We start from the raw sequence: 115343 nt of genomic DNA on the forward strand, positions 1-115343 counted from the left end.
ATGTTCATCTGCTTTCTATACTGAGTTGGGGAATTCTAGTATATCAGACGAACATGTCTTTTCTGTTGCACTTCATTTTACAATGCGGGAATCTTTTTATTTTGTCTTTGGGTAAAAATATTTCTTGTCTCAATATAACTATTCGTAAATCTTCATTGAGTTTTTCCAAACAGTCGTATTTTTTCAATACTATTCATCATTAAGCCTCTTTTAAGAATGGTAGGTTAAACTGAGATTATTCTGAAAGAAAGAAGAGGTTTATCGATGAAAAAAGTATTTACTAACCCCATTTTTCTCTCATTGGCAGCAAAATCTGCCTTAACTGCATTGATTGCAGTTCTTGCCGACGCCTGATTTAAAGGAGCTTCCCCTTTCTGTAAATAATTAGTCGAAAACTTCTAAGTCATGCTATAATAGAAAGGAAGAAAAGGAGCCGAAACATGATAAAGATATTATTAGTAGAAGATGATTTAAGTCTGTCAAACTCTATCTTTGATTTTCTGGATGATTTTGCTGACGTTATGCAGGTTTTTGATGGGGAAGAGGGGCTTTATGAAGCTGAAAGCGGCGTTTATGATCTGATTTTATTGGATTTGATGCTGCCGGAAAAAAGCGGTTTTCAAGTTTTGAAAGAACTGCGTGAAAAAGGGATTACAACTCCTGTTTTGATCATGACAGCTAAAGAAGGTTTAGACGATAAGGGCCACGGCTTTGAGCTGGGTGCTGATGACTATCTGACAAAACCGTTTTATTTGGAAGAGCTGAAAATGCGTATTCAGGCTCTTCTTAAGCGGTCAGGAAAATTCAGTGATAAAAGCCTTGTTTATGGTGATTTAACGGTAGATACATCTACCAATACAACTAAGGTAAACGGCAAAGAAGTAGAGCTGCTTGGCAAGGAGTTCGATTTGCTGGTTTATTTCCTGCAGAATCAAAATGTTATTTTGCCTAAATCACAGATTTTTGACCGAATCTGGGGTTTTGACAGCGACACGACAATTTCTGTCGTTGAAGTTTATGTGTCTAAAATCAGAAAAAAACTTAAAGATACACAGTTTGGAAAAAATTTGCAGACGTTGCGCAGTGTGGGATATATTTTAAAGGATGCTAAATAAACTAAGACAAAAAAACAGGCATGGCGGGAATGCCTCCTTTTTCAGCCATTTCTTTGGCGTATTTACGGGAATATTCCTTGTGATGACTGTCATTATCATACAAATCATGCGCTTTGGTATCTATTCTTCGGTTGATGACAGTCTCAAAAAGGCGACTAAAAATATCGATGATTATGTCAATATGGCCATGGTCAGAAATACCATGATCAGTGATACGATGGACGAAGACAGCGAAGGATCTCCCTTTAAAATCAAGCCGGATGGCCAAATGGCTGCCAATACTGATACCATTCTTTATGATAAAAAGCATCGTGTTGTCAATAACATCAATGTCTTTTCACCCTTATACCGCATCCACCCAAAACTGAACAACTTGGGTGCCATTGCCGAACAAAAGGCCAAGAATATCTATGGTCAGACGGAAAAATATAGGACTGTGACGGTTAAAGTGGATAATAGTTTTTATCCGCAGGTAAAATTTGCAACGATTGTTATCAACACAACTCAGCTGGAAGAAGCCAATAAACGTTATGTGACAATTATCATCAGCGTTATGATTGTTTTTTGGCTGATTTCAGTGATTGCCAGTGTTTATTTAGCCAAATGGAGCCGCAAACCCATTTTAGAGAATTACGAAAAGCAGAAGTCCTTTGTGGAAAACGCCAGTCATGAGCTGCGCACACCGCTGGCTGTTTTGCAAAATCGTTTGGAAAGTCTGTTTAGAAAGCCTGAGGCTACTATTTTAGAGTCATCAGAATCCATCGCTTCCAGTTTAGAAGAAGTCAGAAATATGAGGATATTGACAACGAATCTCCTCAATCTGGCCCGCCGTGATGATGGTATTAAGCCTGAGATAACAGAAGTTAACCCCAGTTTTTTTGATGATACCTTTAAAAACTATGCGATGATTGCACAGGAAAACGGCAAAAGGCTGCATATTACAAATAAAGTCAGCCGTCAGATTAAAACAGATAAAACCCTGCTCAAACAATTGATGACCATTCTTTTTGACAATGCGGTCAAATACACGGATCAAGCAGGAGAAATTTGGATAGACGTTAAAACAACAGATCGCAGCTTGATTTTCTCAGTAGCTGATAACGGTCAAGGAATTTCAGATACAGACAAAAAGAGGATTTTTGATCGTTTTTACCGTGTTGATAAAGCGAGAACCCGGCAAAAGGGCGGTTTTGGTCTGGGCTTGTCTCTGGCAAAACAAATCACCGACAGCTTAAAGGGCAGTATCATTGTCAAAGATAAAAAACCGCAAGGCGCTATTTTTGAAGTTCGTTTGTCAGCCGGTAAGTAAAAAGCAGATTCTGTACCCCCATAATTATAACGATTAGGACGAAAAAAACACCTCCGAAGTATTTCACTTTGCCAAAAGGCTTCGGAGGTGTTTTTATCTACCCTAAATGCATTCCAGTCGGATTTTTCAAAAAGAAAAAAGCCGGACTAGTCCGACTTCTTAGTTAGCTAATTGACGTGCAAGGCGTGCTTTATCGCGGCTTGCTTTATTTTTATGAATCAAACCTTTTGATTTAGCTTTGTCAATGCTGGAAGAAGCAGCACGGAAAAGTTCTTCGGTTGGGTTTGCTTCAAAAGCCTTAACAGCAGAGCGCATAGCTGATTTTTGAGCTGAATTGCGGCTGTTTTGCTTAACGTTGAGTTCAGCGCGTTTAATCGCTGATTTAATATTTGCCAATGTCTTTACCTCCAAATTATGATAACTACACTATTATATAGAAATTCTGAGCATTTGACAAGCCTTTATCACTTTTTCAGGTAAATTTCATCTATTTTATGGTCGTTGGCCTTATGGAGAATCAACTCAGCGCGATTTCGCGTAGGTTCAATATACCTTTCCAGATTGACGAGATTAATATTTTTCCAGATTTCTCTGGCAAAATCAAGAGCCCCTTCTTTGCCCATTTTTAAGAAGCGGTGGTAGTAGTTCTCTTCATCATTCTCAGCCAGATCCAGCAAGGCGGAGAAGCGTTCAAGGTACCAATTTTCAATATGGCTGCTGTCAGCGTCGATATAGATTGAAAAATCAAAGTAATCACTCATATAAAGACGATTGTTTACAGGATTTTGAAAAACATTGATTCCTTCTACAATCAGAAAATCAGGTGCTTCTATCGTCTGGCTTTTATCTGGAACAATATCATAAATTTCATGTGAGTAAACAGGAATCTCTGCAGTCTCCCCGTTTTTCATCCTGTCTAAAAAGTTGAGCAAAAGCTCCATATCATAGCTCTCAGGGAAGCCTTTGCGATTGAGCATGTCTTTGGCAGAAAGAACGGCATTGGGGTATAAGAAACCATCAGTAGTGACCATTTCAACACGGGAATTTTTAAATGTTCTGGCCAGCAAAAGCTGCAAGAGCCGGCTGGTAGTAGATTTACCGACGGCAACAGAGCCCGAAACTCCGATAATAAAGGGACGGTTATTGAGATCTTTCTGCAAAAAAATACTTTTGGAAAAGCTGAGATTTTCCTGAGCTCTTTTATAGATTTTAACCAGACTGACCAAGGGCAGATAGATGTCTGTGACATCTTGAATGCTGATTTGGTCGTTGAGACTTTTTATAGAGTTTAATTCTGTCTCATTTAAAGGCGGCTGTGATTTTTGATGCAGGTGCTGCCAGGTATGGCGGGAAATTTTTTCAAAATTAATAAACTCGTTTGCCATGAAATCCTCCTTCAAAGAACATTATACCATATTGAATTGAAAACCGTTTCAAAGTATGCTAAAATTGATTAGCGTAAAACAGGAGTTAACAATACGATGAATAACATGTACTATACAGAAAACCCTGACAGCAGACACGCATTAAAAGAAATAGATGTTAGTTTGCTGGGGCAGACTTTCCATTTTCTGACGGATTCGGGTGTTTTTAGCAAAAAGATGGTTGATTACGGCAGTCAGGTTCTTTTAAACAGCCTTGATTTTAAAAAAGAAAAGAGCCTGCTTGATGTCGGCTGCGGTTACGGGCCCTTGGGCATTTCGCTGGCTAAAGTCTACAATCTTGATGTCACTATGGTTGATGTTAATAGGCGGGCATTGGATTTAGCTGAGAGAAATGCTGAAAGAAATGGGGTTAGGGCCAATATTTTTCAGTCAAATATTTATGAAAATGTTTCAGAACCTTTCGATGCTATTATCAGCAATCCTCCTATAAGAGCCGGCAAAGAGGTTGTTCATGCCATCATTGAAGGCAGTATTGAGCATCTGAATACAGGCGGCAGCCTGACAATTGTCATTCAGAAAAAACAAGGAGCTCCCAGTGCTAAAGCAAAGATGGAGCAGGTTTTTGGCAATGCTGATATTTTAAAGAGAGACAAGGGCTATTATGTCCTCAGAAGCACAAAAGAAAGGTAATACATGCAAGAGAGCTGTCAGAATGCAGCGGATTTGTCCCAAAAACAAATATTTTCGGGAGATATTCTGGATTCAGCCACTTTCTAAGCGTTTTGGGTATTTAGATGATAAGAGCAGTTGATTTGATTCAGAAAAAACGAGACGGTCATGAACTGACAAAACAGGAAATAAACTGGCTTATTGAAGCCTACACTGACGGCCGAGTGCCTGATTATCAGATGTCAGCTTTTGCCATGGCCGTCTATTTCAGAGGAATGACGACCAGAGAAACACATGATTTGACCATGGCTATGGTTCATTCGGGTGAGGAGATTGATTTGTCTGCCATTCCTGGGATAAAAGCAGATAAGCATTCAACCGGCGGTGTTGGGGACAAGGTGACCTTGATATTGGTGCCGCTGGTAGCGAGCTTTGGCGTCCCTGTCGCTAAAATGAGCGGCCGCGGTCTCGGGCATACCGGCGGAACACTTGATAAGCTGGAATCCATTAAGGGCTATCAGATTGAGCTGTCTCAGGCAGAGTTTATCCAACAGGTTCAAAAGATTGGCTTGGCAGTTATCGGTCAGTCTGACAATTTGGTCAAGGCTGACAAGATGCTTTATGCCCTGCGCGATGTTACAGCGACAGTTGATATCATTCCCTTGATTGCCAGTTCTATCATGAGCAAAAAAATTGCTGCCGGAGCAGACCGTATTTTACTGGATGTGACTGTTGGCGACGGTGCTTTCATGAAAACCTTGGAAGATGCAGAAATTCTATCCAATACGATGGTTGCTCTGGGCAAGGAAATGGGTCGGCAAACAATTGCAGTCATCACTGACATGAGCCAGCCTTTGGGTCAGGCTGTCGGCAATCGCTTAGAGGTTTTGGAAGCTTTGCAGATTATGCAGGGGAAAGGACGAAAGGATCTGACAGATTTTATCTGTGAGCTGGCTCAGCTGATGTTGGAATTAGCCGGAAAGCAAGAGAGTCTGGCAGATATTCGTGATCATTTGACAAACGGTCAGGCACTGAAGAAATTCGAAGAAATGGTCGTCTGCCAAGGCGGTGATTTAAAAGATTTGTACCGACCGTCATCAGCACCGGTTGTTACTGAAATTGCTGCAGATGAGGCTGGCTATATCAAAGAACTGCCAGCTTTAGCCTTTGGACTTTTTGCCATGCGTCTGGGCGCCGGCCGGGCGGTTAAAACAGATAAGCTGGACTATGAAACAGGAATTGTTTTCGAGAAGAAGGTAGGCGATCCTGTTCAAAAAGGAGATCTGATTGCAAGGGTTTACTCTAATGAAAAATTATCTGAAAACATGCTTACAGAATTCAAAAAAAATGTTAAAATAGATAAGGATGAATTGAGAGTAAATGAGATTTTAAGAATCATTACTTAATTGTTAAGAAAGGGTAACATGGAAATCAATCAATATATTGACCACACTTTATTAAAACCAGAAAGTACTCAGGATCAGATAGACCGGCTTATTCAAGAAGCTGAGCAATATCATTTTGCCAGTGTCTGTGTTAATCCTACCTGGGTTTCGCATGCAGCAGAAGCTCTTAAAGAAAGTGATGTCAAAGTTTGCACTGTCATCGGTTTTCCTTTGGGAGCAACGACCAGTGCTGTAAAAGCGTTCGAAACCAAGGATGCTATTAGTAACGGTGCTGATGAAATTGACATGGTCATTAATATCGGGCAGGCAAAATCCGGAAACTTTGATTTTGTTGAAAAAGATATTCGAGCAGTTGTTGAAGCCAGCGGAGATAAGCTGGTTAAGGTTATCATCGAAGCCTGTCTTTTGACTGATGACGAAAAGGTTAAAGCCTGTCAGGCGGCTAAGGCGGCTGGAGCAGATTTTGTTAAGACTTCAACGGGCTTTTCAACCGGAGGAGCTACAGTGGAAGATGTTCGTCTCATGCGTCAGACCGTGGGACCTGAATTCGGTGTTAAGGCGGCTGGCGGAGCGCGTACCTTAAAAGACGCTCAAGCCTTCATCGAAGCAGGAGCGACCCGCATTGGAACATCTGCCGGGATTGCAATCGTCGAAGGGAAAGAAGCAAAAGGTGGCTACTGATTTAGTATCTCTTGCTATAAAAGCCAGCCAAAATGCCTATGTGCCTTATTCGCATTTTCCTATCGGAGCTGCACTCAGGACTAAATCCGGTGATGTTTATTCAGGCTGCAATATTGAAAATGCCAGTTTCGGACTTACTAACTGCGGTGAGCGGACAGCTATTTTCAAAGCTGTTTCTGAAGGTCACCGCGATTTTGAAGAAATAGCTATTTATGGTGAAACTGAGGAGCCGATTTCTCCGTGCGGTGCCTGCCGTCAGGTCATGGCTGAATTTTTTGAGCCGACTGCCCAGGTTACGCTGATCGCCAAAGATGGTAAGACGGTCGTGATGACGGTCGATGAGTTATTGCCTTATTCCTTTACAGAGTTGAGGTAAAGCTGTTTTATTGGTCTGTTAAGCCATTAGGTTTAATATTAATTTGTGGCAACGTTTGTTGTATATAAAACTTAGGAGGGTTCATCTTTATGAACAAGAAAATTGTTGGTTTAGGGTTAACTGCTGTAGCAGTATTAGGGCTTGCAGCCTGCGGCAACCGTGCGGCTAAAAACAATAGCAAGGCCAAAACAGATTTAAAAGTTGCTATTGTAACTGATACTGGTGGTGTTGATGACAAGTCATTTAACCAATCAGCATGGGAAGGCTTACAGGCATGGGGCAAGGACAAAGGCCTCAGTAAGGGAAATGGTTTTGATTATTTCCAATCAGCCAATGAATCTGATTATGCTACCAATCTGGATACAGCTTCATCAAGCGGCTATAAATTAGTTTTTGGTATCGGTTATGCTCTGCATGATGCTATTGAAAAAACAGCAACTGATAATGAAGATGTCAACTATGTTATCATTGATGACGTTATTGAAAATAAAGACAATGTTGCCAGCGTTACCTTTGCTGATAATGAAGCAGCCTATCTTGCAGGAATTGCTGCTGCTAAGACAACAAAAACCAAGAAAGTCGGTTTTGTAGGCGGTGTTAAATCAGAAGTTATCACCCGTTTTGAAAAAGGTTTTGAAGCCGGTGTTAAATCAGTAGATAAATCCATCCAAATTCAAGTTGATTACGCAGGCTCATTTGGCGATGCAGCCAAAGGTAAAACAATTGCGGCTGCTCAATATGCCGGCGGCGCTGATGTCGTTTACCAAGCTGCAGGCGGTACAGGTGCCGGTGTCTTCAGCGAAGCCAAAGCTTTGAATGAGAAGAAAGCTGAAGCTAAAAAAGTTTGGGTTATCGGTGTTGACCGTGACCAAGCTGCTGAAGGAAAATACACTTCTAAAGACGGTAAAAAATCTAACTTTGTCCTCGCATCTTCATTAAAAGAAGTCGGAAAGGCTGTTCAGCTTATCTCCAACAACACTGTAGATAAGAAATTCCCAGGCGGTAAAGTAACAACTTACGGACTTAAAGATAAAGGGGTTGACCTTGCGTCAACAAACTTGTCTGACGATGCTAAAAAAGCTGTCGATGATGCTAAGAAACAAATTGTATCAGGTGACATCAAAGTCCCAGAAAAATAAGGGTTTAAGGGCGACCTCAGCCGGTCGCCTTTTTAACACTGAGATCTTTATATCTCAGTAGAGAACAGAACGTGATTGTCAGTGATTTTCGTACTGCTCTCTACTGAAGTATAAAATTTCTGAAAGGAAAAGACTATGACGCAACATGTCATTGAAATGAGAGAAATTACCAAAAAATTTGGCGATTTTGTGGCTAATGATCATATCAATCTCAATCTCAGAAAAGGTGAGATCCATGCTCTGCTTGGTGAAAACGGAGCCGGAAAGTCAACCTTGATGAATATGCTTGCCGGTCTGCTTGAGCCGACCAGCGGCGAGATTGCCATTAACGGTAAGACTGTTACGATTGATTCTCCCTCTAAATCGGCTCAGTTAGGTATTGGGATGGTACACCAGCATTTTATGCTGGTTGAGGCATTTACAGTGACTGAAAATATTATTTTGGGAAATGAAATTCTTAAAAACGGTATTTTGGACTTGAAAAAAGCCGGTCAGGAAATTAAAGATTTGTCTGAGAAATACGGTTTGGCTGTTGATCCTAATGCCAAAATTGCTGATATTTCTGTCGGAGCTCAGCAGCGGGTTGAAATTTTAAAGACGCTTTACCGAGGTGCTGATATTCTGATCTTTGATGAACCGACTGCTGTTTTGACGCCTTCTGAAATTCAGGAATTGATGAGCATTATGAAGAGCCTTGTCAAAGAAGGCAAATCGATTATTTTGATTACACATAAACTGGATGAGATTCGCTCGGTTGCTGACCGGGTGACTGTTATCAGACGCGGTAAGAGCATTGAAACTGTGGATGTGGCAGGAGCAACCTCTCAGGACTTAGCTGAAATGATGGTCGGCCGTTCAGTTTCCTTTACGACGGAAAAAGCAGCTGCTGATCCTAAAGAAGTCACACTGGCAATTAAGGATTTAGAAGTCAATGAAAACCGCGGGATTCCAGCTGTCAAAGGACTTTCCTTGGATGTCAGAGCCGGCGAAATTGTCGGTATTGCCGGAATTGACGGCAACGGTCAAAGTGAATTGATCCAGGCGATTACAGGTTTGCGCAAGATTAAATCAGGAACCATTACCATTAAAGGACAGGATGTGACTAAACTGTCAGCCCGTAAGATTACAGAATTGAGTGTGGGGCACGTTCCTGAGGACAGGCACCGTGACGGCTTGATTCTTGAGCTGACACTGGCAGAAAATATGGCTCTGCAGACTTATTACAAACAGCCGCTGAGTAAAAATGGCGTTTTAAATTATAATAAAATAAATGAACACGGGCGCCAGCTGATGGAAGAATTTGATGTCCGCGCCGCTAGCGAATTTGTTCCGGCTAAGGGGCTGTCAGGCGGTAATCAGCAGAAGGCGATTATTGCCCGTGAAGTTGACCGCGATCCGGATTTGCTGATTGTCAGCCAGCCGACACGCGGGTTGGACGTTGGAGCTATCGAATATATTCATAAACGCTTAATGGAAGAACGCGATAAAGGGAAAGCAGTGCTGCTGGTCAGTTTCGAATTGGACGAAATTCTTAATCTGTCCGATCGTATTGCCGTTATTCATGACGGTCAAATTCAAGGCATTGTAAGGCCGGAAACCACTAACAAACAAGAACTGGGAATTTTAATGGCCGGCGGAAGTATTGAAAAGGAGGAAGCAAATGTCTAAGAAAACACAGCAAATTGTCGTTCCTCTGATTTCGGTTGTCTTGGGAATTGTACTCGGAGCCATTATCATGCTTATTTTTGGCTACGATCCGGTATGGGCCTATGAAGGTCTCTTCCAAAAGGCTTTCGGCAGTCTGAAAGATATTGGAGAAATATTCCGTGCAATGAGCCCGCTGATTTTAATTGCACTTGGTTTTGCAGTTGCCAGCCGCGCCGGCTTCTTCAATATCGGTCTGTCAGGTCAGGCTTATGCCGGCTGGATAGCTGCTGGTTGGTTTGCTTTAGCCAATCCTGGTTTGCCGCGCCCTGTCATGCTCATAATGACTGTTCTTATCGGAGCAGCAGCAGGGGGTGTTGTGGGTGCTATCCCGGGATTTTTGCGAGCTTATCTGGGTACCAGTGAAGTTATCGTCACTATTATGATGAATTATATTGTGCTTTATATCGGCAATGCCATTATTCAGGATGGTTTTTCCAAGAGTGTTATGCGCAATTCTGACTCCAGTATCTATGTTGGTAAAAATGCCAGCTATCAAACGGATTGGCTGCGGGCACTGACGGATAATTCACGGATGAATATCGGCTTTTTCCTGGCCTTGATTGCCATCTTAGTTGTCTGGTATTTGCTCAATAAAACAACACTCGGTTTTGAAATACGGTCAGTCGGTCTTAATCCTCATGCCAGTGAGTATGCAGGTATGTCAGCCAAACGAACCATTGTTCTGTCCATGATCATCTCAGGAGCTCTGGCAGGGCTTGGCGGTGTTGTCGAGGGACTCGGAACTTTTGGCAATGTCTATGTACAAACCACCTCTCTTGCAATCGGCTTTGACGGTATGGCGGTCAGTCTTCTGGCTTCTAATTCTCCAATTGGTATTTTGCTTTCGGCCTTCTTATTTGGAGCGCTCAGCGTTGGGGCACCAGGTATGAGTATTAGTGATGCAACCCATGTCGGAACGCCGCCTGAGTTGATCAAAGTGGTGACCGCCCTGATTATCTTCTTTGTCGGTGCTCACTATGTTATTGAACGTTATATTAAACCTAAAAAACAAGTGAAAGGCGGTCAGTAAAATGAGTTTAGAAAGTATTTTAGCTCTTTTAGTATCATCAATGCTGGTTTATGCGACCCCTCTCATCTTTACCAGTATAGGCGGTGTTTTTTCTGAAAGATCCGGTGTTGTTAACGTCGGACTCGAAGGTATCATGGTCATGGGGGCTTTCGCCGGAATTGTTTTCAATTTGGAATTTGCTGAGTCTTTCGGCAGAGCAACACCATGGATAGCAGCTCTTATCGGCGGAGCGGTCGGTCTGTTGTTCTCCTTGATTCATGCCATGGCTACCATCAATTTTCGGGCTGATCATATTGTTTCTGGTACAGTCCTCAATCTTTTAGCTCCTTCGTTAGCGGTTTTCTTTGTTAAATCCATGTATAATAAAGGACAGACAGATAATATCCGTCAATCTTTTGGTAAGTTTGATTTTCCGATTTTGTCTGACATTCCTTTTATCGGACCGATTTTCTTTGAAGGAACCAGCCTAGTTGCTTATATCGCCATCCTCTTTTCCGTTTTTGCCTGGTTTATCCTGACTAAGACAAGATTCGGACTGCGTCTGCGTTCAGTCGGTGAACATCCTCAGGCTGCTGATACTTTGGGAATAAATGTTTACCTGATGCGCTACTGGGGCGTGATGATTTCAGGCTTTTTAGGAGGAATCGGCGGAGCGATTTATGCACAGTCAATTTCAGTTAACTTTGCAGGGACAACTATTTTAGGACCGGGCTTTATCGCCTTGGCAGCTATGATTTTTGGCAAATGGAATCCGATAGGAGCAATGCTGTCAAGCCTGTTTTTCGGGCTGTCACAAAGTTTGGCGGTTATTGGCAATCAGCTGCCTTTCCTGTCAAACATTCCGACTGTTTATCTGCAAATCGCACCTTATGTCTTAACCATTTTGGTATTGGCAGCTTTCTTTGGACAGGCAGTTGCCCCTAAAGCAGACGGTGTCAATTATATTAAGTCAAAATAAAACCTTTAAAAGGCTGGGCGAAAACTCGTCCGGCCTTCGTGCTTTAGAATAAACACTTAAGACAGTGGTTGGCTTCCTCTTTACCACAAGGTCAATGCGGAAGGCTTAGACCATTATGCAGGTGTTCAGACAGTCTGAGGATAGACTGTCTGAGGTGCGTGCCCTAAAATAAAAAAGCGAGCAAGCGAACTGGGAAAGAGACCCTTTCGGATCACCGCCTAGAAACTAGGAGGTGGGAAGAAGCAAAAATTAAAATTTTGGGGATTCCTTTTCTGTTTCTTTTTTTAGTGAAAAAGTGAGCATATTCTTTGTAAGCGTTTCAATATCATGGTATACTGATAAAGTAACTAAATTAGATTATAGTGAAAAGAGGATTTGCTTATGAGTAAAATCGTTGTTGTTGGTGCTAACCATGCCGGTACATCTAGTGTTAATACCATTTTGGATAATTACGGCAGTGAAAACGAAGTTGTTGTTTTCGACCAAAATTCCAATATTTCTTTCTTAGGATGCGGAATGGCTCTTTGGATTGGTAAACAAATATCAGGACCTCAGGGACTTTTCTATGCAGACAAAGAGATGCTGGAATCAAAGGGTGCAAAAGTTTACATGGAGTCACCGGTAACAGCTATAGATTACGATGCTAAAACAGTTACTGCCTTGGTTAATGGCAAGGAGCACGTCGAAAACTACGATAAACTCATCTTAGCAACAGGTTCAACACCAATTTTACCGCCTATTGAAGGAGCAGCGATTAAAGAAGGCAGCCGCGAATTTGAAGCGACGCTTGAAAATCTGCAGTTTGTTAAACTTTATCAAAATGCTGAAGATGTCATCAATAAACTGCAGGATAAGAGTAAAAATCTTAACCGTGTTGCTGTTGTGGGAGCAGGCTATATCGGTGTAGAACTGGCTGAAGCTTTTAAACGGCTCGGTAAGGACGTTACGCTGATTGATGTTGTTGACACCTGCTTAGCCGGTTATTATGACCGCGACCTTTCAGATATGATGCGTCAAAACTTAGAAGACCACGGAATTGAATTGGCTTTCGGTGAAACCGTTAAAGCGATTGAAGGTGACGGCAAGGTAGAGCGTATTGTGACCGATAAAGCTAGCCGTGATGTTGATATGGTTATCTTAGCCGTAGGATTCCGTCCTAATACTGCATTGGGCAATGGCAAGCTGGAAACTTTCCGCAACGGTGCTTTCCTTGTCAATAAAAAACAAGAGACCAGCCTGCCTGATGTTTACGCTGTTGGCGACTGTGCTACGGTTTACGACAATGCTATCAATGATACTAACTATATTGCTTTGGCATCAAATGCCCTGCGTTCAGGCATTGTAGCGGGTCACAATGCGGCTGGCCACGAATTAGAGTCTCTGGGGGTACAAGGTTCAAATGGTATTTCTATCTTCGGACTGAATATGGTATCAACCGGATTGACGGCTGAAAAAGCCAAACGCTTTGGTTACAACCCAGAAGTAACAGAATTTACTGATAGTCAAAAAGCAACCTTTATCGAACACGATAACTATCCGGTTACTCTTAAGATTGTCTATGATAAGGACAGCCGTCTGATCCTCGGTGCACAAATGGCATCTAAAGAGGATATGTCAATGGGAATCCACATGTTTTCACTGGCTATTCAGGAAAAGGTTACTATCGATCGGCTAGCGCTCTTAGATTTCTTCTTCCTGCCTCATTTCAATCAGCCATACAATTACATCACAAAGGCAGCACTTAATGCTAAATAAGCTTGAGCTGAGATATAATCTCAGCTTTTTTGATTGAGTTTTATAGGAAATAAGAAGTTTTCTTTCTTCCCTGCCGGAAAAGATTTTCTGCTGTCGGCATTGTCGCTTAGGAGTGAATAGTATATAATAAAAGGGATAAAGGAGGTTTTTGGAATGGACGGACAGCAACCAAAGGAGAAGAGAAGATCGCAAAAAGGAAAAGAAAACAGGCAGGAAGACATTCTCAAAAATAAAATCTCACGGCTCAAGACAGCTTTAGAAGAAGAAAATGATCCAAATCTGAGAAAAGAGATGCTTCTTTTGCTGCAGGAATACGAGGCATCCTACAAAGCTTTAATTCAGAAAAAACATCTGTTGACCTATCTGCTGTCTGCAGCTGCGGCTATAGCTGTTATCGTTGTTGTTTTATTCTTGATGTTTTTAAGAGACAGTTCAAGATCCAGCACATCATCTTCGCAGAGCAATCAGGCTCGTATATCCAGCACGGTGCAAAAAAATGAAACTGAAAAAACAACCGCGACAGAATCTTCCGACAGCAAAAGCGATAGCAACAGCAAAAAGAATTTGGAGACTTTTCCGAAAACCTTGCTTGGTACCTGGTCGGGCTATCTCAGCTACATGCAAGAAGACATGACTATGACCTTTACGGAGGACAATACTGTCAAAACAACCGTAGGGGCAAATACTTATACAAGCCGCATTGACAGTCTGGAAAAGGTCGGTACTGACACTTATCTCTATCATCTTTCCCTAAATTCAGAGCCGACTGCTCTTGTTCCGGGAGTCCAGCTGGGGGGAGCCAGAATAAAATATGCTTATGGTATCTATATAGGAGAAGACCATATTGTTCCTCTTGTTTGGCAGGCAAGCGAGAATGCAGACTTTGACTACTCTAAACCTTTAGAAAATAATCAGTCGGATTATCGTTTAACAAAGGGGAATGGTTCGCAAAATTCATCTAAAAGGACAAGAAAAAAGGACAGCCAAGTAGACACTAAAAATCTAACGACAGAGCAAGTCGAAGACTGGGTTATTGCGCATTATCTGGATAATCGTAAGGATGGTCAGCGTTTTACAAAAGCAGACTTTGTTATTGAAAGCTGGAAAGCACAGACAGACGGACTGGTTTATGCTATTGTCAGGGAAAATCATGCTAGGGATGCCATGAAAGAAGCGGGAGCAGATCCCAATGTTAATCCGGCTGTTGCTCATTACCGTATCAATGCAAATGGGGAGCTGGAAAAATTATCCGGTGCCGATAATTGGACGGTCGTCAGCAGGACCTATTACACTGACTAGAAATCAAACATTGCAAAAAAAGACAGGCCTAAGGCCTGCCTTTTTATCATAAGGTATGGAGGTTGATTGTTTAGTTGCGGGCTGCAGCTGCGAATTCTTCATTTGAGAAGGCTTCGTCAATGATTTCTTTAAGCTGTTTAGCAGAAGCTTGCATTTTTTGAAGCTCAGCATCATTTAACGGAATGTTTACCGGACGAACGATACCGTGTGCGCCGACGATTGCAGGCTGTCCGATAAAGACATCCTCAACACCTTCGTATTGGCCGGATTGGAATACTGACAGCGGAAGCACAGCATTTTCATCATCAAGGATTGCTTTGGTAATACGAGCAAGAGCTACGGCGATACCATAGAAAGTAGCACCTTTTTTATTGATGATAGAATAGGCAGCATCACGAACGGATACGAACAGTTTGACAAGACCTTCAGCATCAACATCGCGGTTATCTTGCAGCCATTGTTCCAATTTAACACCGGCTACATTGGCATGAGACCAAACGGCGAATTCTGAGTCACCGTGTTCACCCATGATATAGGCGTGAACGGAACGAGCATCAACGCCGATTCTTTCAGCAAGAGCTTGACGGAAGCGAGCAGTATCAAGAGATGTACCAGAACCGATGACACGTTCTTTAGGGAAGCCGGAGAATTTCCATGTTGAGTAAGTCAAGATGTCAACCGGATTGGCAGCAACCAAGAAGATTCCCTTAAAGCCTGATTCAACTACTTGTGTAACGATAGATTTGTTGATAGCAAGGTTTTTACCCACAAGGTCAAGGCGAGTTTCACCTGGTTTTTGAGGGGCACCTGCAGTAATGACAACAAGGTCAGCATCTGCACAGTCTTCGTATTTAGCAGCGTAAATTTTCTTTGGTGAAGTGAAGGCGAGTGCATGGCTAAGGTCAAGAGCGTCTCCGACAGCCTTTTCAAACAGCTGAGGAATTTCAATAATTCCGAGTTCTTGAGCGATTCCTTGGTTAACAAGAGCGAAGGCGTAAGATGAACCTACAGCACCGTCACCGACAAGGATGACTTTCTTATGTTGTTTAGTTGCAGTCATGTTCTAAACATCTCCTTATAATTTATTAAGTGTATATCTTATACGAATTTATTCTATCACTTTTAGTTAAAAAAGTCACTAATATTTTCCCGGACCTAAGGAAAACTATAGTAGAATAGCTGAAAATGAGCATTTTTTGTGATATAATATAAGGGAGTTTTAGACTAGAAATGGGGCATTTTTTAATGCAAGATAGAAATTTAGTAGATGTCAATTTAACCAGTGAAATGAAAACGAGTTTTATTGACTATGCTATGAGTGTTATTGTTTCTCGTGCTCTGCCTGATGTCCGCGACGGTTTGAAACCAGTTCACCGCCGCATTTTATACGGAATGAACGAACTGGGTGTTACACCGGACAAACCGCATAAAAAATCAGCACGTATTACCGGTGATGTCATGGGTAAATACCACCCGCACGGGGACTCCTCTATTTATGAGGCTATGGTTCGTATGGCTCAGTGGTGGTCTTATCGCCACATGCTGGTTGACGGTCACGGAAACTTCGGTTCTATGGATGGAGACGGAGCTGCCGCACAGCGTTATACAGAAGCGCGTATGAGTAAGATTGCGCTTGAAATGCTGCGTGACATTAATAAAAATACCGTTGATTTTGCAGATAACTATGACGGCAGCGAGCGCGAGCCCTTGGTTTTGCCGTCTCGTTTCCCTAATTTGCTGGTCAATGGGGCGACCGGTATCGCGGTAGGTATGGCTACCAATATTCCGCCTCACAATTTGGGTGAGACTATTGATGCTGTGAAATTAGCCATGGACAAACCTGACGTCACGACACGTGAGCTGATGGACGTTTTGCCCGGACCGGATTTTCCGACAGGAGCGCTTGTCATGGGGAAATCGGGCATTCACCGCGCTTATGATACCGGTAAAGGAACGATTGTCCTGCGGGCCCGCACTGAAATTGAGACGACCAAGTCCGGGCGGGAACGTATTGTCGTGACGGAATTCCCTTATATGGTCAATAAGACCAAGGTGCATGAGCATATCGTCCGTCTGGCACAGGAGAAACGTGTTGAAGGGATTACGGCTGTTCGCGACGAATCGAGCCGCGAAGGAGTGCGCTTTATCATTGAGGTTCGCCGGGATGCCAGCGCCAGCGTTATTTTGAACAATCTGTTTAAGCTGACAAGCCTGCAGACAAACTTTAGTTTTAACATGCTGGCTATTGAAAACGGTGTGCCAAAAATTCTGTCTTTGAAGCAGATTCTGGATAATTATATTGCCCACCAAAAAGAAGTCATTGTCAGACGAACAGAGTTTGACAAGGCTAAGGCTGAGAGCCGCGCACATATTTTAGAAGGCTTGCTCATTGCGCTTGATCACTTGGATGAAGTGATTCAGATTATCCGCAGCAGTGAGACAGATACCATTGCACAGGCAGAATTGATGAGCCGCTTTGACTTATCAGAACGGCAGAGTCAGGCTATTCTTGATATGCGTCTGCGCCGCCTGACCGGTTTGGAAAGAGATAAAATCCAATCAGAATACAACGAATTACTGGCTTTAATTGCTGATTTGGCAGATATCTTAGCTAAACCAGAGCGCGTTATCACGATTATTAAAGAAGAATTGGATGAAATCAAACGGAAGTTTGCTGATGACCGCCGAACAGAACTTATGGTCGGAGAAGTCCTGTCGCTGGAAGATGAGGATCTGATTGAAGAAGAAGATGTTCTCATTACCCTGTCTAATAAAGGTTACATCAAGCGTTTAGGACAAGACGAGTTCCGTGCCCAAAAACGCGGCGGCCGCGGGGTCCAGGGAACCGGTGTCAATGATGATGATTTTGTCCGTGAACTGGTTTCAACCAGCACCCACGATTCCATGCTCTTTTTCACTAATCAGGGCAGGGTTTACCGTCTGAAAGGCTATGAAATCCCTGAATACGGCCGCACTGCTAAAGGACTGCCGGTCGTTAATCTGCTGAAGCTGGATGAGGGAGAAACGATTCAGACGATTATCAATGTCAGAGCTGATGATTTTCATGATAAATACCTCTTTTTCACAACCAGACAGGGACTTGTCAAGCGAACCAGTGTTTCTGCATTTGGCAATATTCGCCAAAACGGACTCAAGGCTATCAACCTGCGTGATGGAGATGAACTCATCAATGTGCTTTTGACAGACGGAGCAAGCGATATTATTATCGGAACACGCCAAGGTTATTCCGTTCGTTTCAATGAGACGGCAGTCCGTGATATGGGACGGTCGGCAACGGGTGTTAAAGGTGTTAATCTGCGTAAAGAGGACCTTGTTATCGGTGCTGCCCATATCACTGACAATCAAAATGTGCTAACCATTACGGAACAAGGCTATGGCAAGCAAACACCTGCTGAACAGTACCCGACTAAAGGCCGCGGCGGTAAAGGAATTAAAACAGCCAATATCACTTCTAAAAACGGTCCTCTTGCAGGCTTGGTAACTGTTAATGGTGATGAGGATATCATGGTTATTACTGACACCGGTGTGATTATTCGGACCAGTGTTGCCAATATTTCTCAAACAGGCCGTTCAGCTATGGGTGTCAAGGTGATGCGCTTAGATAAGCAGGCAAAAATTGTCACTTTTGCACTGGTAAAACCAGAAGCAGCAGAAGAGCCAGCTTCAAATGGTGATGAAAATGAGTAGAAAGTCAATGAATAACATGCGTAAACCCAAGAAAAAGCGACATTTTCTTCGAAGCTTTTTCTTTGTTCTCCTGCTTTTGATTGGTCTGGCCTTAATCTTTAATAAACCAATCAGAAACAGCCTGATCGCTTGGAATACCAATCGATATCAGGTCAGCAAGGTCAGCAAGGAAGACATCAAAAAAAATAAAAAGGCTGATTCTTCCTTTGATTTTAAAAAAGTTAAATCAATCAGCACTGAGTCAGTTTTGGCAGCTCAAATGGCGGCGCAAAAACTGCCTGTTATCGGCGGTATTGCAATTCCGGATTTGAAAATCAATCTGCCGATTTTTAAAGGCTTGGATAATGTCGGACTGACTTATGGTGCAGGGACGATGAAGGAAAATCAGGTCATGGGGCAAAATAATTATGCTCTGGCCAGCCACCATGTGTTTGGCATGACAGGCTCTTCTCAGATGCTGTTTTCGCCCTTAGAACATGCAGAAAACGGCATGAAAATTTATCTCACGGATAAAAATAAAATTTACACCTATGTCATCGATGAGGTAAAAACGGTCAGTCCTGAGCACGTTGAGGTGGTAGATGACAAACCCGGTCAGACTGAGATTACGCTGGTGACCTGTACGGATGCCGGAGCGACAGCCAGAACGATCGTTCATGGCAGCTACGAAGGAGAAAGTGATTTTAAAAAAGCCCCTAAGGAAGTCAAAAAAGCCTTTCGCCGGTCTTACAATCAAGTCTCACTCTAGCTGTCAATAAGCTTTGCGGCTTGCAAAAACAAGTACCTTGAAAAGGACTGGGCAAAACTGAACTGCCGGCAGTCCTTTTTTTCTGTTATAATGTGCATAAGGCAATAATTAAAGGAAGGTCAACTAATGAAATTAACTGCTATTCACCACGTCGCTTTCATCGTCTCAGACTACGATAAATCCTATGATTTTTATGTTCATAAATTGGGCTTCGAAGTTATTCGAGAAAATCACAGGCCTGAACGCCACGATTATAAACTGGATTTGAAATGCGGCGATATAGAGCTGGAAATTTTCGGAAACAAATTGAGCGATCCCTCTTACAGTGCACCGCCTGCTCGTGTCAGCCGACCAAGAGAAGCTTGCGGTCTTCGCCATCTGGCCTTTCGTGTAGCCGATGTGGAAGCTGTCAGACAAGAGCTGCTTGATCTGGGAATAGAAGTTGAGGAACTGCGCTATGATGATTATACGGGGAAAAAGATGGCCTTTTTCTTTGACCCTGATGGCTTGCCTTTAGAATTGCATGAGTAAGGTACTGTTGACTTTTTCTTTTGCGAAAAGATCGGAAAATGCTATAATGAAGCTCTGAGATTTGAAAGAAGAAACGATTAACGAGAGAGGTATTATATGACATTGCGAAAATTATTGACTTGCGGAGCACTTTTTCTGATTTCCTTGATGAGTTTGACTTTGGTTGCTGCCGACAGTTCGAGTTCTGTTCAAAAGGTAATTGATGAAGCCTATGTTCAGCCGGACTATGTCATGGGTTATTCTTTGAGTGAAGAGCAGCGCAGCCAGACCTTGAATCTGCTGGGCTACAATGCTGATACAGATACCAATGTCAAAACACTTGATACCAGCAGCTATGCTAAAATCATGAATGTGGCAGATGATTCCAGCTTGCAGCTGTATTCATCCGTTAAAATCCAAAAATTAGGCGATAAAGAAACCCTGGATGTAAAAATCGTAACTCCCCAAAATATTACTAAGGTTACTCAGGACATGTACCGCAATGCTGCGGTTACACTTGGCATTGAGCATGCCAAGATTACGGTTGCTGCACCTATTGCGGTGACAGGAGAATCAGCTTTGGCCGGTATTTATTATTCGCTTGAAGAAAACGGGGCAAGTGTTTCTGAAGAAAGCAAGAACTTAGCCCAGGAAGAGCTGGGTGCCCTTTCGGACATCAATGAGCAAAATCAAGGCAAGAAAGGCTACGATGCAGACAAACTCAATGTTGCTTTGACCGATATTAAATCGGCAGTAGCAGATGCAGGTGACAGTCTGACTAAAGATCAGGTTCAAAAAATTGTAGAAGATACCTTGGATAATTACGGGCTGAAGTCCTCGATGACAGAAAATCAAATCACCTTGATTGTTAACTTTGCATTCAATTTATCAAAGAGCAAGGTAATTCACAATGACGGCTTTAAATCATCACTGAATTCCTTAAAGGACAGTATTGTAGCTAAGGCTAAGTCTACGTTTAAAGGATTTAATCTGAATTTTGATGCTAATAAGGCAATCGAATCCGGTAAGGGATTTTTTGCCAGAATTTGGCAGTGGCTTGTAGACACCTTTAGCAGTTTGTTTTCATAAAGAATAGCTGAACTTTTCTGAAAGCAGCCCAAAATAACTTGGCTGAGCCGTCTGCCGGCTCAGATTTTTGACTTTCTTGATTATTAGGGAGATTGATTGAAATTTTCTGAAAATCCTCTTGACAGCTTTAGATTCAATGATATAATAATTGTATAACAGATTCTGAAAAATCTGACAATTATAAACAAATAAGGAGAAAAGTTTATGGCAGAAAACACTGAGGAACAATCAACAACCTGGAAAGAAAAATTTCAAGCCTTTGGCCCCGGAGTTCTCATGGCTGCAGCAGCGGTCGGAGGCTCGCACATCGTCTCTTCAACACAGGCGGGTGCTATTTACGGCTGGCAGCTGGCCATTATTATCCTCTTGGTTAATTTATTTAAGTACCCGTTTTTTAGATTTGGGTCACAGTATACGCTGCAAAATAATAAAAGCCTGATTGAAGGATATAAGGAAAAGGGAACTTTTTACCTCTGGATATTCTTTATTATGAATATTTTTTCAGCTGTGGTCAATACGGCTGCGGTAGGTATTTTAGCGGCTGCTATCTTGTATAATATTTTTCCGCATGGATTTGGTTTGAGCATTTCACAGCTGACAACGATTTTGATTGTTGTTACCTGGGCCATGCTTTTGATCGGCGGCTATAAGTTTCTTGACAGCCTGTCTAAGTTTGTCATGATTTCGCTGACTTTGGCAACGACTTTGGCAGTTATTATTGCTGTTTTCAAACACAGAGAGCTGGCGCCTAATTTTCATGCACCTTCGCCATGGCGGTTAAGTGCTCTGCCATTTATTGTTTCTTTGATGGGCTGGATGCCGGCACCTATTGAAATATCGGCAATCAATTCGATGTGGTCTGTTGAAAAACGCCGGACAACTAAAGTCACCTATAAAGACGGTTTGCTCGACTTTAATGTAGGTTACATTGGAACAGCTGCTCTTGCCTTTATCTTCCTGGCTTTGGGAGCTTTGATTCAGTTTGGCTCCGGCGAGCCGGTCAAAAGTGCCAGTGCAGCTTACATTGCTCAATTTATCAGCATGTATGCCTATGCTATCGGAAATTGGTCACGGCTTTTGATTGCCTTTATCGCCTTTTTGTGTATTTTTGGTACGACTATTACCGTTATTGATGGTTACTCCCGTGCCAACAATGAAAGTCTCCGTCTTCTTTTCAATAAAAAAGAGTCCAGTCAAAAGTCATTAAACATTTGGATAACAGCGACTTCTGTTGTCGGAATTCTCATTGTTCTCTTATTTGCAGGTGATGTTGCTACCTTAATGCGTTTTGCCATGATTGCTTCTTTCCTGACAACACCGATTTATGCTTATTTAAACTTCTCCTTAGTTAACGGCAAGGAACACAAGTTATCACCATGGCTGTCCGGACTGTCAATTGCCGGAATCATTTATCTGTCTGGATTTGCCCTCTTCTTTCTTGCCTATATTACAGGCCTTATCGGTTGATTGAGCCTGCTGCTTAAAAAAGAAAAACCGGAATGAACAGACAATCTGCACCCCAGAAATTAGACGAAGAATCTAATAATTGGGGTGCTTTGTTTTGTATCACGAGTAGATATGAGCAGCAGGTGGCTGGTAAAAAACTTGAATTTTCATCGTCTTTAGGGATATAATAAAGGAAATTGCAAGTGAGGAAAGAGGCACTGATGACAGAACTTTGGGATGCTTATGATGAAAATCGGCAATTAATTCCGGGAAAAACTATTGTGCGCGAGACATTCTCGACAGCAGATGATTTTCACTTGGTCGTTGAGGTTTTGCTGTTACATGAGGATAATGCGGTGCTGTTTATGCATCGTTCTTCTGAAAAAGAAATTTTTCCGGGTTATTATGAAGCGACTGCCGGTGGCTCAGTCTTAAAAGGCGAGAATTCAGAGACAGCTGTCCGACGGGAATTACAAGAAGAGACAGGTCTGGAGGCTGGGCGTCTGCAGCTTCTTTTTCAATACAGCGATCCTCAGTACCATTCTCATTTTGATCATTATCTGGCTAGGACCAATGCTGATAAGAACAGCGTCAGTTATCAAAAAGGCGAGACAGACGGTCATGTGTGGGTGGCTCCGGAAGACTTAGCGGATTTTCTGGATAAGGAAAATGTCCTGCCTGCCAATGTGACAGAGCTGAAGATACTGTTTGGTTTGGAATAGCAGCTTTCTGGGCCGCTGTTTTATAAAATGAATGATTAAAGGAGTCAAAATGACGGTAAAAGTAATCGCAACAGATATGGATGGTACTTTTTTGAATTCACAAGGGGAATATGACCATGAGCGCTTCCAAAAGCTGTTAGAACAGCTCCAGAAAAAAGATATCCGCTTTGTTGCGGCAAGCGGCAATCAGTATCGGCAGCTGAAAGATCGCTTTCCCGACTGCCATGAACAGCTGACTTTTGTGGGTGAAAACGGGGCTAATATCGTGCACAAGGATGAGCCTATAATTGAAGTTTTTCAAAAGAGAGACGATATTGCAGACTTAATACATTTTGTTGAAAAAGAATATCCTGAGGCTGTTATTTCTTTGGCAGGCGAGAAGAGAGCATATCTGCGTAAAGATGTTCCGGAAAATATCATTGAATGGCTTTTGCCTTTCCTGCCCAACTTAAAACTTGTTGACAGGCTGCTTCCGCTTCCTCAGGAGCGCTTCTTCAAGCTGACTTTGAAGGTTGAAGAAGGAGCTGTGGCACAGGTCATGCAGGCCGTTAATGCATTTAAAACCGGTAAGCGTTTAGTCAGCACCAGCAGTGGTTTTGGCTGTATTGATGTAATTACAAAGGGTATGCACAAGGGCTGGGCTCTTCAGCAGCTGCTTGATCGCTGGAATTATACGAGAGATAACCTTATGGTATTTGGAGACAGCGGCAATGATGTTGAAATGCTGAAACTGGCCAAATACTCTTATGCGATGGCCAATGCTTCTCAGGAAGCTAAGACGGCAGCCCGCTATCAAGCTGGGTCAAATAACGACAGTGCTGTTTTGGAAACTATTGAAAACTATTTGGCTGCTCTATAACATCAAACGCAAGCTTGGAGATAAGTTCCAGAGCTGATGTTATCAGGTATCATGCACATAAGGCTAAGGAGGCATAAAACATGTTAGACAGGCAGCAAACGTCCGCTCAGCGTTCCAAGGAAAGCGGCAGTGCTAAATTAGACAGCTATCAGATGGAGCGGCTGCAGCTCTTTCAAGAGACCAATCCGCAAGAACCGGCAGACGGGATTGTTTTTACCGGTGATTCAATCACTGAATTTTTTCCTTTGAAAAAATATCTGGGCCGTGACAAACCGCTGATTAACAGAGGGATTGCCGGTACGGACTCTGTTTGGCTTTTGGAGCATCTGCAAGAGCAGGTGCTGGACTTAACCCCGGCTAAAGTTTTTTTAATGATTGGCATCAATGATATCGGCAGAGGTTATGAGTTATCGGCGATTGTCGGCAGAATTGCAGATATGATTGCACAGATTCGAAGCTGGAATATTTTTACCAAGATTTATTTGCTGTCTGTTTTGCCGGTCAATGAAGGGGAACAGTATGCCGCAAAGGTGAAAATCAGAAACAACGCTGCTGTTCAAAAGCTGAATCAGGACTTGCAGGTTTTAACAGGTGCTGAATATATTGATCTGTACCCTTTGCTGCTGGATGATAGAGGAAATCTAGCGCAGCAGAATACCATTGACGGCCTTCACCTAAGTCAGGCAGGCTATGCTAAAATTGCAGCTGCTCTAAAAGGAGAGCTGTAAATCTGACAGTTCAGAAAGTCAGCTTAATACTGCAGAAGTTCAAAAGTTCTGCGGTTTTTTTATTGTCTGTTTTCAGCTATAAAAATTTCGAAATAAGCCGAAAAATTCGAAAAAATGCCCATATTTTTCATAAAAAGTAGTAAGATAAAGGTATAGCTAAATGGTGCTGCATCTTGCGGCAGGCTCTATTATTAAGGAGGATTTATCATGGATGAACTGAAAAAAATTTTATTGGCTGGAATTGGTTTGACGTCGATGACTTATGAAAAGGCAAATGAATTCGTTAAGGAATTGGTTGAAAAAGGCCGGATTACAGTGGATGAGGGCAAGGAATTACAGTCCGAATTAAAGCGTAAGAGCCAGGCAGAAGCTCAAGAAGTTTTGGACAAGGTCAATGCTAAGACACAAAATGTGCAGTATGCCACCAAAGAAGATGTTTCCCGTTTGGAAGCAAAACTGGATGCTCTCTTGCAGGAGTCATCTGAAGAATAGTTGCAGACAAGGGAAGTTTTATGTCAACTAAGCGTTTAAGAGAAATAGTGGCTGTTTTTAGTTCGGTCGGTCTGACAGCATTTAAGGATAAAAACAAAGCAGCCGATGATCAAACAGCACCGCAAAAACTGCGACAAGCCTTTGAAAAACTGGGTTCGAGTTTTGTTAAAATCGGTCAGATTTTATCCACCAGAAGTGATTTGCTGCCGGATGCTTATATTAAAGAACTGAGTAAACTGCAAAGCGATGTAGAGCCTTTGCCTAAAGATATTGTCATGTCTGCTATTCAGGCAGAGCTTAAAGAACCGATCGATCAAGTTTTTCAGTGGATTTCTGATGAGCCTTTGGCCAGCGGTTCTGTAGCTCAGACGCATCTGGCTAAGCTTTACTCCGGTCAGGAAGTTGTCATTAAAATTCAAAGACCGCATTTGGCAGAAGTTATTGAAGAAGATATCAGTCTTTTGATTCGCCTGTCTCGCAGAATTCCCTCAGCCTTTATTCCCATGGTCAATGTGACGGATGTCTTATATCAGTTAAAGGACAGCTTGATTATTGAGATTGATTTTCGCAATGAAGCACAGGCTATGCTGGATTTTGCCGAGCTCAACCGAGGGGTTAAGTGTGTTGCTGTTCCTGCAGTCTTTTCGGACTATACAAGCCGGCATATGATTGTTGAAGAGTACATTTCCGGGATTCCTATCAATCATTATGAAGACTTGCTTAAGGCCGGCTATGATTTAGAAGATATCGGCCGAAAACTGATGCTCTCTTTTATTAAACAAGTCTTTAAGGACGGGTGTTTTCACGGAGATCCTCACCCGGGAAATCTCCTGATTCATGAAGGACAGATTTACTTTATTGATTTTGGAATTACCGGACGCTTAGAAGATGCTATGCGGGCGTCTTTGAATGATATTCTCTACAGCTTCACAGCTCAAGATGTGGATGGAATGACCAAGGCTGTACTTGATATTACAAGCTTTGAAAGCTCAGTTAATAAGATGGCGCTGAGTCAGGATGTTGAGCGCATGCTGGCCAAATATTCGAGCCTTGACTTGGGAGATTTATCCATTACGGATCTTTTGCAGGATTTGGTTGATATTTTCCTTAAAAATCACCTGAAAGCACCGTCGCAAATTGTTATTTTGGAAAAAGCTTCACTGCAGATTGAAGGGATTTTCCGGGATTTGGCACCCGATATTGATCTGATGACCCTGGCTAAAAATTATTTCCTTGAAAATATGGGGCCTGATTTACTGAAGCAGGCGCTTAACAAGGAAGCCCTGCTGATAGAATTATTTTATCTTTTGAAAAATGGTAAAAATATTCCCAGACGGATGAACCAGCTGCTGGAACAGGTGCTAAACGGCCGTATCTTAGTTAATCACGACTTTTATGACTATACTAACCGCATCAAAACAGTCAGCAGCATCGCTAGCCAACTGGTACTCAGCATCATTTTTCTGGCCTTAATGCTTTCTGCTGGTTTATTTAGCCTTAGTGCAGCAATGCGGCCCTTGTCAGTCTTTTTGCTGGGACTTGCCTTGCTTGTTTTGATTTGGGAGATTATTTGGCTGGTTAAAAGCCGCCGTTAAGCGAATCCTTAGGAAATCATAACTCAGGAAGAAATGGCTGCAGGAACATCCAGGATCGGCTCATCTTGCTGTCAGTGCAGGCGGCTAAGAAAAAGCAGATAATCTGACAAAAGCTTTAAGATGATGGGGTGCTTGTGCTGAGCGGCCCTCAGGACAACAGGAGATGGTCATTATGAATTCTGTGTTTTGGGAAGTGACGGCTGTCAGACAGAGGTCACTGTTTAAGAAATTCATCGTAGGATAGTATCAGTATATCTGAGGATTTTAGAGGAAAAGCGGTTTTCTGACTGTTATAATAGCAAATGTATGATAACAGGAGGTAGTTGCTATGACAAAACAATTTCCGGAAAATTTTTTGTGGGGCGGTGCAACAGCTGCCAATCAGTTTGAAGGTGCTTGGGATATTGACGGACGAGGTCCTGCAACATCTGACACAGCTCGTGCTGTAGCTCCAAAAGAGCGTAAAACGATGGGAAGCGAGTTTGCAACGCCCATGAATCGGGAACGATTAGACTTTGCTCTTAGCGATAAGGAAGGGCTTTATCCTAAGCGATGGGGGTCGGACTTTTATCACCGTTACAAAGAAGACATCGCACTCTATGCTGAAATGGGCTTTAAAACTTTTCGGCTGTCCATTGCCTGGTCGCGGATTTTTCCAAAAGGTGATGAAAAAGAGCCTAACGAAGCAGGCCTTGCTTTTTATGATAAGGTTTTTGACGAGCTCCATAAATACGGTATTGAACCCTTGGTGACGCTGTCGCATTATGAGTTTCCTATTCATCTGGTGAAAGAGTACGGCGGCTGGAAGAACCGCAAAGTTATTGATTTCTTCGTTCATTATGCAGAAACAGTCTTCAATCGTTATAAAGACAAAGTCAAGTACTGGCTGACCTTTAATGAAATCAATATCATTGGTATGACAGGCTATCTGTCCGGAGGGCTGCTTTTTGAAGACGGTAAATTAAATCTGCAGGAAATGTATCAGGCTGCCCATCATCAATTTGTAGCATCAGCTTTAGCGACCAAGGCTGCCCATGAAATCAATCCTGACGCTAAAGTCGGCTGTATGCTGGCTCGCATGCAGGCTTATCCGGCAACCTGCAATCCGGATGATGTTATGGAAGAAATCCGAAAAGATCATGAAAATCTTTTCTTTTCAGATGTTCAAGTGCGCGGCAAGTATCCGTCGTATGCCAAACGTTTTTTCAGAGAAAACAATATCCGGCTTGAGATAGCTGACGGAGATTTGGAAATTCTTGAAAAATATCCTGTTGATTTCATGTCTTTTTCTTACTACATGAGTTCTCTGGCCCGCAAAGAAACCAATCAAGAGGAAACGACAGCCGGCAATCTTATGTTAAGTGAGCCCAATCCTTATTTGAAAGCTTCAGATTGGGGCTGGCAGATTGATCCTGTCGGACTGCGTATTACCTTAAACAATCTGTATGACCGCTATCAAATTCCGCTGATGGTTGTTGAAAATGGTCTGGGGGCTTTAGACAAGGTTGAAGAAGACGGCTCTATTCATGACCAGTACCGCATTGACTATCTCAAATCTCACGTCGAACAGATGTACGAAGCGATTGAAGACGGTGTTGACCTGATGGGTTATACCTGGTGGGGCTGTACCGATCTTGTCTCGGCATCAACCTCAGAAATGTCCAAACGCTATGGCTTTGTTTATGTCGATGCGGACGATCAAGGACAGGGAACGTTTAACCGTTCACGCAAGGATTCTTTCTTTTATTATAAGGAATTGATTGCAAGCAACGGTGCTAATGTATTGAACAAGTAATAAAAAGGAGTGTAAGAATGGCTCAGATACTTTATCTCATGCGCCACGGTGAAACTTTATTTAACACACAAAAACGGGTTCAGGGGTGGTGCGATTCCCCTTTGACTGAAAAAGGTATTGCTCAGGCAAAGCAAGCCAGAGATTATTTTCAGAAACAGGGAATTTTATTTGACAGAGCCTATTCTTCAACCCAGGAACGAGCGACAGATACTTTGAAACTGATTACCGATCTTCCCTATCAGCAGTTGAAGGGGCTCAAAGAAATGAATTTCGGTATTTTTGAGGCTCAGCCAGAGCTTTTGCTGCCAAAATTCAGACCGGGCAGCAATTCTTTTGAGGATTTACTGGTTCCCTACGGCGGTGAGGATATTATTCAGGTTGGTCAGCGTGTTTATGATACGATTACAGAAGTACTTGCCGGTGAAGAAGAACAGACAAATCTCATGGTCAGCCACGGAGCAGCTCTTTACGGTCTCATTTTAAAGCTTGAGCAGAAGCTCCCGCAGGGATTTCGTTTTGGCAATTGCGCTGTCTGTCAGTTTGAGTATTCTGCCAGCCAGCTGAATTTAGTCAGTGTCATTGATCCGCTGACTGAACAAAAAATTGAACTATAATTGAATTATAAAGGAGATTTTAGTCCAGTGCGAATACTTTATCTAATGCGGCACGGGCAAACACGCTTTAATGTGCAAAAGCGCATTCAGGGAGCCAGTGATTCGCCGCTGACTGAGCTGGGTATTGAACAGGCCAAGGCTGCTAAGCATTATTTTGATCAAAAGGGAATTGTTTTTGACAGCATTTATGCCTCCACGCAGGAACGGGCCTGTGACACAGCTGAATTAGCCAGCGGACGAACTGACTATCTGCGGCTGAAAGAGCAGGATTTTGGCGCTTTCGAGGGTCAGCAGGAATTCCTCAACCCTCCCTTGCAGGGTGATATCGGTTATGGTGACTATTTTGTAACTTACGGCGGGGAATCGTATTTAGATGTTCGGCAGCGAATGGAACAAACGATCCGTCAGGTGTTGGAAGCTGAAAAAGACCCTTCAAGCATTCTTATGGTCAGTCACGGAGCAGCTATTGCTCAGTTTTACCGTCAGGTCATCGCCAACTATCCGCCTATCCGCATGACTAACTGTACAATTTTAAAATTTACTTATGAAAAAGGCCGATTTGATCTGCTGTCTGTTACTGATCCGGTTCAGGACAAAAGGCTGTATATCAAGGAAGAAGAGCGCTGATCAGTGAATCTGATTGCGCAGACTGCATAGAAATAAAAGGAGAAGCAAATGACAACTTTAAAACCATTTCCAGACGGATTTTTATGGGGCGGCGCGACAGCTGCCAACCAATGCGAAGGGGCTTATGATGCTGACGGCCGCGGATTGGCTAATGTTGATGTCGTACCGATCGGTGAAGACCGTTTTCCCATTATTGCTGGAAAAAAGAAAATGTTCGACTTTGAGGACGGTTATTTCTATCCGGCCAAAGAATCCATTGATATGTACCATCATTTCAAGGAAGATATTGCGCTTTTCGGCGAAATGGGCTTTAAAACCTACCGTCTGTCGATTGCCTGGACACGTATTTTCCCTAAGGGAGATGAAGCAGAACCTAATGAAGCCGGTTTGCAGTTCTATGAAGACTTGTTCAAAGAATGCCATAAGTACGGTATTGAGCCGCTGGTGACCATTACGCATTTTGACTGTCCGATGCATCTGATTAAAGAATACGGCGGCTGGCGCAATCGTAAGATGTTAGAGTTTTACGAACGTCTCTGCCGAACACTTTTTACGCGTTATAAAGGACTGGTCAAGTATTGGCTGACTTTCAATGAAATCAATATGATTCTTCACGCGCCGTTTATGGGTGCAGGTCTCTATTTTGAAGAGGGCGAAAACGAAGAAGAAGTGAAGTATCAGTCTGCTCACCATGAATTGGTCGCATCAGCTATCGCAACTAAATTAGCTCACGAAATTGACCCTGATAACAAGGTTGGCTGCATGCTGGCTGCCGGTCAGTATTATCCAAATACCTGCAATCCTGATGATTACTGGAAAGCTATGCAGGAAGACCGTTCCAACTATTTCTTTATCGATGTGCAGGCGCGCGGGGAGTATCCAACTTATGCTAAAAAGCAATTCGAGCGCGACGGTCTGAACATTGTCATGACTGATGAGGACCTGCAGCTTCTGAAAGAAAACACCGTTGACTTTGTTTCTTTCTCTTATTATTCCAGCCGTGTTGCTTCTGCCGATCCAAAGGCAAATGAAAAAACACAGGGAAATATCTTTGCTTCCATTAAGAATCCTTATTTGAAATCGTCAGAGTGGGGCTGGCAGATTGATCCGCTTGGTCTTCGGATTACTTTAAATACGATCTGGGACCGCTATCAAAAACCAATGTTCATTGTTGAAAACGGTCTGGGTGCAGTGGATGTGCCGGATGAAAACGGCTATGTTGAAGATGACTATCGCATTGATTATCTGCGCGAACATGTCAAAGCCATGAATGCTGCGATCAATGAAGATGGTGTTGAACTTTGGGGCTATACCACTTGGGGCTGTATTGATCTGGTATCAGCAGGAACAGGTGAAATGAAGAAACGGTACGGCTTCATCTATGTTGACCGCGACAATGCCGGCAATGGCACTCTTAAGCGTTCCAAGAAAAAGTCGTTTGACTGGTACAAGCAAGTCATTGCGTCAAATGGAACAGACATTGATTAAGGACAAAAAAGCGGCTTAGGCCGCTTTTTAAGGTTTGATATTTCAACGAGAAAACGTCGGGCGATTGTTTTGTTGTGATAAAACTTGAAGTTTAGAAAGTTTGGTGATGAGTTGGACACGAAGAAAATAGGGCTGAAGCAGCTGTTGATTTATTTGCTGGGAATTGTTATTTTGGCAGCGGGAATCTGTCTCAATACGAAAACACAGTTAGGGGTATCTCCTGTTATTTCGGTTGCTTATAATGCTGCACAGATTTTCAAGCTTTCGATTGGGACAGCCACATTTATCTATTACTGTTTTTTGATTTTCCTGCAGTATTGCCTTTTGAGGAAGAATTTTGAAGCGGTACAGCTGCTGCAGGTCATTGCCAGTTTTTTGACCAGTTTTTTTATTCAGCTTTATGACAATATTTTACCTATACCGCAAAGTCCGTTGTCCAAGTGGCTGCTGCTTTTTATAGCTATTGTATTAACCGGGGTCGGCGCTTCCTTAACAATTGCCATGCAGGTCATTCCCAATCCTGCGGACGGTCTGGCAAATACGCTGGGTTTTGTCTGCCGCAGAAATTTCGGTTTTGGCAAAAATCTTTTGGATGCCGCTTGCATTCTCATTGCCTTATTTTTAGGCTGGTTTTTCAAACAGGGCTTTTTAGGTATTGGGCTTGGGACAGTTGTTGCTATGCTGATGACCGGGCGGGTTATTGCCTTTTGCCATCCCTGCTCGGAAAAGCTGCTGACAAGATTGCACAATCAAACCGCAAAATAGCAGCCGATAAGCATCATCTGTCTTTTGAGTTAATAAGAATTGCTTGTATGTACCCCTTTAGATTCTTGAGCTCATCTGCGATAATGGACTTGGCAGGTCTGTGTCGCTCAAGGAAAGCAGCAAACGAAAACCTTAGCTTTCATCTGATTTTAGTGTATAATAGAGCTTATGAAACTTAATAAAAATTATATTTTGTATCCTGTTTTCGTTTTTGTCATTTGCTATGCAGCTATGACAAATTGGTCTAAGGGAGCAGAATTACTCCATACTTTCTTTTCTGCTCTGTCTCCTTTTTTAGCGGGCGCAGCAATCGGCTATATCGTCAACATTGTCATGAGTGCTTATGAAAGGCTGTACGATAAGCTGCTAAAATCACCTCAGCTGCAAAAGGCTAAGCGTCCTTTGACCATGGTTTTGGCTTATGCTACTTTTGTTCTTGTTGTCACATTAATTTTCACCATTGTCCTGCCGGATTTGATTGCCAGTCTTCAGTCACTCTTAGCTATCGATCCCAAAGACATTCAGGCGCTTATTAATGACGTTCAGCACAACAAGTGGGTCTCAAGGATTTTAGCCGCTTTTGGGACAGAGACACAGCTCAGCAGCTTAATCTCGGATTACAGCCGGCAAATTTTAAGTCAGTTTTTAGGTGTATTGACCAATGTTCTGGCTTCGGTAACATCTATTGCCTCAGCCGTAATTTCCATTTTTGTCAGTATCATTTTTTCCATGTATGTTCTGGCCAATAAGGAAAAATTAGGTTATCAGTTTAATCTTCTGGTAGATACTTATCTTGGGCGTCATGCTAAGAAAGTCCATTATCTTCGTGATATCTTACATCAGCGCTTTCACGGCTTTTTTGTCGGGCAAACCTTAGAGGCTATGATTTTAGGCAGTCTGACTGCAGTAGGAATGATGCTGCTTGGCTTGCCTTATGCCGCAACCATCGGTATCTTGATTGCTTTTACAGCCTTAATACCGGTTGTAGGGGCCTATATCGGAGTGAGTGTCGGTGTTATTTTGATTATGACTCAGTCATTTTCACAGGCTGTTATTTTCCTGGTCTTCATCGTTCTTTTGCAGCAGTTTGAAGGCAACGTCATTTATCCGAGAGTGGTCGGCGGATCAATCGGTTTGCCGTCAATGTGGGTGCTGTTGGCTATTACACTTGGCGGCGCATTGGCAGGGATTGTCGGCATGCTGGTTGCAGTTCCGATTTTAGCCAGTCTCTACCAAATCATCAAAGATCATGTTTATAAAAAACAAGCTCAAAAGCAACGTCAAGGCAGTTAAAAGCCTTGGCTTTTTGCTATTCTTTTAAAATAGTATGATAGTATCAGATATTAAGAGAATGGCACTATCTTTTTACAGGCTTCGTGACTTATAATAAAACTAGAAAATCATTAGGAGTATATAGATGGACAGAAAGATTATTTTTTTGGATGTAGACGGAACTCTGGTGGATTATCACAATCGCATTCCTCAGTCAGCCATAACAGCTATCCGCAAGGCGCGGCAAAATGGTCATCTGGTCTTTATTTCAACAGGACGCAGCCGGGCAGAAGTACAGCCGGAACTTTGGGCTATCGGTTTGGATGGTATGATTGGCGGCAACGGCTCTTATGTGGAATATGACGGTCAGGTCATTATGCACCAGCTGCTTTCTCCTGCGGAGGCTAAAGCTGCTGTTGATTGGCTGCACGAACGCGGCCTGGAATTTTATCTGGAAAGCAACAACGGCCTTTTTGCCAGCAGGAACTTCAAAGAGCGTGCACGCGAAACCCTCAGAATTTATAGCATGCGCAAAGGGAAAACGTCAGCAGAAGTTGAACATCAAGAAGTCGAAGATGCCATACACGGTCTTATTTTCGGCGGTGACCTTTACCGTGATGACCTCAACAAAATCAGTTTCGTACTTGATTCTTATCAAGACTATCTGGATGCCCAAAAAGCCTTTCCTGATCTGAAAGTCGACACCTGGGGCGGCCGTGGGGAGACAGCGCTTTTTGGCGATCTGGGTGTCAAAGACATTACTAAAGCGCACGCTATTGACGTCCTTTTACAGCATTTAAATGCCGATAAAAAAGAGACGATTGCCTTTGGCGATGCCAAAGTTGACATCCCCATGCTGCAATATTGTGAGATAGGGGTTTCTATGGGCAATGGCGGACCTGAAATTTTAGCCATGGCAGATATGGTGACAGATGATGTTGAAGACGACGGACTGTTTAACGCCTTTGAAAAATTAGGACTGCTTGCTGATTAAAGATAGATTTTCTTAAGATAATTGAAAAGAAACAGCAATTAAAGAGTAAAAAGAGTCGTTTAGACTAAGTAAAACGGTTTCTATCGTTATAAAAAATAACTAAAGACAGGACAAGGAATTTAGCGGAAAAATTTTTTAAATTCGGTTCTGTCTTTTTCTATATAGAAATAATTGATTTTTCAAAAGAAAAATTGTATACTTAAAATAATTCTATTTAGAAATAAATGCAAAGGAGATCACATGATTGAACTAGCAAGAGGCGGTTATTTAATCAGTCACATCAATCTTTTGAACGGGCGCCTGTTCAACAGGCTTCTGGCTGACGAAGAAGGAGCTGTTTATTCAGGAGAGCAGGGCAAAATTCTGAGCTGCCTTTGGCTGACAGAGCCCTTGACAGCAACGGATATAGCCATAAAGACCGGACTGGCTAATAATACGCTGACTAAGATGTTAAAGCGCTTAGAAACACAAGGCTTAATTGTTTCACAGCCCCATCCTAAAGACAAACGCAAGCGCTGCTATTATTTAACAGATCTGGGAAAATCGCAGCAAACTGTCGGCGAGAAAGTCAGTCAAGCCTTAGGCCAAATTTTTTACAAGGGTTTCTCGCAAGAAGAAATTCAGCAGTTTGAAAAAGATCTGACTAAGGTGATGCAAAATTTAGAAGCCGCCAGTCCCAGGTGGAAGGAGAAACTATGATTCGTTTTGAAAATGTCAGCAAGTCTTACGGACAGGAAAAGGTGCTGGATGACCTCAATTTTGAAGTTGAAGAAGGGGAATTCTTTGTCCTAATCGGCCCCAGCGGCAGCGGCAAAACAACAACGCTAAAGATGATCAACCGTTTAATTGAACCCAGTCAGGGGAAAATCTATTTGAACGAGCAGGCTGTCACAGCCCTTCCTTTGCGGGATTTGCGCCTGTCGACAGGTTATGTTTTGCAGCAAATTGCTCTTTTCCCGAATCTGACAGTCAGGGAAAACATTGAACTGATTCCTGAGATGAAGGGTTGGCCAAAAGAGGAGCGCTTGGAAAAAACCAAGGATTTACTCAATAAAGTCGGACTGGGTGCGGATAAGTATTTGGAGCGCTATCCTAGAGATTTATCAGGCGGCGAGCAGCAGCGGGTCGGGATTTTACGAGCTATCATCGCTAACCCTTCTATCCTTTTGATGGATGAACCGTTTTCGGCTTTGGATCCGATTTCTCGAAAACAGCTGCAGGATCTGACGCTTTCTCTTCAAAAAGAGCTAGGGATAACAATCGTTTTTGTGACTCACGATATCGATGAAGCGAAGAAGTTAGCGGATCGGGTAGCTGTTTTTCAAAAAGGGAAAATCGTTCAGCTGGCCAGTCCTAGGGAAGTTGAGAAGTCTCCTGCTAATGCATTTGTGGCAGACTTATTTGGAGGTGACAGACAATGACGGATTTAATCACGACCTTCCAAGACCGTTTTGCTGATTGGCTGCAGTCTTTATTGGAGCACTTGCAAATTTCTCTGCTGTCGCTCTTACTCGCTATTATCATTGCGATTCCTTTGGCCATCGTCATCAGTCACCGCAAGCGTCTGACAGAGATTGTTTTGCAGATTTCAGGGATCTTTCAGACCATTCCTTCTCTGGCATTATTGGGACTTTTTATTCCCTTTGTAGGGATTGGAACAGTGCCTGCTGTTGCTGCCTTGGTTATTTACGCGCTTTTCCCCATTTTGCAAAATACCATCACAGGTCTAACGACTATTGACCCCAGTCTGGTTGAAGCCGGTCAGGCTTTTGGGATGACTAAGTGGGAGCGGCTTAAAAAATTCGAACTTGCTCTGGCTATGCCGGTTATGATTTCCGGTGTCAGAACAGCAGCCGTCATGATTATCGGAACAGCGACCTTGGCGGCGCTGATTGGTGCCGGCGGCCTTGGTTCATTCATTTTGCTGGGTATTGACCGTAATAACAGTTCTTTGATTTTGATAGGTGCCATTTCTTCAGCGCTTTTAGCGATTTTGTTCAATCTAGCTATCAAGATTTTGGAAAAAGCATCTTTGAAAAAGATAATCTTAGCCTTTTTGATTATGATAATCGGCTTGGGTGCCTCTTATCTGCCCAACATGATAAAGGCCAGCCAGAATAAAGAAGAGATTGTTATCGCCGGCAAGATGGGACCTGAACCTGAAATTCTGATTAATATGTACAAGGAATTAATCGAACAGGACAGCAATCTGTCGGTGACGGTCAAGCCTAATTTTGGTAAGACAAGTTTCCTGTATGAAGCCTTGAAAAAAGGGGATATTGACATCTACCCAGAATTTACAGGGACTGTTACCACCAGTCTGTTAAAGAATCCTCCTCAGACATCCACAGATCCACAAAAGGTTTATCAGGAAGCACGCGACGGAATTTTAAAACAGGACAATCTTGTTTATTTAAAACCGATGAAATATCAAAATACTTATGCCGTAGCAGTCAAAAAGACCTATGCCAAGGAAAACGGTCTTCAAACGATTTCTGATTTAAAGAAAGTTGAAAATACAGCAAAAGCAGGCTTTACTCTCGAATTTAACGACCGAGAAGACGGCAATAAGGGGCTTAAAACTCTTTACGGGCTCAATCTGCAGGTCTCTACCATGGAGCCGGCTCTGCGCTATCAAGCCATTAAGAACGGTGATATTAATATTACCGATGCTTATTCGACAGATTCAGAAATCAAAACTTATGATTTAATTGTTCTAAAAGATGATAAGCAGCTCTTCCCGCCTTACCAAGGAGCGCCTCTGCTCAAAAAAGAATTGCTGAAAAAGCATCCGGAACTCAAACAGATTTTAAATCGTCTGGCTGGTAAAATCACCGAGGCTCAGATGAGTGAGATGAATTATCAAGTCAAGGAAAAAGGCAAATCTGCAAAGACAGTAGCACATAACTATCTGAAAAAAGCCGGATTGCTGGATTAACCTCACTTTACCCACAGAAAAACAGCTGCCAGTGACAGCTGTTTTTGCTTGCAGCAAGCATCTATCATTTTTTAAAGTAAAAAACAGAAGACAAGCGGTAGCTAAACCGTTTGTCCCTGTCCTTTTTAACCTATCCTAAAAATCAGTGAGAAGAAGCGCCCGAAGTCGCATCAGCAGCTCCTGCATCGGTGCTGCCTGATGCCCCTGAGGTTGCGTCGCTGCCGCCGGAACTGCTGTCAGAAGCGCCGGAAGTCGCGTCAGCCCCTGCAGCACCGCCGACTAATCTTTGACCTGTTGTCTGCAGATACCAGTCCAGCCAAGGTCTAAAGTTGAAGACAATTTCGTTGATACCTGCAAACGAACCATCGGGATAGTACATTGCCTGATAGTTATGCGTGTTGATCACGCTGGGGTTTGGATTTGGCACAAGTGTGCGGACATATTCCTCATTGCCGTTGCGCAGGCTGCCGATGACCCATTCGACATTTTTCATTCGTTCGGGCGGAAGGCTGTTGTGAACCGTTGACAAACGGCTGCCTGATTGCGATGGTACACGTTTGGCAAACATGGTATCCGGATCTTGATGAGCATTATTGTAATACAGGAACTGGTTGTTGTCATCAGAATAGGTCAGCTCAAACGGCATGGCTTTTAAGAACATATTGATTTGGTCAACTGTCAAAATACCGTGATCCAATTTGACATAGGTGTCTCCTGAAACAGCACCTGTAACCTCGGCAACTTTTTCAACCCATTCGGGATCGTCCGGGTCAACCTCTGTAACGGATGTTGCAATAGGATGATTGCAGTCTAAATCTTCTGGTTCAATTGGTTTTGGTTTTTGCAATTTTGATACCACTCCTACGTAACTGACAAAATTATCTAAGCAGGTTTCCAAAAATTCGACAGTACCTTTGTTAATAATATTGCCCTTATCATCAAAAGCTTCTTTAGCTTTGCCGAGCAGGAATTCATTTCCCGGAAGGGTGTAGGCATTAACTCCCGGCGCATCTAGAATTTTTCTCAGATGAACCTGTGCGCGTGATGTTCCTTGATCGTAATAGGAAGCACCGACAATCATAACCGGCTTGTTTTCAAAGGGATGTACCTCACAGGACAGCCATTCCAAAACGCTTTTCAAAGCAGCAGTGATCGTATGATTATGTTCAGGGGTTGCAATAATGACACCGTCTGCGCGTGTGATTTTATTGTACAAAAGCCTTAGCTGAAAGCTTTCTTTCCAGTCTTGATCCTGATTGAACATCGGCACGTCATTAATTTCTAATACTTCCAATTCAAATTTTAATTTAAATTGCTTTCTGATGAATTCCAATAATTTGCGATTGTACGATTGCTCTGCATTTGAGCCTACAAGTCCTACAAATTTCATATGATTTTCTCCTTTAATAAGATACAAAGGCGTAAGCGACACAAAGCAAAATAGGAAAGCTGACGAAGATGCTTAGCATCTAGGAAGTCTTTATCTTTTTGCACAGTGTCGTAAGCCGTGTTCAATTCGCCTTATAAGCTTCCCCAATCAAAATTTTCTGCTTCTTTGTGCAGAAGTTCCTGAGCACTCGACAGCTTTTTAGTGATTTTTACAAAAATACGAAAATCATCAAAAACAGCGTCAAGCTTTCGGAAGGTATCTAAATCAGTAAGATTGCCTTCTTTATCAAAAGCTTCTAAAGAGTGGGACAGTAAAAATTCATCTGGAAGGACACTGGCCTTGATTTCCGGAGCATTGAGGATTTGGCGCAGCTGCAGCTGAGCACGTGATGAGCCCAGTGTTCCATAAGAAGCCCCTGTAATCATAACAGGCTTGTTTAAAAGCGGATAGATGCCGTAAGACAGCCAAGCTAAGGCACTCATCAAAGCAGCAGGAACCGAATGGTCATATTCAGGTGTGCCGATGATGACACCATCAGCAGCTTCAATCTTAGCAGCTATTTCAGTTACTTGTTCAGGGAGTTTTTTATCGGCCGGTTTGTTGAATAAGGGGAGGTCTTTGATTTCGACCAGTTCAATATCAGCCTTATCAGCAAAGTGTTTTTGCATGTATTGCAGCAATTGGCGGTTGGTGGATTTTTTTGAATTTGTACCAACTAACCCAATAAGTTTCATCATGTCATACCTCTTTCTTTAGGTTTAGTAAAGGGGGATAAAAGTATTTTTTAAGCCGTTTGAGACGGCAAGGCGGTCATCTCTGGTAATGATGATGCCTTCGATATGTTTGGTTTGATTAATTGTCTCCATAGCCAGCGCTATGGGCAGACCAAACAGACGGGTCGTCCAAATCTCACCGTCAAGCGACAGATCGGAGATAATACTGAGACTTGCCATTTGTGTTTCGATTGGATAGCCTGTGTTTTTATCAAAAATATGGTGATAATCTTTTCCGCCAACTTGCAGGTGGCGTTCGTAAATGCCGGATGTGACGACAGACTGATTAAAGACTTTAACAATCCCAACATTTTGATTGCGCGGTTTTTTAGGGTTTTGAATACCGATATGCCAGAAACCGCCGGGACGTTTTGAGTTAGGTCCGTAGACTAAAAGATTGCCGCCCAGATTAATCATAGCAGAAGCAGCGCCTTGATTTTTTAAATAGGCAATAATCTTATCGGCAATATAGCCCTTTGCCAGAGCACCGAGATCTATCTTCATTCCTTTTTGGGCCAGAAAGACTGTCTGTTTTTGAGCATCCAAAATAATATTATGCGGGTCGATGAGCTTTAACTGTTCATCGATCTGAGACGGATCCGGAAGATGGGCATCATCAAATCCGATGCGCCAAGTCTGTACCAGAGGTCCGATAGCAATATTAAGATTGCCGGGTTTCTCTAAACTGTGTTCTTTTCCGATTTGGATTAATTCAAACAAATCAGGATGAACTGCAACGGCTTTCCGGCCGGCCTGATGATTGACAGCCATTAGTTCTGAATCATCACTGTTGGCGCTGAAGCGGTACTCGTAGATGTTTAAAAGTTGGCAAGCACTCTCGACAAGTTCTTTGGCATTGCTGGCTTCAACCACGATATCAATCGTTGTTCCCATCAGGTGCAAAGTTTGCTGTGCCTGCAATTGTTTCACCTCCCTTAAAATGGTTCTTATTAATATGATAGCGTTTTCTGAAAGTAAAATCAAGTTGAAAATTAAAAAGTTAAGCGGGTGCTTAACTCTTTTTCTTCATCTCACCATGCGGGTAGTAGGTGCCTTCCGGCATATCATTTATAAAGACATGGATAGCTTCTTTAGGCGCTTTGGCAACACGGGAAACAACCTCGGTTACCTCACGGGCAAGTTCAATTTTTTGTTCTTCTGTGCGGCCTTCAAATAAATCAATTTTAACAAATGGCATAAGTTTTCTCCTTTATTTAAGATACAAAGGGCGTTAAGAAATCCGTATAAAAATAGGAAACGGACGCTGTGTTCAGTTAAGAATGGATACCTTTATTTTAACATAATTTTAAGAAATGGGCTGCCCCTAATTCTCTTTTTATTTGTGAAAACTCAGTGCGCCTTTTTTGCTTTTATGGTAAAATAGATGAGATATTAGTATGAGATGAGGTTGAAAATCTTGGCGCAGTTGTATTATAAATACGGGACCATGAATTCAGGAAAAACGATTGAAATTTTGAAAGTTGCTCATAATTATGAAGAGCAGGGTAAGCCCGTTGTTATAATGACCAGCAGTCTTGATACGCGCGATGAATTCGGTGTTGTCTCAAGCAGAATCGGCATGCGGCGCAAAGCAATTCCGATAACAGAGGACATGGATATTTTTGCCTATATTGACAGTCTGAAAGACAACCCCTACTGTATTTTGATCGATGAATGCCAGTTTTTAAGCAAAAAAAATGTCTATGATTTGGCTAAAATTGTTGATGAACTGGGCGTCCCGGTAATGGCTTTCGGTCTGAAGAATGATTTTCAGAATCATTTGTTTGAAGGTTCGCGTGAACTGCTGCTGATGGCAGATAAGATAGAAGAAATTAAGACAATCTGTCAGTTTTGTTCCAAAAAAGCTACAATGGTGCTGAGAACTCGGGACGGTAAGCCTGTTTATGAGGGTGAACAGATTCAGATTGGCGGCAACGAAACCTATATTCCTGTTTGCAGAAAGCATTATTTTTACCCGGTTACAGGTGATGGCTGTTAAAGCAGCTCAGCACCTGACGCCATTTCCTATGGGACAATGTCTAAACCGTGCATTAGGCTGATAGAAAGTCAAAATTATCGTTTGCTTTCTTCAGCCGTCCACTCGGTTACAGGTGATGGCTGCTGAAGCAGCTCAGCACTTGATTATTTCTTGTCTTATGGAATACTGATGTGATAAACGATTATTTATGATGTTGAAAAGGAGAACTATTTAAGAAGATGAATATTTACGACCAACTGCAGGCTGTTGAAGATCGTTACGAAGAGCTGGGTGAATTGCTCAGTGACCCGGATGTTGTCAGTGATACCAAGCGTTTTATGGAACTCTCCCGAGAAGAGGCATCTACTCGGGAAACTGTAGCGGTTTATCGTGAATACAAGCAAATTATTCAAAATATTGCTGATGCAGAAGAGATGATTAAAGATGCAGGTGGCGATCCTGAGCTTGAAGAAATGGCTAAGGAGGAGCTGAAAGAGTCCAAAGCCGCTAAGGAAGACTATGAAGAAAAACTCAAAATCCTCCTTTTGCCCAAAGACCCTAATGATGATAAAAATATTATTTTGGAAATCCGCGGGGCTGCAGGCGGTGATGAAGCTGCTCTTTTTGCCGGTGACCTGCTGAATATGTATCAGAAATATGCAGAAAGTCAGGGCTGGAAGTTTGAGGTCATGGAGGCTTCAATGAATGGTGTCGGCGGAATCAAAGAAGTCGTTGCCATGGTGTCCGGACAGTCTGTGTATTCTAAATTAAAATATGAATCCGGCGCTCACCGGGTTCAGCGGGTTCCTGTTACAGAAAGTCAAGGGCGTGTACACACTTCAACAGCGACAGTTCTTGTTATGCCTGAAGTGGAAGAAGTGGAATATGAAATTGATCCCAAAGACTTGCGTGTCGATATTTATCATGCTTCCGGCGCCGGCGGTCAGAACGTCAATAAGGTAGCGACAGCTGTTCGGATTATCCACCTGCCAACTAATATTAAGGTTGAAATGCAGGAGGAGCGGACCCAGCAGAAAAACCGCGATAAGGCCATGAAAATTATCCGGGCTCGCGTGGCAGATCACTTTGCCCAAATCGCTCAGGATGAGCAAGATGCCGAACGTAAGTCTACAGTTGGTACAGGCGACCGTTCTGAGCGCATCAGGACCTATAATTTCCCGCAAAATCGTGTGACCGACCATCGAATCGGTCTGACCCTGCAAAAGTTAGATACCATTTTAGCTGGGAAATTAGATGAAGTGATTGATGCCTTGGTCCTTTATGACCAAACACAAAAACTGGAAGAGCTGGGCAACTAATGAACTACGCTCAGGCTTTTGCTCAGTATGAAGCGGACTTAATAGCTGTCGGTGAGGAAAAAGAAGCTCTGGCCTATGTCTTTAACGAGTGGAAGAATTGGAGCAGGCTTGACTTTATCTTACATCAGCCTCGGGAAATACCGGACGCTGATCTCAGACAATTAGAGAGAATTGCAGAGCTCTTAAAGCAGCACCTACCTGCTCAGTATATCACTAAAAAAGCCTATTTTGCGGATTTGACGCTGACTGTTGATGAACGTGTGCTCATCCCACGTCCTGAAACCGAGGAGCTGGTTAATGTGATTTTGAATGAAAATCAAGATAAGCCGATATCTGTTTTGGATATTGGGACAGGCAGCGGGGCTATTGCTATTGCACTTGCCAAAGCCAGAGAAAACTGGCGGGTGAGTGCCGCTGATATTTCCGAAGAAGCTTTGATGCTGGCTCGGAATAATGCTAAAATCAATCAGACAAAAGTAATTTTCCTGCATTCAGATGTTTTCAGTCAGATTTCAGATAAATACGATATGATTGTGTCCAATCCGCCTTACATAGCATTTGAAGATAAGGATGAAGTCGGACAAAATGTCCTGCTGCACGAGCCGCACTTAGCACTGTTTGCTGACAATGATGGCTTAGCTGTTTATCAAAAGATTGCTAAAAGTGCCGGAAAACACTTGAAAACCAGAGGCAAGATTTATCTGGAAATCGGCTATAAACAAGGGCAGTCTGTCTCTGGAATCTTTCAGGCGCATTTTCCTGATAAGCGTGTCCGGCTGTTACAAGATGTGTTTGGCAAGGATAGAATGGTTGTGATTGATGATGGATAAGATTGAGCAAGCTCTTCTGGATGGACAGGCAGTTATCCTGCCAACAGAAACGGTTTACGGTCTGTTTGCCAGAGCTCTGGATCCCAAGGCCGTTGCAAATGTTTATGATCTTAAAAAGCGCCCGCCGGAAAAGGCTATGAATCTGAATGTCTCATCTTTAGAGGAGATTCTGGCCTTTTCCAAGGAGCCTCCTGCGTATCTGAAAGAGCTCTATGAGGCCTTTTTGCCGGGACCTCTGACAATTATTCTAAAGGCTAATGAAAAAGTACCTGTTTGGGTCAATTCAGGTCTTCCAACAGTTGGCTTCAGAGTTCCCAGCCATCCTTTAACGCTGGCCTATATTAAGAAAACAGGTCCCTTGATTGGTCCTTCTGCCAATCTGTCCGGTCGAAACAGCGGTTCAGTTTACAAGGAGATTCAATCAGCTTTTTCAAATCAGCTGTTAGGTGTTCAGGATGACAAGGCTATTGGAAAAGTCGATTCGACGATTTTAGATATTTCAGGTCCAACCGCTAAAATTTTACGTCAGGGAAATATCACACAGGCCGATATTGAGGCCCGTGTAAATGCTATTCAATTTTAAGGAGAAAAAATGATTTTTGATAACGACAATTATGAAGCGTATGATGCAGAAGTATGGGAAGCTATTCATGCAGAGGAAAAGCGACAGCAAAATAATATTGAACTGATTGCTTCTGAAAATGTGGTTTCCAAGGCTGTCATGAAGGCACAGGGATCCATTTTAACGAATAAATATGCCGAAGGCTACCCGGGACGCCGCTATTATGGCGGAACAGAATGTGTTGATGTGGTCGAAAGTTTGGCTATCGAACGTGCTAAAAAGCTTTTTGGTGCCCAATTTGCCAATGTTCAGCCGCACTCCGGCAGTCAGGCCAACGCTGCAGCCTATATGGCTCTTATTAAACCCGGTGATACTGTCATGGGGCTTGACTTAGCAGCCGGCGGACACTTGACACACGGATCCCCTGTCAGCTTTTCCGGTCAAACCTATAATTTTGTCGCTTACAACGTTGACCCTGAAACAGAAGTGTTGGATTATGACCAAATTTCAGAGCAGGCCAAAGAAGTTCAGCCCAAACTAATTGTTGCGGGAGCGTCTGCTTATTCTCGTATTATTGATTTTGCTAAATTCCGCGAGATTGCTGATCAAGTCGGTGCTAAACTCATGGTTGATATGGCGCATATTGCAGGGCTCGTGGCAGCAGGTCTGCATCCCAGTCCTGTACCTTATGCCCATGTGACAACGACGACAACGCATAAAACGCTTCGCGGTCCGCGCGGCGGTCTTGTTCTGACCAATGATGAAGAGCTGGCTAAAAAGATTAATTCTGCTATTTTCCCTGGTTTGCAGGGAGGTCCTTTAGAGCATATCGTTGCTGCCAAGGCCATCACTTTCAAGGAAAATATGGATCCGTCCTTTAAAGTTTATGCGCAAAATATTTTGGAGAACTGCCAGGCTATGGTTGAAGTTTTCAATGCGCATGACAAGTTCCGTGTTATTTCAGGAGCCAGTGAAAATCATCTCTTCCTTGTTGATGTCACACAGGTCGTTGAAAACGGCAAAGTGGCGCAGAATATTTTGGACGATGTTCACATCACCTTAAATAAAAACTCTATTCCATTTGAAAAACTGTCGCCTTTTAAAACGTCAGGTATCCGTATCGGAACAGCAGCGGTAACAGCGCGCGGTTTTGGTCCTAAAGAATGCCGCAAGGTTGCGGAGCTTATTGTCAAAACCCTTGAAAATACCGATAACGAACCTGTCTTGGAAGAAGTCCGCAGGGAAGTGAAAGTGCTGACTGATGCCTTCCCGCTGTATGAGAGTCTGGCATGATGGATTTGTATCTAAAGAAGATAGCCATTCACCAATTCACGCCGGATGACACAGAGCTTGTTTTTGCGGATAAACTTTTGACCATCACGCCTAACTTAGATGAGTATTTTCGAAAGAAATTAAGCAGGGTCTTTTCAGATGAAGCTAAGCGGGGAAAATTTGACGCTGACAATGTTTTTCTCAGCTATCTGGGTGATAATTTTTTAGAGAGCTCAAAGAAAATAGCACAGCTGTGGAAAGAAGAATTTGTCATCAGTGACAATCAAAAAACCAATGATTTGATTTTTATACAGTTTGACAAAGAAGGAAGGGAGCATTTTGCCTTCTTGCGCGTCGCCTTAAAAGAAAGCCTGACGCATATTACAGATGGCAGCGACAGCCCTATCCGCTTAACGCAAAACAATCTGCCGGGCGCTGCTCAAGCGCCTGATGAAGCTCTTATCATCAATCAGCAAAACAAGCAGTATTACCTCATTGAAAAGCGCATCAAGCACAACGGCTCCTTTGCCAATTATTTTTCTGAAAACCTGCTTCAGGTTGAGCCTGAACAGTCGGTTAAAAAATCCATCAAAATGATGGAAAAGACAGCACAAAAGGTAGCTGATGATTTCAATCAGGATGATTTTGCTTTTCAATCGAAAATGAAATCAGCTATCTATAAAAATTTAGAAGAAGATCAGGAGCTGTCGCCGGAAAAATTAGCTGATCAGCTCTTTGACAGTAATCTGACAGCCCGGCTCACCTTTGTTGATGAACTGAAAGACACGATTCCCCAGCCCATTAAAGTGGCTGATATTGACCATTCCCGCCAGATAAAAAAATTAGAAAGTCAAAAGCTGTCGCTCTCAAACGGGATTGAGCTTTTGGTGCCTAACAGTGTCTATCAGGATGCCGAAGCGGTTGAATTTATTCAAAATCAAAACGGAACCTATTCTATTTTGATCAAAAATATTGAAGATATACAAAGTAAGTAATATGAAAAAAAAGCTACTGAAAGTCATTCTTTTAGGTCTTTTGCTGTTTATCGGCTATCAGGCTTTTACGATCTATCAGAATGTCAAAAACGTTCTTGCTTATCGTCCTATGGTTCGGGAAATCTTGGACGAAAATGATACGAGAACCAATGAAAATTTGGTGCTGGCCATGATCTATACAGAAACCAAAGGACAAGAAGATGATCTGATGCAGTCCAGTGAAAGTTCAACCGGCATCACCAACACTATTACAGACAGCCGTGAAAGCGTCAAACAGGGAGTAACCGTCTTGTCGGACAATTTGGAAGAAGCCCAAAAGAAAAAAACAGATGCCTGGACAGCTGTTCAAGCCTATAATTTTGGGAAGAACTATATTGCCTATGTGGCTAAAAACGGCGGTAAAAACACCATTAAACTGGCCAAACGCTACTCTAAAGATGTCGTTGCTCCGAGTCTGGGAAATAAAAGCGGAGAAACCTACCGTTACTACAATTTTGTCGCACTCTTTTACGGCGGCGGTGAACTCTATAAAGACGGCGGCAATATTTATTATGCCAAGCAGGTCAAGCTCAATCTTGCTTTGATCAAGTTTGTCAGTGCCCTTTAAAGGAAAGTGAGCTGAGGATGAAACAGTTATTGATTTATTTTAAAGGCTACCTCAAAGAAACCATTTTGGGTCCTCTTTTTAAATTGCTGGAGGCTTCTTTTGAGCTTTTGGTTCCCTTAGTTATCGCCAGAATGGTGGACAGCTACATCCCTCATAATGACAAAAATCATCTTTATTTGATGATTTTCTTCCTTGTCTTACTGGCCCTTTCCAATATTATGGTAGCTATCATTGCCCAATTTTATTCTGCCAAGGCAGCTGTGGGCTATACCAAGCAGCTCAGCCGCAGCTTATTTGAAAAAATTATGCGTCTGCCCAAGGAAAATCGGGATCAGCTGACAACTTCAAGTCTGGTAACACGGCTGGTCAGTGATACCTTTCAGATTCAGACAGGGATTAATCAGTTTTTACGCCTTTTTCTGAGAGCACCGATTATCGTTTTCGGTTCTGTTTTAATGGCCTTTTTTATCAGCCCGAGAATTACCCTTTGGTTTTTCCTCATGGTTGTTGTGCTTTTTGTATTGGTCTATTTAATGTCTGTTGTGGTAAATCCCCTGTATGACAAGATTCGGCGCTTAACGGATAAAATAGTCGGACTGACACGCGAACAATTAGAAGGCAGCCGCGTTATCCGTGCTTTTGGCCAGATAGAAGCAGAAGAACAGCATTTTCAAGAGACCAACCAAGCTTATACGGATTGGCAGATTAAGACAGGCTATATTGCAACTTTAATAACACCTTTGACCTACCTGGCAGTCAATGCAACCTTGATTGTTGTAATCTGGCAGGGACAGATAGCTATTGCAGATCATCATTTGAGCCAAGGGATGCTCATTGCCTTAGTTAATTACCTGCTGCAAATTTTAGTTGAGCTTTTGAAGCTGACTATGCTGGTTTCTTCTTTAAATCAAAGTTTTATCAGTGCCCAAAGGATTGCTCAGGTTTTTGAACAAAAGGATGAAGACATAACAGCACCTTTGCCCGTTGAGTCAGCAGATGATGCTACCCTTGTCAAGGTTAATAAAATGACTTTTTCTTATCCTCAGGCAGCCAAAGCAGCCTTAAGGGATATTTCCTTTACCATTAACAAACAGGAATTTTTCGGTATTATCGGCGGAACAGGTTCCGGCAAGTCCAGTCTGATTCAGCTCTTGCTGCGTCTTTATTCGCCTCAGCAGGGTCAGGTTGCTGTTTTTAATGACGGCAGAAGCGCTCATACCATTAAAGAGTGGCGGGATTGGATCAGTCTTGTTCCGCAAAAAGCTGAACTGTTTAAGGGAAGCATCCGTTCCAATCTGACACTCGGTCTGGATAAAAAAGTAGATGACAAGAAGCTCTGGAAGGCGCTTGATATGGCACAGGCGAGTGACTTTGTCCGCCAAAAATCAGGTCAGCTGGATGCTCAGGTAGAGGCTTTCGGCCGAAATTTTTCTGGCGGCCAGCGGCAGCGGCTGACCATTGCCCGAGCTTTGCTGCATGACAGGCCCTTGCTTATTTTAGACGATGCTACCTCAGCTCTTGATTATCTGACAGAAGCAAAGCTCCTAGCTGCCATTAAAAAAAATCTGCAGCAAACAACTTTGATTATGGTTTCTCAAAGGACCAACAGTCTTTCAAAAGCAGATCATATTTTGGTACTGGATCAAGGTGAGCAGGTGGCTCTTGCCAGCCATGAAAAGCTTCTGGAAACCAGTCCGCTTTATCAGGAGATTCACTATTCACAGCATCCAAAAGAGGAGGGGCTTCAATGAAAGCAAGAAACAACAGAGATACCCTCAAACGTTTGACAGCCGGCATGCTGCAGCAAAAACTGCTGGTTGCTGCAGCCTTGCTTGGTACCTTTGTCCAAGTAGGCTTAACCGTTTATCTGCCGGTGCTAATCGGGCAGGCAGTTGATGCTGTCGTTGCTGAAAATGTCCACGAGCTTCTGCCGATGATTCTTGGCAAAATGATTTTGGTAGTTGCTCTGAACACTTTGATTCAGTGGTTCAATCCCCTTATTTACAATCGACTGGTCTTTACCTACAGTCAAAAATTGCGGCAAGAGCTGTTTGAAAAGCTCTACCGCCTGCCCCTGTCTTATCTGGACAGCCACTCTGCTGGTGATCTGGTCAGCCGAATGACGACAGATGTCGAACAGCTCTCAAACGGTCTGTTGATGGTCTTTAATCAGTTTTTTGTCGGACTTCTGACAATTTTGCTGACAATTTTGACTATGGCTGAGCTGGACCTTTTCATGATGGTTCTGGTATTGGCACTGACGCCGCTTTCTTTGTTTGTGGCTCGGTTTATTGCTCAAAAAAGTTATCGCCTTTATCAGAGTCAAACAAGAGCCAGAGGCGCTTTTACGCAGCATATTGAAGAAAGCCTGCGGCAGGAAAGTTTAATTCAGACCTTTAATGCCCAAGAACAGTTCATTGATACCTTTACGGAGCTCAATGAGAAATATGCTAACTACTCACAGGGTGCTATTTTCTATTCGTCGACAGTCAATCCCTCAACCCGCTTTATCAATGCCCTAATTTATGCGCTGTTAGCCGGTATTGGAGCTCTGCGGATTATCAGCGGAAATTTCACCGTTGGGCAGTTAACTACTTTTTTGAATTATGTCACTCAATATACTAAGCCCTTTAATGATATTTCCTCTGTGATGTCAGAATTGCAGAGCGCTCTGGCCTGTGCTGAACGTCTGTATATGATACTGGATGAAGAAGAAGCCAGAGATGAAGGACAGAAAGAATTAGAAAGTCAGTCTGTCAAGGGAGCTATCGCCTTTGATAATATCAGCTTTGGTTACAATAGCAGGCAGACCTTGATTAAAAATTTGTCTGTTAGTATTCCTCAGGGCTCCAAGGTAGCAATCGTCGGACCGACAGGAGCCGGCAAATCAACCTTGATCAACTTGCTGATGCGTTTTTATGATTTGCAAAAGGGTCAGATTCTCTTAGACGATGTGTCGATAACAGCCTACAGTAAAGCTTCTTATCGGCAGCAAATCGGTATGGTTTTGCAGGAAACATGGCTGAAAACGGCGACTGTCCTTGAAAATATCGCCTTTGGCTATCCTGAGGCCAGCCGTGAGCAGGTCATTGCTGCAGCCAAAGCGGCCAATGCTGATTTCTTTATCAAGCAGCTCCCCCAAGGTTATGATACCTATCTGGCAGATGCCGGGGAGTCGCTGTCACAAGGACAGCGTCAGCTTTTGACCATAGCACGGATTTTTGTCCATATCCCTAAAATCCTGATTTTAGATGAAGCAACGTCCTCGATTGACACACGTACAGAAATTTTAGTCCAAGAAGCCTTTAAAAAATTGATGAAAAATCGAACCAGCTTTATCATTGCTCACCGCTTATCAACCATCCAAAGTGCGGATCTTATCTTGGTTATGGTAGAGGGTGATATTGTTGAACAAGGTACTCACAAGGACCTGATGAAGCAGCACGGCGTCTATTATCAGATGCAGACTGCCCAAGAGCATATTAGTAATTAGTAAAAGTACCCGAGAGTTAAACTCTCAGGTACTTTTTGTTTTCGTTATAATGACTGGCAATTAGCCGATAAAAGCGTTGATTTCGTTTTTAATAGCAGCAATTTTATTTTCAGCATCTGCCAATGAGCTGCCGACAGTTGCAATATAGAACTTAATTTTTGGTTCTGTTCCTGATGGACGCACAGCAATCCAAGAATCATCTGTCAAAGTATATTTGAGCACATTGCTTGGAGGTGTTGTCAGCTTTTCAATACCGGCAGCAGTGGTTGCTGTCTGTGCTTGGAAATCTTCTGTTTTGGCAATAGCAGTTGCGTTAAATTGACTAGGACCGTTATCACGGAATTTATCCATAATCTTTTTAATTTCAGCAGCCCCGTCAACACCGGACAAAGTAACTGAAATGGTCTTTTCGGCAAAGTAGCCGTACTCCTTGTAAATTTCCTCGATACCATCAGCCAAGGTCAAACCGCGGGAGCGGTAGTAGGCAGCAATTTCCGCAACGATAAGAACAGCCTGAATTGCATCTTTGTCCCGTACAAACGGCTTGATGAGATAACCGAAGCTTTCTTCAAAACCAAACATGTAGGTATGATTGTGGTGGTCCTCAAATTCCTGAATTTTTTCAGCGATAAATTTAAAGCCGGTCAGGACATTAAACATCGTCGCACCGTAGCTTTCAGCAATTTTAGTGACTAATTCGGTTGATACGATAGACTTGCAAAGTGCAGCATTGGCAGGCAGAGTACCGGCTGTTTTATGCGCTTCAAGGATATATTTGGCAATAATAGCACCGATTTGGTTGCCGGAGAGGTTCTTGTAAGAACCGTCAGCCTGGCGGATTTCAACGCCGAGACGGTCAGCATCCGGGTCAGTTGCAACGAGGACATCGGCATCAACTTGACGTCCAAGTTCTTCAGCCAGAGAGAAGGCTTCTTGATTTTCTGGATTTGGAGACTTGACGGTTGAAAAATCAGCATCCGGAACAGCTTGCGCCTCGACAACCTGAACGGATTCAAAACCAGCTTGAGCTAAGGCACGGCGAGCCAGCATTTCACCTGTACCGTGAAGCGGCGTATAGACAATTTTCATATCTTTGCCGTAGTCATCAATCAATTTCTGGTTGATGTTAACATCCTTAACTTCCTTCAGGTATTCAAGGTCAACAGTTTCTCCGATAACTTCAATAAGACCGGCAGCCTTACTTGCTTCTAAGTCAGCCAACTCGATTGTGAACGGATCGTCAATAGCACGAATGAAATCGGTTAGAGCATCAGCATCAGCAGGAGGCATTTGACCGCCGTCTTCACCATAGACCTTGTAGCCGTTAAATGGTGCAGGATTATGACTGGCTGTTACCATGATTCCTGCAAATGTGCCTAAATGGCGCACAGCAAAGGACAGCTCAGGCGTCGGGCGCAGCGATTCAAAGACATAGGCTTTGATACCGTGCTTGGCCAAAACTTGCGCTGATTCAAAGGCAAATTCCGGAGAGAAATGGCGAGAATCATAGGCGATAGCGACACCGCGTTTTTTAACAGCTTCACCTTTGGTTTCGATTAATTTTGCTAAGCCTTCTGTTGCCTGACGGACAACATAAATATTAATGCGGTTAGTACCGGCACCAATAAGCCCGCGCATACCTGCCGTGCCAAATTCAAGATTTGTATAGAAAGCATCTTCTTTAGTTTTTTCATCCATTGCAGCCAGCTCTTCGCGAAGATAGGCAGGAAGGTCAGCGTAATCGAACCATTTTTGATAAGTTTCTTGATAAGCCATAATAATGCAAAGCTCCTTTTTGAAAATTTCCGTTAAATTGTTTAACCGCTTTCATTATATCACTTTCACTAAAAAAAATCACGTTTTCACGTGATTATTTTTTCAGTTTTAGCAATCGGGGAACAATAATAACGCTCAAGGCTGCAGAGATGATTAATTCAATAATCGAGTTTGCAGAAACAATGCCAGCCAGCATCGTTTGAATGTTGCCGCCATAGACAGAAGCAAAGAAAATGAAAATTCCGGTAAGGACGAAAACAGTATTGGTCGCTGAACCGACAGCACCGGCTAAGATGAGGCCGAGCTTATTTTTCAGCAGTTTATAGACGAAATAAGGGAAAATACCGATGAGAATTCTGGGCACCAAAGCCACAATCAGAGACTTGAAATTGCCGTGTTCCACAAAAGGTGAAAAAAGATAGCTGGTAGGCAGCAAAATAATACTGTTATTGACAACACTGATAAGTCCCATCAGACCGCCTAAAACGGCTCCGATGCGGGGACCATAGACGATAGAAGCGATAATAACCGGAATATGGACAATGGTTGGTTTAATGGGAACCGGCCACAAATTAAAAATAAAGCTGGAAAGCAAGTGAATAATCAGCATTACTGCAAAAAAGATGGCAATAACGGCGATATCAGATGAACTTCTTTTTTTAGTCATAGATTCTCCTTGAAAGCATAAAGTATTTTTAGTATACAGGTTTACTGTCAATCTGACAAGCTTTTCAATGACGTCTTATAAAGTGTTTTCCGCCTTTTGGATGATGGTGTCGAGATCTGCCAGAGCACCGCGTCCGACATCACCGCAAGCCAGAAGACTGGAACGAGGTTCGATTTCTTCATAGCCGAACTGCCTAAGCATGTCCATGTTATGCTGCGTGGCAGGATTGTCATACATCTTGGTATTCATTGCAGGAGCAAAGAGTTTTGGAACCTCCTGCGGCAGAGCCAAGGCAACACTGGTCACCATATTATCAGCAAAGCCGTGGGCTAAATGAGCTATCGTATTGGCAGATGCCGGTGCCAGTAAGAATAAGTCGGCTTTTTTGGCCAGTTCAATATGATTAACAGCTTGCGGATCATTCTCTTGCATCACATCCGTATGGACAGGATTTTTTGATAAAACCTGCAGTGTTAAAGGCGTGATAAACTGCGCCGCCGCTTCGGTCATTAAAACATTGACATTGTAGCCTGATTTTGTCAGCCGACTGGTTAAATCAGCGGCCTTATAAGCAGAGATGCTGCCGGAAACAGCCAGTAAAATAGTCTTAGTCATTGTCAGTCACCTTCTCAAAAATTAAATCGGCAATTTCAGCCTTTGTCTGCGCTTTGTAAGCCGCAGTCTTATCCAAGAGATAAGCTGTGTGCCGCTCAGCTGAAATTTGAGTTAAATCATTTGCCAGAACATAATCCATTTGATTACGGTCTAGGCTGGTGCGTGCTACCTGAAAGAGCTCATTTTTATCGACATTTACCAACAGTTTAAATCCGATTAATTTTATGGCCGGATTCCACTGTTTGACCAAACCGATAACTTTGGGAGTCTTCTTCAAAAAAAGCACCTGATAGTCTGCCTGGGATGAGATTTTGGTCTGTGTGTTTTGCTTGGTTAAAAGCTGCTTCAGATTGTCGGCATGTTCGACTTCTTCCAAATCTGTCATATAAACAGGCGTATAGTCAGATACTGCCATGCTGTGAATTAGGACATCATGTGTTTTAACTAAGGGTTCCAAAGTGTCAATCAAACTGGCAACTGTGGAGACTTCCAGAATCGAGAGTCCTTCTTGTTTAGGAGGCTTTACGGCAGAAGCAGTAGTCACCAAGGTGACTTGGTGATCTGCTGCCAAAAAACGCTCTGCTATCTGTTTTCCCAGACGGCCTGTTGAATGGTTGGTAATACCTCGTACTTGGTCGATTTTTTCGGTAGTACCGCCGGATGTAATCAAAATTTTCATAGTGTTATTTTACTGTAAATTTAAGATTTAGTAAATAAAAAAAGATTCTTAGACAAATGCAGCTTAAAACCGATTGGCAATTAAAATAGCGAGCAGAATCTTCATGAAATCCGAACATTTTGAATTATCTATAGAAATAAAGTGCGTTTTTTATTGTTCTTTGTTATAATAAAGAAAAAACAGGGATGGGAGCCATCATGAAAACGGATATTGAAATCGCACAAAGTACCAAACTGCAGCCGATTGCTGATATTGTCAAAGAATTAGGAATTAGTTTTGATGATCTTGAACTTTACGGCAAATATAAGGCCAAACTGACCTTTGACAAAATTAAAGCAGTTGAGAAAAACACGCCGGGGAAACTGATCCTGGTGACTGCCATCAACCCGACTCCGGCGGGAGAAGGAAAGTCAACTGTTACTATCGGCTTGGCTGATGCTCTCAATAAAATCGGCAAAAAAGCGATGATTGCCATTCGTGAACCTTCTTTAGGGCCGGTCATGGGAATCAAGGGCGGTGCAGCCGGCGGCGGTTATGCTCAAGTCCTGCCCATGGAAGATATTAATCTGCATTTCACAGGTGATATGCATGCTATAACAACCGCTAATAACGCTTTAGCAGCATTCATTGACAACCATCTGCATCAAGGAAATGAATTGGGAATTGATCAGCGCCGCATTATTTGGAAACGCGTCCTCGACCTCAATGACCGTGCCCTGCGCCATGTGACTGTAGGATTGGGCAGTCCGGTCAACGGCATTCCGCGCGAAGATGGTTTTGACATTACGGTTGCCTCTGAAATCATGGCTATTCTTTGTCTGGCAACAGACCTTGAAGATCTTAAAAAGCGTCTGTCCAATATTATGATCGGTTACCGCTATGACAGAACACCTGTTTACGTTCGCGATCTGAAAGTGCAAGGGGCACTGGCTCTGATTCTGAAAGATGCTATCAAGCCTAATTTGGTCCAAACCATTTACGGAACGCCGGCCTTTGTTCACGGCGGCCCATTTGCCAATATCGCTCATGGCTGCAACTCTGTTCTGGCAACTGCGACAGCTATGCGTTTGGCTGACTATACGGTAACAGAGGCCGGATTCGGTGCTGACCTTGGTGCTGAAAAATTCCTTGATATCAAAACGCCTAATCTGCCTGCAAGTCCGGATGCTGTTGTTATCGTTGCAACTGTTCGTGCGCTTAAAATGAACGGCGGCGTGGCTAAGGATGACCTCGGCAAAGAAAATACAGCGGCTGTTAAAGCAGGTTTTGCCAATTTGGCCCGCCATGTTGAAAATATCCGCAAGTACGGTATTCCTGCGGTTGTAGCTATCAATGAATTTGTGACCGATACCGCAGAAGAAATTGCTCTTTTGCGGGAACTGTGCGCTGAAATTGATGTTCCTGTCGAGCTGGCAAGTGTCTGGGCCAAGGGAGCCGAAGGCGGCGTCGAGCTGGCAGAAACGATTGTCAAAACAATTGATGAGAAACCGGCTGACTATATACGTTTGTATGACAATGATTTAACCATTGAAGAAAAAATCACTACAATCGCCCGTGAGATTTACCGGGCTGACAAGGTTGTCTTTGAAAAGAAAGCTAAAACTCAGATTGCACAAATTGTTAAAAACGGCTGGGACAAGCTGCCGATTTGCATGGCTAAAACGCAGTACAGTTTTTCTGATGACCCTAGTCTTTTAGGCGCACCGACCGGCTTTGATATTACCATCCGTGAATTAGTTCCTAAATTAGGAGCCGGATTTATCGTTGCTTTAACAGGTGATGTGATGACTATGCCGGGTCTTCCTAAAAAGCCGGCAGCGCTCAACATGGATGTCGCTGCTGACGGAACGGCGCTTGGATTGTTTTAAGGGAAAGTGGGTAGCATTTCATTTAAGAAAAGCGAATTGAAATAAAATTCAGTTCGCTTTTCTTTGCCCTTTTGAAAGTATGCTGTCAATTATTTTCTTGATTTTAAAAAACTTGAAACATAATTTTCCCCTATTTTTCCGAAAAATATGATAGAATAACGATTCAAGTTAATAAAGAAAGTACTGCAAATGAAAAAGAAACTGTTGCTTATCGGCCTGATAACAGCTTTTGCTGGAGCCTTGACCTTTTTTTACTATCAAAGCCAGGCTAATGCTCTAAATAAAGCGAATTATATTCAATCACAGACGCCGACAATTTTCTTTCATGGCTATGGAAGCAGTGCCCATGCGGAAACGCATATGGTAGAAGCTGCCAAAAATGCCGGTGTCACAAAAACGGTTATCCTTGCCAATGTTGATCGAAAAGGAAAAGTTACTTTAGCTGGAGACATCCCTAAAAATGCTGTCAATCCGATTGTTAAGGTCAATTTTGAAGATAACCGCAACACCGATTATGCTGCTGACGGCCGCTATGCCAAAGCCGTTGTCCGTAAGCTGCAGACCGTTTATCATTTTAAGAAAATGAACATGGTAGGGCATTCCATGGGAAATATGGCTATTCATTTTTACCTGCTGGCTAACGCTCAAAATAAAAAACTTCCTCAGCTGCAAAAACAAGTCGATATCGCCGGACATTTTGATGGTATTAGAGGCTATGAGCTGCCAGAAGGGCTGACCGTAGACAGCAAAACAGGACGTCCCAATAAGATGACCTCAGCATATCAGCGTTTGCTGAAACTGCGCGAGCGTTATCCCAAAAACCAAGTGCATGTTTTGAATCTCTACGGCGACATAGGTGATGGTTCTGATGGTTTAGTTACCAATGAGTCTTCCCGCACACTGAAATACCTCATTGCTGACCGAGCGAAATCATATAAAGAGCATCGCTTTACCGGCGAGTTAGCAAGTCACAGTAAATTACATGAAAATCCTCAATTGGATAAGCTTCTTATTGATTTCCTCTGGGGAAAATAGTTTTTTAATTACTGGAAAAGAAACGCACCAACTTGATGATTACTCTCGTTGGTGTTTTTTCATGGGGCAAGCAGGAGCACTTGCTATAGTTATTAGCTATATATCTGTATGAGAAAAACATAATTTACAACTATATAGTCCCTTGGTAAAATAGCCTTATCAAAACAAACGAGGTTAATAAAATGACGAAAAAATATTTTGAACATGTCGGTTCTTTTCTTCGCCCGACTGAATTAAAAGAAGCCCGCCAAGCATTTGAAAGCGGAAAAATTTCCCGAGAAGAATTGACGGCCATAGAAGATCGCTTAATCACAGATTTAGTGGATAAAGAAGTCGCTGCCGGACTTGAAAAAGTGACAGATGGAGAATTTCGGCGTGCGAACTGGCATGTGGACTTTTTCTGGGGATTTGACGGTATTGAACGTTCTCAGTATGGCCAAGGGCTCTTGTTTCAAGGGGTTGAAACCAACGACGACTCGGCAGTTGTCAGTGGAAAAATCCGTTTTGTAAAAGATCACCATCCATTTATCCAGCATTATCAATTTTTAAAGAAACTGGCAGACGAACGCGGTGTAGAGGCTAAAATAACCATACCCGCTCCCGCTCAGTGTTTAGTCGAATTGCAAAGGGGTAAAAATATCGAACAAGCTTTGGCTGTCTATCCTGACCAGCAAGAACTCATTGAGGATTTAGCGGCAGCTTATCATCAGGCTATCCTCGCTTTTTATGAAGAAGGTGCCCGAACTGTCCAATTGGATGACTGCACCTGGGGTATCATCATGGATGATGATTTTTATAAGACGGTTACCAAAGGAGAAGTAGACAAGGACGCTATTCGCGAAGGTCTTCTTTACATTAATAACAAGGCTTTGGAAAATCTTCCGGATGATTTAACCATCAACACTCATATTTGCCGCGGCAATTATCAATCAACTTATGCGACCAGCGGTCCTTACACAGCTGTTGCTGAAACACTGTTTGGACGTGAAAATGCCACATCCTATTTTCTGGAATATGATACTGATCGAGCTGGCGGATTTGAACCTTTAGCAGCTTTTAAAAATCCTGATAAGGTGGCTGTACTGGGACTTATTACTACCAAAGACGGACAATTGGAAGATAAGGAGGCTATCATCAAACGCATTCGCGAAGCTCAAAAGGTTTTGCCGCTGGACCAACTTTGGCTGGCCACACAGTGCGGCTTCGCTTCGACCCAAGAAGGGAACCTTATCACCGAACAGGATCAGTGGAAGAAGCTGGCTCTGGTAAAGGAAATTCTCGACGAAGTTTGGGGATGATGGATTATTACGAACCAAAGACCCTCTGAAAATTTTCAGAGGGTCTTTGGTTTGTTTTACATTTTACCGCGCTGCAGCAGTCTATTCCTATATGCTCACTGGGGAAACGTCTGTTTCTTGGATCATTTCTCTTCAGTTTTGTAGATAGTGTATAAAACCCAATTTTGATTCTCACTTTTCTCAATTTTAGAAAAGCCAATGCTTTTTAACAATTTACTCAACTCATGGGTTGTGCGATAGGCTGTCATGTGATAATTTAGTTTATCTTTTTCGGAGGCAACGATTAAAGCGGAATGGTTAGACATGACTCGGTAGATTTCTTGAAAGCTCTTTTTCAAATCTTCCCAAAAAAGATGGGTCTGAATGGCAAACACAAGATCAAAATAATCATTTTGATAGGGTAGGGATTCCACATTTCCAATCCTAAGCCGGACACTGCCATTTTGTACCGAATCTGAATTCATCCATTTTGCGGTTTGATAAGATTCTTTGGAAATATCTATTCCATTGATCTCAAGGTGTTTATTTAAAGCAAGAAGGTTTTTGATGGTGCTGCCTCCGCCATAGCCGACTTCTAAAATCCGGCTATGATCTGGGACAGTCGTCTGTCTGATTGCCCAAAGGGTGAGCTCCTTAAAATAGGAAGACCAGATTTTGGTAATCATTCGGCCAACAGCACCACTAGGCCTTTTAGCTTGGTTAATAAGATATTGAGTAAACATGTAAAACACACCTCTTTTTTGAGAAAAGTTTGAAATAATAATAGATAAAATTCAAACTTTATTATATAGAAATCAAGGAATAATGTCAAGAAAAATGAAATATAAGTTAATATATTTCAAAGTTGTGCTATAATTGATAGTAATGAGGTATTCAAATGAATCAATATCAAAAAACAACCCAGAAAAAGAAGCGAGCTATTATTCAAGCAGCTCTGCATTTGTTTAAAGAAAAAGGTTTTAAAGAAACGAGTATAAAGTCTATTGCAAAAGCAGCACAAGTATCTCCTGTTTCTATCTACAATTATTTTGAGAGCAAAGACAATCTGGTAGCTCTGTGTGTTAATGAATTGTTTGAAGAAATTACACAGGAAGCTGAGAGTATTTTAACCGGTGATGAAGATTTCAAAACAAAATTACATCAGGCTTTAGCGCTGTGTCAGGAAAAAATGAGTCAGCAGATTTCTGCCTATTTCAAAGAAAAAACGATGAAAGATCCCACTTTTTCAAAACTGCTGACGAAAGCGATTGCTGCTAAAAAACGTGAGATTTATCGTTCTTATATTAAGCTGGGAAAAGATGAAGGTGCTATTGCTAAGGAGTTGTCAACAGAGCTTATATTAAATGTTATGGAAGCTCTCAATAATATCGGAAACCAGTTATCCGATAGTGAGAATTTAGAGAGAGAAGTTGAGCAAATTCATCAGATTTTTTTGTATGGAATTTTTGGAGAAATTTGAAAATTCAACCACCACTTTTCTGTTGAATTTGAACAGCCTAAAAACCCCATCAGAAATAATTTTCTGATGGGGTTTTAACGGAGAACCAAGTCATTTTAGCTCTATTTTCACATTGCTGTTAAACCAACCATTTCACTTCAAATTAGTTTAGTCATTTATTCCCACTCAACCGTTGCCGGCGGTTTGCTGGTGATATCGTAGACAATGCGGTTGACGTGGTCAACTTCATTAACAATGCGAACAGAAATTTTTTGAAGAACATCCCAAGGGATACGGGCGAAGTCTGCTGTCATACCATCGATAGATGTAATAGCCCGAATGGCGATAGTATAGTCATAAGTGCGGCCGTCTCCCATAACACCGACCGACCGGACACCTGTATTGACTGTGAAATACTGCCAGATGTCTCTGTTCAAGCCTGCTGCAGCAATTTCTTCGCGGAGAATAGCATCGGATTCACGGACGGTTTCTAATTTTTCTGCGGTGATTTCTCCCATGACACGGATAGCAAGACCCGGTCCAGGGAAAGGCTGGCGCCAGACAATTTCATCAGGCATGCCAAGGGCAGTGCCAAGTGCCCGAACTTCATCTTTGAAGAGTGTGTTCAAAGGTTCAATCAGCTCAAACTGCATATCTTCCGGCAGACCGCCGACATTATGGTGTGATTTGATGGTTTGAGCTGTTTCGGTACCTGATTCGATAACGTCTGTGTAGAGTGTTCCCTGAGCAAGGAAATCAACACCTTTGAGTTTGCTGGCTTCATCATCAAAGACATAGACAAATTCATTGCCAATGATTTTTCGTTTCTTTTCGGGATCTTCCACACCGGCTAAAAGGTCTAAAAAGCGGTTTGAAGCGTCAACTCGGATGATATTGAGACCGAATTTGCCGCCGAGCATTTCCATAACTTGGTCACCTTCACCTTTGCGAAGCAAGCCGTGGTCAACAAAAATACAGGTCAGCTGATCACCGATAGCCCGCTGCAAAAGAACGCCGACAACCGATGAGTCAACTCCGCCCGAAAGTCCCAAAAGAACCTTGCGACTGCCTACTTGCTCACGGATTTTTTGAATTTCCATATCAATGAAATTATCCATTGACCAATCTCCCTTGCCGCCGCAGATGTTAAGGGCAAAATTGCGCAGGATATCATTGCCGTAAACCGAATGCCGGACTTCAGGGTGAAACTGGATGCCAAAAATTTTTTTGTCGGTATTTTCAATAGCAGCATAAGGACAGTCTGTAGAATCACCGATAAGACGAAAGCCCTGAGGAATCTCAGTAACAGCATCACCATGACTCATTAAAACAGTCTGTTCTTTAGGTGTTCCATTAAAGAGCTCTGAATCAGCTGCTAAACGAAGAAGCGACTGACCGTATTCGCTGTTTCCGGTCTGACCGGCCGGAAGGACCTTACCGCCGAGTTTATCTGTCAGCAGCTGCATGCCGTAGCAGATTCCAAGAATGGGAATGCCGAGTTCAAAAATACCTTCATCAATTCCAAAAGCGTCATCAGCATAAACAGAATTCGGTCCCCCGGATAGGATAATACCGATGGGGTTAATAGCCCGAACTTCATCAGCTGTGATTCGGTGGTTTCTCAGCTCTGAGAAGACACCGAACTCGCGGATGCGGCGGGCAATAAGCTGATTGTACTGGCTGCCGTAGTCAAGTACAATGATTTTTTGAATGTCTTTAATGTCAGTCATTGTCTCCCTTTCTTTCACTGTTTCACTAGGCCAGCTAGCAAAGACATAATCACTTTATTTTAGCACAATTTGCAGAATTTGACAGCAGATTTTCAGGAAAACCTGGCCAGAAAGCTCAGTCAGCAGTCAGGAGCTTTTGCAAAAGGTCTGTAAATTTGGTACTATAAATACAAAACCGTTTTATTGACAAGGAGAAAGGATGCTACCAGCTTATATTCGGATCCATGATCAGATTAAAAAGGAGATTGATGAAGGTCTGTGGAAAATCGGTACCCGCCTGCCCAGTGAGCGCGATCTGGCAGACCGCTTTGAAGTCAGTCGGATGACACTCAGACAGGCTATAACGCTGCTTGTTGAGGAGGGGATTTTAGAGCGCCGTGTGGGAAGCGGTACTTATGTTGCCAGCAGCCGTGTTCAGGACAAGATGCGCGGGACAACAAGTTTTACTGAAATCGTCAAATCACAGGGGAAAACCCCCTCAACTAAAGTCGTTTCCTATAAGCGAGTACATCCGAGCGAGCAGGAAATTAAATTTTTGGATATTAAGCCCAATGCCTATGTAATCCGAATGGAACGTGTGCGGTACGCCGATGATATTCCTGTCGTTTTTGAAGTAGCAGCTATCCCTGAAAAAATTATAAAAAATTTCAACAAAGAAGACATTACCAAGCATTTCTTTCAGACCTTGACAGATAACGGCTTTGTCATCGGCAAAAGTCAGCAGACTATTTCGGCCAGCAACGCCAGTGAAACAACAGCTGATTATTTGGCAATTTCGCGCGGTCATGCGGTTTTAAGCCTGACACAGATTTCCTTTTTTGAAGACGGCACTCCGTTTGAATATGTTCGCAGCCAGTATGTTGGCGATCGTTTTGAATTTTATCTAGAAAATAAGTAGAGTAAGGACAATGGCAGTAAAAGAAAAAATGGTCAGCAATCCCCGCTATCAAAAGGTAGCTATCGGAATTGCTCAACGCATTGTTGATGGTAAATTTCCTCTGGGTCAAAAATTAAAATCCCGTTCAACCCTTTCCAGCTATTTCAATGTTTCTCCTGAGACTGCCCGAAAGGCAATCAATGTACTGGCTGATTTAGATATCGTTTCAGTTAAGCAGGGAAGCGGGGTTGTTGTTGTTTCCAGGGATAAAGCCATTGAATTTCTGGATCAGTTCGAGGCCACTTCAGGCTTACGGGAAATCAAGCAGAATATTCAGGCCAGTTTAACAAGGCAAAAAGAAGAGCTGGAAGCGATGAATGAGATGGTTGAAGTATTTTTATCACAGGCCAGTCTGATTCGCAAGAAATTTCCCTTTGAACCGTTTGAATTGGTTCTTGATAGTAACAGCTCCAATCTTGATAAAAGCTTAGTGGATTTGAATTTGTGGCATCAGACGGGAGCAACGGTAGTAGCTCTTAAAAGTCAAGGAGAGCTGCTTTTATCGCCGGGACCCTATGCTACCGTCAGAAAAGGCGATACTCTTTATTTTGTCGGTGATGACCGTTCTTTTTCTCGGATGAAAAATCTTTTTGACATTTTATGACACAATAATTTAATAAATATTGCAGGCGTCTGCCTGCCTTTCTCTTTGACATACTGACCATATAATTATATAATAGTGTGGTCAGTTGATTTTTGGAAATAGATTAGAAATGAGGGATATACTTGAACAAACTTGAAGTCAAGCATCTCACCAAAATTTTTGGTAAAAAGCAAAAAGCAGCGCTTGAGATGATCAAAAAACAAAAAAGCAAGACAGAAATTTTAGAACAAACAGGCGCTACAGTAGGTGTCTATGATGTCAGTTTTGATGTCAAAGAAGGTGAGGTTTTTGTCATTATGGGACTTTCCGGCTCAGGGAAGTCAACCCTGATTCGGCTTTTAAACCGCTTAATTGAACCTTCCTCAGGAGATATCTACATCAACGGCAGTGATATATCTAAGATGAATGCCGAAGAACTCCGTGAAGTCAGACGGCATACACTGAATATGGTGTTCCAAAATTTCGGACTCTTTCCTCACAAAACCATTTTAGAAAACACGGAGTTTGGTTTGGAGCTGAGAGGCGTTCCTAAAGAAGAACGGGTCGAACTGGCTGAACGTGCTCTTGACAATTCGAATCTGCTGGCTTTTAAAGACCAGTATCCGAATCAGCTTTCCGGCGGTATGCAGCAGCGTGTTGGTTTAGCGCGTGCTCTGGCTAATGATCCTGAGATTCTTTTGATGGACGAAGCTTTCTCGGCTTTGGACCCGTTGATCCGTAAGGAAATGCAGGATGAACTGCTGGACTTGCAAGAAAAGGTTCAAAAGACAATTATCTTCATTACTCACGATTTGAATGAAGCGCTGAGAATCGGCGATCGTATTGCCCTGATGAAGGATGGGCAAATCATGCAGATTGGTACCGGTGAAGAAATTTTGACCAAACCGGCTAATGATTTTGTCCGCGAATTTGTTGAAGATGTTGACCGTTCTAAAGTGTTAACAGCTCAAAATATCATGATCAAACCGCTGACAACAGCTATTGAAGTTGACGGTCCTCAGGTGGCTCTGACAAGAATGCACAATGAAGAAGTCAGCATGCTGATGGCTACTGACCGCCGCCGTCAATTGGTAGGATCGGTCACTGCAGAAGCTGCTATCGAAGCAAGACGCAAAGGACTTTCTTTGGCCGATGTCGTTGACCGCGATGTGCGAACAGTTTCTAAAGATACTGTTATTACAGATATTATGCCTCTGATTTATGACTCAGCTGCACCAATCGCAGTTACGGATGATAATAACCGGCTTTTAGGTGTCATTATCAAGGGCCGTGTTATCGAAGCTCTCGCTAACACCAGAGATGATGCAGAAGGAGGGGAAGAATAGTTTTGAATGTACTTTTGATAGGAAAATTACCTGTTGCTGATTGGATTGAAGGATTCACCAACTGGCTGACACACACCTTTTCTGGTTTATTTAACTTAATCCAGTCGGTCGGGAACTTTATCATGGATGGGATTACCAATACCCTGTCATTTATTAATCCTTTGCTCTTAATTGTTTTAGTGACCGCTGCCGCCTTTTTCTTAGCCGGAAAGAAGTGGACACTGCCGTCATTTACCCTGCTCGGCCTGCTCTTTATCTATAATCAAGGCCTGTGGGGAGATTTGATCAATACGTTCACCTTGGTTCTGGTATCCAGTTTTGTTTCCATTGTTATCGGGATTCCTTTGGGAATTTGGATGGCAAAGAATGATACCGTTAAACAAGTGATCAATCCTATTTTGGACTTCATGCAGACCATGCCTGCCTTTGTTTACCTGATACCGGCTGTTGCTTTCTTTGGTATCGGTATTGTTCCGGGGGTATTTGCTTCTGTTATCTTTGCCTTGCCTCCGACTGTTCGGTTTACCAATCTTGCTATTCGCGAAATTCCGACAGAGCTGATTGAAGCAGCGGATGCTTTTGGCAGCACTCCAAGACAAAAATTGTTCAAGGTTGAGCTGCCCTTAGCCAAAAATACAATTATGGCCGGTGTTAACCAGACGATTATGCTGGCGCTTTCCATGGTTGTTACAGGTTCTATGATCGGAGCACCTGGTCTTGGCCGCGGTGTTCTGTCTGCCCTGCAGCATGCTGATATCGGTTCAGGTTTCGTCAATGGACTGGCTTTGGTTATCTTAGCAATTATCATTGACCGCTTCAGTCAGACTGCCAACCAAAAAGTCACAGATGCTAAGAAGAAATCTTCAAAAGCAAATACTTACATTGCTGTCGCAGCTCTTGCATTATTTGTTTTTTCTGCCCTTGCCCGCATATTTGTACAGGGAAACTCAGCAGGTACCGGACAGACAGTCAAGCTGACCTATGTTGAATGGGATTCGGAAGTTGCTTCTACCAACGTATTAGCTCAAGTGCTAAAACAACAAGGCTATAAAGTAGAGATGACGCCGCTTGACAATGCTGTTATGTGGCAGTCAATCGCTAAAGGTGAAACCGATGCTACCGTCAGCGCTTGGCTGCCAAATACGCATGCAGACCAATACAAAAAGTATAAGCAGGATGTTGTTGATCTAGGATCAAATCTTAAAGGTGTTAAGCTGGGTCTTGCTGTACCAACTTATATGAAAAATGTCAACAGCATTGAAGATTTAAGCGACCAAGCCGATAAAAAAATTACAGGTATTGAGCCTGGTGCCGGTATCATGAAGTCTGCTCAAAAGGCGCAAAAAGCCTATAATAATCTGTCTGGCTGGGAAGTTGTGTCTTCTTCAACAGGAGCTATGACGACCAGTTTGGATCAAGCGTATAACAGTAAAAAAGAAATTGTTGTTACCGCTTGGTCGCCTCACTGGATATTTGCCAAGTATAAGTTAAAATACTTAAAAGATCCTGAAAAATCCTTCGGCAGCAGCGAAAGTATTCATTCAATTACCCGCAAGGGACTGAAAAAGGATATGCCTGAGGTCAATAAAATTATCGACAGCTTTAATTGGTCGCAGAGCGATATGGAATCGGTCATGCTCGATATCAGTAACGGTACTTCTCCTGAGAAAGCTGCTAAAAAATGGATAAAAAATCATCCTAAGAAAGTTGCTTCTTGGACAGACAGTAAATAAAGTGATTTGCCGTATATAAAAATATAATGAGGTTAGGAATGAACTGCACTCTCGATCGTTAGATTTTCTGTCTGACTTTTGAGGCGTCGTTCGGCTCTAATCTCATTTTATTTTCTTCACCGGATGATTTTAGGGCTCAAATATGATAAAATAAAGCTTATGGAAATTGAAAAAACCAATCGTATGAATGCCCTTTTTGAGTTTTATGCAGCACTGCTGACAGATAAGCAGATGAACTACATTGAGCTCTATTACGCTGATGATTACAGTCTGGCTGAAATTGCCGAAGAATTCAAGGTCAGCCGCCAGGCAGTCTACGATAATATTAAGCGGACTGAAAAAATTTTAGAGGATTACGAGATGAAACTGCATATGTATTCTGATTATATTGTTCGCAGTGAAATTTTTGATGATCTTTTGGATAAGTATCCCGAGGACGCTTATCTGCAGGAAAAAATTTCTGTTCTCATCAGTATTGACAATCGAGATTAATGTTCTAGTATTTCCAATAATAAGGAGAAAAATAAATGGCTTTTGAAAGTTTAACAGAACGCCTGCAAGGTGTTTTTAAAAATCTACGCGGCAAGAGAAAACTCTCAGAAAAAGATGTTCAGGAAGTCACCAAAGAAATCCGTCTGGCCCTTCTTGAAGCTGACGTTGCTCTTCCGGTTGTAAAAGATTTTATCAAGCGTGTGCGTGAGCGTGCTATCGGGCATGAGGTCATCGATACATTAGATCCGTCGCAGCAGATTATCAAAATTGTTGACGAAGAGCTGACGGCAATTCTGGGATCTGAAACAGCTGAACTTAAAAAGTCTCCTAAGATTCCGACAATCATTATGATGGCCGGACTTCAAGGGGCAGGTAAGACCACCTTTGCCGGAAAACTGGCTAATAAGCTGGTCAAAGAAGAAAATGCCCGGCCGCTGATGATTGCTGCTGATATTTACCGGCCGGCTGCCATTGACCAATTAAAAACGCTCGGTCAGCAAATCAATGTACCTGTTTTTGAAATGGGAACAGATCACACGGCAGTTGAGATTGTAAGGGAAGGTCTGGCTCAGGCTAAAGAAAATCGCAATGACTATGTCTTAATTGATACAGCAGGGCGGCTGCAAATTGATGAAAAGCTTATGGCTGAACTGAGAGATGTCAAAGCCTTGGCCGATCCCAATGAAATTCTCTTAGTTGTCGACAGTATGATCGGGCAGGAAGCTGCCAATGTAGCTCGAGAGTTTAACAATCAGTTGGAAATAACCGGTCTTGTTCTGACTAAGATTGACGGCGATACACGCGGCGGTGCAGCTCTTTCTATCCGGCAAATTACCGGCAAACCGATTAAATTTACAGGTATCGGAGAAAAGATTACTGATATTGAAACCTTCCATCCGGATCGGATGTCTTCGCGTATTCTGGGTATGGGAGACCTTCTGACCCTGATTGAAAAGGCCAGTCAGGACTATGATGAGCAAAAATCAGCAGAACTTGCTGAAAAAATGCGCGAAAACACCTTTGATTTCAATGATTTTATTGATCAGCTGGATCAAGTGCAAAATATGGGCCCGATGGAAGATATTCTTAAAATGATTCCGGGAATGGCTAATAATCCTGCACTTGCTAATGTTAAGGTTGATGAGCGTGATATTGCCAGAAAGCGGGCCATGGTATCATCAATGACTCCTGCTGAACGTGAAAATCCGGATCTTTTGAATCCCAGCCGGCGGCGGCGGATTGCAGCAGGATCGGGCAACACCTTTGTTGATGTTAACAAGTTTATCAAAGACTTCAATCAGGCTAAAAAAATGATGCAGGGCGTTTTGTCTGGCGATATGAATAAAATGATGAAGCAAATGGGTCTTAATCCTAATAATATGCCTAAAAATATGGACGCATCTGCCCTTGACGGAATGATGGGACAGGGCGGAATGCCTGATATGTCAGCTCTCGGCGGCAACATGGACATGGGTCAGATGTTTGGCGGCGGCTTCAAAGGCAAAGTCGGAGAATTTGCCATGAAGCAATCTATGAAAAAGATGGCTAAAAAAATGAAGAAGGCCAAGAAAAGAAGAAGATAGCAGTCACAAGGATTCTTGCCATTTGATAGTGTCTTTGCCGGAATTGTCGCTGAGACAGATATTTTATAAAATTTCCGTTATAATAGACATTTTATAAAATTTCCGTTATAATAGACATTATAAGGAGGGATAAAATGACTCATATCGCGATTATTGGAGATATTATTGCTTCGCGAGAAATAAAAGATCGGCCTGAAAGCCAAGAAAAACTTCAGGAAATTTTAAATCAGATCAATTCCCGCTATCAAGCTGTGCTGGAATCTCCCTTTACCATAACGACAGGGGATGAATTTCAAGCTTTGCTGTGCCCCAATACACAGATTTTCCAGATTATTGATGATATTGCGATGGGATTTCAGCCCTACCAAATCAGGTTTGGAATTGGAGCGGGCAGTATGCTGACAGCTGTTAATCCTAAGCAAAGCATCGGTTCGGACGGTCCGGCCTACTGGCATGCCAGAGCTGCCATTGATTATATCCATGATAAGAACGACTATGGCAGCAATCATTTGGCGGTAGCTCTGGATGATACCTTTGCTGCCCGGCAAATCAATGCTGTCTTAGCTGCCTGTGAATTTATTAAGTCAAAATGGACGGCTACTCAGGCCGATCTGCTTATCGGTCTGCTGCACAAAGGAATTTATGAAGAAAAGTTTTCTCACAAGGAGATGGCCGAGCTGCTTCAGTTAAGCCCGAGCAGTTTTAACAAACGTCTCAAATCCGGCGGTTTAAAAATTTACCTGAGAAATAAAAAAGCAGCTGTCGATTTATTGCTGAATGCTATTGAAACTAAAGGAGAAGCGGCAGATGATTCATTTTAATCTTGTATCTCACTTTCTGTCGCATAACCCTATGCTGACAGTGTTCCTCATTGCCCATTTTTTAGCTGATTTTCAATGGCAAAGCCAAAAAATGGCAGATTTGAAGTCTTATGATTGGCGGTATTTGTGTAAGCATCTTTGCATTGTTGCTCTACCTTTGATTGTTATCAGTCTTTGTGTCCCGCACGCTTTTGCTATGGCACTGCTGGTTTTTGCCAGCCATGCGGTGATTGACAGTGCTAAATTTTTGTTCTATCCTTTTTACCATAAGCGGCAGTTGGATAAGGCTGCTTTTCTTCTTGATCAGGCGATGCATCTTTTGGCGATTACCACGATTTATCTGTTTAGTGAACCGATCACTGTTGAATGGATAAGCGATATGCAGCACAGTCTTAAGCTGATTTTGTTTGTGGTTCTCATTACCAAACCGATTAATATCATCTTTAAGCTGTTTTTCAGCAAGTATCAGGTAAAAAATACCAATGATGATGAAACCATTACAGGAGCAGGGGCAACCATCGGTTTGTTGGAACGTTTGATTATGGGAATATTTCTTCTATTTGGCCAGTTTGCCTCTATCGGTCTGGTTTTTACGGCCAAGTCAATTGCCCGTTATGATAAAATTTCTAAAAATCAGGCTTTTGCAGAATACTATCTCATAGGCTCCCTCTTCAGTATTATCAGTGTTTTGGCAGTCTATGCCCTTTGCCTAATATGATTAAATGGCTTCTACTGGGTATCGGTAGAAGCCGTTTTGATTTTTACTGAGAAAATATCGGAACAAATACGAATAGTAGTAGTGGAGGGTAAATGAATGTACAGTATAGAATTTACAAAAGAAGCTCTGCTGCCGCGGGAGCGCCTGCTGACTTATGGTCCTGAAAGCCTCAGCAATCAGGAGCTGTTGGCGATTATACTAAGGACCGGTAACAGAAAAGACCATGTTTTAAATTTGTCTAACAACATTTTAGAGCGTTTGGACAGCATAGCTGATTTTCGCACCTTATCAATTGAGGAACTGCAGACGATTGCAGGTATCAGTCAGTTGAAGTCAATAGAAATCAAGGCCATTCTGGAATTTTCGAAGAGAATTAATCAATCAGAATATAGTTTTAAAGAACGCATTTTAAGCAGCGAACGCTTAGCAAAAGTTATGATGGCCGAACTGGGCGATAAAAGACAGGAACATCTGGTTGCCATTTATCTGGATACACAGAACCGTATTATCAAAAAGAAAATCATTTTTATCGGCAGCGTCAGGCGTTCTGTTGCCGAACCCAGGGAAATTCTGCACTATGCCTGCAAAAGTATGGCAACCTCGCTTATCGTTGTCCATAACCATCCTTCAGGTTCAACCTATCCCAGTGAAAATGATTTGGCGTTTACAGAAAAAATAAAACGATCCTGTGATGATTTAGGAATCGTTTTTTTGGATCATATTATAGTCGGGAAGAAGGAATATTACAGTTTCCGTGAAGAGACGGATCTTATTTAAAGTTCATTAACGACGTAGTTAAAAAGTTTTTGATCTTCTTCTCGTGACTCAAACAGCAGTTCAGGGTGCCATTGAACCCCCAAAAAATTAATATCGGAATTAGTAGATGTTACTGCTTCAATAGTGTCATCAGCAGGATCATAGGCAATGACTTCTAAGTCATCGGCCAGCCGCTTGATGCTCTGATGATGAAAGGAATTGATAGAGGCAGAAGTACCGTAAATTTTTTCCAAGGCAGTATCAGCCTTTATCAACATGTTTTGGCTGAGATAGTCACTCGGTTCGTCTTGCCAGTGGTCTTCTATATCTTGATTGAGTGTTCCTCCCAAAGCAATATTCATCAGCTGTGTGCCCCTGCAGACAGAGAAAATCGGTTTTTCCTGTTTAATGGCTTCTTCAACAAGAGCAAATTCGAACAAATCACGCGCTAAATAAAAATCATCATCGCTGGTATCCTTATCTTCCCCATAAAAAACAGGGTCGACATTTTGACCGCCTGTTAAAATAAGCTTGTCAACCATGGAAACATAAGATGCGGCAAGATTCGGCTCACTGACAGGAATCACGAGCGGAAGACCGCCGGCCTTCTGTACTCCCTTAACATAGCCGGATGGTGTATAGGACCACAGTATATCAGGAAATTTTGCGTGTGGTCTTTCATTACCCGAAATACCGATAATTGGTCTGGATTTGGTCATAGACCCTCCTTACTTTGTCAATTCTTCGAATTTTTTTCTTGATTCATAAAATATAATAGCGTCTGTAATTCGCTGGTTAAATCAACATACTGAGCAACAACTCCCTTTGGAAGTGACAGGTGAACCGGTGAAAAGCACAAAATTCCTTTGATACCGGCTTCAACCAACGTATCAGCAACTTCCTGGGCTTTGCTGCTGGGAACAGTCAAAATTGCTGTTTTAACATCTGTTCCGGCTAATTTTTCCTTGATACTGGAAATACCGTAAATGGGAACACCGTCATCAGTGAGCTGGCCGACCTGCTCATTGTCGTCGGTGTCAAAAGCCATAGCTATTTTCATCTTATTGCGCTCATGAAAACGATAATGGAGAAGAGCACGGCCGATATTGCCGACCCCGACAAGCAACACATTAGTCGTAGAAGTGTCGTTGAGAATATCTGCAAAAAAATTCATTAATTTTTTGACATCATAGCCAAAACCGCGGCGTCCCAGCTCGCCAAAATAAGAAAAATCACGGCGAACGGTTGCTGAATCAATACCAATCGCTTCAGCAATCTGCTTAGAGCTTGCCTTTTCAATATTTTCCGAATGGAACCGTTTAAAAATACGATAATAAAGTGATAGGCGCTTCGCTGTCGCTTTGGGAATAGATTTGTCAAGAGTAACCATACTTATCTCCTTTGCTATGTACTACTATTTTAAAAAAAGATTGTGAAAATTGCAACATCTTTTCTTTGAAGTTGGCATAAGTTTTTCTTATGAAAGGATCTCAGTTTTACTTATACACGTAAAAAGAAGGAAGCTGGAACTCCGAAAAGCTATCGAAGTTTCAGCCCACCCTCTCCCTTGTTTTATTAAAAATATGTTTTCAGCAGGCAGCAGAAGCACTGTGCTGAAGTCAGCTTAATTTTCCTTTTTCACAAAGATGTCACGCTCAGCCAAACTGTTCATTAAGAAATAAAACTTATCCTGGATGATTTGGTTTTTCTCGGATTTAAAGATATTAACGGGTCGCAGTCCGGATTTGTCTGTAATGGTCAGTTTAAAGCCGGTCAAATCTTTGTTAATGGTAATTTTCAGAGAAAAGCCGTCGCCGCTGTTGGGGACCTTTTCTAAAAGGCGGCTGAGTTCATAATTTCCCAGCTTGTTTTGAGTAAAGGCAGTGTCCCGCAGAGTGAATCTTTTTACGCTGGGACTGATGGTATAGCTGTATTTACAATCAGGTAAATTTACTGTTTTTTCAAAAGCCATTTTATTTTCCTACAATCTCCTTTATTTTTGCAGCTAGAGCTTTGGCCTCATCTGGTTGGTTCAAATCTGAAAAACTGATACGAACAGATTCTTGCAGACGGGGGGACTCCGCTCCGTATTTTGCTGCTAAAACATGACTGGGATCAACAGTGCCGGCTGTGCAGGCAGAACCTGTTGAAATCGCAAAACCAGCCAAATCTAACTGAGTCAGCAGAATTCCGTTGTTATATCCGGGAAATCCGATATTAATCACATAAGGCAGGGCATCTTCGTTTGAATTGAGATAATAATCAACTCCCTCTAAGCCCTCTAAGAGTATCTTTTTGAGCTTGCTGACATCTTCCAGATGTTTTTGTTGATGAGCTTGGGCATCGACTAAAGCCTGCGTCAGACCTGCAATACTGATAAGATTTTCCGTGCTGGCCCGACGTTTTTCCTCCTGTTCACCGCCATGAAGGAGACTGTCAAAATGAAGATCATCAGCATAGAGGATGCCAACTCCTTTAGGACCGTGAAATTTGTGGGCAGAAGCTGACAGAAAATCAATGTTTAAATCCTTAGGATGAATAGGAATCTTGCCTGCAGCTTGGACAGCATCAACATGAAAAACAGCTTGATGGTCTTTAAGAAGGCTGCCGATCTCTTTGATTGGCAGCACATCTCCTGTTTCATTATTAGCAAACATAACCGATACTAAAACAGTGTCCTCACGCAAAGAATCTCTAACCTGCCGGGCAGAAATGCAGCCGTCAACAGGATTCAAATAGGTCACTTCAAAACCGAAACGCTTTTCCAAATAATGAAGACTGTTTAAAACAGAATGATGTTCAATAGCTGTTGAAATAATATGTTTTCCTTGATCCTGATGAGCAAGAGCATAACCTTTGAGTGCAGTGTTGTTGCTTTCTGTTCCGCCGGACGTAAAAATAATATTTCTTGATGGAACCTCAAACACTTGAGCAACACTTTGCCGGCAGCCCCGCAGCACTTTGCCGGCAGCCCTGCCGTAAGAGTGAATGCTGGAAGGATTGCCAAAGGTATCGGTCATCACTTCAGTCATAGCCTGAACAACAGAAGGTGTCAGAGGAGTAGTTGCAGCGTTATCAAAATAAATCAAATTTAGGATTCATCTCCTTTACGGTCATAAGCAAACAAAGGACTGACAGGCCGTCTTTCGTGAATACGGATAATGGCATCTGCAATCAGTTCGCTGGCAGAAAGATAATGCAAATTATCAGGTAACTTTTGATCAGTGTAAACAGAATCTGTAATCAAAATATCTTTAATTGGAGCAGCCTGCAAAATTTCTGTGGCTCCGCTGGCGAACAATCCATGGCTGGCGACAGCATAGATTTCAGTAGCGCCTCCGCGTTCAACGATTTTAGCAGACTCTGCAAATGTTTTTCCGGTATTTAGAATATCATCAATGAGAATGGCTTTCTTGCCTGCAACGTCACCGATAATATAGCCTTCTTCACGCGAGGAATCATCATCCTGAGCGTAATCAATGATAGCAATCGGAGCATCCAAATACTGAGCTAAACTGCGGGCGCGCTTGATGCCTGAATTTTTAGGACTGACAACTACAATGTCCTCCCCATATAAGCCCAATTTAGTATAGTGTTCAGCAAACAAAGGAGTAGTGAACAGATTATCAACCGGAATATCAAAGAAGCCCTGTACCTGAACAGCGTGCAGGTCTAAGGTCAAAACACGGTCAACTCCGGCCTTAACCAGCATATTGGCTACTAATTTAGCAGTAATCGGTTCACGGGCAGCAGCAATGCGGTCCTGACGTGAGTAGCCAAAATAAGGGATAACAACATTGACGCTGTTAGCACTGGCACGTTTGCAGGCATCTACCATAATCAAGAGTTCCCAGAGATGGTCGTTAACAGGGTAGCTGGTAGATTGAATGACATAAATATCATCTCCCCGGACACTTTCTTCGATGTTAATCATAATCTCACCGTCAGAAAACTTGCGAGAAGACAATTTCCCTAACGGTAGTCCGGCAGCCTTAGAAATTTTTTCGGCGATGTCGGTGTTTGACGTTAGGGAAAAAAGTTTAATTTGTTTGTCGGCGTAACGTTCTGCCATGGTATTTTGGTGCTCCTTTACATTAGTATCTTTATTTTACCAAATATTATGAGAAATTTCAGGTGATTTTAATAATTTCTGCTCCTGAACTTTATTTTTTCGGCAGAGTCTGGCTGAAGCGAGCTACCTTGCTTTTGGCGTATTTGAACTGAATACGGTTCGTCTTGAGAAAAGTTTCAAAATCGGCCTTTCCTTTTTGAGCTTGGGAAACTTCCAGTTCGAGTTCATAGTCTTCAATCCCAGCATAACAATTATGATCCAAAGCCATCAGTCCGATCTTAGTGGCAATTTCACGGCGTACTGTTGTCAGACTTCCAAGAACTTTCAAATCATTTAAATCAATACCGGCTTGACAGATTAACTGTTTAATCTCACTGTCCGGGAGCTGTAGCTTGCAGATTATCTTTTCGGCTTCATCCAGCAGCAGCGTGTGATTATACTCCAAATTACCAACTTCTTGAGGTACTTTGAGAGTTAATTCAGCCTTATCAGCAAAGGTTCTGATACGCAGTGACATTTTATTGGCTTTTAAGTCAAAGTTATCCGTATCAAAGTAATAGTTTGTCTGTTTGATTGCTTCAATTTGCGGCATTTGGGCTTTGATACGATCAAATTCTTCTTTGGTCAGCAGCGTCTTATATTCAATTTCGAGATGATTCATTCTTTTTTCCTTTGTTAAGCGTATTATGGTATAATAAGATATTAGTTTAATTCTATAAAAAAGTCTAATTTTTGACAAGGAAGGAGGCAGCGTTTATGGACTGGGAGGAATTTCTGGATCCTTATATTCAGGCAGTAGGAGAATTAAAGATTAAATTCAGAGGAATCCGCAAACAGTTTCGTAAGCAAAACCGCCATTCGCCAATCGAATTTGTGACCGGTCGTGTCAAACCGATTGAAAGCATCAAAGAAAAAATGGCTTTGCGTGGAATAAGGCGGGAAAATCTTGCTCAGGATATGCAGGATATCGCAGGCCTGCGAATCATGGTTCAGTTTGTCGATGACGTTGATGATGTATTGGAGCTTCTGCGTCAGCGCAAAGATATGAAAATCGTTCAGGAAAGGGATTATATCAATAATTTAAAGCCCAGCGGCTACCGGTCCTACCATGTTGTGATTGAGTATCCGGTTGATACCATCAGCGGTCAGAAAATTATCCTCGCTGAGATTCAAATCAGAACACTGGCCATGAATTTTTGGGCGACTATTGAACATTCTCTGAATTATAAATACCATGGAGAATTTCCGGATGATATCAAAAAGCGTTTAGAGCTGACTGCCAAAATTGCTTTTCAGCTGGATGAAGAAATGCGGCAGATCCGCGATGATATTAAAGAAGCTCAGCTATTATTTGATGCGGAAAAAAGAAAACTAAATGATGGTGTAGGAAATAGTGATGACACAGATGAACTTTACCGATAAGATAACGAAAGTTGCCATAATCGCAAATGGAAAATATCAAAGCAAGAGAGTCGCAAGCAAGCTCTTTTCGGCATTAAGAGATGATGATGATTTTTATCTGACTAAGAAAAATCCCGATATCGTTATTACTATCGGCGGAGACGGTATGCTTTTGTCCGCTTTTCACATGTATGAAAAGCATCTGGATACTGTTCGCTTTGTCGGTATCCATACAGGACATTTGGGTTTTTATACGGATTATCGCGATTTTGAAGTTGATAAATTGCTGGATAATCTGCATTCAGATAAGGGGGAGAAAGTTTCTTACCCGATTTTAAAAGTTACGCTTACGTTAAGTGACGGTCGTCAGCTGACTTCCAGGGCTCTTAATGAGGCAACGATTAAAAGATTTGAAAAAACAATGGTCGCAGATGTCATTATTAACCATGTTCAGTTTGAACGCTTTCGCGGAGACGGTATCTCAGTTTCGACACCAACCGGCAGCACTGCCTACAATAAATCTTTAGGCGGAGCTGTCTTGCATCCGACCATCGAAGCATTACAGCTGACAGAAATTTCCAGTCTCAACAACCGTGTTTTCAGAACCTTGGGAAGTTCTATTATTGTTCCTAAGAAGGATAAGATCGAAATTATTCCGAAACGCTTGGGATCCTACATCCTGTCTGTCGATAATAAAACCTATACGCACCGAAATGTTGCTAAGATTGAGTATGAAATTGATCATAAGACAATCAGCTTTGTTGCAACGCCAAGCCATACCAGCTTTTGGGAGCGGGTTAAGGATTCTTTCATCGGAGACTGCGATTCATGAGATTTGAATTTGCTGCCGATCGGCAGACAAAGGTTAAGACATTTTTAAAAGGTCATGACATCTCCAAAGCTTTGCTGGCTAAAATTAAATTCAAGGGCGGTTCTATACTGGTCAACGGCAAAGAAGAAAATGCCATTTATCTGCTCAGCAAGGGCGATCAAGTCGTCATTGATATTCCTGATGAAGAATCTCATGACAGTTTGAAACCAATCAAACACGACCTTAATATTGTTCATGAGGATGAACATTTTTTAATTTTAGATAAACCGGCTGGCTATGCCAGCATTCCCAGCATACTGCATTCAAATACCATGGCCAATTTTGTTAAGGGCTATTATCTGGAAAATAACTACCCAAATAAAAAGATTCACATTGTTACCAGGCTTGATAAGGACACAAGCGGACTCATGCTGTTTGCCAAACACGGTTACGCTCACGCGCGGATGGACAAACAGCTTCAGAGAAAAAGCATCGAAAAACGCTATTATGCCCTGGTATCCGGCCACGGAAAGCTCTCTGAAAAGGGGGAGATTATTGCGCCTATCGCCAGAAATGATAGCAGTATTATTACACGGTGTGTCCATCCTTCCGGCAAATATGCACATACCAGCTATGAAATTATAGCAAGTTATGGAGATGTCCACTTAGTCGATATCCGCCTGCATACCGGCCGCACCCATCAGATACGTGTCCATTTTGCCCATATCGGTTTTCCTCTTTTAGGTGATGATCTGTACGGCGGTGATATGAGTTATGGCCTCAAAAGACAAGCGCTTCACTGTCATTACCTGGCCTTTGAAGATCCTTTTTCAAAAGAACACAAGGAGTACAATAGTTTCTTGACAGATGACTTTGATAGCGTTATCATAGATTTAAAAAATAGATAGAGGGTTTATATAATGAGTATTCGTTCTTTATTTGGCGGTTTGCGGGAAAAAATTGTTGGTAAAAATATCAAAATCGTCTTCCCGGAAGGAAATGATGAGCGCGTTGTGCGTGCAGCTGCCCGCCTTAAATTTGAAGGTTTGGTTGAGCCGATTATTTTGGGAAATGAAGCTGATGTCCGTGGCCTGCTGACAAAACTGGGCTTTGCTGATCAGAATTATACGGTTATCAATCCTGAAGAATATCCCGATTTCGAAAAGATGAAAGAAGAATTTGTGGAAATTCGCAAAGGGAAAGCAACGCTTGAAGATGCTGACAAACTTCTTAAAGACGTTAACTATTTTGGTGTTATGCTGGTCAAGCTGGGCTTAGCTGACGGCATGGTATCAGGGGCTGTTCATTCGACGGCTGATACTGTTCGTCCGGCTCTGCAAATTGTCAAAACCAAACCGGGAATTTCACGGACGTCAGGTGTTTTCCTGATGAACCGCGAAAACACTGAACAGCGTTTAATTTTTGCCGACTGTGCCATCAATATTGATCCTAATGAGCAGGAATTAGCTGAGATTGCTGTCAATACAGCGGATACAGCAAAAATTTTTGACATCGACCCTAAAATCGCTATGCTCAGCTTTTCAACCAAGGGAAGTGCTAAGGCACCTCAGGTGGAAAAAGTTCAAGAAGCAACCCGTATTGCTAAGGAACTTCGTCCGGACATTGCGCTGGACGGCGAACTTCAGTTTGATGCAGCATTTGTGCCTGATACAGCAGCTATCAAAGCGCCGGGCAGTGATGTTGCAGGACATGCCAATGTTTTCATTTTTCCGGATTTGCAATCTGGCAATATCGGCTACAAGATTGCTCAGCGTTTGGGAATGTTTGAAGCTATCGGACCGATTCTGCAGGGGCTTAACAGTCCGGTAAATGATCTTTCGCGAGGCTCCAGTGCTGAGGATATTTATAAACTTGCTATCATTACCGCTGCACAGACTATTGAAAATGATTAATGACATAAAAAGTGAGACAAAGCAGTTGTTTCACTTTTTTTATGTAAGCTTTAATCCATTTTGAGCTTTTAACTGCAAATAAATAAACCACCCGTTTGATGGGTGGCTATGATCTAATCTATTTTTTTCCAAAAGCGCTGCTGAATATAATAATGAAGTATTCCCAATACTGCAAGTGAAAGCAGCGTCAGTCCGATTCCTACTCCTAAAACAGATGTTTTTAAAGAAACGATAACAGCTAAAGCAACTAAGAAACCGCCAAAAATCAAACTGCCAAAAACGATTCCTATATAGAGCCATTGTCCGCCCCCTCTTGAAAACAGCTGTGCTACGTTTTGCCAATTGAGCGTTAAAAGACGGTAGTCGCGCCAATACATCAATTCACCGATAACAACGGTTGACAGTGCCATTCCGAAAAGAAAGCTCAATAGCAAAGCCAAGGGAACTTTCAGTACAGTAAGTCCTAAAACAAAGTAAATCAAAATCGGCAAGCTGAGTTGCATGAAGACAAGGCAGTAGAATTTTTGCCGCAAAAAACGCTTAAAAGAAATGGGTAAGGTTTTTATAAAGGTATAGTTATTTTTTTCTAAGGAAATACCGACTCCCAAAAAGCTGCTGGGGCTGGCAGTGAAATTTCCCAAAATAATACCGATGAGCAGTGCAACACCAAAGAAACGTGAATCAAGGTTTGCCATGAAAGAATCCCCCGAAGAAAGGTTAGGACCGATAAAAGCCACAGCAAAGATTAAGGGCATCAGATAGTTCTGAACAATCAGGGTTGCATCTTTAAGCGTATTTAAATGATGTTTGATCAGTGTTTGTCTGAGGCTGCCGTTGGATGTCTTCTTGGAGATTTTTCTTTCCGCCGGCTGAGTTGTCTGAATGGATAAGAATTGTCTGAAATAATTGGAGATAATGCTGCGCCAAATGAAGACTAAGAGGATAGCAGTTATGGCAATACCCAGCCAAAAGTTTAAGAGACTGGCTGTTGAAAAAGGAGAGCGGATAACATCATAGAATCCTCTAAAATAAGGAAGATCTGCCATTTTAGCGACGCTGCCGCTTTCGTTCACTGAATTGCTGGTAAACTGCAGGTAAAATATAGTCCCCACCGCAGCTACCGTTGAAATGACCATAAGTACTGTCGAAATCGTTTTTTTATGTGAACTTTTGACCAAAACCTGTCCGATAAAATAGATCAAAATAATACTGATTGTATTGATGGCAAGCAGCAAAATCAAAAAATTAATAATAACTGCAGCAGCAGTAACTAGCACAGAGTGGGTAAGCTGCCAGTAAGTAATGGCAAAAAGGGAAACCACCGGCATAAGAAACGGCAGATACCCACCCTGAGAGGAAATGAGTTTAGCAAAATAAACCTCTTTTTCCTTAACCGGCAGCGGAAGATAGAGTTTTGTATCATCGCTATCATAAAAGACAGCAAACAGCATCGAAAATTCTGAAATGACAGCAACAATGCTAAAAAGGGCAACCTGAAAAGAAAAGTATCCGCTCGCTTTAGAATAATCGATAACCAAAAAGAGGCTAAGGTAGATTAATAAAAACAAGACAACCAATAAAATCTGCTGAAACAGAACTGTTTTGTAAGCCGAAAAGTGTTTGTCAGGATACTTTTCCCGTTTTTTCTGTATATTGGTTAAAGCTTGAGGATTAGAATAAAGGATATTGATTTTGATCATTTCCCAGATATTTCTGTAGTTCATAGCTCATCACCTGCCTTTGAGCTGTCTTTGCGTCCGGCTAATTGCAGGTAGATACTTTCTAGGTCTTGATCCGGGTAATTGGCTTTTAATTCATCCAAAGTTCCGACAAAAATGAGTTTTCCCTGACGCAAAATACCAATACGGTCGCAGAGCTGTTCAGCAACAGAGAGAACATGGGTTGAAAAAAGGACAGTATTTCCCTTATGAGCATGCTCTTTCATCATTTCCTTTAAATCAAATGAAGCCTGAGGATCAAGTCCGGTCAGCGGTTCATCTAAAATCCAGATATCAGGGTTAGGAATAAGAGCACCGATAACAACTGCTTTCTGACGCATCCCGTGAGAAAAGCTCTCAATCGTTTCAAAGCGCCGATCAAAAATATCGAAGAGACCGGCCAGCTTAGCAATGCGGTCTTCAGCAGTTTTAGAGTCTACACCATAAATTTTCGCCAAAAACAGCCAGTATTCCTGTGCTGTCAGATTAAGGAAGATGTCAGGAGAATCAGGTACATAGGCGATTCGCCTTTTGATGTCATCACGATGATCTGTCAATTTTAAATCATCAACAAAAATATCACCGTAGCTGGCATTGATAATCGATGTCAGCATATTGATGGTAGTTGTTTTACCCGCACCGTTATGACCGATTAGACCGAAAATTTCACCGTTTTCAATCGTCAGGTTCAAATCGCTCAATGCTCGGGTCTCCCCATATAGTTTGGAAACATGTTCAAATCTAATCATAAAAATCCCTCCTTAATTACAAACTATTATACTACTAAAGTCATACAAACGAAACCCCTATTTTTGAAAAAATGCAGCAAAGATTTCCAAGCACTGATATTTTCCCGGAAAAAAGGTATAATATGCTATGACAAGACAAAAAAATAAAGGAGATTGAAAATGGCAGAAGTAGTATTGATTACAGGCGCTTCAGCGGGATTTGGCAAGTCAATGGCCGAAACCTTCATCCAAGCAGGATATCGTGTTATTGGAGCTGCCAGACGGCTGGAAAAGCTAAATGAGCTTAAAACGGCTTTAGGAGAAAATTTTTATCCCCTGCAGATGGATATGACAGACACAACGTCTATTGATAAGGCTCTGGCAAGTCTCCCACAAGAATGGTCAGACATTGAACTCTTGGTTAACAATGCCGGTTTAGCATTGGGGCTCGATAAAGCTTACGAAGCTAATTTCAAAGACTGGGAGACAATGATTGCTACCAATATTATCGGTTTAACTTATTTGACACGCCAAGTATTGCCGGCTATGGTAGAGCGCAAATCAGGCTATATCATCAACATCGGATCGATTGCCGGAACCTATCCATATCCCGGCGGAAATGTTTACGGGGCCAGCAAAGCCTTTGTCAAACAATTCAGCCTTAATCTCCGGGCAGACTTGGCCGGCACCAAGGTGCGTGTCACCAATATCGAACCCGGTCTTTGCGGCGGAACAGAATTTTCAAATGTGCGCTTTAAAGGGGATGATGAGCGTGCCGATCAGCTCTATCAGGGTGCTCACAGTATTCAGCCGGAGGATATAGCAAATACTGTTCTCTGGGTTTATCAGCAGCCTAAACACGTCAATATTAACCGCATTGAAATGATGCCAACATCACAAAGTTTTGGCCCTCAGCCGGTTGACAGAGATTTGAATTAGAAAGAAGCGTCTTAATCCTTATGAAGAAACCAGAAAATATCAATCTTTTGTTCGCGATTAATGACCGATTTGTAGATCAATTTAAGGTGACCCTTTATTCTTTATATATCAACAGCTCTTGCAAGCAGCTGACGGTTTATATTCTGCAAAAGGGACTTTTGGACAGACATGACGAGATTGCAGCCTTTTGCCGGCGGCTGGGAATTGCTTATCAACCGATTGTGATCAGCGAAGAGGACTTTAAAGACGCTCCGGTCAGCGATCGCTATCCCGAAACGATTTATTACCGGCTCTTGGCCCAGGAATATCTTCCTCAGCACCTGTCAAGAATTCTTTATTTAGACGCTGATATCCTTTGCCTTAATGACATTGTTTCTCTTTACCGGATGGAAATGGGCAGCAATTTATACGCTGCCGCCAGCCATGTATCAGATAAAGGTATAACAGATATTGTAAATAAGCTGCGCTTAAATAATTTTGAGGCAGAAAGTTATTTCAATACCGGCGTTTTACTGATGAACTTAGAGAAGTGCCGTCAGCAAATAGACCGTCAGGTTATTATGGATTATATCGCTAAAAAAGGAAGAACCTTGCTTTTGCCTGATCAAGATGTTCTCAATGCCCTGTATGGCTCACAAACAAGCCAAATTCCGGATGAAATCTACAATTACGACGCCAGATACAATATCATTTATTTCACCCGCAGTCTGGGAGAATGGGATCTTGACTGGGTTATCAAAAACACCGTTTTCCTGCATTTCTGCGGTAAAGACAAACCTTGGAACAAAGACTATAAAAGCCGCTATGCAGCCTTGTATAAACATTATCAGCATAAAGTCGCCATGTTAGAAAAAGAAAACTGATTTTTCAAAACACCCTATTCATTCATCATAGAAAAAATCGGAGGTAGAGCAGATGAAAAAAATTATCAATGATCCCAGACAAGTCGTGACCGAAATGATCGATGGTTTTGCTTATATGCACAATGATTTAGTCAGTAGATTGGACGGCTTTGATGTCATTGTCCGCAAGGCAGAAAAAGCAGGACAAGTCGGTCTCGTTTCAGGCGGCGGAAGCGGTCATGAACCTTCACATGCCGGTTTTGTCGGTCAAGGCATGCTTTCAGCTGCTGTTTGCGGTGCGGTGTTTACTTCACCGACTCCAGACCAAGTTTTTGAAGCTATCAAAGAAGCTGATGAGGGTGCTGGAGTTTTTCTCATTATAAAAAATTATTCCGGAGACATTATGAATTTTGAAATGGCCCAGGATATGGCAGAAATGGAAGGCATCAAAGTTATGAGCGTTGTTGTGGACGATGATATTGCGGTGGAAGACAGCTTATATACCCAAGGCCGCCGCGGTGTTGCCGGTACCATTCTGGTTCATAAAATCCTGGGAAATGCTGCCAGAAACGGAAAATCACTTGAAGAAATCAAGGCGTTGGCAGATGAATTGGTGAAAAATATCCATACAGTCGGTCTTGCTCTCAGCGGCGCAACGGTTCCGGAAGTCGGTAAACCAGGCTTTACCTTGGCCGATGACGAGATTGAATTTGGTATCGGCATTCATGGTGAGCCCGGCTATCGCCGAGAAAAAATGCAGCCTTCTAAAGCATTAGCCAAAGAATTGGTTGAAAAATTAGCAGCATCTTTCGCTGTCCAGCCCGACGATAAATTCGGTGTTTTAATCAATGGCATGGGAGCGACCCCTCTCATGGAGCAGTATGTATTTGCTAAAGATGTTAAAGAGTCCTTCAGCCAAAAGGGCATTGAAGTAGTTTATAAAAAAATCGGCAATTACATGACCTCGATTGACATGGCAGGTATTTCACTCACCCTTATAAAACTCAAAGACAATGACTGGCTGGAAGCCCTGAACAGTCCGGTTGAAACACCTGCTTGGTAAGGAGAAATGAAGCGATTATGGAAGTAAAAACAGCAAAACTGTGGATGACATTATTTAATGATAAAATTCAGGCAAATAAAGACTATCTCTCTCAGCTTGATACACCAATCGGTGACGGAGATCACGGCGGCAATATGGCTCGCGGCATGACAGCTGTCATGGAAAGCCTCAATACTAAAGAGTTTGACTCAGCAGCTGATGTTTTCAAGGCTGTTTCTATGCAATTGATCAGCAAAGTCGGCGGTGCTTCGGGACCTTTATACGGATCAGCCTTCATGGGAATCACCAAAGCCCAAACAGCTCAAGGTTCCGTTTATGATCTGATAAAAGCCGGTTTAGATATGATTAAACAAAGAGGCAAAGCCAAAGTCAATGAAAAGACGATGGTCGATGTCTGGGCTCCTGTACTGGAAGATATTCAAGCCGGTCGATTGACCAAAGAAAGTATACAATCCTATGTCGAAAAGACAAAGGATATACGAGCTACAAAAGGCCGGGCTTCCTATTTAGGAGAACGCTCCATCGGACACATCGATCCTGGATCATACTCTTCCGGTTTATTATTTGAATCTTTATTAGAAGCAGGTGCACTGTAATGTCGGAAATTGGAATCGTCATTGTTTCACATTCAAAAAATATTGCACAAGGTGTGGCAGACTTGATTCAAGAAGTTGCCAAAGATGTCCCCTTTACCTATACTGGCGGTAAGGAAGACGGCGAAATCGGCACCGGTTTTGACCAAGTACAAAAAGTCATTGAAGACAACCCTAAAGAAACTCTTCTGGCTTTCTTTGATTTAGGTTCTGCCAAAATGAACTTAGAAATGGCCGCAGAGTTCTCAGCCAAAAATATCATTATAAATAAAGTTCCAATCGTTGAAGGAACTTACGCAGCAGCCGCTCTTGTACAAGCAGGAGCAGATTTGCCGGCAATTGAGGAACAATTAAAGGATCTAACTATAGAGAAATAAAAGCCGGCCAACAACCCAAATAATCTCTCTGACAGGTCAATCATCAGATCAACAATCCCCCCGTAACAGTTTTGCTGCGGGGGATTGTTCGTATAAAGTTAAGAAGTTATTATTGTGCTAAATGTTTTTTGACTTATTTAACTTTAATGACTATTAGACTTATGATTTAGCACTTGCTGTCGTGACATAGCCATTAACATCTTTCCGAAAAACTGTAATTTTCTTGAAAATCATATAAAGGTGTGATATACTCCTATTATTAGATAAATATCAATGACTTTTTATTTAGGAGATAGACATGAGACGTGAACTGCTGCTTGAAAAAATTGATGAACTAAAAGAGCTTATGCCCTGGTATGTTTTGGATTACTATCAGTCAAAATTAACTGTTCCATACAGTTTTACGACGCTATACGAATATCTGAAAGAATATCGGCGTTTCTTTGAATGGCTGATTGATGCCGGTGTTTCGGATGCTGAAAAACTTGCTGATATTCCTCTGGAAACCCTTGAAAACCTCAGTAAAAAGGATATGGAGGCTTTTATTCTTTATTTACGGGAGCGGACACTACTCAACTCCAACACCAAGCGTCACGGTGTTTCTCAGACGACTATCAACCGTACGCTGTCAGCCTTATCCAGTCTTTACAAATATTTGACCGAGGAGGTTGAAAATGCTGATGGGGAACCTTATTTTTACCGAAATGTCATGAAAAAAGTTTCGACTAAAAAGAAAAAAGAAACCTTGGCAGCCCGGGCTGAAAATATTAAACAAAAGCTTTTTTTGGGCGATGAAACCATGGAATTTTTGGACTATGTTGATAATGGTTACCAAAACAAACTTTCTAAGAGAGCTCTATCATCTTTCCGAAAAAATAAGGAACGCGATTTGGCTATTATTGCCCTGCTTTTAGCTTCTGGTGTGCGTTTGTCGGAGGCGGTCAACCTTGATCTAAAGGATGTCAATCTCAAAATGATGGTTATCGAGGTTACCCGTAAAGGCGGTAAAAGAGATTCTGTCAATGTGGCCGCTTTTGCCAAACCTTATTTAGAAAATTATATCAACATTCGTCAGGCGCGCTACAAGGCCGAAAAGACGGATACTGCTTTCTTTTTATCGGAATACCGCGGTCTTCCTAATCGTATGGATGCTTCTTCTATCGAAAAAATGGTTGCCAAATACTCAGAAGACTTTAAAATCCGTGTGACTCCCCATAAACTGCGGCACACACTGGCGACAAGGCTCTATGATGCCACTAAATCTCAAGTCTTGGTCAGCCACCAACTGGGACACGCCAGTACTCAGGTAACCGACCTCTATACACATATTGTCAATGACGAGCAAAAGAACGCTTTGGATAAACTTTAAGGCATAATTTAAATTATGTAAAATAAACTCATATAAACTAAAACCTGAGAAAAATCTTCTCAGGTTTTATTACTGTTCATTATTAGTCAAAATCAATTTTGACAGCTACTGTCTGTACAGGCACATCATAGAATGGATCTTCACGGCGGCCTAGGAAATCTTTAGCCTGCTGAGGGAAGGAGGCATAGCTGAGCACATCTTCTTCACTTTTAGCGTACTGGGCGATTTCTTGGCGCAGGGTTGGCAGCTGAGCTTCGATGAGATCTGCCGGCCGTACAGTGATGACCTCTTCATCACCAATGATTTTTTCTTTAATATCCTGATCAATCGGTGCAGGCGGACGGCCATACAGTCCTCGGACATAGTCCTTAATTTCATTTGGCACGACCTTATAGCGTTCGCCGGAAATAACATTCATTAAGGACTGGGTACCGACCATTTGTGACAGCGGAGTTACCAGAGGCGGATAACCTAAGTCGGCTCTGACACGCGGCACTTCCGCCAGAACTTCTTCATAGCGGTCAGCCAGACCTTGCTCAGTTAATTGGCTGAGCAGATTGGACAGCATACCACCGGGAACTTGATAAATTAAAGTTTTAGGCTCAACATCCTTAACTTTAGGATTGAGGATTCCTTCTTTGCGGTAATGATCGCGTACTGTATTAAAATGGGCTGCTGCTTCTTCAACCTTCTTCAAATCAATACCTGTTTCAAAGCCCAGCTCTTCCAAAGCAATAACTAAGGATTCTGTGGCCGGCTGGCTGGTTCCTCCGGCAAAGGAAGAAACAGCTGTATCAATAATATCGGCTCCTGCTTCAGCTACTTTTAGATAGGTCATCTCTGAAATGCCGCTGGTTGCGTGAGTGTGCACTTCGAGCGGAAGATCAACGGCTTCTTTAATGCGTTTAACCAAATCATAACCTGTCTGCGGCGTCAAAACACCAGCCATGTCTTTGATACAGACAGAATCCGCACCAATTTCAGCATATTGTTTTGATAAATCAACAAAATAATCTACTGTATGGACAGGACTTGTGGTATAAGAAATGGCTACTTGTGCATGACCGCCGGCCTCCTTAGTCGCAAGAACAGCTGTCTGCAGGTTGCGCGGATCATTCAGGGCGTCAAAAATACGGACAATATCAATCCCATTTTCGATTGATTTTTGAATAAAGGCGGTTACTACATCGTCAGCATAGTTGCGGTAACCAAGCAAGTTTTGCCCGCGCAAAAGCATCTGCAGTTTGGTGTTTTTGACGTGTTTGCGAATAGTGCGCAGCCGCTCCCAAGGGTCTTCATTTAAGAAACGAAGACAGGAGTCAAAGGTGGCACCGCCCCACATTTCTAAAGCGTGGTAACCAGCTTCATCTAAAGTTTTGAGAACAGGCCGCATTTCCTGAGTTGTCATGCGCGTTGCAATCTGACTCTGCTGCCCATCTCTTAAAACCGTCTCCGTAATACGGATTTTAGTCATTTCTACTCCTTTCATAAGAAATAAGGGTTATTAAGCAAACAAAGCAATTATCAGTTTCATAAAGAATCATTAAAAATTCTAAGGAAACTGATGATTCTTACTCGGCTTGCAGTTTCGTTTAATGCTGTTTAAGCAGGCTGACGATAGCTGAGCGCATGTCTTCAATGCTGTGTTTGCGCGAGCGTCCGCAGACTTTGGCATCCTCATGACAGATATAACACTGCCTTGCGGCAAAGCCCAAATCCTGCCGGCTGATCGGCTGAACTGAGCCGGCTTTAACAGCAAGCACATCTAAATCCATCAGGCGGCCGACAGGTTTTGCGGTTTCTACAGCAATCATTTTTCTTTTTAATGTCTCAGGAAGCAAACTGCTTATCAGATAATATTCCCAGCCCGTATCGAGCATCAGCAAATAATCAAACACAGTGTCTTCATTCAGCTGATGCTTGATGTCCGTGACAATCTCTTCAAAAGCCTGATTTAATACCGGAGATGTCTTTACAGGGCCTGGGATATTCATGGTCAAACAAAGCAAGCTCTGTCCTTTGTATTTTTCAAGAAGAGCTCTTTGCCTGAAGCTGCGCTTTTCCCGTGCAGCCATCATATCCTCTAAGTCAACTTGCGGTCCGTCAAAAACGGTTTGGCTGCTCAGCATGTTAAACATTGTGCACAACATCAATCAGGCTGCCGTCACGGTATTCTATAAGCGCAACAACTTTGTCGCCATATTGAATAGGTTCCGGATTGCCAACGATTGAATAAGCTTTTTCTTTCAGCTCGTCAATAGTAAATTGCGGCACTTTCAAATCTTTGAAGTGTTCCACCAGATCAGGGCGATTAGGATTGATAGCAATACCTACTTCTGTGACAACCACATCTACACTTGTTCCCGGTGTAATGACTGTATTGACCTTGTCAACGAAGGTAGGAATGCGTCCGCGTACCAGCGGTGAAATAACCAAACTCATTTTCGCAGCAAAGGCTGTATCACAGTGTCCGCCTGATGCTCCGCGGATAACGCCGTCTGAGCCGGTCATAACGTTGACATTGAAATCAGTATCCACTTCTAAAGCAGACAGCACGCAGGTATCCAGCTGGTTGATAACTGACCCCTTGCTGAGCGGAGAGGCGTACATATTGGCATCAATTTCGTAGTGCTTTTCAGCATTGCGATCCATAGACATAGCTGATGGATGGTCAAAGTCCTGAACGTCCATAATCTTATCAACCAGACCTTCTTCCAGCAATTCCACCATAGCGTTGGTAATACCGCCGAGAGCAAAATTAGCCTTGATGCCGTCTTTAATCATCTGTTCACGCATGAAACGTGTAACAGCCAGTGAAGCTCCGCCGGTACCGGTTTGGAATGAGAATCCTTCTTTATAGTAAGGGGAGCTTGTGATAACTTTGGCAGCGTATTCAGCAATCAAGAGTTCTTTAGGATTTTTAGTATAGCGTGTTGCCCCTTTAGCGATACCTTCAGGATCCCCGATAGCATCGACCACAACAACATAGTCCACATCTGTCTGCGGAATGCTGATAGGGGTGTTAGGATAAGGTACCAAGGTATCTGTAATGATAACGACTTGGTCAGCATACTTGGCATCAATCATGGCATAGCCGAGTGAACCGCAGGTTGCCTTACCTTTTGTTCCGTTAGCATTGCCGTAAGCATCGGAACTTGGTGCTCCCAGAAAGGCAACATCAATATGGATATCATCTGCAGCAATAGCCCGGGCACGGCCGCCGTGCGAACGGATAACAACAGGATTTTCCATAATGCCTTCTGAAATAGCAGCCCCTACCTTGTCACGCAGACCGCTGGATGTGATATTAGTGACCACACCGTTTTTGATATGTTCAATCAGCGGTTCATGGACATTGGCGATAGAACTTGGGGCAATGGAGATGTTTTTAATGCCCATTTTAGCAATTTCATCCAGCACCATATTCATGACATAATCTCCTTCACGAAAATGATGGTGGAAAGAAATAGTCATGCCGTCTTTAAGCCCGGTTTTTTCAATAGCTTCGTGGATAGAAGACAACAACTTGTCATCAGCAGGTTTGACCGGCTTAACATGTCGGCTTGATTCCTTGTAATCCTTAATATGTGCGAGTTCTCCTTCGAATACACCGTAGCGCTCAGCGTATTCTTGAGGGATATCACGACCTAATTTATTTTCTACCATCTTAAATATCCTCCTCAGTAAGCAAGCCAGCCGCTTTCGCTAAAGCAATGACACGTTCTGCACGTTCAACGATTGGTTTATCAACCATTTTACCTTTGAGCGAGATAACACCTGAGCCTTTGGCTTCAGCATCGCGAATTGCCCAAACAACTTCTTTAGCGTTTTGAATTTCTTTTTCAGTTGGTGCATAAATTTCATTAACCAGCGGAATTTGACGAGGATTGATGACTGATTTACCATCAAATCCTAACTGCTTGATTAAGCGGACTTCGTTTTGGAAGCCTTCTGGATTGTTGACATCTGAATAAACGGTATCAACCGCTGCAATGCCGGCTGCACGTGCGGCATGGAGAATCATGCTGCGCGCAAAGAACAGCTCCTGTCCATCAGGATAACGGCGCGTTTTCATATTTGTCACATAATCCTCAGCACCCAATGCAATACCAATTAAACGATCAGAAGCTTTGGCAATGGCAGGAGCATTAAGAACGCCTTGAGCGGATTCGATAGCTGCCATCATCTTAGTTCGGCCGATTTCAATGCCATTGTCACGTTCAACTTTTTCGATAACCGCTTCAACATCGACAATGTCTTGAGCGTCTTCTGTTTTTGGCAGGCGAATAACATCAACACCCGCAAGGATAACAGCTTCAATATCTAAGGCACCGCAGGTATCCAAACCATTGACACGGACAACAGTTTCTACCTTGCTGTAATCAAACGTCTTCAGTGCAAAATGGACCAAAGCTCTTGACGTATCTTTTTCTTTGAGAGAAACAGAATCTTCCAAGTCAAACATGATCGAGTCAGCTCCGTACAGCGGGGCATCTCTAAGCATAGCCGCATTAGCACCAGGGACAAACATCATTGTTCTTCTTAAACGTTCCATGAGTCAATCTCCTTCCAGTTGTAAGCCTCTACTTGAGCGGCGCGGTGAGCGGCAGCGATTGTCCGAGCCTGAATAGTACAATCCAAAGCTCCCTTGTCCACTGCTTCAACTGCTGCTGCTTTTACATCTAAATGCTTAAGCGTTTCTTCAATAACTTTACGAATTTGTTGACCAAATTGCTTTTCAACACTGCTTTCCAATTGGATAGTAATGCCTTGAGCATCGCTAGGGTTTACTGTTACCATGATATCGCTTGATTCCAGCGAACCGGCAACAGCTGTTTGTTTGATATCCATAATTTCACCTCACATATTTTGATAGGCGGCGCTGGTGAGATAGCTCTCACGGGTGTCGCAATAATATTGGATTACTCGTTAAATCTTTATCCTTACTTATCAACCGGAAATATCTTTATAAGGGCTTCTGCAGCAATGTACAAAATACCTAGTACAATAAAGATACCGGCCATCCCCAAGCCCATCAGTTCAAAGGCTTGAAGCAAATCTTCCATATTCATATCATTACCTCTCTTTTTATCAGGGTTATCAGCTGAAGAATGACAGCAGCAAACCGCCGGCAATAACAGAAGCAATCTGTCCTGAAACGTTGGCTCCTACTGCATACATCAAAACAAAGTTTTGAGGATCTTCATCTGTTGCCATCTTTTGGATGACCCGGCTGGACATTGGAAAGGCTGAGATTCCGGCTGCACCGATCATTGGATTGATCTTTTTGTGACGGAAGATATTCAAAATTTTAGCAAAGAGAACACCGCCGACCGAGTCCATGATGAAAGCTACCAGACCAAACAAGATGATCAGCAGAGTCTGTACATTCAGGAACAAATCAGCCTGCATTTTAACCGAAATGGTCAAGCCCAGCAAAATGCTGACAATGTTGACCAATTCATTTTGTGCGGTCTGTGACAGTCTGTCCAATACACCGCATTCGCGCAGGAGATTCCCAAACATCAGGAATCCAACCAAAGGCAGGGAAATAGGTGCGATAAATCCGGCAACAATCGTAATAAGGATAGGGAACAGGATTTTCGTCAGTTTTGAAACGCTCTCTGCTTTGTAAGTCATGCGAATTTGGCGTTCTTTTTTGGTCGTTACCAGTTTAATAGCAAATGGCTGAATGATAGGAACCAAAGCCATGTAAGAATAAGCTGCAACGGTTATCGGCCCTAACAATTTGGGGGCCAGCTGATTGGCGACGAAAATGGATGTCGGTCCGTCTGCTGCACCGATAATACCGATTGAAGCGGCTTCTTTGATATCAAAACCGGCCATGACAGCTACGACAACGACAAAGAAAATCCCGAATTGAGCCGCCGCTCCAAAAAGCAGCATAAACGGATTTTGAAGCAGGGGACCAAAGTCGATCATAGCACCAATCCCGATGAAAATCAGCAAAGGGAAAAGCTCTGTATTAATCCCGAATTTGAAGAGAATATCAAAGACCCCTTCTTGTTTAACACCGTTAACGACTTGGGTCAAAACCCCGGTGCCGGGGAAATTTACCAAGAGCGTTCCAAGTCCCATAGGTACTAAAAGTGTCGGCTCATATTCCTTTTTAATCCCCAGATACATCAAAACGGCTCCGATGAGCATCATAATAATCTGGGGAAGTGTAATGGATGTAATTCCTGAAATTAAAGTTTCCACAAACTCACTTCCTTCTAATATAATTTGTTCTAAGCGATTGTGATTAGGCCGTCACCGGCGTTGACAACTTGTCCCGGTGTTACATGGATGGCTGAAACGGTACCAGCTGATCCGGCGACAATTTCGTTTTCCATCTTCATGGCTTCCAAAATCATCAACGGCTGATTTTCAGCAACTGCATCACCGACATTAACAAGGATTTTCAAAATCGTTCCGGGCATTGGAGCCGGCATAGCATCAGCACTGGCAGGTGCAGCCGCTGCGGGAGCTGGAGCCGGACTAGGCTGTGCTGGTGCTTCTGCTGGTACTTCCTGAACAGGAGCTGGAGCCGCAGGCGCTGCCGGAGCTGCAGCTGGTGCCGGTGTTCCGCCGATTTCTTCCATTTCAACCAGATACTCCTTACCATCTACTGAGATTTTAAATTTACGTAACATTAACAAATGCCTCCTTTTTTATTTCTTTTGATAAATATTTTTAACGGCTAACTGGCAATCCGGAGATTCCCCAGCTGCGAGACTGGCAGCAATCAATGAAACTTTTAAAGCTTCAGGATTGCGCTGCAAAATCTTTTTAACAGCAAATTGACTGTCAGGATAATCACCGGCTGCAATGGCTGTCGCGATAACACTGACCAACTGATAATCAGATTTATCGGCTGGGATAAAAGCAGGGATCGGTTCCCATTCGGTCTGAAAGGAATTCAAATTATTTTCAGACTTGTTATCATTTACTTTTTCAACAGGTTCCTGTGATTTATGAAACAACCGCGTAAAAAGACCCATCTGTTTCTCCTTTCTTTTTAACTGGGCAGCAGGCAAGTATTTTTTGCCGAAACAACGCTTCTAAGCCTATTATATACTGGATTTGAAAATTTTCATGGCTTTTTTGTGTTCTTTTTTAAAGCCCTTTCAAAATGTTTTTTTTGTGTTCTTCTTCAGAAAGGCTATTCCTTTTTTAAGCGCTTTCATTTATACTAGTCTTGTACAAAAAATCTTGCTTCTTGTTTAAGTTCTGTGTTTTTCATTGGATTTAGATAAGAAAGATTAAAAAGGAGAGATAACTTATGTTATTAACAATTTTAGCGTATGCTATGATTATCGTCTTCATGTATGTTGTCATGAAGAAGAAAATGTCGCCTTTCACGGCATTGGTAATAGTTCCTCTGGTGGCTACTATTATTGTTATTCTGACAGGAGTCGCAGACTTTAAAGCTGACCAAAGTTTTGTCGAATTCCTGGGAGACGATAAAATAGCAAACAACTTGACAGCTATTGGTCCTATGATCTTATACGGGATCAGTAATACTGCTAACACAGGGATTATGCTCCTGTTTGCCATCTTGTATTTCTCACTGATGCTGGATGCAGGCCTCTTTGATCCTATCACAGAAAAGATGATTCGCTTTGCTAAAGGCGATCCAATGAAAGTCTTGATGGCCACTGCTGTCGTTGCAGCTGCTGTTTCGCTAAACGGTGACGGTACAACTACTACTCTTATTTGTTGTTCGGCCTTTCTTCCTATCTATAAAAAACTTAACATGAGAGTCATGAACCTCGGTGTCTTGATTATTCTGCAAAACACTATCATGAACTTGCTTCCTTGGGGCGGACCAACAGCCCGTGCCATGTCCGTGTTAAATGTTGGTTCTGAAATTCTTGGTTATCTTGCACCAGGTATGATTTTGTCACTCCTTTATGTCATCTTCTTCGTTGCAAGAAGCATGGGTAAAAAAGAACGCAAACGCTTGGGAATCACTGAGTTATCTGAAGATGAAATTTCATCCTTAATCGAAACTAATGATCCTGATACAATGGCTATTCGCCGTCCTCAAAACTTTGTCTTCAATGGCATCCTGACAATTGTCTTAATTGCTTGGCTGGTTGCCGGATCCTTTATCCCGGCTATTGAAATGCCATCACTCTTCCTCTTTGCAGTCGGCACCTGTATCGCCTTGATGGTCAACTATCCTAAATTAAAAGATCAATCAAAACGTATCGGTGAAAACGGCGGCGATGCCGTTCAAGTTGTTATCTTGGTCTTTGCTGCAGGTATCTTCATGGGACTCTTCCAAGGTTCCGGTATGGCTGGTGCTCTTGCTCAAAGCTTTACAACAATTATTCCAAAACAACTCGCTGGTTTCTGGGGTCTGGTTATTGCCCTTATCTCTGCACCAGGTACCTTCTTCCTTTCAAACGACGGCTTCTACTACGGTATCATGCCGGTCTTGGCAGAAGCTGGTGCCAAATACGGATTTGACAATATGGCGATGGCCTTAGCTTCCTTGATGGGACAAGCCTTCCACTTATTGAGTCCGCTGGTTGCCTTCATCTACCTGCTGCTTCGTTTGACAGGTTTGGATATGGGCGAATGGCAAAGAGAATCCGCTAAATATGCAGTTGTGGTGTTTGCCATCTTTATCGTAACAATCCTGCTTATCGGACGTCTGCCGTTCTACATTCCGCAATAAAAATAACTGTATAGTTGCAAATAAGAAAATCGCAGCTTGTTTGCAGCCGATTCTCTTAATAAAGGACTTGGGGCAGTTTGCCCTAAGTCCTTTTTATAAATATTTTTGGAAAAAGCTGACTATTTTCGGTATAATAAAATTAAGATTAAAAACATAGGGAGAATTCATGAATTCAGTTGTAAATGCTGTGAAGAACAATTTAGATTTATCACAGAATGTTCCTTTGAAAGTTGCCTTTTACGAGGCCTTGCGAAAAACGATCATCCTAAGCGAGATTCCTGCCGGTTCCCGCATCAATGAAAAAGAACTGGCAACAGCACTCAATATCAGCCGGACACCGATTCGCTATGCGCTGGGGGTTTTGCAGGAAGAAAAATTAGTTGAGCATATTCCCAAACGCGGTATTATTGTGCGCGGCATTAGTTTAAAAGATGCTATCGAGATTTTTGATATTCGCAAGGCTTTGGATACCTTAGCAGCAACCAAGGCTATGTATCTGATGAACGAGGAAGACTTTGCAGAAATGAAAAAAATCCTGACCGACTGTGAAGGATTTATTGATGACGGCGATATCGAAACCATTCTGGATAACTTTAACCAGTTTAACGACCTTATCTACCGTAAAAGTCAGATGCTGCGTCTGAGGGAGATTGTGACGGAACTGCAGACTTATCTAAGATACTTCAGGGAGATCTCCATCGGCTCTGTAGAGAGACGTAAACGTGCTTTAAAAGAGCACTGGATTATCTACCGCGGTATGCGCAACAGAGATGTTGAACAAATCACCCTGATTACACATGAACATTTGAATTCTTCTTTAGAATTTATCCTGCAGCAAATGGAAAGCCGGCAAGATGGGCACCATTAACGAAAACCTTGAGCATGTCAGCAGTCTGGCTGCCAAGGCTCTTTTATATGAACTGGCTCTGTCTCCAAAGCCCGGATTGGTAGACCGTTATGATACTGGCGCCCATGATGATATGGACTTTTATACCTTTACAGACAGCATTATGGCACTTGAACCTTTTTTTCGCCTCTATATTCAAACCGGCTGGACCTACCATGACGAACAGCCCGAACAGCTCTTTCATCGTCTCAGAGCCTTAGGCCTTAAGGCCGAGTCGGCTATGTTTACTGCTACTTTAGGGATCAATACCCACAAAGGAGTTAACTTTTCCTTTGCTTTGCTGCTCGGCGCTACTGGAGCTTATTTGGCTGAGCATCCTGAACTGCTGCAGAGAAGACCGTGTTTCACTCCTGCTGACAGTCAGGCTGTCTGCACCTTAGCCGCTGGCATGACTAAACGCTTGGTTGACCATGATTTAAACCATTTGGAAAAGAAATCTGAACTAACTCACGGCGAACGCCTATTTCTTGAACACGGCATCAAGGGTCCCCGCGGAGAAGCCGCTAGCGGCTATGCTTCACTGACGCAAAAAGCCCTGCCGTTTTTAAGACAGGAGCTGAGAAAAGGAACAGACAAAAATGCCGTACAGCTCCAACTGCTGCTTTACCTTATGTCATTCGTTGAGGACGGCAATCTCATTCACCGCGGCGGGATTACCGCTTGGAAAGAGGTCAAACAGGAATCTGAGATTCTCTTAAAAAACACACCGTCTAAAGATCTGGCCGGTCGGATGAGTGCCTACAACCAAAAGCTGATTGAGCGCCATTTAAGCCCGGGAGGCTCTGCTGATTTGCTGTCTTTGACCTTCTACTTTGCTTTTTTGGAAGGCCTTCTTTAATCCATAGCGGTCTTCTTAAAATAACCGGTACAGTTATTACTTGGAAATAAGCGCAAACATGCTGAGGAGTCCTCAGCATGTTCGTTTTTTTAATTTTTCTTTTTGTCCTTACAGAAAATGCACAATGAATCTTACTAAGATGGGCATGATAATAACGGTATAAAGGGTGCGGCTGATTTGAATCCCTGCAATTTTAGGCATATCCCCGCCTAATTCTCCGGCAAGCAGGGAAATATCTGTTGCCCCAGCCGGCGATGACGCAAAAAGGGCAGACTGCAAATCTAAGATTCCCCTCTTGTACATAACAAAGCCAAAAAAAGCATTGATAATCAGATAGCTCGTCAGCAGCAAAATGATGGGGATGATTAAATGGCGTAATTCCATCAGACTTTTCTGCGTGAAATTAATGCCGATGAGTGAACCGGCACAGACCTGCGCCACATAGCGGATAGCCTTTGTCAGCTGAGCGGTGTTTTTGATAATCTTTAGAATACTGGAAAAAATAAGAGAGAAAATTAAGGCACCGACCGGAATATCCAGCCACAGTCCAATCAAGCCGCCAACACTGGCAACTGCCAAAATCAAGGCGTTATTCAGCCACTCGTCTTTTAAAGACCGCTTATTTTCGAACGTTTCTTCGGACATGTCCTTTTTTACCATATCTGAAGAAGAAAGAACAGTCTCGTTTTTTTGATCATCAGGAGCAAAACGTTTCGTGATAAAAGCGACCCACATCGGCAAAATGATTAAGATTCCTACCAGCCGGGCAGACTGCAAAGTAGCAACAATATCCGACTGCGCTCCCATATCAATACTCATGAGAGAGACATCAACAATTCCGCCGGGCAGACAGGATAAAAAGGCCGTTACAGCGTCCATGTTAAAAAATAGGATAAACACAAAACCCATCACTATCATATTGACAGTAAACAGCAGCATCAAAGAGGCGATAGACACGGCCAGTCTAGGAAGATTGAGCAGATCTTTTTTGGAAACCTGCTGTCCGATATAGGCACCGCTGACAATCTGAGCAAAAATTTTTAAGGAGGCTTCCATTTTCATTTCTCCAGTAAGGATGGAAAAAACAGCCACAGCGACCATGCTGCCAATCATAAACGGTGCGGGAACCTGCAGCTTTTTGGCGGCTAGTCCGCCCAGAAGGCCTACTAAAAGTGTAAAAGCGATTTGTAAAATCATAATCCTTCCTTCTTATCCTAAAGCTTCCTTTTTATTATGACACAATTAAAACTGTTTATAAAGGCATTTTAGGTTCTAAAAGTGTTTCGGATACCTGTTTGTGTTTAAAAAATGCTTAGTTAGTGTTAAAATAGAAGAAATGTCAGCGCTTAATTGCATTCTTTTTGCTTGCAAACAATCTCTATTTATAAAGGAGCAGCCATGTCAACTTATCCGATTTCAAAAATTTACCCTTCTGATAAAAACAGTTTGCAAAAGATTGATGCCCTGCTGGAACAAGAAGGCATTCACCGGGATGCCAATCTGGATTATACCTGTGCTATGTTTGATAATGACCTCAATGTTATTGCGACCGGCAGCTGTTTTGGCAATACGCTTCGCTGTTTAAGCGTCAGCAGCCGTTACCAAGGTGAAGGACTGCTCAATGAAATTGTCACCCATCTCATTAACATTCAGTTCGAGCGCGGCAATACCCATATCTTTCTTTATACCAAACCGTGCACAGCGAAATTTTTTGGTGATTTAGGTTTTTATGAAATTGCCAGAGCTGATAATCAAATTGTGTTCATGGAAAATAAGAAAGATGGTTTCACCCGTTACCTCAAAAGCCTTCAGCTGCTAGAACGTAAAGCTTCAACTGCTGCTGCCTTAGTGATTAATGCCAATCCTTTCACCTTAGGACATCAGTACTTGGTTGAAAAAGCAGCTGCCGACAATGATGTTTTGCACCTGTTTATGGTCAGCGAAGACAGCAGCCTTATCCCCTTTGAAATTCGCAAACGACTGATTTTAGAAGGAACTGCTCATCTAGCCAATATTTGCTACCATGAAACCGGTCCATATATCATCAGCAAATCAACTTTCCCAAGTTATTTCCAAAAAGATCAGGCAGCTGTTATTGAAAGTCAGGCGCGCATTGATTTGGCCATTTTTACGCGTATCGCCCAGCATTTGGGCATCCAAAAGCGCTATGTCGGTGAGGAGCCGACAAGTCTGGTTACCGGTATTTACAATCAGATCATGCTTGAGGAACTTCCTAAGCACGGTATTGAGTGCCTAGTGATTCCTCGCAAAGCTTATAAAAGCGGCCCAATCAGTGCTTCAACCGTCCGGCAGGCTCTCAAAGAAGGCAATATGGACATCTTAAAAGAGCTTCTTCCTCCGACAAGTCTAAGCTATTTTTTGAGCCCTGAAGCCCAGCCGCTTATCCGTAAGATTCAAAAAGAAGCCAATGTTATCCACTATTAGTCCAAATAAACAAAGAGAGACCGAAAGTTTGAATTCTTAGCAAAGAATACCAACACTTTTAGTCTCTTTTTATAAGGGCAGTCGCTGAAATTCCGAACGACTGTCTAATTTTTAACTGCCCGATTTCTAAAATATTCAGGGCAAGACAGCATTTGCCGTCACGAAAGGGGAAATGCTCCTTTCCTTGTGATGTAAACTTGAGTTCCCTGGTCAATCTGACTGTCAACAGCAATGTCCAGCTCAAGACTGTTCAATATCTTTTTAGCCATATAAAGACCTAATCCCGTGGCTTTTTGATGTTCATGCCCGTTGTAACCCGTAAAACCTTCCTCAAAAAGTCTGGGAAGATCTTCTTTTAGAATCCCCATGCCCGTATCTTCAATAAGCACCTGATTTTCTTGAATCGAAATAGTGATACGGCCGCCATTTTTATTATACTTAATGGCATTATCCAAAATTTGCGAAAAGACAAAGCTCAGCCATTTTTTATCTGATTTAAGCTCCCAGTCACCCTTGATATTTACCGAAATATCTTTTTGTAAAAAGAAAATCTGATTTTTCTTAATCAAGTCAATAAGTATCTCACGAACCTGACAGTTTTCAAAACGGAAATCACTTTGATTCTGACTGAATTTGACATAGTTTAAGAGGCGGGCTAAATCATTTTCCAGCCTCAAGAGCTGGCTTTGGACATCGCTTTGGTTCAGCTGGTTGGTCTGTGCCATCAAGGAAATTGCAGAAATCGGCACTTTCATCTGATGGGACCACATTTTGATGAGCTGCTGCAAATTTTCTTCCCGTGTCTTATAAGAAAGTCTGTCATCCAGCTGCTCTTCTAACACTTTTGCAAGTGCTGCCTGATAAGCCAAATCGCTGGGGGCCTGCAGAAAACTCAAATTTTTCAATTCCCTGACCGTCAGAAAATGGTGCAGGCTTTTTAATTTTTGATAAAATTTCCAGTACCAATACAAACTGACAATAAGCAAAATGGTAAGATTAAAAATGAAACTGCTGATAAAGTAAGAAAACGGCAGATGATAAAGATAAAAGGTCAGCCCAAAAGTTAAACTAAGCACTAAGTACAGGCTGTACCAAGAGCTGTATTCTTTAAAAAACGCTCTGATCATTTGATTAGATACCCCACTCCTCTGACTGTATGAATTTTATCAAAATTCAGTGCCAGCACCTTTTTGCGCAGCCTGGTCATATTGACGCTGAGTGTGTTTTGATCAATAAATTCCTCGCCTTCCCACAGCTGATTAAGAAGAGATTCTTTCGTCACCACTTCGCCCTTATGGTCAATCAGCAAAGAGAGAATCTTTGTTTCTGTCGGTGTCAGCTGAATTTTTTCCTGCCTTTCAGTATTGGCAAGCACCCCGTCCAACGTCAGCTCGAAGTCCTCAATTTGATGGCTCTGTTTGGTAAATTCATTAGCCCGGCGCAGAAAAGCCGCGATTTTAGCATCGAGGATTGGGAGCGAAAACGGCTTGCTTAAAAAGTCATCGCCGCCCATATTCATTGCCATAACGGCATTCATCTCTTCATCCGCACTGGAGATAAAAATAATCGGCATGGTCAGCAGATGCTTTCTGATTTCGGTTGTCCAGTAAAACCCGTTAAAGTAAGGCAGGGTAATATCCATGAGCACTACATCCGGTTTGAATTCGGTGATTTCCTGCAAAATAGCCCTGAAATTATCCACGCTTTTGACATGGTAGTGCTGTCCTAAATGATTTTTTAACAGGCTGACGATGGTGATATCATCTTCAACGATATAAATTTTTCCATGCTTTTTCATAGTTTTATTCTACCAAAAAAGCGGCGAAAAATCGCCACTTCTTCTATCTTTCAATCAATTTGTAATACGTTCTGCTGGTGATTTTGTAAATGATAAAGTAAATGATTAGTATGCCGGAAATAGTCAGTGCGCTGACTGTATAAATCAGCCGGTCGCTCTGCACACCAAATAAGAGAAGGAGCTGTTTTAAAATCGGTAGCGCAAAGATAAAGTGGATAATAGCAACAGCTAAAGGCATAAAGAAGACCAGGATAATCTGTGAATTGATGGTCTTTTTGACCTGTTTTAAACTCATTCCTACTTCTTGCAGGATCCTATAAGAGCGTTTGTCCTGCGTCCCTTCGGATAGCTGCTTATAGTAAATAATCAAAGCGGCTCCTAGCAAGAAAGCTATCCCCAGTAAAAAACCTGTAAAAAGAAAGCCGCCGGACAATTTCAAGACTTCCTCGCGATAACCCTGAGCAGTTGAAAGAGCGGCAAACAGGCCGTTTTTTTGATTGACGAGAGCACCGTCATTTTTCGTGGAGAGATCCATTAGGACCTGCTGTTCCTTTTTAGACAGATTAGCATAAGCGCAGTAAGAATAAGTAGATGGTGTTCGGGCTAATTGATTATAGGCTTTCGTCATAGCTGCCATTACGCTGTCATCAGAAACGATGAGGAGCCCTGCCGGAACAGCGATATTTGAAGTCTTCATATTTTTGATGCTTTTAACAGAAGCAACTTTTTTATAATGCTGGCCCAGCCAATTAACTTTATCAAAATGAAAGGACTGGTTCTGGTTGTTATTATAAAAAGCAACCTCATCTGCAGCAAGCTGCTTGACCTTGTTGCCCAGCTTTCTGAAATCATCCTGAGTAATAATCTCTATCGCACCGACTTTATCAATATTCTTATAAGAAGGACTGTTCGAAACAAATGAGCGTCCTACATTGAGGGTTTTAGAGTGGCCGTAAGGAACAGCAAAGTCCACTGACTGGTATTGATCAAAGGACTTATGAAAGTTTTTGTCTGCATGTTTAAGCGGAAGAACAGCCTTTGTCTCAATCTGCTCCTCTGCTTCTTTACGGTTAGTGATATGATAAAAATCAATCATCGTATTCTTAGGATAACTCATTTGAACAAGGTTTTCGCTGCTGGTATAGAGAGCAACTGTTGAAAAAACCGTCACAAAAGCCATGATAGCAAGGAGTGTAATGTTGGCAAGCCCGACAGCATTTTGCTTCATGCGGAAAATCATCTGCGATGTTGTAACAAAATGCTCAGGCTTGTAAAAATAGCGTTTGCTTTTGCGGCGGAATTTCAAATACCATGTGATGAAACTGATATAAAATAAATAGGTTCCCAAAATAACCGCTAAGATAGCTTGGAAAAAGCGCACAATCCCTGTGAGAGCGCTCAAATGTACTGAAGAAACAGACAAATAATAACCATAGCCCAGAGCCAAAACACCGATAACAGCTAATAGAATATTGCCTTTGGGTTCACGCTCACCCTGGCTTTGATTGCCGAAAAGATTGAGCGCCGATGCCCGGTGGATTTTAATGGCACTGACTGCTTCAAGCAGAACAAAAATAACTGCAAATAAGAGAATATTTACAACAAACGCTTTGGGATTGATGGAAAAATTCAGTTGGTTATAGTGTACCAGATTAACAAAAATCAGGTTAAAAAAGTTAGCAAAAACCATACTTAAAATAACGCCCAAAACCATTGTTATCAGATAAACAACAGCTAATTCTATCGTTGACAGCCAGATAATCTGCTTCTTGTTCATTCCCAGAATATTATAAAGTCCAAATTCCTGATTGCGCTGTTTTAAGAGGAAATTATAACTGTACAGACACATGATAGCGGCAAAAATAGTCAGAATGACATTGGCCAATCCTAAGGCAGTCGTACCAGTCCCCATGCTTTTAGCAGCCGGACTCAGCAAAATGAGCAGTGTGATACCGCTGAATAAAAAGGTTGTGACACTGACCAGAAAGAAAGGGGCAAAATGCTTGAAGGACTGCTTGATATTATTGAGAGCTAATTTGATATAAAACATCCTACTCACCTCCTAGAAGAGCTGACATGGTCAGTGAGATATCTTTGCTGAATTCCTGATTGTTTTTGTTTCCTTTATAAATTTGGTGAAAAATCCGCCCATCCTTGATAAAAAGAACACGCTTGGCATGGCTGGCTGCATTGGCCGAGTGGGTCACCATCAAAACGGTCTGACCGTCAGCGTTAATAGTCTCAAACAAATTCAGCAGATCTTCTGAATTACGGTAGTCAAGAGCTGCTGTCGGTTCGTCTGCCAAGAGAATCTGCGGGTTAGTAATTAAGCTACGGGCGATAGCAACTCGCTGCTTTTGCCCGCCGGAAAGCTCAAAGGGCCGCTTTTCCAATAAATCCTGAATTCTCAGCTTTGACGCAATGCGCTGCAGGCGCGTTTCCATTTCTTTATAACTCTTGCGGTCCAGAACCAGCGGCAAAAAGATATTGTCTTTGACAGAGAGCGTATCCAGCAGGTTAAATTCTTGAAAGACAAAGCCCAGGTTTTTCAGACGAAAGCCGGCTAACTCTCCTTCCTTAATCTTGGTAATGTCTTTACCGTTCAAAATAACCGTTCCGTTGGTCGGCTTTTCAAGAGTCGCCAAAATGTTCAGCAAGGTCGTCTTACCAGAGCCGGACTCTCCCATGATGGCAATAAATTCACCCTTATCAACTTTAAAATCGACATCCTGCAGGGCGCGTGTTTCTTCTTTTGAAAAGCGCGTGCGGAAGACTTTTTCTAAATGATTAATTTCTAAAAACATAATGTCTCCTTTTTTCATTATACCTTAATTCATTTGGAAGGTCACTTCCTTTTGGATACCTTTATTCTATATCAAAAAAGACACCCAAGCCTTACACTTGGATGTCTTAATCTTACATAATTGTAAGGTTAATCAGAACGGTCTGATAAAATGGGCTTGCACTGCTTCTGCTCATTTCTTAAAAGAACGGATAAAAGAAATGATAGAGATTGCCAAAGGTATTGTAACCACGGCTGATACGATATTGACTGCGGAAGGCATCTCTCTGCCGTGAGAGACCTCCGTGACGGTATTGATGATTACGGTCAAAATAGAATCTGCGATTGTTAATGGTATTCCAGCCGGTTACAGCATAGCCATTATTATCGAAATAGTACAGTCTGCCATCAGACGTTCTGACATAACGGTTGCGGATCTGATCACCTGAGTCAGCATCGTAGTAACTGAGATGCCCGTAGCGATCCGTGATAAACTCACCCTTAGCCTGAACACCGTTAGCTTTGAAGTAGAGGTGCTGTCCGTTGATTGTTTGAGCACCTGTTACGGCAACACCGTTGGCACCAAAGTAGAACCATTGGCCTTGAGCATTGCGGACAAAGCGATTAGTAATTAGATCACCTGAATCAGCATCATAGTAACTCAAGCGGCCGTAGCGATCCGTGATAAACTCACCCTTAGCCTGAACACCGTTAGCTTTGAAGTAGAGGTGCTGTCCGTTGATTATTTGAGCACCTGTTACGGCAACACCGTCAGCACCAAAGTAGAACCATTGGCCTTGAGCGTTTCTGACGAAGCGATTAGTGATTTGATTACCGGAGTTTTGATCAAAGTACCTTACTTCACCATCTTTTGTAGTAACAAATTCACCTTTGACTTGGAAGCCGGAAGCATCATAGTATTGAACAGCACCATCAACCTCAGTCAGTCCGACTGCCATGACACCATCTTTGAAATAACGCCATTGTTGGCCGAAGAGATAATATCCGTTCTCATAACGTTTACCGTCGTTGCCGTAATAAGACAGAACCTGATTGCCGTTGTCATAGATAGCATCTCTTAACTGCACACCGTTTGGCAGGAAGTAGTAATTGTCGCCGTCTATAACCTGAACACCGGTTACCATGTAACCGTCAGCATCGAAGTAATACCAGTTATCCCCTTCACTGATAAAGACAGCTTTAGCCTGATTGCCGCTGGTTGAATAATAGATATAACCCTTGCCGTCATAGACGAAGCCGCTTGGACTTTCCTGATTCAGCAATTGTTTTGGCAAAAAGAGATGATCCTCATCAAGGCTGAAGTAAGTATTGGTTGCCTGATCTTTCAAGACATAACCGGCACCGCGTCCAAGAATATTGGTACCGTTGAAATATTTAGCAGACCATTGCTTGATTTTCACCGACGGATCCATGGGTAGACCGGTTGAAATTTGTTTTCTGGCAAATAATTCAGGGTATTTAGCCTGAAGTTCATCTAAAAATTCACCGCCGTATTTAGCCTGCTGGTCATTTCCTGAACTCTTGCTGTCAACTACATAAAGGCTTTCTTTGATTTGAGATCCTGAAACAGGATTGCCGTATTTGTCAACACGCGTTACTGAAACAACTTCTTTTTCAGGGAAAGCGTACATTTGATCCGGCACCCAGTCAGCCATGACTTTGATTCCCTTGCTGTGAAGAGCTTTAATAGCATTGACAAGGTCATCAGCTGTACCGTATTTATTAGCTTTTGAAATACCTAAATCATAACGGTCGGTAAAAGCGTAACCGTTTTGGATAACAGAGTCAAGGAAGCTTCCGTCAGTAGATGAGACATATTGCGGCGCCATCTCAAAATCAGTAATTCCCCATTCAGCAAATTTGTCTGCATTTTTAGCAATAACAACGTTGGTGTACTCTTCTCTTGTTGTGGCAAATGCTTGGAAGTTAGAGAAGCCTTCAAACATGACACGTGAATCAAGAGCGGCATTTTGGTGAATAGACTTGCCGTCTGTTGCGGCTGTCTCGCTAGGAGCAACACGGATATCTTGGTCATCACTTGCACCTACCGGTACCCAAACAGCTAAATAGCCTGATACTTGAGGATTGGCATAGCCCTTGATGTCGTTAGCTGTAAAGATCAATTCCCCGTTTTCATTGGTATAGCGGACAAGCGCTGCTGCTTCTTGGTCGGTGTTATAGGTTGCAACACCATTGTCCGTTGTCAAAATCAAAGGACGGTAAGCTTGGTTTTTATGAGCTGCGCCCATATTGATTACCAAGCGTTCATCCTGATTGAGACGAAGACTTGGCTGATTAGCTTCAATAACGGCAATACCTGACTGACGCGTTAATTGGTCGCCTGTTTCAGTGGCAGTCATTGCACCTTTACCGTAGCGAACAGATGTCAGAACAGTTTGATCCCATTTTGTACGGTCAGTATTAGCAAGGTAGTTCACTTTCATGCTTTGGCCGCCGGAAACGTATTTAATACGAGCTTTCAAAAGACTTTCGATGGCATCAAAATTAATAGTTTTGTTAGCCATGTATTGACCGTCATCAGTAAACATATCTCCATAATAAATACGCGGAACACTGGATTTATTGGTCAAAATCAGGGCATAAGAAAGAGCCGTATTGTAGTGAGTATACTTCTTATTGGTTGCTTTCAGATCATCGTTGTAAATCTTGAAGGCTTTTTCAATTTCTTCTTCTGTGAATGAATATCCAAATGAATTTGGATTGATTTCAGCCTTGATGATATCACGAATCAGATCCTGCACTTCACTGTCATGAGCACGTACAAAGGAATAAGACGGAATCTCAGCTGTTTCAGCACTGTCATTTGTACGGTCAACCAAGCTGTTGGTAACCAAGGGTTCAAGACCTGAACGAACATTTAAAGGCCGTGCCAATGACCAAATGAAAGACAAACGGAGCTTATTGTCCATATTGATCATGTTATCGCCATCATCATGCAGATATGGAGTATCGTTATCGCTCCAGGCTTCTAAAATAGACAAGTGGTCATTAGCGTTTTTGTCACTCTTATTGATCCCTTGGACATATTTTAAATAGTCGCCGGCAATCTGAAGCAAGTCAGCATCAACATTGTCCACGGCATCAACACGGATAGAGTCAAAATTGGCATCAGGATCATTTGCATAAATAGAACCAAAGTTCATCAAGAAATGCAGCCAGTTCAATTGCTCTGCCTGAACAACTGGGTTAGAATTATCGACGTCATTAGCCAGCAGGAATTCATAGCCGCCGATAGTCGGATCGGCTGTATAGCGCGGATCTTTTTGACCGGTTTGATTAGTCGGTGTGCGGTTCAAAATGCGGTAAGCAGAGTCCGCATACGGTGTCAATGAGCTTTCGTTATCATAAAGCAAAGCACCGTTTTGCAAGTGATCATCAAACGGTTTTTCACTGTCACTGTTCCAGGCTGACTGTGTTTTAACAAAAGCAGAGATTGTCTCACGCAGCCATTGTGTATTTTGCGTAACAGAAATCTTTTCTTCAATCTTAGCTTGAACCATCTGTGCAGCTAAATTCAGCTCTGCCTGACTGGCTGAATCACTGTAAGTTTTATCAAGTCCAAGCTGGCTGCTCATATAATTAACGTATTGACGCTGTACTTCTTTATCCGGCCACCAAGTCATCAAAAGCGGACGAAAATCATCTTGTTCTGATTCAGTCCAAGTCACGCCGTCTTTTAAGATGTATTTAGGACGGTACCAAGATTCCGCAGTCAAATAGTTATCAATTTGTTCAAAGTTTTCAGCCGCAGTGCTGTATACTTGATTGTATTTAGCAAAAGAATTTTCAGCGGCCGCCGAAGAAGATTCTGCAGCAACCTTGACACTTGATGTATCGGTATAAGCACCGGTTTCATCGAAATACAAGGTTTTTCCGTTGACAGCTACTGTGTAATTTTTTTGAACAGACCCGTCAGCATTATAATAGTAATACTTACCATTAACTTTCTTGACATTGGCCATACCTTCAAGAACTTTGACATCAGCAGAAGTATCTGCTGCTTGTGCCGGACGGCTGACAGCATCACGTGCTGTCTCAGCAGGATTTGTCTGTACTGCGGTCCAGCTTTGTTCTTTTTGAGCACTTGTTTGTGCCTGAGTTGTTGCGTTTACCGCCTGAGTCTGATTTTCAGCAGAAGTAACAAGGGTATCAGCAGCTGTTGTTTGTGCCGGACTTGTAACTTCTTGGTTAGCTGTAACATCATCAGCAGATGTTACAGCAGATTCTTCTGCCGTGGTAACAACATTGGCATTTGAATCCGTTGAGGGACTGACTGTTTCAGCTGACTCTGCCTTGACCAGCCCGCCTGACAGCGCTGCTAAAGTCATCATTGCTGATGCAACAGAAACGGTTACCCATCTTTTTTTAACTTTGCGCAATTTATAATGCACTTTCTTGTCCATTAGGAACCTCCCAAATTAAGATGTTTTTTCACAAAACGTCATTATTGTAACACTTTTCTAATCAAAAAACAACGATTATCATTTTATATTAAAAATGTAAACATTTTCAAATTTTTTCAACATTTTTTGAAAAGCAGGTACATAAGCCCATCATAAAAGGGTTGAGACTGTCAGCCTTAACCCTTTAAAAACCACAGCAATGAATCATGTTAAATAACGATGAAATCAGTTAATACCTGAAGTGAACGCTGAGCGATTTTTTCATAACGTTCTTTTTTATCACGGATGCGCGGGCCTTCCAATTCCTTAATAATACCAAAGTTAATATTCATGGGCTGAAAATGCTTGCTGTCAGTATGCGTAATGTAATGCGGCAGAGCCCCAATGGCAGTTGTCTGAGGAAAGACTACTGCTTCTTCTTTTTTCAAGCGGCGGACAGCATTGATACCGGCAACAAGCCCAGATGCGGCAGACTCTACATAGCCTTCAACTCCTGTCATTTGGCCCGCAAAGAAAAGATTTGGATTTTGGCGTGTTGCAAAAGTAGGTTCTAAAAGATTGGGAGAATCCATATAAGAATTGCGGTGCATAACACCATAGCGCACAAATTCTGCTTTTTCAAGCCCCGGGATCATCTGAAAGACACGTTTTTGTTCTCCCCATTTCAGATGTGTCTGGAAGCCGACAATATTATAAAGACTTCCGGCCGCATTGTCCTGACGGAGCTGTACAACTGCATAAGGCGTTTTATAGTCACCATCACGAGGTCCTTTATAATCATCCGGATATTCCAGACCGACAGGCTTCATAGGACCGTAAAGCATGGTTTTAATGCCTCGCTTAGCCATGACTTCAATAGGCATGCAGCCCTCAAAATACTTTTCCTTTTCAAAAGAATTAAGCGGTGCTTCTTCTGCTGTTATTAGAGCCTCATAAAAAGCCATAAACTCTTCCTTAGTCATCGGACAGTTGAGATAGGCTGCTTGACCCTTGTCATAGCGCGATTTGAGATAGACTTTTTCCATGTCAATAGAATTTTTATCAACAATCGGTGCAGCCGCATCGTAAAAGTAAAAACCATCACCGCCGTTGAGTGCGTGAATTTTCTCAGCCAAAGCATCGCTTGTTAAAGGACCGGTGGCGATAACTGTAACCGCATCCTCGGGAATTTCTGTGATCTCATCACGTATAACTTCAACAAGAGGATGATTCATGACCTCATCTGTCACCTTTTGCGAAAAACCATCACGATCCACCGCTAAGGCTCCGCCTGCAGGCACACGGGTACTTTCCGCTGCTCGCATAATAACAGAATCTAAGCGCCGCATTTCTTCTTTCAAAAGTCCAACCGCATTGGTCAAACTGTCGCCGCGCAGAGAATTGGAACACACCAGCTCTGCAAATTTATCCGTTTTATGCTGCGGCGTAGATTTAACACCGCGCATTTCATAAAGTTTGACAGGAACTCCGCGTTTAGCAATCTGATAAGCTGCCTCGCTTCCTGCAAGTCCTGCACCGATAACATTGATGTAAGATTGAGACATAGCACTAATACCTCTTGGGAACACGGACAGTGCTGCCATCACAGCTCCAAATATTTAGCCGATGGTGCAGCGCAATTTCTTGTTCCCTCAAATCTTTCTATAAAGTAATATATGTTATTATACCATATTTAAAACCTGCTTGGGCCGCTGCTTTCAGGCAGACAGGTGCAGAAAAGCAGCAAAAAAGTTTGCATAATTTTTCTTATGCAAACTTTTTTGAGCTATTTAATAATTTTTTCCTTATAATCACAGGCTTCGCTGCTGCAGATAACCTGTTTTCCGCCGCCGCGAACTTTTTTCTCAACCAGGAAGTCTCCCGATTTAGGGCAGTTCCGGCCGACTGGTTTATCCCATGATGTAAATTCACATTCCGGATAGCGGTCGCAGCCGTAAAAGATACGGTTGCGTTTTGTTTTACGCTCAATCACCTGACCCTTACTGCAAAGCGGACAGGTAACGCCGATTTCTTTGGTAATGGCTTTAGTGTTATGACATTCAGGGAAGTTGCTGCAGGCGTAAAATTTGCCATAGCGGCCTAATTTAATAACCATTGGATGTCCACAGACATCGCAGTCAAAACCTGCAGGCTCATCCTTGATTTGAATCTTTTCAATTTCTGTTTCAGCCTTGGCAAGCTCTTTTTCAAAAGGCTTGTAAAAACTATCAATAACCTTCTGCCACTGCTCATGACCTTCTTCTACTTGGTCGAGCTTCCCTTCCATCTCGGCTGTAAATTTGACATCTACAATATCCGGGAAAAATTCAAGAATCAAACCATTGACAATCTCACCGAGTTCGGTTGGTTCAAAGCGCTTCGCTGCGAGTTTGACATAATAACGTTTTTGAATCGTCTCAAGAGTCGGTGCATAGGTAGACGGCCGGCCAACGCCATTTTCTTCCAGAGTTTTAATGAGCGTCGCTTCAGAATAGCGGGCAGGCGGTTGGGTGAAATGCTGTTCAGGATTAGTTGAAACCTTCTTAACAGTGTCACCTTCTGCCATATCGGGAAGCATTTTATTTTTATCAGAGTCATTGTAGACAGCTAAGTAACCGTCAAATTTCACCTGACTGCCGTTAGCGGTGAAGCGGACACCGTTTTGTTCAAGGTTAACCTTCATGGTATCGAAAACAGCAGCCGTCATTTGACTGGCAACGAAGCGATTCCAAATAAGCGTGTAAAGCTTCAGCTGATCCTTGTCTAAGTATTTGGCAATAGATTCAGGTGTCTGGTTGACATTGGAAGGTCTAATGGCTTCGTGAGCGTCTTGAGCTCCGGACGCATTTCTGACGCGATTGCCGTGCTTTGCGTACTTATCTCCAAAATGCTCAGAAATAAAATTAGCGGCGTCACTTTGAGCAACCGGACTGATTCTGGTCGAATCTGTACGCATATAGGTGATAAGCCCCTGCTGGCCGCTGGAACCCAGTCTGATGCCTTCATAGAGCTGCTGAGCAACCATCATGGTCTTTCGTGTTCTGAAATTAATTTTATTGGCGGCATCCTGCTGCAGCGATGATGTGGTGTAAGGAAGCGGTGCATTGCGCTTGCGTTCCTTTTTTTCTACCTTACTGACAAGAAATTCATCACTTTTAATACGAGCCAGTATTTCCTTGACCGCTGCATTGTCTTTAAGTTTGACTTTTTTGCCATCAAGTCCATAAAAGCTGGCCTGAAATTTTTTGTTTCCTTTTTTAAAGAAGCCGTCAATACTCCAATATTCTTCCGGTTTAAAAGCCTTAATCTCATTTTCACGGTCAATAATAAGTTTCAAGGCAACGGATTGGACACGTCCTGCCGAAAGGCCTTTTTTGACCTTTTTCCATAAAATAGGTGAGATGGAGTAGCCGACAATTCTATCTAAAACACGGCGCGCCTGCTGGGCGTCAACAAGATTCATATCAATCTGACGCGGCTCAACAAAGGCATTTTTTACAGCATCTTTGGTGATTTCATTAAAAACAACACGGTTTTTCCCCTTGGGATCAAGGTCTAAAATATGGGCTAAATGCCAGGAAATAGCTTCCCCTTCACGGTCCGGGTCACTGGCCAGAAAAACCTGCTTGGCATTTTTGGCTTCTTTTTTCAGAGAATTGATTAAAGGACCTTTGCCGCGGATATTGATATATTGGGGTTCATAGTTATTGTCAAAATCAATGGACATGCTTGATTTTTTCAAATCACGGATATGCCCTACCGAAGCAACAACCTTGTATGACCGTCCAAGATATTTTTCAATCGTCTTTGCCTTGGCAGGGGATTCAACGATGACTAAATTCTTTTTAGATGCTGTCCTTTTTTTGCCTGTCTTTTTTGTTTTTACTGCAGTTTTACTTGTCAATATTCTACACTTCCTATAAGTTATAAACTCCTAGAATAATATATCATTTTTAGAATACTGTCAAGAACAAACTTTTTCTATAGGAAAACTTACTTTCTCAGCCCATACTCACTTAGGATATCCGTGCCTGATGCAATGCACTTGGCACCCTCCTGAATAAGGTGGTGGCAGCCGTCTGAGCGTCCGTCTAAAATATTGCCCGGAACAGCAAAAACATCCCGGCCTTCTTCCAGTGCCCGCTCGCAGGTAATCAGACTGCCTGAGCGTGTTTTTGCCTCTGCTACTACAACTCCTCGGGAAAGTCCGGCAATAATGCGATTGCGCTCCGGGAAATGGTATTTAAGCGGCTGACTCTTGGGCTCGTATTCTGATAGGATCAGATGATTTTTTGCAATATAACTTTGCAGCTGACGGTTCTCTTTTGGATAGTATCTATCCAATCCGGTACCGATGACGGCAATAGTCGCTCCGCCGTTTTTCAGGATGGCTAAATGTGCAGCAGTATCAATCCCGCGTGCCAGACCGCTGACAATAACAAAGCGATTGTCCAATTCACGCACAATTTTTTTAACGGAATCGACACCGGTTTTACCGGCATTCCGAGAACCAACTACAGCAAGTTTAGGTCTGCTCATGAGTTCCAAGTCTCCCTGATAAAACAAAAGAACAGGCGGGTTATAAATGTTTTTAAGTTCTAAAGGATATTCCTTATCCAAGATAGATAAAGACGGGAAACGATTAAACTCTTCACGCAGCTCTTTGCTTTTGAGATTTTTATAGTGCTCCATAAAAATCAACGGCTCCTTACATTTGGAAACAACTGCCATATCACGCAAAGACAGAGATTTTTCTTTCTTTTTCTGATAAGCAAGAATATTTAAGATATTAAGGTTGGTCAGCCCCGCTTTTTTTAGTTTAAATAGTTGAAAATTATCCATTTTATACCTCGCTATTTAAACTATTCGAAAAAGGAGTGGGAAAGAACCTAAAAATTGAAAATTTTGGTTCTCACCACTCCCTAGTTTCAAGGTGGTGACCTGAAACGGTCTCTCCCCAGACCGTTTCACTCCCACCCCCGCACAGCTCAAAAGGTCTGGGGGACCTTTTGAGGTTGGAAATAAGATGAACGATGTTCATCACATTTGTTTAGGTTTTCCGCTTTGGCCTTGTGGCAAAAGCAAAGCCAGCCAGCAGTGGTTCATTGGTGCTCAAGCACCTAATGAACTATGCAGGGGTAAGACTTCTTGGCCTAGCCAACAAGTCTTACTCCCAACCACTGCGTCAAGAGCTTATTCCAAAACAGGAATATTGGGCGAGTTTTTACACCGCCTCTTAAGATTATAATTTTTTAATAATTCTTGCAGGATTGCCAGCAATCAAAACATTGTCACCAAATGACTTTGTGACAACACTTCCTGCTCCGACAACAACATTATCACCCAAGCTGACGCCTGGTAAAACAGTTGCTCCGCCGCCTATCCACAGGTTGTCGCCGATTGTAATCGGAGCACCGTATTCCAGACCGGAAATACGTTTTTTGGCATCCAGCGGATGCAGAGGGGTTAACAGCTGAACATTGGGACCGATCATCGCATTGTCACCGATACGAATCTCGCAGACGTCAAGAAAGGTACAGTTGAAATTAGCATAGAAATTTTCGCCAACATGGATATTGCAGCCATAATCACAGGCAAAACGAGGCTCAACCATAATGTTGCTGCCGGTCATTCCCAGCCAGTCTTTGAGCAGTTCCTGGCGCTTGCTGCGGTCAAGCTCACTATTAAAGACCGCCATTTTTTCACGCGCTGCTAACCGCAGCTGTTTCAATTCGGCGTCACCTGCATCATAGAGCTGCCCGGCCAGCATTTTCTCTTTTTCTGTCATCATGTTGCTCCCTTATTTCTCATAACTACCCACGAAAACAGCTATTTCTTAAAGGCAGCTATTGTTGATGTATCATACTCTTAACCGGCTCAAAACTTTGCCGGTGAAGCGGAGTTACTCCTCTTTCCTGCAGCCCCTTTAAATGTTCCTTGGTACCGTAGCCGGCATTTTGAGCAAACCCATAACCCGGAAATTCCTGATCGCAGGCTGTCATCATACGGTCACGCGTAACCTTAGCAACAATAGAGGCCGCTGCAATAGAGAGTGATTTGGCGTCTCCTTTGATAAGCGAGGTTTGAGAAATGTCAGTACTAAGTTCCATCGCATCTATCAACAGATGCTGGGGCCGAACAGAAAGCTTCTCTAATGCCTCCAACATGGCTAATTTAGTTGCTTCATAAATATTGACTTGATCAATCACACGGTTTGACTGACTGCCAATGCCTATAGCAACAGCATGTTTGACAATATCATTGTACACAGCCTCATGCTTAGATTTTGGAATTTTTTTGCTGTCATTAAGCCCTCTTATCTTACACTCAGGCGGTAAAATAACAGCGGCAGCAACAACAGGACCTGCCAAAGGACCTCGGCCAACTTCATCAATTCCGGCTATAAGCTGACACCCGTTTTCATAAAGCAGCTTTTCATAAGTTAGCATGCGCTCCAAACGTTCATTCTCGGCTTTTTCGGCCTGAATCTGTTTTTGCCGCTGCCTTACTGCCTGCTGAACACCAGAACGCTGATCTAGCATCAAAGCTCTAAAAACGGCATCATCCAAGCTGTCAATACCAGCTAATTGCTCTTTGATTTCTTTAATCGTCGCCATCCAAATCACTGACCTTATCTAATGTATATCTGCCAAATTTACCATCACGGACTTCCTTGACAAAAAGAGAATAAAACCGATCGTAATCATCTCGAAATCCCAGCTTTTGTGTCAAAGACATGATCATCTCAGGTGCTTCTTCGTTTAAATCAATTTCCTTGAAACGCTCCTTCAAACGTTCGGGATAGTTTTCTTTAAAATAATTGAGACCAAAAATAGTAACTTCATCCATGGGCAGAAGATTATCTTTGATTGCCCCTGTCAAGGCCAATTTAAGCCCTACCGTTTCGTCTTCAAACTTCGGCCAGAGAATACCGGGCGTGTCTAAAATTTCTAAATCCTTGTTAGATTTAAGCCACTGCTGACCTTTTGTAACTCCCGGTTTATTGCCGACTACGGCTATTTTTTTACCGGCCAGGCGATTCATCAGAGTTGATTTTCCGACATTGGGAATGCCGATAATCATCGTCCGCAAGGTTTCTTTTTGGATGCCGCGCTCACGCA

Annotated in this window: 110 protein-coding genes (1 of these 110 running past the window's edge); 68 read left to right on the forward strand and 42 right to left on the reverse strand. The window is 42.5% G+C overall.

The genetic code is table 11. The annotated features are described in order from the left end of the window. The first annotated feature begins 440 nt into the window (after positions 1 to 440). Positions 441 to 1115 (forward strand): three-component system response regulator CiaR, encoded by a 675-nt coding sequence (gene ciaR, locus AC4HAN_RS00005; protein WP_491090361.1) that lies wholly within the window; start codon positions 441 to 443, stop codon positions 1113 to 1115. After that, positions 1105 to 2424, forward strand: a complete 1320-nt coding sequence (locus tag AC4HAN_RS00010; RefSeq protein ID WP_491090362.1) for a sensor histidine kinase — start codon at positions 1105 to 1107, stop codon at positions 2422 to 2424. Before ciaR ends, AC4HAN_RS00010 begins: the two co-directional genes overlap by 11 nt. 159 nt (positions 2425 to 2583) lie before the next feature. Here AC4HAN_RS00010 and rpsT read toward each other — a convergent pair whose 3' ends face one another. Together rpsT and coaA are read right to left on the reverse strand one after the other, a co-directional pair. Continuing rightward, positions 2584 to 2835, reverse strand: coding sequence for a 30S ribosomal protein S20 (rpsT, locus tag AC4HAN_RS00015; RefSeq protein ID WP_084522383.1), 252 nt, complete (start codon positions 2833 to 2835; stop codon positions 2584 to 2586). Between the two features lie 53 nt (positions 2836 to 2888). Continuing rightward, complete coding sequence (gene coaA, locus AC4HAN_RS00020; protein ID WP_491090364.1) at positions 2889 to 3809, reverse strand: type I pantothenate kinase; 921 nt, start codon at positions 3807 to 3809, stop codon at positions 2889 to 2891. 96 nt (positions 3810 to 3905) lie between these two features. On the opposite strand from coaA, the gene AC4HAN_RS00025 reads away from it, so the two are divergent. From AC4HAN_RS00025 to AC4HAN_RS00070, 10 genes are all read left to right on the forward strand, one after another. Then, a complete protein-coding gene (locus tag AC4HAN_RS00025) occupies positions 3906 to 4499 on the forward strand; it encodes a class I SAM-dependent methyltransferase (protein WP_491090365.1) in 594 nt (197 codons plus the stop codon). A gap of 107 nt (positions 4500 to 4606) precedes the next feature. After that, positions 4607 to 5884, forward strand: a complete 1278-nt coding sequence (locus AC4HAN_RS00030) for a pyrimidine-nucleoside phosphorylase (RefSeq protein WP_491091101.1) — start codon at positions 4607 to 4609, stop codon at positions 5882 to 5884. Positions 5885 to 5902: 18 nt separating this feature from the next. Next, positions 5903 to 6565: a deoxyribose-phosphate aldolase gene (gene deoC / locus AC4HAN_RS00035; protein WP_491090366.1), complete on the forward strand. Its 663-nt coding sequence runs from the start codon at positions 5903 to 5905 to the stop codon at positions 6563 to 6565. Continuing rightward, entirely contained in the window at positions 6555 to 6941 is a 387-nt protein-coding gene (locus AC4HAN_RS00040; RefSeq protein ID WP_491090367.1) for a cytidine deaminase, read from the forward strand. Before deoC ends, AC4HAN_RS00040 begins: the two co-directional genes overlap by 11 nt. Before the next feature lie 89 nt (positions 6942 to 7030). Further along, on the forward strand, positions 7031 to 8080 hold the full coding sequence (locus AC4HAN_RS00045) for a BMP family lipoprotein (RefSeq protein WP_491090368.1): 1050 nt from the start codon (positions 7031 to 7033) through the stop codon (positions 8078 to 8080). Between the two features lie 135 nt (positions 8081 to 8215). Beyond that, on the forward strand, positions 8216 to 9748 hold the full coding sequence (locus tag AC4HAN_RS00050; protein ID WP_491090369.1) for an ABC transporter ATP-binding protein: 1533 nt from the start codon (positions 8216 to 8218) through the stop codon (positions 9746 to 9748). After that, positions 9741 to 10817, forward strand: a complete 1077-nt coding sequence (locus AC4HAN_RS00055; protein WP_491090371.1) for an ABC transporter permease — start codon at positions 9741 to 9743, stop codon at positions 10815 to 10817. Before AC4HAN_RS00050 ends, AC4HAN_RS00055 begins: the two co-directional genes overlap by 8 nt. Position 10818: 1 nt before the next feature. Next, positions 10819 to 11775, forward strand: a complete 957-nt coding sequence (locus tag AC4HAN_RS00060) for an ABC transporter permease (protein WP_491090373.1) — start codon at positions 10819 to 10821, stop codon at positions 11773 to 11775. Between the two features lie 381 nt (positions 11776 to 12156). After that, positions 12157 to 13530, forward strand: coding sequence for a H2O-forming NADH oxidase (nox, locus tag AC4HAN_RS00065; protein ID WP_491090374.1), 1374 nt, complete (start codon positions 12157 to 12159; stop codon positions 13528 to 13530). 153 nt (positions 13531 to 13683) lie between these two features. Continuing rightward, the gene (locus AC4HAN_RS00070) at positions 13684 to 14829 is read left to right on the forward strand and encodes a hypothetical protein (protein ID WP_491090375.1); all 1146 of its coding nucleotides are present in this window, start codon (positions 13684 to 13686) and stop codon (positions 14827 to 14829) included. A 70-nt stretch (positions 14830 to 14899) separates the two neighbouring features. On the opposite strand, the gene AC4HAN_RS00075 is transcribed toward AC4HAN_RS00070, so the two are convergent. Beyond that, on the reverse strand, positions 14900 to 15889 hold the full coding sequence (locus AC4HAN_RS00075; protein ID WP_491090376.1) for an L-lactate dehydrogenase: 990 nt from the start codon (positions 15887 to 15889) through the stop codon (positions 14900 to 14902). A 185-nt stretch (positions 15890 to 16074) separates the two neighbouring features. On the opposite strand from AC4HAN_RS00075, the gene gyrA reads away from it, so the two are divergent. From gyrA to AC4HAN_RS00175, 20 genes are all read left to right on the forward strand, one after another. Next, positions 16075 to 18537 (forward strand): DNA gyrase subunit A, encoded by a 2463-nt coding sequence (gyrA, locus tag AC4HAN_RS00080; protein WP_491090377.1) that lies wholly within the window; start codon positions 16075 to 16077, stop codon positions 18535 to 18537. Further along, entirely contained in the window at positions 18530 to 19285 is a 756-nt protein-coding gene (locus tag AC4HAN_RS00085; protein ID WP_491090378.1) for a class A sortase, read from the forward strand. The genes gyrA and AC4HAN_RS00085 overlap by 8 nt, the downstream gene beginning before the upstream one ends. A 126-nt stretch (positions 19286 to 19411) precedes the next feature. Further along, positions 19412 to 19816: an SMU1112c/YaeR family gloxylase I-like metalloprotein gene (gene gloA2, locus AC4HAN_RS00090; protein ID WP_491090379.1), complete on the forward strand. Its 405-nt coding sequence runs from the start codon at positions 19412 to 19414 to the stop codon at positions 19814 to 19816. A gap of 96 nt (positions 19817 to 19912) precedes the next feature. Further along, positions 19913 to 20884 carry a DUF1002 domain-containing protein gene (locus AC4HAN_RS00095; protein WP_491090380.1) on the forward strand — a complete coding sequence of 324 codons (972 nt, stop codon included), beginning with the start codon at positions 19913 to 19915 and terminating at the stop codon, positions 20882 to 20884. A gap of 204 nt (positions 20885 to 21088) precedes the next feature. Continuing rightward, positions 21089 to 22351, forward strand: coding sequence for an NRAMP family divalent metal transporter (locus AC4HAN_RS00100; protein WP_491090381.1), 1263 nt, complete (start codon positions 21089 to 21091; stop codon positions 22349 to 22351). A gap of 200 nt (positions 22352 to 22551) precedes the next feature. Then, the gene (locus AC4HAN_RS00105) at positions 22552 to 23052 is read left to right on the forward strand and encodes an NUDIX hydrolase (protein WP_491090382.1); all 501 of its coding nucleotides are present in this window, start codon (positions 22552 to 22554) and stop codon (positions 23050 to 23052) included. Between the two features lie 49 nt (positions 23053 to 23101). After that, positions 23102 to 23911 carry a Cof-type HAD-IIB family hydrolase gene (locus AC4HAN_RS00110; RefSeq protein ID WP_491090383.1) on the forward strand — a complete coding sequence of 270 codons (810 nt, stop codon included), beginning with the start codon at positions 23102 to 23104 and terminating at the stop codon, positions 23909 to 23911. Between the two features lie 80 nt (positions 23912 to 23991). Continuing rightward, a complete protein-coding gene (locus AC4HAN_RS00115) occupies positions 23992 to 24639 on the forward strand; it encodes an SGNH/GDSL hydrolase family protein (protein ID WP_491090384.1) in 648 nt (215 codons plus the stop codon). Between the two features lie 207 nt (positions 24640 to 24846). After that, positions 24847 to 25131, forward strand: coding sequence for a phasin family protein (locus AC4HAN_RS00120; protein WP_491090386.1), 285 nt, complete (start codon positions 24847 to 24849; stop codon positions 25129 to 25131). 20 nt (positions 25132 to 25151) lie between these two features. Beyond that, entirely contained in the window at positions 25152 to 26726 is a 1575-nt protein-coding gene (locus AC4HAN_RS00125) for an ABC1 kinase family protein (protein WP_491090387.1), read from the forward strand. Positions 26727 to 27054: 328 nt separating this feature from the next. Next, positions 27055 to 28521 carry a glycoside hydrolase family 1 protein gene (locus tag AC4HAN_RS00130; protein WP_491090388.1) on the forward strand — a complete coding sequence of 489 codons (1467 nt, stop codon included), beginning with the start codon at positions 27055 to 27057 and terminating at the stop codon, positions 28519 to 28521. Between the two features lie 17 nt (positions 28522 to 28538). Continuing rightward, positions 28539 to 29135, forward strand: coding sequence for a histidine phosphatase family protein (locus tag AC4HAN_RS00135; RefSeq protein WP_491090389.1), 597 nt, complete (start codon positions 28539 to 28541; stop codon positions 29133 to 29135). Positions 29136 to 29162: 27 nt separating this feature from the next. Continuing rightward, positions 29163 to 29762 (forward strand): histidine phosphatase family protein, encoded by a 600-nt coding sequence (locus AC4HAN_RS00140; RefSeq protein WP_491090391.1) that lies wholly within the window; start codon positions 29163 to 29165, stop codon positions 29760 to 29762. A gap of 48 nt (positions 29763 to 29810) precedes the next feature. Further along, the gene (locus AC4HAN_RS00145) at positions 29811 to 31250 is read left to right on the forward strand and encodes a 6-phospho-beta-glucosidase (protein WP_491090392.1); all 1440 of its coding nucleotides are present in this window, start codon (positions 29811 to 29813) and stop codon (positions 31248 to 31250) included. Positions 31251 to 31361: 111 nt separating this feature from the next. Next, on the forward strand, positions 31362 to 32015 hold the full coding sequence (locus tag AC4HAN_RS00150; RefSeq protein ID WP_491090394.1) for a YczE/YyaS/YitT family protein: 654 nt from the start codon (positions 31362 to 31364) through the stop codon (positions 32013 to 32015). 168 nt (positions 32016 to 32183) lie between these two features. After that, a complete protein-coding gene (locus AC4HAN_RS00155) occupies positions 32184 to 33308 on the forward strand; it encodes an AI-2E family transporter (RefSeq protein ID WP_491090395.1) in 1125 nt (374 codons plus the stop codon). A gap of 124 nt (positions 33309 to 33432) precedes the next feature. Continuing rightward, positions 33433 to 34281: an HAD family hydrolase gene (locus tag AC4HAN_RS00160; RefSeq protein ID WP_491090396.1), complete on the forward strand. Its 849-nt coding sequence runs from the start codon at positions 33433 to 33435 to the stop codon at positions 34279 to 34281. A 240-nt stretch (positions 34282 to 34521) separates the two neighbouring features. After that, positions 34522 to 34980, forward strand: a complete 459-nt coding sequence (locus AC4HAN_RS00165; protein WP_491090398.1) for a MarR family winged helix-turn-helix transcriptional regulator — start codon at positions 34522 to 34524, stop codon at positions 34978 to 34980. Next, entirely contained in the window at positions 34977 to 35702 is a 726-nt protein-coding gene (locus AC4HAN_RS00170; protein WP_491090399.1) for an ABC transporter ATP-binding protein, read from the forward strand. Before AC4HAN_RS00165 ends, AC4HAN_RS00170 begins: the two co-directional genes overlap by 4 nt. After that, on the forward strand, positions 35699 to 37219 hold the full coding sequence (locus AC4HAN_RS00175; protein WP_491090400.1) for an ABC transporter permease/substrate-binding protein: 1521 nt from the start codon (positions 35699 to 35701) through the stop codon (positions 37217 to 37219). Before AC4HAN_RS00170 ends, AC4HAN_RS00175 begins: the two co-directional genes overlap by 4 nt. 142 nt (positions 37220 to 37361) lie before the next feature. Here the strand turns inward: AC4HAN_RS00175 and AC4HAN_RS00180 are convergent, their stop codons facing one another. The 4 genes from AC4HAN_RS00180 to AC4HAN_RS00195 form a co-directional block, all read right to left on the reverse strand. Next, positions 37362 to 38609 carry an NAD(P)H-dependent oxidoreductase gene (locus AC4HAN_RS00180; RefSeq protein WP_491090402.1) on the reverse strand — a complete coding sequence of 416 codons (1248 nt, stop codon included), beginning with the start codon at positions 38607 to 38609 and terminating at the stop codon, positions 37362 to 37364. Between the two features lie 131 nt (positions 38610 to 38740). After that, a complete protein-coding gene (locus AC4HAN_RS00185; protein WP_491091102.1) occupies positions 38741 to 39343 on the reverse strand; it encodes an NADPH-dependent FMN reductase in 603 nt (200 codons plus the stop codon). A gap of 24 nt (positions 39344 to 39367) precedes the next feature. Next, entirely contained in the window at positions 39368 to 40303 is a 936-nt protein-coding gene (locus AC4HAN_RS00190; protein ID WP_491090403.1) for an FAD:protein FMN transferase, read from the reverse strand. Positions 40304 to 40394: 91 nt separating this feature from the next. Further along, complete coding sequence (locus AC4HAN_RS00195; protein ID WP_027976047.1) at positions 40395 to 40580, reverse strand: 4-oxalocrotonate tautomerase; 186 nt, start codon at positions 40578 to 40580, stop codon at positions 40395 to 40397. A gap of 219 nt (positions 40581 to 40799) precedes the next feature. Between AC4HAN_RS00195 and AC4HAN_RS00200 the strand changes: the two genes are divergently transcribed. The 9 genes from AC4HAN_RS00200 (at position 40800) to AC4HAN_RS00240 (ending at position 50438) form a co-directional block, all read left to right on the forward strand. Beyond that, positions 40800 to 41381: a thymidine kinase gene (locus AC4HAN_RS00200; protein ID WP_491091103.1), complete on the forward strand. Its 582-nt coding sequence runs from the start codon at positions 40800 to 40802 to the stop codon at positions 41379 to 41381. Positions 41382 to 41599: 218 nt separating this feature from the next. Then, positions 41600 to 42679 carry a peptide chain release factor 1 gene (gene prfA / locus AC4HAN_RS00205; RefSeq protein ID WP_491090404.1) on the forward strand — a complete coding sequence of 360 codons (1080 nt, stop codon included), beginning with the start codon at positions 41600 to 41602 and terminating at the stop codon, positions 42677 to 42679. Beyond that, positions 42679 to 43509, forward strand: coding sequence for a peptide chain release factor N(5)-glutamine methyltransferase (prmC, locus tag AC4HAN_RS00210; protein ID WP_491090405.1), 831 nt, complete (start codon positions 42679 to 42681; stop codon positions 43507 to 43509). Before prfA ends, prmC begins: the two co-directional genes overlap by 1 nt. Then, complete coding sequence (locus AC4HAN_RS00215) at positions 43502 to 44092, forward strand: L-threonylcarbamoyladenylate synthase (protein ID WP_491091104.1); 591 nt, start codon at positions 43502 to 43504, stop codon at positions 44090 to 44092. Before prmC ends, AC4HAN_RS00215 begins: the two co-directional genes overlap by 8 nt. Before the next feature lie 9 nt (positions 44093 to 44101). Further along, complete coding sequence (glyA, locus tag AC4HAN_RS00220; RefSeq protein ID WP_491090407.1) at positions 44102 to 45364, forward strand: serine hydroxymethyltransferase; 1263 nt, start codon at positions 44102 to 44104, stop codon at positions 45362 to 45364. Then, positions 45361 to 46338 carry a nucleoid-associated protein gene (locus AC4HAN_RS00225; RefSeq protein ID WP_491090408.1) on the forward strand — a complete coding sequence of 326 codons (978 nt, stop codon included), beginning with the start codon at positions 45361 to 45363 and terminating at the stop codon, positions 46336 to 46338. The genes glyA and AC4HAN_RS00225 overlap by 4 nt, the downstream gene beginning before the upstream one ends. Before the next feature lies 1 nt (position 46339). After that, positions 46340 to 46945, forward strand: coding sequence for a lysozyme family protein (locus tag AC4HAN_RS00230; RefSeq protein WP_491090409.1), 606 nt, complete (start codon positions 46340 to 46342; stop codon positions 46943 to 46945). Between the two features lie 17 nt (positions 46946 to 46962). After that, positions 46963 to 48696 (forward strand): ABC transporter ATP-binding protein, encoded by a 1734-nt coding sequence (locus AC4HAN_RS00235; RefSeq protein ID WP_491090410.1) that lies wholly within the window; start codon positions 46963 to 46965, stop codon positions 48694 to 48696. Continuing rightward, positions 48693 to 50438: an ABC transporter ATP-binding protein gene (locus AC4HAN_RS00240; protein ID WP_491090411.1), complete on the forward strand. Its 1746-nt coding sequence runs from the start codon at positions 48693 to 48695 to the stop codon at positions 50436 to 50438. The genes AC4HAN_RS00235 and AC4HAN_RS00240 overlap by 4 nt, the downstream gene beginning before the upstream one ends. A 60-nt stretch (positions 50439 to 50498) precedes the next feature. Here the strand turns inward: AC4HAN_RS00240 and AC4HAN_RS00245 are convergent, their stop codons facing one another. From AC4HAN_RS00245 to AC4HAN_RS00260, 4 genes are all read right to left on the reverse strand, one after another. After that, the gene (locus tag AC4HAN_RS00245; RefSeq protein WP_491090412.1) at positions 50499 to 52214 is read right to left on the reverse strand and encodes a phospho-sugar mutase; all 1716 of its coding nucleotides are present in this window, start codon (positions 52212 to 52214) and stop codon (positions 50499 to 50501) included. 94 nt (positions 52215 to 52308) lie between these two features. Continuing rightward, positions 52309 to 52881: an ECF transporter S component gene (locus AC4HAN_RS00250; RefSeq protein ID WP_491090413.1), complete on the reverse strand. Its 573-nt coding sequence runs from the start codon at positions 52879 to 52881 to the stop codon at positions 52309 to 52311. A gap of 75 nt (positions 52882 to 52956) precedes the next feature. Next, positions 52957 to 53496 (reverse strand): phosphopantothenoylcysteine decarboxylase, encoded by a 540-nt coding sequence (gene coaC / locus AC4HAN_RS00255; RefSeq protein WP_491090414.1) that lies wholly within the window; start codon positions 53494 to 53496, stop codon positions 52957 to 52959. Continuing rightward, positions 53489 to 54175, reverse strand: coding sequence for a phosphopantothenate--cysteine ligase (locus tag AC4HAN_RS00260; protein ID WP_491090415.1), 687 nt, complete (start codon positions 54173 to 54175; stop codon positions 53489 to 53491). Before AC4HAN_RS00260 ends, coaC begins: the two co-directional genes overlap by 8 nt. 197 nt (positions 54176 to 54372) lie before the next feature. Here AC4HAN_RS00260 and AC4HAN_RS00265 point away from each other — a divergent pair, with 197 nt between their 5' ends. From AC4HAN_RS00265 to AC4HAN_RS00275, 3 genes are all read left to right on the forward strand, one after another. After that, entirely contained in the window at positions 54373 to 56043 is a 1671-nt protein-coding gene (locus AC4HAN_RS00265) for a formate--tetrahydrofolate ligase (RefSeq protein ID WP_491090416.1), read from the forward strand. Positions 56044 to 56232: 189 nt separating this feature from the next. Continuing rightward, on the forward strand, positions 56233 to 57078 hold the full coding sequence (locus tag AC4HAN_RS00270; RefSeq protein WP_491090417.1) for an alpha/beta hydrolase: 846 nt from the start codon (positions 56233 to 56235) through the stop codon (positions 57076 to 57078). A gap of 182 nt (positions 57079 to 57260) precedes the next feature. After that, a complete protein-coding gene (locus AC4HAN_RS00275; protein WP_491090418.1) occupies positions 57261 to 58376 on the forward strand; it encodes a 5-methyltetrahydropteroyltriglutamate--homocysteine S-methyltransferase in 1116 nt (371 codons plus the stop codon). Positions 58377 to 58498: 122 nt separating this feature from the next. On the opposite strand, the gene AC4HAN_RS00280 is transcribed toward AC4HAN_RS00275, so the two are convergent. Next, entirely contained in the window at positions 58499 to 59098 is a 600-nt protein-coding gene (locus AC4HAN_RS00280; protein ID WP_491090419.1) for a class I SAM-dependent methyltransferase, read from the reverse strand. Between the two features lie 155 nt (positions 59099 to 59253). On the opposite strand from AC4HAN_RS00280, the gene AC4HAN_RS00285 reads away from it, so the two are divergent. Next, positions 59254 to 59835 carry a TetR/AcrR family transcriptional regulator gene (locus tag AC4HAN_RS00285; RefSeq protein WP_491090420.1) on the forward strand — a complete coding sequence of 194 codons (582 nt, stop codon included), beginning with the start codon at positions 59254 to 59256 and terminating at the stop codon, positions 59833 to 59835. 155 nt (positions 59836 to 59990) lie between these two features. On the opposite strand, the gene guaA is transcribed toward AC4HAN_RS00285, so the two are convergent. Beyond that, positions 59991 to 61544, reverse strand: coding sequence for a glutamine-hydrolyzing GMP synthase (gene guaA / locus AC4HAN_RS00290; RefSeq protein ID WP_491090421.1), 1554 nt, complete (start codon positions 61542 to 61544; stop codon positions 59991 to 59993). Positions 61545 to 61743: 199 nt separating this feature from the next. Here guaA and AC4HAN_RS00295 point away from each other — a divergent pair, with 199 nt between their 5' ends. The 9 genes from AC4HAN_RS00295 to radC all read left to right on the forward strand — a co-directional run bounded on the left by AC4HAN_RS00295 (position 61744) and on the right by radC (position 70534). Next, positions 61744 to 62442, forward strand: a complete 699-nt coding sequence (locus AC4HAN_RS00295) for a GntR family transcriptional regulator (RefSeq protein ID WP_491090423.1) — start codon at positions 61744 to 61746, stop codon at positions 62440 to 62442. A 10-nt stretch (positions 62443 to 62452) separates the two neighbouring features. Beyond that, positions 62453 to 63085: a GntR family transcriptional regulator gene (locus tag AC4HAN_RS00300; protein WP_491090425.1), complete on the forward strand. Its 633-nt coding sequence runs from the start codon at positions 62453 to 62455 to the stop codon at positions 63083 to 63085. 122 nt (positions 63086 to 63207) lie between these two features. Beyond that, positions 63208 to 64410: a quaternary amine ABC transporter ATP-binding protein gene (locus AC4HAN_RS00305; protein ID WP_491090427.1), complete on the forward strand. Its 1203-nt coding sequence runs from the start codon at positions 63208 to 63210 to the stop codon at positions 64408 to 64410. Positions 64411 to 64412: 2 nt separating this feature from the next. Continuing rightward, positions 64413 to 66143: an ABC transporter permease/substrate binding protein gene (locus tag AC4HAN_RS00310; protein ID WP_491090429.1), complete on the forward strand. Its 1731-nt coding sequence runs from the start codon at positions 64413 to 64415 to the stop codon at positions 66141 to 66143. 159 nt (positions 66144 to 66302) lie between these two features. Further along, positions 66303 to 66635 carry a putative DNA-binding protein gene (locus tag AC4HAN_RS00315; protein WP_057490846.1) on the forward strand — a complete coding sequence of 111 codons (333 nt, stop codon included), beginning with the start codon at positions 66303 to 66305 and terminating at the stop codon, positions 66633 to 66635. A gap of 35 nt (positions 66636 to 66670) precedes the next feature. Then, on the forward strand, positions 66671 to 68218 hold the full coding sequence (ffh, locus tag AC4HAN_RS00320; protein WP_491090430.1) for a signal recognition particle protein: 1548 nt from the start codon (positions 66671 to 66673) through the stop codon (positions 68216 to 68218). Positions 68219 to 68352: 134 nt separating this feature from the next. Beyond that, on the forward strand, positions 68353 to 69039 hold the full coding sequence (locus AC4HAN_RS00325) for a SatD family protein (protein WP_491090431.1): 687 nt from the start codon (positions 68353 to 68355) through the stop codon (positions 69037 to 69039). Next, positions 69026 to 69757 (forward strand): DUF3307 domain-containing protein, encoded by a 732-nt coding sequence (locus AC4HAN_RS00330; protein ID WP_491090432.1) that lies wholly within the window; start codon positions 69026 to 69028, stop codon positions 69755 to 69757. The genes AC4HAN_RS00325 and AC4HAN_RS00330 overlap by 14 nt, the downstream gene beginning before the upstream one ends. A 96-nt stretch (positions 69758 to 69853) precedes the next feature. Beyond that, the gene (gene radC, locus AC4HAN_RS00335; RefSeq protein WP_491090433.1) at positions 69854 to 70534 is read left to right on the forward strand and encodes a RadC family protein; all 681 of its coding nucleotides are present in this window, start codon (positions 69854 to 69856) and stop codon (positions 70532 to 70534) included. On the opposite strand, the gene AC4HAN_RS00340 is transcribed toward radC, so the two are convergent. From AC4HAN_RS00340 to AC4HAN_RS00365, 6 genes are all read right to left on the reverse strand, one after another. Then, on the reverse strand, positions 70531 to 71232 hold the full coding sequence (locus AC4HAN_RS00340) for a gamma-glutamyl-gamma-aminobutyrate hydrolase family protein (protein ID WP_491090434.1): 702 nt from the start codon (positions 71230 to 71232) through the stop codon (positions 70531 to 70533). The two genes, radC and AC4HAN_RS00340, sit on opposite strands and share 4 nt — an antisense overlap. Positions 71233 to 71249: 17 nt before the next feature. Further along, entirely contained in the window at positions 71250 to 71903 is a 654-nt protein-coding gene (locus AC4HAN_RS00345; protein ID WP_491090435.1) for a redox-sensing transcriptional repressor Rex, read from the reverse strand. Positions 71904 to 72137: 234 nt separating this feature from the next. Then, complete coding sequence (locus AC4HAN_RS00350; protein WP_491090437.1) at positions 72138 to 72485, reverse strand: DUF1831 domain-containing protein; 348 nt, start codon at positions 72483 to 72485, stop codon at positions 72138 to 72140. A 1-nt stretch (position 72486) separates the two neighbouring features. Continuing rightward, complete coding sequence (locus AC4HAN_RS00355; protein ID WP_491090439.1) at positions 72487 to 73602, reverse strand: cysteine desulfurase family protein; 1116 nt, start codon at positions 73600 to 73602, stop codon at positions 72487 to 72489. Between the two features lie 2 nt (positions 73603 to 73604). After that, the gene (locus AC4HAN_RS00360; RefSeq protein WP_491090441.1) at positions 73605 to 74585 is read right to left on the reverse strand and encodes a ribose-phosphate diphosphokinase; all 981 of its coding nucleotides are present in this window, start codon (positions 74583 to 74585) and stop codon (positions 73605 to 73607) included. 91 nt (positions 74586 to 74676) lie between these two features. Next, positions 74677 to 75246: a CYTH domain-containing protein gene (locus tag AC4HAN_RS00365; RefSeq protein WP_491090443.1), complete on the reverse strand. Its 570-nt coding sequence runs from the start codon at positions 75244 to 75246 to the stop codon at positions 74677 to 74679. A gap of 95 nt (positions 75247 to 75341) precedes the next feature. Here AC4HAN_RS00365 and yjbM point away from each other — a divergent pair, with 95 nt between their 5' ends. The 4 genes from yjbM to pta are packed head-to-tail and all read left to right on the forward strand — an operon-like array spanning position 75342 to position 78710. Then, positions 75342 to 76007, forward strand: coding sequence for a GTP diphosphokinase (gene yjbM / locus AC4HAN_RS00370; protein ID WP_491090444.1), 666 nt, complete (start codon positions 75342 to 75344; stop codon positions 76005 to 76007). Then, positions 75982 to 76818: an NAD kinase gene (locus tag AC4HAN_RS00375; RefSeq protein WP_491090446.1), complete on the forward strand. Its 837-nt coding sequence runs from the start codon at positions 75982 to 75984 to the stop codon at positions 76816 to 76818. The genes yjbM and AC4HAN_RS00375 overlap by 26 nt, the downstream gene beginning before the upstream one ends. After that, positions 76815 to 77705, forward strand: coding sequence for an RluA family pseudouridine synthase (locus AC4HAN_RS00380; RefSeq protein ID WP_491090447.1), 891 nt, complete (start codon positions 76815 to 76817; stop codon positions 77703 to 77705). The genes AC4HAN_RS00375 and AC4HAN_RS00380 overlap by 4 nt, the downstream gene beginning before the upstream one ends. A gap of 12 nt (positions 77706 to 77717) precedes the next feature. Then, positions 77718 to 78710 carry a phosphate acetyltransferase gene (gene pta / locus AC4HAN_RS00385; RefSeq protein ID WP_491090448.1) on the forward strand — a complete coding sequence of 331 codons (993 nt, stop codon included), beginning with the start codon at positions 77718 to 77720 and terminating at the stop codon, positions 78708 to 78710. Positions 78711 to 78823: 113 nt separating this feature from the next. Here pta and AC4HAN_RS00390 read toward each other — a convergent pair whose 3' ends face one another. Together AC4HAN_RS00390 and AC4HAN_RS00395 are read right to left on the reverse strand one after the other, a co-directional pair. Then, entirely contained in the window at positions 78824 to 80434 is a 1611-nt protein-coding gene (locus AC4HAN_RS00390) for an ABC transporter permease (RefSeq protein ID WP_491090449.1), read from the reverse strand. Then, positions 80431 to 81177 carry an ABC transporter ATP-binding protein gene (locus AC4HAN_RS00395; protein ID WP_491090450.1) on the reverse strand — a complete coding sequence of 249 codons (747 nt, stop codon included), beginning with the start codon at positions 81175 to 81177 and terminating at the stop codon, positions 80431 to 80433. The genes AC4HAN_RS00390 and AC4HAN_RS00395 overlap by 4 nt, the downstream gene beginning before the upstream one ends. A gap of 159 nt (positions 81178 to 81336) precedes the next feature. Here AC4HAN_RS00395 and AC4HAN_RS00400 point away from each other — a divergent pair, with 159 nt between their 5' ends. The 6 genes from AC4HAN_RS00400 (at position 81337) to xerS (ending at position 86339) form a co-directional block, all read left to right on the forward strand. Further along, the gene (locus AC4HAN_RS00400; RefSeq protein ID WP_491090451.1) at positions 81337 to 82095 is read left to right on the forward strand and encodes an SDR family oxidoreductase; all 759 of its coding nucleotides are present in this window, start codon (positions 81337 to 81339) and stop codon (positions 82093 to 82095) included. A 20-nt stretch (positions 82096 to 82115) separates the two neighbouring features. Then, entirely contained in the window at positions 82116 to 82958 is an 843-nt protein-coding gene (locus AC4HAN_RS00405) for a glycosyltransferase family 8 protein (RefSeq protein ID WP_491090453.1), read from the forward strand. Positions 82959 to 83010: 52 nt separating this feature from the next. After that, positions 83011 to 84000, forward strand: coding sequence for a dihydroxyacetone kinase subunit DhaK (dhaK, locus tag AC4HAN_RS00410; RefSeq protein ID WP_491090455.1), 990 nt, complete (start codon positions 83011 to 83013; stop codon positions 83998 to 84000). A 17-nt stretch (positions 84001 to 84017) separates the two neighbouring features. Continuing rightward, positions 84018 to 84596 (forward strand): dihydroxyacetone kinase subunit DhaL, encoded by a 579-nt coding sequence (gene dhaL, locus AC4HAN_RS00415; RefSeq protein WP_491090457.1) that lies wholly within the window; start codon positions 84018 to 84020, stop codon positions 84594 to 84596. Further along, positions 84596 to 84970, forward strand: coding sequence for a dihydroxyacetone kinase phosphoryl donor subunit DhaM (gene dhaM, locus AC4HAN_RS00420; RefSeq protein ID WP_491090459.1), 375 nt, complete (start codon positions 84596 to 84598; stop codon positions 84968 to 84970). The genes dhaL and dhaM overlap by 1 nt, the downstream gene beginning before the upstream one ends. 298 nt (positions 84971 to 85268) lie before the next feature. Next, positions 85269 to 86339: a tyrosine recombinase XerS gene (xerS, locus tag AC4HAN_RS00425; RefSeq protein ID WP_491090460.1), complete on the forward strand. Its 1071-nt coding sequence runs from the start codon at positions 85269 to 85271 to the stop codon at positions 86337 to 86339. Between the two features lie 82 nt (positions 86340 to 86421). On the opposite strand, the gene AC4HAN_RS00430 is transcribed toward xerS, so the two are convergent. The 9 genes from AC4HAN_RS00430 to AC4HAN_RS00470 form a co-directional block, all read right to left on the reverse strand. Further along, complete coding sequence (locus AC4HAN_RS00430; protein ID WP_491090462.1) at positions 86422 to 87813, reverse strand: oxaloacetate decarboxylase subunit alpha; 1392 nt, start codon at positions 87811 to 87813, stop codon at positions 86422 to 86424. 118 nt (positions 87814 to 87931) lie between these two features. Further along, a complete protein-coding gene (gene citX / locus AC4HAN_RS00435) occupies positions 87932 to 88465 on the reverse strand; it encodes a citrate lyase holo-[acyl-carrier protein] synthase (RefSeq protein ID WP_491091105.1) in 534 nt (177 codons plus the stop codon). 4 nt (positions 88466 to 88469) lie between these two features. Beyond that, positions 88470 to 90005: a citrate lyase subunit alpha gene (gene citF / locus AC4HAN_RS00440; RefSeq protein WP_491090464.1), complete on the reverse strand. Its 1536-nt coding sequence runs from the start codon at positions 90003 to 90005 to the stop codon at positions 88470 to 88472. 1 nt (position 90006) lies between these two features. Continuing rightward, positions 90007 to 90894: a citrate (pro-3S)-lyase subunit beta gene (gene citE, locus AC4HAN_RS00445; RefSeq protein WP_491090466.1), complete on the reverse strand. Its 888-nt coding sequence runs from the start codon at positions 90892 to 90894 to the stop codon at positions 90007 to 90009. After that, positions 90882 to 91190 (reverse strand): citrate lyase acyl carrier protein, encoded by a 309-nt coding sequence (gene citD, locus AC4HAN_RS00450; protein ID WP_491090467.1) that lies wholly within the window; start codon positions 91188 to 91190, stop codon positions 90882 to 90884. The genes citE and citD overlap by 13 nt, the downstream gene beginning before the upstream one ends. Positions 91191 to 91282: 92 nt before the next feature. Then, positions 91283 to 91411, reverse strand: coding sequence for an OadG-related small transporter subunit (locus AC4HAN_RS00455; protein WP_491090469.1), 129 nt, complete (start codon positions 91409 to 91411; stop codon positions 91283 to 91285). Between the two features lie 28 nt (positions 91412 to 91439). Further along, positions 91440 to 92561, reverse strand: coding sequence for a sodium ion-translocating decarboxylase subunit beta (locus AC4HAN_RS00460; protein ID WP_491090470.1), 1122 nt, complete (start codon positions 92559 to 92561; stop codon positions 91440 to 91442). Positions 92562 to 92590: 29 nt separating this feature from the next. Next, positions 92591 to 92995: an acetyl-CoA carboxylase biotin carboxyl carrier protein subunit gene (locus AC4HAN_RS00465; protein ID WP_491090471.1), complete on the reverse strand. Its 405-nt coding sequence runs from the start codon at positions 92993 to 92995 to the stop codon at positions 92591 to 92593. An 18-nt stretch (positions 92996 to 93013) separates the two neighbouring features. After that, on the reverse strand, positions 93014 to 93343 hold the full coding sequence (locus AC4HAN_RS00470) for a hypothetical protein (RefSeq protein ID WP_491090473.1): 330 nt from the start codon (positions 93341 to 93343) through the stop codon (positions 93014 to 93016). 281 nt (positions 93344 to 93624) lie between these two features. Here AC4HAN_RS00470 and AC4HAN_RS00475 point away from each other — a divergent pair, with 281 nt between their 5' ends. The 3 genes from AC4HAN_RS00475 (at position 93625) to citG (ending at position 96773) form a co-directional block, all read left to right on the forward strand. Then, positions 93625 to 95028, forward strand: a complete 1404-nt coding sequence (locus AC4HAN_RS00475; protein ID WP_491090475.1) for a CitMHS family transporter — start codon at positions 93625 to 93627, stop codon at positions 95026 to 95028. Positions 95029 to 95194: 166 nt separating this feature from the next. Continuing rightward, entirely contained in the window at positions 95195 to 95896 is a 702-nt protein-coding gene (locus tag AC4HAN_RS00480; RefSeq protein ID WP_491090477.1) for a GntR family transcriptional regulator, read from the forward strand. Then, entirely contained in the window at positions 95883 to 96773 is an 891-nt protein-coding gene (citG, locus tag AC4HAN_RS00485; protein ID WP_491090478.1) for a triphosphoribosyl-dephospho-CoA synthase CitG, read from the forward strand. The genes AC4HAN_RS00480 and citG overlap by 14 nt, the downstream gene beginning before the upstream one ends. A 108-nt stretch (positions 96774 to 96881) precedes the next feature. Here the strand turns inward: citG and AC4HAN_RS00490 are convergent, their stop codons facing one another. Further along, positions 96882 to 97970: an AbrB family transcriptional regulator gene (locus AC4HAN_RS00490; RefSeq protein ID WP_491090480.1), complete on the reverse strand. Its 1089-nt coding sequence runs from the start codon at positions 97968 to 97970 to the stop codon at positions 96882 to 96884. 201 nt (positions 97971 to 98171) lie between these two features. Here AC4HAN_RS00490 and citC point away from each other — a divergent pair, with 201 nt between their 5' ends. Then, positions 98172 to 99218, forward strand: coding sequence for a [citrate (pro-3S)-lyase] ligase (gene citC / locus AC4HAN_RS00495; protein ID WP_491090482.1), 1047 nt, complete (start codon positions 98172 to 98174; stop codon positions 99216 to 99218). Positions 99219 to 99376: 158 nt separating this feature from the next. Here the strand turns inward: citC and AC4HAN_RS00500 are convergent, their stop codons facing one another. The 11 genes from AC4HAN_RS00500 to ylqF all read right to left on the reverse strand — a co-directional run. Continuing rightward, positions 99377 to 100345, reverse strand: coding sequence for a sensor histidine kinase (locus tag AC4HAN_RS00500; protein ID WP_491090484.1), 969 nt, complete (start codon positions 100343 to 100345; stop codon positions 99377 to 99379). Next, positions 100342 to 101016 carry a response regulator transcription factor gene (locus tag AC4HAN_RS00505; protein ID WP_491090485.1) on the reverse strand — a complete coding sequence of 225 codons (675 nt, stop codon included), beginning with the start codon at positions 101014 to 101016 and terminating at the stop codon, positions 100342 to 100344. Before AC4HAN_RS00505 ends, AC4HAN_RS00500 begins: the two co-directional genes overlap by 4 nt. A 43-nt stretch (positions 101017 to 101059) precedes the next feature. Further along, complete coding sequence (locus AC4HAN_RS00510; RefSeq protein ID WP_491090487.1) at positions 101060 to 103066, reverse strand: ABC transporter permease; 2007 nt, start codon at positions 103064 to 103066, stop codon at positions 101060 to 101062. 1 nt (position 103067) lies between these two features. Further along, positions 103068 to 103820, reverse strand: a complete 753-nt coding sequence (locus tag AC4HAN_RS00515) for an ABC transporter ATP-binding protein (RefSeq protein WP_491090488.1) — start codon at positions 103818 to 103820, stop codon at positions 103068 to 103070. A 178-nt stretch (positions 103821 to 103998) separates the two neighbouring features. Next, positions 103999 to 108243 carry a glycoside hydrolase family 70 protein gene (locus AC4HAN_RS00520; RefSeq protein WP_491090489.1) on the reverse strand — a complete coding sequence of 1415 codons (4245 nt, stop codon included), beginning with the start codon at positions 108241 to 108243 and terminating at the stop codon, positions 103999 to 104001. 209 nt (positions 108244 to 108452) lie between these two features. Beyond that, the gene (gene trmFO, locus AC4HAN_RS00525; protein ID WP_491090490.1) at positions 108453 to 109787 is read right to left on the reverse strand and encodes a methylenetetrahydrofolate--tRNA-(uracil(54)-C(5))-methyltransferase (FADH(2)-oxidizing) TrmFO; all 1335 of its coding nucleotides are present in this window, start codon (positions 109785 to 109787) and stop codon (positions 108453 to 108455) included. Positions 109788 to 110008: 221 nt separating this feature from the next. Next, the gene (gene topA, locus AC4HAN_RS00530; protein WP_491090491.1) at positions 110009 to 112126 is read right to left on the reverse strand and encodes a type I DNA topoisomerase; all 2118 of its coding nucleotides are present in this window, start codon (positions 112124 to 112126) and stop codon (positions 110009 to 110011) included. Positions 112127 to 112215: 89 nt separating this feature from the next. Further along, a complete protein-coding gene (dprA, locus tag AC4HAN_RS00535; RefSeq protein WP_491090492.1) occupies positions 112216 to 113064 on the reverse strand; it encodes a DNA-processing protein DprA in 849 nt (282 codons plus the stop codon). Between the two features lie 400 nt (positions 113065 to 113464). Then, entirely contained in the window at positions 113465 to 114013 is a 549-nt protein-coding gene (locus tag AC4HAN_RS00540; protein WP_491090493.1) for a sugar O-acetyltransferase, read from the reverse strand. A 55-nt stretch (positions 114014 to 114068) separates the two neighbouring features. Next, complete coding sequence (gene rnhB / locus AC4HAN_RS00545) at positions 114069 to 114839, reverse strand: ribonuclease HII (protein ID WP_491090494.1); 771 nt, start codon at positions 114837 to 114839, stop codon at positions 114069 to 114071. Further along, a protein-coding gene (gene ylqF / locus AC4HAN_RS00550; protein ID WP_491090496.1) for a ribosome biogenesis GTPase YlqF crosses the window boundary here: on the reverse strand, positions 114826 to 115343 show its 3' portion. It continues 334 nt past the right edge of the window; the window shows 518 of its 852 coding nt (coding positions 335-852); the start codon falls outside the window, past its right edge; the stop codon is at positions 114826 to 114828. The genes rnhB and ylqF overlap by 14 nt, the downstream gene beginning before the upstream one ends.

The sequence above is a fragment of the Streptococcus sp. ELY_86 genome (assembly GCF_058314495.1).

Excerpts from the sequence above, each read along its gene's own strand:
- coaC (WP_491090414.1), bottom strand. The coding sequence starts at position 53,496 with ATGACTAAGACTATTTTACTGGCTGTTTCCGGCAGCATCTCTGCTTAT.
- AC4HAN_RS00250 (WP_491090413.1), bottom strand. The coding sequence starts at position 52,881 with ATGACTAAAAAAAGAAGTTCATCTGATATCGCCGTTATTGCCATCTTT.
- dhaK (WP_491090455.1), top strand. The coding sequence starts at position 83,011 with ATGAAAAAAATTATCAATGATCCCAGACAAGTCGTGACCGAAATGATC.
- AC4HAN_RS00235 (WP_491090410.1), top strand. The coding sequence starts at position 46,963 with ATGAAACAGTTATTGATTTATTTTAAAGGCTACCTCAAAGAAACCATT.
- deoC (WP_491090366.1), top strand. The coding sequence starts at position 5,903 with ATGGAAATCAATCAATATATTGACCACACTTTATTAAAACCAGAAAGT.
- AC4HAN_RS00325 (WP_491090431.1), top strand. The coding sequence starts at position 68,353 with ATGACTCATATCGCGATTATTGGAGATATTATTGCTTCGCGAGAAATA.
- AC4HAN_RS00185 (WP_491091102.1), bottom strand. The coding sequence starts at position 39,343 with ATGAAACTTATTGGGTTAGTTGGTACAAATTCAAAAAAATCCACCAAC.
- AC4HAN_RS00465 (WP_491090471.1), bottom strand. The coding sequence starts at position 92,995 with ATGTTACGTAAATTTAAAATCTCAGTAGATGGTAAGGAGTATCTGGTT.
- radC (WP_491090433.1), top strand. The coding sequence starts at position 69,854 with ATGTACAGTATAGAATTTACAAAAGAAGCTCTGCTGCCGCGGGAGCGC.
- AC4HAN_RS00170 (WP_491090399.1), top strand. The coding sequence starts at position 34,977 with ATGATTCGTTTTGAAAATGTCAGCAAGTCTTACGGACAGGAAAAGGTG.
- AC4HAN_RS00500 (WP_491090484.1), bottom strand. The coding sequence starts at position 100,345 with ATGATCAGAGCGTTTTTTAAAGAATACAGCTCTTGGTACAGCCTGTAC.
- AC4HAN_RS00135 (WP_491090389.1), top strand. The coding sequence starts at position 28,539 with ATGGCTCAGATACTTTATCTCATGCGCCACGGTGAAACTTTATTTAAC.
- AC4HAN_RS00240 (WP_491090411.1), top strand. The coding sequence starts at position 48,693 with ATGAAAGCAAGAAACAACAGAGATACCCTCAAACGTTTGACAGCCGGC.
- AC4HAN_RS00430 (WP_491090462.1), bottom strand. The coding sequence starts at position 87,813 with ATGACTAAAATCCGTATTACGGAGACGGTTTTAAGAGATGGGCAGCAG.
- dhaM (WP_491090459.1), top strand. The coding sequence starts at position 84,596 with ATGTCGGAAATTGGAATCGTCATTGTTTCACATTCAAAAAATATTGCA.
- AC4HAN_RS00055 (WP_491090371.1), top strand. The coding sequence starts at position 9,741 with ATGTCTAAGAAAACACAGCAAATTGTCGTTCCTCTGATTTCGGTTGTC.
- AC4HAN_RS00010 (WP_491090362.1), top strand. The coding sequence starts at position 1,105 with ATGCTAAATAAACTAAGACAAAAAAACAGGCATGGCGGGAATGCCTCC.
- AC4HAN_RS00070 (WP_491090375.1), top strand. The coding sequence starts at position 13,684 with ATGGACGGACAGCAACCAAAGGAGAAGAGAAGATCGCAAAAAGGAAAA.
- AC4HAN_RS00540 (WP_491090493.1), bottom strand. The coding sequence starts at position 114,013 with ATGATGACAGAAAAAGAGAAAATGCTGGCCGGGCAGCTCTATGATGCA.
- AC4HAN_RS00025 (WP_491090365.1), top strand. The coding sequence starts at position 3,906 with ATGAATAACATGTACTATACAGAAAACCCTGACAGCAGACACGCATTA.
- AC4HAN_RS00160 (WP_491090396.1), top strand. The coding sequence starts at position 33,433 with ATGGACAGAAAGATTATTTTTTTGGATGTAGACGGAACTCTGGTGGAT.
- AC4HAN_RS00345 (WP_491090435.1), bottom strand. The coding sequence starts at position 71,903 with ATGGTTACTCTTGACAAATCTATTCCCAAAGCGACAGCGAAGCGCCTA.
- AC4HAN_RS00050 (WP_491090369.1), top strand. The coding sequence starts at position 8,216 with ATGACGCAACATGTCATTGAAATGAGAGAAATTACCAAAAAATTTGGC.
- AC4HAN_RS00085 (WP_491090378.1), top strand. The coding sequence starts at position 18,530 with ATGAGTAGAAAGTCAATGAATAACATGCGTAAACCCAAGAAAAAGCGA.
- AC4HAN_RS00105 (WP_491090382.1), top strand. The coding sequence starts at position 22,552 with ATGACAGAACTTTGGGATGCTTATGATGAAAATCGGCAATTAATTCCG.
- yjbM (WP_491090444.1), top strand. The coding sequence starts at position 75,342 with ATGGACTGGGAGGAATTTCTGGATCCTTATATTCAGGCAGTAGGAGAA.
- AC4HAN_RS00360 (WP_491090441.1), bottom strand. The coding sequence starts at position 74,585 with ATGGCAGAACGTTACGCCGACAAACAAATTAAACTTTTTTCCCTAACG.
- AC4HAN_RS00115 (WP_491090384.1), top strand. The coding sequence starts at position 23,992 with ATGTTAGACAGGCAGCAAACGTCCGCTCAGCGTTCCAAGGAAAGCGGC.
- AC4HAN_RS00395 (WP_491090450.1), bottom strand. The coding sequence starts at position 81,177 with ATGATTAGATTTGAACATGTTTCCAAACTATATGGGGAGACCCGAGCA.
- ciaR (WP_491090361.1), top strand. The coding sequence starts at position 441 with ATGATAAAGATATTATTAGTAGAAGATGATTTAAGTCTGTCAAACTCT.
- AC4HAN_RS00455 (WP_491090469.1), bottom strand. The coding sequence starts at position 91,411 with ATGAATATGGAAGATTTGCTTCAAGCCTTTGAACTGATGGGCTTGGGG.
- AC4HAN_RS00480 (WP_491090477.1), top strand. The coding sequence starts at position 95,195 with ATGAATTCAGTTGTAAATGCTGTGAAGAACAATTTAGATTTATCACAG.
- AC4HAN_RS00375 (WP_491090446.1), top strand. The coding sequence starts at position 75,982 with ATGACACAGATGAACTTTACCGATAAGATAACGAAAGTTGCCATAATC.
- AC4HAN_RS00300 (WP_491090425.1), top strand. The coding sequence starts at position 62,453 with ATGGCAGTAAAAGAAAAAATGGTCAGCAATCCCCGCTATCAAAAGGTA.
- citF (WP_491090464.1), bottom strand. The coding sequence starts at position 90,005 with ATGGTAGAAAATAAATTAGGTCGTGATATCCCTCAAGAATACGCTGAG.
- AC4HAN_RS00265 (WP_491090416.1), top strand. The coding sequence starts at position 54,373 with ATGAAAACGGATATTGAAATCGCACAAAGTACCAAACTGCAGCCGATT.
- citG (WP_491090478.1), top strand. The coding sequence starts at position 95,883 with ATGGGCACCATTAACGAAAACCTTGAGCATGTCAGCAGTCTGGCTGCC.
- AC4HAN_RS00045 (WP_491090368.1), top strand. The coding sequence starts at position 7,031 with ATGAACAAGAAAATTGTTGGTTTAGGGTTAACTGCTGTAGCAGTATTA.
- AC4HAN_RS00130 (WP_491090388.1), top strand. The coding sequence starts at position 27,055 with ATGACAAAACAATTTCCGGAAAATTTTTTGTGGGGCGGTGCAACAGCT.
- AC4HAN_RS00510 (WP_491090487.1), bottom strand. The coding sequence starts at position 103,066 with ATGTTTTATATCAAATTAGCTCTCAATAATATCAAGCAGTCCTTCAAG.
- AC4HAN_RS00515 (WP_491090488.1), bottom strand. The coding sequence starts at position 103,820 with ATGTTTTTAGAAATTAATCATTTAGAAAAAGTCTTCCGCACGCGCTTT.
- AC4HAN_RS00165 (WP_491090398.1), top strand. The coding sequence starts at position 34,522 with ATGATTGAACTAGCAAGAGGCGGTTATTTAATCAGTCACATCAATCTT.
- AC4HAN_RS00260 (WP_491090415.1), bottom strand. The coding sequence starts at position 54,175 with ATGAAAATTTTGATTACATCCGGCGGTACTACCGAAAAAATCGACCAA.
- AC4HAN_RS00475 (WP_491090475.1), top strand. The coding sequence starts at position 93,625 with ATGTTATTAACAATTTTAGCGTATGCTATGATTATCGTCTTCATGTAT.
- dhaL (WP_491090457.1), top strand. The coding sequence starts at position 84,018 with ATGGAAGTAAAAACAGCAAAACTGTGGATGACATTATTTAATGATAAA.
- citE (WP_491090466.1), bottom strand. The coding sequence starts at position 90,894 with ATGGAACGTTTAAGAAGAACAATGATGTTTGTCCCTGGTGCTAATGCG.
- AC4HAN_RS00380 (WP_491090447.1), top strand. The coding sequence starts at position 76,815 with ATGAGATTTGAATTTGCTGCCGATCGGCAGACAAAGGTTAAGACATTT.
- AC4HAN_RS00285 (WP_491090420.1), top strand. The coding sequence starts at position 59,254 with ATGAATCAATATCAAAAAACAACCCAGAAAAAGAAGCGAGCTATTATT.
- citD (WP_491090467.1), bottom strand. The coding sequence starts at position 91,190 with ATGGATATCAAACAAACAGCTGTTGCCGGTTCGCTGGAATCAAGCGAT.
- citC (WP_491090482.1), top strand. The coding sequence starts at position 98,172 with ATGTCAACTTATCCGATTTCAAAAATTTACCCTTCTGATAAAAACAGT.
- gloA2 (WP_491090379.1), top strand. The coding sequence starts at position 19,412 with ATGAAATTAACTGCTATTCACCACGTCGCTTTCATCGTCTCAGACTAC.
- coaA (WP_491090364.1), bottom strand. The coding sequence starts at position 3,809 with ATGGCAAACGAGTTTATTAATTTTGAAAAAATTTCCCGCCATACCTGG.
- AC4HAN_RS00520 (WP_491090489.1), bottom strand. The coding sequence starts at position 108,243 with ATGGACAAGAAAGTGCATTATAAATTGCGCAAAGTTAAAAAAAGATGG.
- AC4HAN_RS00100 (WP_491090381.1), top strand. The coding sequence starts at position 21,089 with ATGGCAGAAAACACTGAGGAACAATCAACAACCTGGAAAGAAAAATTT.
- prfA (WP_491090404.1), top strand. The coding sequence starts at position 41,600 with ATGAATATTTACGACCAACTGCAGGCTGTTGAAGATCGTTACGAAGAG.
- guaA (WP_491090421.1), bottom strand. The coding sequence starts at position 61,544 with ATGACTGACATTAAAGACATTCAAAAAATCATTGTACTTGACTACGGC.
- AC4HAN_RS00405 (WP_491090453.1), top strand. The coding sequence starts at position 82,116 with ATGAAGAAACCAGAAAATATCAATCTTTTGTTCGCGATTAATGACCGA.
- AC4HAN_RS00110 (WP_491090383.1), top strand. The coding sequence starts at position 23,102 with ATGACGGTAAAAGTAATCGCAACAGATATGGATGGTACTTTTTTGAAT.
- AC4HAN_RS00060 (WP_491090373.1), top strand. The coding sequence starts at position 10,819 with ATGAGTTTAGAAAGTATTTTAGCTCTTTTAGTATCATCAATGCTGGTT.
- trmFO (WP_491090490.1), bottom strand. The coding sequence starts at position 109,787 with ATGTCTCAATCTTACATCAATGTTATCGGTGCAGGACTTGCAGGAAGC.
- nox (WP_491090374.1), top strand. The coding sequence starts at position 12,157 with ATGAGTAAAATCGTTGTTGTTGGTGCTAACCATGCCGGTACATCTAGT.
- ffh (WP_491090430.1), top strand. The coding sequence starts at position 66,671 with ATGGCTTTTGAAAGTTTAACAGAACGCCTGCAAGGTGTTTTTAAAAAT.
- AC4HAN_RS00215 (WP_491091104.1), top strand. The coding sequence starts at position 43,502 with ATGGATAAGATTGAGCAAGCTCTTCTGGATGGACAGGCAGTTATCCTG.
- AC4HAN_RS00470 (WP_491090473.1), bottom strand. The coding sequence starts at position 93,343 with ATGGGTCTTTTTACGCGGTTGTTTCATAAATCACAGGAACCTGTTGAA.
- AC4HAN_RS00195 (WP_027976047.1), bottom strand. The coding sequence starts at position 40,580 with ATGCCATTTGTTAAAATTGATTTATTTGAAGGCCGCACAGAAGAACAA.
- AC4HAN_RS00095 (WP_491090380.1), top strand. The coding sequence starts at position 19,913 with ATGACATTGCGAAAATTATTGACTTGCGGAGCACTTTTTCTGATTTCC.
- AC4HAN_RS00230 (WP_491090409.1), top strand. The coding sequence starts at position 46,340 with ATGAAAAAAAAGCTACTGAAAGTCATTCTTTTAGGTCTTTTGCTGTTT.
- AC4HAN_RS00175 (WP_491090400.1), top strand. The coding sequence starts at position 35,699 with ATGACGGATTTAATCACGACCTTCCAAGACCGTTTTGCTGATTGGCTG.
- prmC (WP_491090405.1), top strand. The coding sequence starts at position 42,679 with ATGAACTACGCTCAGGCTTTTGCTCAGTATGAAGCGGACTTAATAGCT.
- AC4HAN_RS00490 (WP_491090480.1), bottom strand. The coding sequence starts at position 97,970 with ATGATTTTACAAATCGCTTTTACACTTTTAGTAGGCCTTCTGGGCGGA.
- AC4HAN_RS00120 (WP_491090386.1), top strand. The coding sequence starts at position 24,847 with ATGGATGAACTGAAAAAAATTTTATTGGCTGGAATTGGTTTGACGTCG.
- AC4HAN_RS00315 (WP_057490846.1), top strand. The coding sequence starts at position 66,303 with ATGGAAATTGAAAAAACCAATCGTATGAATGCCCTTTTTGAGTTTTAT.
- AC4HAN_RS00365 (WP_491090443.1), bottom strand. The coding sequence starts at position 75,246 with ATGAATCATCTCGAAATTGAATATAAGACGCTGCTGACCAAAGAAGAA.
- AC4HAN_RS00075 (WP_491090376.1), bottom strand. The coding sequence starts at position 15,889 with ATGACTGCAACTAAACAACATAAGAAAGTCATCCTTGTCGGTGACGGT.
- AC4HAN_RS00180 (WP_491090402.1), bottom strand. The coding sequence starts at position 38,609 with ATGAAATTTGTAGGACTTGTAGGCTCAAATGCAGAGCAATCGTACAAT.
- AC4HAN_RS00125 (WP_491090387.1), top strand. The coding sequence starts at position 25,152 with ATGTCAACTAAGCGTTTAAGAGAAATAGTGGCTGTTTTTAGTTCGGTC.
- AC4HAN_RS00505 (WP_491090485.1), bottom strand. The coding sequence starts at position 101,016 with ATGAAAAAGCATGGAAAAATTTATATCGTTGAAGATGATATCACCATC.
- AC4HAN_RS00390 (WP_491090449.1), bottom strand. The coding sequence starts at position 80,434 with ATGAACTACAGAAATATCTGGGAAATGATCAAAATCAATATCCTTTAT.
- rnhB (WP_491090494.1), bottom strand. The coding sequence starts at position 114,839 with ATGGCGACGATTAAAGAAATCAAAGAGCAATTAGCTGGTATTGACAGC.
- pta (WP_491090448.1), top strand. The coding sequence starts at position 77,718 with ATGAGTATTCGTTCTTTATTTGGCGGTTTGCGGGAAAAAATTGTTGGT.
- AC4HAN_RS00400 (WP_491090451.1), top strand. The coding sequence starts at position 81,337 with ATGGCAGAAGTAGTATTGATTACAGGCGCTTCAGCGGGATTTGGCAAG.
- xerS (WP_491090460.1), top strand. The coding sequence starts at position 85,269 with ATGAGACGTGAACTGCTGCTTGAAAAAATTGATGAACTAAAAGAGCTT.
- AC4HAN_RS00245 (WP_491090412.1), bottom strand. The coding sequence starts at position 52,214 with ATGGCTTATCAAGAAACTTATCAAAAATGGTTCGATTACGCTGACCTT.
- AC4HAN_RS00295 (WP_491090423.1), top strand. The coding sequence starts at position 61,744 with ATGCTACCAGCTTATATTCGGATCCATGATCAGATTAAAAAGGAGATT.
- AC4HAN_RS00145 (WP_491090392.1), top strand. The coding sequence starts at position 29,811 with ATGACAACTTTAAAACCATTTCCAGACGGATTTTTATGGGGCGGCGCG.
- AC4HAN_RS00340 (WP_491090434.1), bottom strand. The coding sequence starts at position 71,232 with ATGACCAAATCCAGACCAATTATCGGTATTTCGGGTAATGAAAGACCA.
- AC4HAN_RS00280 (WP_491090419.1), bottom strand. The coding sequence starts at position 59,098 with ATGTTTACTCAATATCTTATTAACCAAGCTAAAAGGCCTAGTGGTGCT.
- AC4HAN_RS00225 (WP_491090408.1), top strand. The coding sequence starts at position 45,361 with ATGATGGATTTGTATCTAAAGAAGATAGCCATTCACCAATTCACGCCG.
- AC4HAN_RS00330 (WP_491090432.1), top strand. The coding sequence starts at position 69,026 with ATGATTCATTTTAATCTTGTATCTCACTTTCTGTCGCATAACCCTATG.
- AC4HAN_RS00275 (WP_491090418.1), top strand. The coding sequence starts at position 57,261 with ATGACGAAAAAATATTTTGAACATGTCGGTTCTTTTCTTCGCCCGACT.
- dprA (WP_491090492.1), bottom strand. The coding sequence starts at position 113,064 with ATGGATAATTTTCAACTATTTAAACTAAAAAAAGCGGGGCTGACCAAC.
- gyrA (WP_491090377.1), top strand. The coding sequence starts at position 16,075 with ATGCAAGATAGAAATTTAGTAGATGTCAATTTAACCAGTGAAATGAAA.
- AC4HAN_RS00350 (WP_491090437.1), bottom strand. The coding sequence starts at position 72,485 with ATGGCTTTTGAAAAAACAGTAAATTTACCTGATTGTAAATACAGCTAT.
- AC4HAN_RS00155 (WP_491090395.1), top strand. The coding sequence starts at position 32,184 with ATGAAACTTAATAAAAATTATATTTTGTATCCTGTTTTCGTTTTTGTC.
- AC4HAN_RS00270 (WP_491090417.1), top strand. The coding sequence starts at position 56,233 with ATGAAAAAGAAACTGTTGCTTATCGGCCTGATAACAGCTTTTGCTGGA.
- glyA (WP_491090407.1), top strand. The coding sequence starts at position 44,102 with ATGATTTTTGATAACGACAATTATGAAGCGTATGATGCAGAAGTATGG.